Origin of the sequence: Kribbella sp. VKM Ac-2569 (assembly GCF_004216905.1) — a bacterium.
Lineage (GTDB): Bacteria > Actinomycetota > Actinomycetes > Propionibacteriales > Kribbellaceae > Kribbella.
In genome coordinates, this window is record NZ_SGXJ01000003.1 from 1 (window position 1) to 115343 (window position 115343).

The window sequence follows — 115343 nt, forward strand, 5'->3', positions numbered from 1 at the left end:
AACGCCGCCTCGCCCGCATCGTCTTCAACCACCTCACTACCGACCAACCCACCGCGAGAACCACCCTCGCAGCCGCGGCTTGACATAGGAGAAACTCATGGAGCGCGTTCTGGAGTGGATCGACGAGGGTACGGCGCTGTGCCGCGGAGCACTGGGCGACCTGGAGGCGCCGTCGTTGCTGCCGGGCTGGTCGCGACGGCATGTCGCGGCCCATTTGTCGCTGAACGCCGAGGCGCTGGGGAACCTGGTGGAGTGGGCCCGGACCGGTGAGGAGCGCCCGATGTATCCGTCGCGCGAGGCGCGGGACGGGGACATCGAAGCCGGTACGTCGAAGTCGGCCGATGAGCTGCGGGCGTGGTTCGAGGCGGCGACGGCCGGACTGAACGCGTCGATGGCGACGCTCACGGACGCGCAGTGGCAGGCACAGGTCCGCACGTCGCGGGGTGAGCCGATGCCGGCGACCAGGATCCCCTGGATGCGCTCCCGCGAGGTGATGATCCACGCGGTCGACTTCGGCACCGGCCTCACCTTCGCCGACCTCCCCACAGACTTCCTCGAAGCCCTGTGCGAAGACATCCGCACCGAACGCGGCGACGTACCCGAGGTTCACGGCCCCCTCCCCGAGATCGCCGCCTACTTGGCCGGCCGCCCCTACGCGGAGGTGTCCTTCGCGGACGGGAACCCCGCGACACCACTCCCGCCCTGGCTCTAAGCGGTCTGCGGTGGAAGTTCAAGACTCATTTCACGATGCGGTAGCGGAGGTGGGTTACGTCGCGGGCGGGGAGCTGGCGGACTTGTTCGAGCTCGATGTATTCGGCTGGGAGGTTGTCGAAGAGGCGGCGGCCCTGGCCGAGGAGGACGTTGACGACGTGCAGTTCGAGCTCGTCGAGGAGACCGGCGCGGAGCAGGGACTGGGCCGCGCCGGCACCGTGGACCATCACGTCCCGGTCGCCGGCGGCGGCCAGCGCCTGGGCGGCGCAGTCGGCGACGTCGGAAACGTAGACAGCGCTCCCCGCCGGTACGTCGTCCTCGGCGACGTGGTGGGTGAGGATGAACATCGGTACGCCGTCGTGGTGGTCGCCGTTCCAGCGGCCGGCGTGCTCATAGGTACGCCGGCCCGCGATCAGCGCGCCGGTCGCGAGCGACTCGCGGACCACCTGCCCGCTCGGTCCGTCGGAGTGGCGGTCGTCGAGCCAGTTGAACAGGCGGAACCCGCCGCGTCCCATCGGGTTCTCGGGACTGTCGTCCGGGCCGACCACGAAACCGTCGAGCGACATGGACATGTAGAGCCGGATCATCTCGGACCTCCTAGGGATTGGGGGAAATGAAACACGTTGGCGGGGTCGTACTTGGCCTTGAGGTCGCGGAGACGGGGGTAGTTCGAGCCGTGGTAGGCGGTGGGCCAGTCGATCAGATCCGGGTCGGGGAAGTTGGGATAGACGGCCCCGGAGGCGTATGCGTGGGCGATGGACCAGGAGCGACGTACGGCGTTCCGGTCGGAGCCGGCGTGCTCCAGGAGAAAGCGCTCACTGCGGTGCGCGAAGGCTGTCGCGTCGACGGGGATGCGGTTGTAGGCGCCGCCCATGGGGGTGAAGTTGAGTTCGCAGCCGGCGTTGAGGAGTTGGGCGATGGCATCCGGCGGCAGCGGGTTACGGAAGAACTCGGACTTGCTGTGGATGATGCGGTTGTCCGGATCGACTTCCGAGAGGCTGGCCTTGAGCGCGGGCCAGGACAGGTCGGAGCGGAGGTCGATCTCGGGGGCGAGGGTGGCGAGGGGGCCGGGGTCGAAGGTGGTGAGGGTGGCGCCGAAGACCTGCACTTGGTCGGCGTTCACGGTCAGGCTGGCGGTGAGGTCGTCCGGTGCGTCGGGAGCCCAGGACTGCCAGGCGGCGATCACTTCCGCGGCGTGACGACGCGGCCAGGTGAGCTTGAAGCGGGTCGCAGCTGGTGACGGTACGGCGGTGAAGACGAGAGACGTGACTACGCCGAACTGACCGCCGCCCGCGCCGCGCAGCGCCCAGAACAGGTCGGCGTCTCGCTCCGCGTCACAAGTGACGACGTTGCCGTCCGCAAGTACGACGGTCGCGGCGACGAGGCGATCGCAGGTCAGCCCGTATCGCCGCCCGAGCAACCCTAGCCCGCCGCCCAACGTCAACCCCACGATCCCAACCGTCGGCCCACACCCCGCCGGAATCGTCAGCCCATACTCGTGCAATCCCCGGTAGACGGAAGCCAGCCGAGCCCCCGCCCCGATCGTCGCCAGCGCCTCGGTGGGCTCGACTGTGATCGTCGAGAGTGCCGAGAGGTCGAGCATGAGGCCGGTGGTGGAGGAGCGGGCGGCGAAGCAGTGGCCCCCGCCGCGGGGGGTTACGGGGAGGTTGGTGGAGCGCGCATAGGAGAGCGCCTCGATCACGTCGGAAGTTGAGGAGCACCGTGCGATCGCCGCGGGTCGGATATCGTCGTACTGCGGCAGCGCGGGCTTCCGCAATACGTCGTACAGCGTGTGGTCAGGCCCGATCAGGTCCATGGGCTGACGTTAGGACGCGGCGGCCGGTCTGCGCTTGAACGAAACGGGCGTACCACTCGGCGAGGAACGGCCGGTACGACGCCGAGTGGTCGTGGCCGCAGTCGCAGCGATCGGCCTTGTCGCCGAGCAGTTCGCGCGGGGTCACGCCGGTCAGCCGCACACACTCCCGGGTCAGATGCGCGTGGTCGGCGTACCCGGTCTCGGCCGCGAGATCCGACAGCCCGCTCCCGAACCCGGCCTGCGCCAACGCCAGGTACCCCTGGAACCGCAGCGTCCGCTGCAACGCCTTCGGCCCGACCCCCGTCGCCGTCAGGCACCGCCGCCGCAATTGGCTCTCCGACAACGCCAACTTGTCCGCCAGAGGAGCAATCCCGGTCGGCTCCCACGGCATCAACAGCCGTACCATCTCCGCCACCACCGGATCCGGCCGAAGCGGCCGTCCGGCCAGGTACCGCTGCACCGCGAGCAACGCCGCCTGCGGATCAGCCGCATCGGCCACCGCCGACCCGAGAGCGTCCGCCGCAGGACCCCACAGCTCCACGGCACAATCGACCAGTTCGTCCGCCGGTACGCCGAGCATCGGCGTCCCCGCACCCGGCATGAACCGCACGCCGACGATCGTCGTCCGCGGCGGAATCACCTGCAGATGCGCCCGGGTCAGTGGCCCGATCAGCCGCGGTACGCCGCCGATCGGGCAGTGCAGCTCGACCCCACCCGTCGGCAGATCACGTTGCGGGTAGGGCTGCGATCCGGTGCGCTGGATCCAGACCGTACGGACGAGACCGGCCAGTGCGGGCACCGGCGGGCTCTCGTCGTACGTCTGCTCCATGCGGCTAATCCTCCATGGGTCTACAACTCGATGTGCGAGCCGATGATGACCGTGCGGTCGCGGGGGAGACCGAAGTGTTCGGCGGCGTCGGCGGTGATGTGCGAGGTGGCGAGGAACAGCTGCTTGCGCCAGCCCGCCATCGTGGCGGCCTTGCCCCGGCGGAGCTCGATCTTGGACAGGAAGTACGACGCCTTGTCGAGATCGAGCGGACCTTCGGACTCGTCCGGCTCCAGCTGCGCCAGGGCAGCCGGTACGTCGGGGGACTCCGTGTACCCGAACTTGATCGTGACGTGCGTGATCCCGTCGTCGCCGTACCCGAGTTCGTTGACCGTGACCCGCTCGTCCTCGGCGATCCGCGGCACCGGCTCCGTGTCGATCGCCACGATCACCACGTGCTCGTGCCGGACCTGGTTGTGCTCGACGTTCGCCCGCAGAGCGAGCGGAGCGCTGACGCCGCCGCGGTTCAGGAAGATCGCCGTCCCCGGGACCGTGCGGATCGGCATCTTGCCGGAGCGCAACTGGTCGATGAACTCCTGCAGCGAACCCTCGGCGCGCTCCCGCTCGGCCGTCACGACCTCGCGGCCGCGCTGCCAGGTGGACATCACGGTGAACGCGGTGAGCGCGATCAGCAGCGGCAGCCACGCGCCGTGCACGAGCTTGGTCAGGTTCGCGGCGATGAACAGCAGGTCGACCGCGAGCAGCGGGACCGCACCGAGCGCGATCACCCACTTCGGGACGTTCCAGCGGTAGTGCGCGACGTAGAAGAACAGCAAGGTGGTGATGCTGATCGTGCCGGTCACCGTCATGCCGTACGCGTACGCCAGGGCCGCCGAACTGCGGAACGCGAAGATCAGCGTGAGGACCGAGGCGAACAACAGCCAGTTCACGAACGGGACGTAGATCTGGCCCACCGTCGTCGCCGAGGTGTGCGTCACCCGGAGCCGCGGCAGGTACCCGAGCCGGGCGGCCTGTGACGCGACCGAGTAGGCGCCGGTGATCACCGCCTGGGACGCGATCACAGTCGCCGCCGTCGCCAGCAGCACCAGCGGCAGCCGGCCCCATTCCGGGACGAGCAGGAAGAACGGACTGCTGATGTTGCTGTTGTCCTTGAGGATCAGCGCGCCCTGCCCGAGGTAGCTGAGCGTGCAGGCCGGGAAGACCAGGAACACCCACCCGCGACTGATCGCGCGGCGGCCGAAGTGGCCCATGTCGGCGTACAGCGCCTCGGCGCCGGTGACCGCGAGCACGATCGCCGCGAGCGCGAAGAACGCGATGTGGAAGTGCCCGGCCAGGAACCCGATCGCGTACGTCGGGGACAGCGCCTCGAGGATCGCCGGGTGCTCGACGATGCCGCCGATCCCCAAGGCGCCGATGATCGTGAACCAGGCGATCATCACCGGCCCGAAGACCCGGCCGACCGACTCGGTCCCGCGGCGCTGGACCAGGAACAGCACGATGATGATCACCGCGGTGATCGGTACGACGTACTCGGCCAGCGACGGCTGGACGACCTTGAGTCCCTCGACCGCGGACAGCACCGAGATCGCCGGGGTGATCATGCCGTCGCCGAAGAACAGCGACGCCCCGAACAGGCCGACGGCCGCCAGGACGGTCGCAGCCCGGCGGCGCCCCGGGTGCGTGGAACGCCAGCGGCGCAGCAGCGTGATGAGCGCCATGACGCCGCCCTCGCCGTCGTTGTCGGCGCGCATCGCGAGCAGGATGTACGTGACGGTGACGATGATCATCACCGACCAGAAGATCAGCGACACCACGCCGTACACGTTGTGGTTGCTGACCGGCACCGGGTGCGGGTCCGCGGGGTTGAAGACCGTCTGCAGCGTGTAGAGCGGGCTGGTCCCGATATCGCCGAAGACCACACCGAGTGCGCCGACGATCACCGCGAGCTTGGCCGTGTTGTGGGCGGTCGGCGCGGGTGCCTGCGCAGCGTCCGCCGTTTCCGCCTGCTGATCCGTCACGTCCCCGGACGATACCCGCCCGGGGAGCTAGGGCTGTGCATGTCGAGCATTCCGCCGCGACTCCGACGTACCCGGTATGACAGCCGAACGAGTACTGCGGACCTACCTCACGCTGGTCGTGGTGTCGACGGGTGCGTCGTCGATGATCTGGGGCATCAACACGTTGTTCCTGCTCGACGCCGGACTGAGCATCGGCAAGACGTTCGCCGCGAACGCGTTCTTCACCGCCGGCATGGTGCTGTTCGAGGTGCCGACCGGTGTTGTCGCGGACACGGTCGGGCGGCGTACGTCGTACCTCCTCGGCACGGCCACCCTGATCGGGACCACGCTGCTCTACCTGGCGCTGTGGCAGACGCACGCGCCGTTCGTGCTCTGGGCGGTGGTGTCGATGCTGCTCGGTCTCGGGTTCACGTTCTTCAGCGGCGCGACCGAGGCCTGGCTGGTCGACGGGCTGCAGGCGACCGGGTACGTCGGGTCGCTGGACGCGGCGTTCGCGAAGGGACAGGTGGCGAGCGGGATCGCGATGCTGGGCGGCACGATCGGCGGTGGAGTGCTGGCGCAGCTGACGAACCTGGGGATGCCGTACGTCGTTCGCGCGTTGTTGCTGATGGCCACGTTCGTGGTCGCGTGGCGGTCGATGCGGGACATCGGCTTCACCCCGGCGCCGCGGACGTCGGTGCGGGTCGAGATGGCCGGGATCGTCCGGGCGTCGGTCCGGCACGGGCTGCTCAACCGGCGGGTCCGCTGGGTGATGCTGGCCGGACCGTTCACGGCTGGGGTGAGTGTCTACGGCTTCTACGCCGCGCAGCCGTACCTGCTGCAGCTGTACGGGCACTCCGGCTCGTATGCGATCGCCGGTCTGTCGGCCGGGATCGTCGCCGGTGCGCAGATCGCCGGCGGTGCGTCCGCGTCGTACGTCTCGCGTCTGATCCACGACCGGATCGGGATCCTGATCGGAGCGATCGTCGCGTCCGGGATAGTGATCGCGGTGATGGGAGTGGTGACGTCGTTCGGGGTGGCGCTGGTGCTGCTGATGGTGTGGGGCACCTTGTTCGCCGCGATGTCGCCGGTGCGGCAGGCGTACCTGAACAGTCACATCCCGTCGGCGCAGCGGGCGACGGTGCTGTCGTTCGACAGTCTGCTCGGCTCGGCCGGTGGGGTCGTGATCCAGCCGACGCTCGGTCGCTCCGCGGACGTCTGGGGTTACGGCCCGGCGTACCTGGTGTCGGCGGCGATCCAGGCGCTGGCGGTGCCGTTCCTCGGGCTGGCGCGGCGGAAATCTGTCGAACGTGCGGTCGATGAACCTCTAGCCTTGCGGGCGTGACGGCTCGACTGATCATCATCAACGGTGGGTCCAGTTCCGGGAAGACCGGGATCGTGCGGTGTCTGCAGGCGGTGCTGCCGGAGCCCTGGCTGGGGTTCAGCGTGGACGACTTCGTGGACGCCCTGCCCGCCGTGATGGATGGTGGCATTGAGATCGGGCCGGCCGGCGAGGTGTCGGTCGGGCCCGCGTTCCGGGAGCTGGACGCGGCCTGGACCGCCGGGATCGTGGCGATGTGCCGGGCCGGTGGCCGGGTGATCGTCGACGACGTGTTCCTCGGCGGCGCCGACTCACAGCAGCGCTGGCGGAGCGCGATCGGCGACGTCGAAACAGTCTTCGTCGGCGTCCACTGCGCTCCGGAGATCGCCGCGGGCCGCGAACTCGCGCGCGGCAACCGCGCCCGCGGCATGGCCGAGCAGCAGGCGTACGTCGTCCACGAGGGCGTCACGTACGACGTCGAGGTGGACAGCTCGCACGCCGAATCCGTCGACTGCGCCCGGACGATCGCCACCTACCTCGCTCCGTAGTGGATCCGTAGTCGCCACGGATGCCCGCTGCGGGCCGCCGGCGGGATCTTCGTCGTACCGGAAACACGACGACGAAGGAGAAGCTCATGAGTACGACGGTGACGACCCGCCGGACCGTCCGTCCGCGGACCGTGGCGCTGTGGGTGGTGCAGGCGGTACTGGCCGCGCTGTTCGTGATGGCGGCCGTGCCGAAACTGACAGGCGACCCGCTGATGGTCGACATGTTCGCCGAGATCGGTGCCGGGCAGTGGCTGCGGTACGTGGTCGGAACGCTCGAACTCGCCGGGGCGATCGGTCTGCTGATCCCGCGACTGTGCCGGCTGGCCGCGCTCGGTCTCGTCGGGCTGATGGTCGGCGCCAGCGCCACCAACCTCTTCCTGTTCGGGGCGTCGCCGGCGATCCCGCTGGCCTACCTGGCGGTCGCCGCAGCCGTGGTCTGGTTCCGCAGGCCCGCCAGGTGACCGTCGACGACGGCGAGGGCGGACTGAACGAGTCCCGTAGCTGAACCTGCTGGTACATTTGAGGGCGTGCTGACGGCGAAGGGTGCGGCGACGCGGGACCGGATCGTGGCGGCGGCCGCGGCCGAGATTCGCGAGCGCGGGATCAGTTCGGTGAAGCTGGACGACATCGGCCGGCGCAGCCGGACCGGCAAGAGTCAGCTCTTCCACTACTTCCCCGACGGCAAGGAACAGTTGCTGCTCGCGGTCGCCGAGCGCGAGGCCGAGCAGGTGCTCGAGGACCAGGAGCCGCACCTCGGGCAGCTGACCAGCTGGGACGCGTGGCACGACTGGCGTGACGCCGTCGTCGAGAAGTACCGGCGGCAGGGCGTGAACTGCCCACTCGGCGTACTGATCACCGAGATCGGCCGGCACACCCCGGCCGCGCAAGCGGTGACCGCTCAGTTGCTCGCGCAGTGGCAGCATCGGCTCGAACTCGGCATCGAAGAGATGAAGGCGGCGGGCGAGATCCGTGCCGCTGTGGATCCCGCCCGCGCCTCGGCCGCCCTGATCGCCGCGATCCAGGGCGGCGTCGCGATCCTCATGTCCTCGGGAACGTCGACGCATCTGGAGTACGCGCTCGACCTGTGCCTGGACTACCTGCGGACTAACGCCAGTTGACGACCGGCGGCCGGTAGCCGGCCGGCTTGTCGGCGACCTTCGCACCAGGGCTGATGATCCAGTTCTGATACTCCGGCGTGAACATCCGGTAGACCGACGACGGCGGTACGGCGCTCGCGTCGTCGAGGGCCGCGCGCAACTCGGCCGGCAACTCGAACCCGAGGGCCGCGATGCTGGACTCCAACTGCTCGGGGCGGCTCGCGCCGACGATCGCGGATGCGACTCCTGGTTGCGTGGCGGCCCAGTTGACCGCGACCTGCGCCATCGTCACACCGAGCTTGTCGGCCACGTCGCGCACCGTCGTCAGCAGATCCCACTGCCGGTCCGACCAGGTTTGCCCAGCCGCGCCGTCGCCGGTGAGCCGGCCCTCGCCGGCCATCTGCTTGGCGTCGTCGCGCTCGTACTTCCCGGTCAGGAAGCCGCCGCCGAGCGGGCTCCACGCGGTGACACCCAGTCCGAGTTGCTGTGCGACCGGTACGTGCTCGGTCTCGATCGTCCGCTCGACCAGCGAGTACGGCAGTTGCAGGCTGACCATCGGCGTCAGCGAATGTGCGTCGGCGAGAGTCTGCGCGCGAGCGGCGTACCAGGCGGGTACGTCGGACAACCCGGCGTACCTGATCTTGCCGGCGCGGGCAAGGTCGTCGAGGGTTCGCAGTACTTCGTCGACAGGGGTGATGCGGTCCCACGTGTGCAGCAGGAACAGGTCGACGTAGTCCGTGCCGAGTCGGCGCAGGGACTCGTCCAGCGCGCGGATCAGGTGCTTGCGGCTGTTGCCGCCCGCGTTCGGGTCGCCGGAGTCGACACTGTTGGTCGCCTTCGTGGTGAGCACCATCCGCTCCCGGACGCCTGCCTCGGCGATCAGCCGGCCGAGGATCCGTTCGCTCTCACCCGCGGTGTAGAAGTCGGCGGTGTCGATGAAGTTGCCGCCGGCCTCGATATAGGCCCGGAAGATCGCCCGCGCCTCGTCCTCGGTCTTGCCGTACGGCGCGTGGAAGCCGGCTTGCCCGAAGTTCATGGTGCCCAGTGCGAGCCGGCTGACACGCAGCCCCGACCGCCCGAGCAGGTAGTAGTCGTCAAGTGCCATACCCACAGCGTTCCTCGCGAAAAATGGACCGGCAAGTACAAAGCTGCGGGCGGTGGTGGTGCATGAAAGGATTTTGAGCGTGCGCTTGTCTGAGGAGCAACGGAGTGAGCTGGAGCGGTTGGCGGAGTTCGTGCTGCCGGGGGAGGGATGGGCGGCGGCGGAGTTCGTCGAGCGGGTGCTGACGGAGGATCGGCCGGACTGGGTCGGGCGGGTCGGGCGTGCGCTGGCGGACGAGGCGGATGTGGACCGGGCCTGGTTGGTGCGGCTGATTGCGCAGGGGTTCTACGCGGAGCCGGCGACCTGGAAGACGGTCGGGTGGTGGAGTGGTGAGTTTGCGCCGGTGCAGACCGAGTTGCGGGTGACGCCTTGGGACGGGCTGGGGGAGCGGTACGACTGTGTGGTGGTCGGCTCGGGTGCCGGTGGGGGTGCGGCGGCTCAGGTGCTGGCGGAGTCGGGACGGTCGGTGCTGGTCGTCGAGCTGGGCAGCTACCCGTCGACGGAGTCGCTGGCGCGCGACCATCTGCGGAATCCGCGGTCGGTGGCGGGTCTGCCGGCGGTGACGGATCCGGATCCGGCGGGGCGGCCGCGGGTGTCGGTGGTGGACGGTGTGCGAAGCGAGGTGCTGCCTCCCGACGGTGGGTGGGGGAACAACGCGTTCACGGTCGGCGGCGGCACGCGGGTGTACGGCGCGCAGGCGTGGCGGTTCGTGCCGCAGGACTTCCGGATGGCCACGACGTACGGCGTACCAGAGGGAAGTGCACTCGCCGACTGGCCGATCTCGTACGACGAGCTGGAGCCTTACTACTCGTTGGCGGAGCAACGGTTCGGGGTGAGTGGTGGTGGAGTGGACCCGTGGCATGGGCCGCGGTCGATCCCGCTGCCGATGCCGCCGCTGCCACGCACCGGGCCAGCTGACCTGTTAGCGGGAGCCGCCGAGCGTCTCGGCTGGGGGACTCTCGACGTACCGCTGCTGATCAACTCGGTCGACTACCAAGGGCGCTCCGGGTGTGTGCGGTGCGGCCAGTGCGTCGGGTTCGCCTGCCCGGTGGAAGCGAAGGCCGGAACGCACAACACGGCGCTGCCTGCAGCGCTCGCGACCGGGAACTGCACGCTGGTCACCGAGACGACGGTCGAGCGACTCGTCACCGATGCGACCGGCCGGGTCGTCGGCGTCGCGCTGGTCGCGAGCGACGGGTACGGCGGGATTTGGCGACGGACTGTTTCGTGCGAGGAGGTGGTGGTCGCGGCGGGCGCTTCGGAGACGCCGCGGCTGCTCCTGAACAGCGCGCACGACGGCGAGCCGAACGGGATAGGCAACAACCAGGATCAGGTCGGCCGGTATCTGCAGGCGCATGTGTACGCCGGAGCGGTCGGGCTGTTCGAGGACGAGGTGGTCGATCTCGTCGGGCCCGGTGTCTCGATCGCGACCTGCGACTTCCGGCACGGGAACGACGGGATCGTCGGCGGCGGCATGCTCGCCAACGAATTCGTGCCGACGCCCGCGTCGGCGTACGACTATCTGACCGGCGCCGGGCTGATCCCGCCCGCCGGTGCGGAGAGCGTGCAGGCGATGCGGCGTGAGGTACGGCGGATGCTCCGGGTGGTCGGCCCGATCCAGGAGGTCACGTCGGCGGAATCACGTGTCCGCGTCGATCCGTCCGTCGTCGACCGGTTCGGCAATCCGGTGGTGGTGACGAGCGGGTCGATCCATCCCGAAGACGTCCGCGCGCATCGCTTCATGAGTGCGAAGGCCAAGGCCTGGCTCGAGGAAGCGGGCGCGATCCGGACGTCCGTCGGCGAGGTCGGCACCGTCGGGTCCGCCAGTACTGGGCAGCATCAGGCGGGGACCTGCCGGATGGGCAACGACCCGGCCCGATCGGTCACCGATCCACGCGGCCGGGTATGGGGCCACGACAACCTCTGGATCACCGACGCCTCCGTCCACGTCACCAACGGCGGCGTCAATCCAGTCCTCACCGTCCTAGCAGGCGCCCTGCGAATCGCCGACGGCATCGTCGTGCCGTAACGACAGGACGTAGTCCTACACGCACACGCTGCGGCGCGCGTGAGCCAGCCGCGAACTGCCCCGGATCGCCGGCCACCTCCTGTCGTTAGCGCACGCAATCAGCCGACGCGGGAGATGCCTACTCCGCTGCGGGCTTCGCGGCCGTACTTCGTGATTTCGGCGGGGAGGTTCAGCCGGGAGATGCCGGTCTTGTTGCGGTCCTCGTCGGTGAGGAGGTCGGCCGGGATGATCCAGACGATCTCGAACTCGAGGCCGTCGGGGTCCTTGCCGTAGAGCGACTTCGTGGTCCCGTGGTCGGACGCGCCGACCAGGGCGCCGTGCTCGCTCAGCGTGCCGGACAGGTCCTCGAGATCGCCGAGGGTGTCCACCTCCCAGGCCAGGTGGTAGAGCCCGACCGTCGCCCGCCCGGCGCCCGACGGTCCGGCCTGCGACCCGAGCTGGAACAGGCCCAGGTCGTGGTCGTTGCTCGATCCGGGCGCCCGGAGGAACGCCGCGCCGGGGATGGCGTCGCCGGTCTCGGTGTACCCGAAGCCGAGGACGTCTCGGTAGAACGCGACGCTCGCCGCGACGTCGCGCACGTACAGGACCGCGTGGTTCAACCGGAAGATCGCCATACCAGCGATGTTAGTTGAAGCCTCAACTTATTTCCAGTGGCTAGCGCCGGCGGCGAGGTTTCCTCGGCCGGGCAGGCTGCTTGGAAGGCTGGGCCGCGGGCTTCTTCTTCGGCTGTTTGGGAGTCGCAGGACCGCGGGTGCTGTTGTTGGTCCGGCCGCGGACGATGCCGATGAAGTGCTCGACCAGTTCGCTGGTCTCGGCCTCCGGCCAGCTCAGCGCGACCTGCGACTCCGGTACGCCGGTCAGCGGTCGGTAGGTCAGGTCCTTCCGGTGGTGCAGCCGGGCCAGCGACTGCGGCACCACCAGGAGCCCGGTCCCCATGGCAACCAGCTCGATCGCGTCGCCGGTCCGGGCCGGGCGCTCGTCGATCAGCCGGCCGGGTGGACGGTCCCAGTCGAGTACGTCGTCCTGCGGATGCAGCATCAGCTCGTCGGCGAGGTCGTCGACGGTGACCTCTTCGGCCGCGGTGATCAGGTGATCCTTGGGCACCACGACGACCGTCTGCTCGACGTACAGCGGGATCGCGTGCAGTCCGGTGCGGTCGATCGGGAGCCGCAGGAGGACCGAGTCGGCGTCGCCCCGGCGTACCAGATCAGGCGCCTCGACGGCGGAGACCTGGATGAGTTCGAGCGGGACGCGGGGGAGTCGCTCCGTCCAGATCCGAACCCATTTGGCGGGTGTCACGCCGGGGACGTAGCCCAGCCGGAATCCGGTCACGGCTCTGAGGTTACCGGGCGTTACGCTGCTGCCATGACGGCGCGCAAGACATCCCAGACGATGAAGCCAGCGACTGCGGCGAAGAAGCTGGATGTGTACCTCCCGGCCACGCCTGCGGAGTTCCAGGAGGGTGTTGTGTCGCGGGACGAGCTCAACGCGCTGCAGGCGGACCCGCCCGAGTGGTTGCGGGAGCTCCGGCGTACCGGGCCGCACCCGCGCTCGGTGGTGGCGGCCAGGCTCGGTGTCTCGATCGGTGGCCTGGCTCGCGCCGGGATCACCGAGGCGCTGACCACGGACGACATCGAGGCCATCCGCGACGAGAACCCGGACTGGCTCGAGCACGAACGCGCGACCCAGGCGGAGGTCCGCCGGCAAGAGGCCGAGCTGAAGAAGAAGCCGCGCCGGTAATCGTCAGGCGTCAGGTGATCCGGACCCGGAGGCGGCGGAAGCCTCTGCCCTTGCTCTCCATCTTGACGACCTCCATGCGGCCGATCAGGGCGGTCGAAGCGACGTGCGTGCCGCCGTCGGCCTGGGTGTCGAGCCCGGCGATGTCGACGATCCGGACGATCTCGATATCGGGCGGGAGCAGATTGGTCGCCGTCCGGATGATGTCCGGGATTGCGAACGCCTCCTCGCGCGGGAGGTTACTGACGGTGATCCGGCGGTCGGTGCGGATCTCCGCATTGACCGCTTCGGCGACCCGGTCCTTGAAGTCCGGCGGTACGTCGGCCAGATCGAAGTCCATCCGCGCCGACAGCGGTTCCATGTTCCCGCCCGTGACGAGCGCGCCGAAGTCGCGGAACACCACCCCGGTCAGCACATGCAGCCCGGAGTGCGTCCGCATCAGCTGAGTACGCCGCTCGTCGTCGAGCGCCCCGCGCACCGCAGTCCCAACCGCCGGCACCGGGTCGTCCTCGTGCGGCACCAGGTACAGGTCGTCACCCTTGGTCGTCCCAATGATCCGCGTCCGTACGCCGCCCCACAGCAGCACACCCTGATCCGGCGGCTGCCCGCCGCCGCCCGGGTAGAACGCGGACCGGTCGAGCACGATCCCGCGCTCCGGATCCACGCCGACGACCGTCGCGTCCCATTCGCGGACCGAGGCGTCGTCGAGGTCGAGCCGATGGGTGTGCCCGTGCTGGTCGCTCACGACCGCTCCACGAGTTCCGTGAACGCGTCCAAGGCGTGGCGGATGTTCTCGACCGAGTTCGCGTAGGAGAAGCGGAGGTGGTTCTCGCCGTAGATGCCGAACGACGTACCGGGGAGGCACGCGACCCCGGCCTCGTCGAGCAGCCTGTCCGACAGGGTCGCTGCCGACACGCCGAGCTCGCTGATGTTCGGGAACGCGTAGAACGCTCCACCCGGTTCCACACACGACACACCCGGTACGGCGTTCAGCCCGGAGACGATCACCTCGCGCCGTTCGCGGAACGCCTCGAGCATCCGGTCGACGTCGTCCCACGGTCCTTCGAGGGCGGCGATCGCGGCGTGCTGGCTGAACGCCGACGTACACGACACCGAGTTGATCATCAGCCGCGTCACCGGCTCCACCAGCGGCTCCGGGAACACGCCGAAGCCGAGTCGCCAGCCCGTCATCGCGAACGTCTTGGACCAGCCGTCGAGGAGGACGGTCCGCGACGCCATGCCGTCGACGTCGAGCACGCTGTGGTGCTGTCCGTCGTACCGCAGCGCCCAGTAGACCTCGTCGCTCAGGACGACGAGGTCGTGTTCGATCGCGATCTCGGCGATCGCCTGCAGCTGTTCGGGGGTCGACGCGCTGCCGCACGGGTTGTGCGGGGAGTTGAGGATCAGCAGCTTGGTCCGGTCCGTCACCAGCGACCGCAGTTCCTTGGGGTCGATGACGAAGCCGTTCTCTTCGCGCAGCGGCACCGGCACCGGCTTCGCGCCGGCGAAGGACGCGATCGACGCGTACATCGGGAACCCGGGGTCCGGGTAGAGGACCTCGTCGCCCTCCTCGCAGAGCGCCAGGATCGTGAAGAACATGATCGGCTTCGCGCCGGGTGTGATCAGCACCCGGTCGGGGGTCGTGCGCAGCCGGCCGGTGCGGTCGAGGAAGTCCGCGACCGCGGTCCGCAGCTCGGGAATGCCGGGCGCCGGCACGTAGTGCGTGAACCCCTTGTCCAGGGCCTGCTGCGCGGCGGCGATCACGTGCGACGGCGTGTCGAAGTCCGGTTCGCCGATCTCGAGGTGCACGATCTCGCGACCCCGGGCCTCGAGGGCCTTCGCCTTGGCGAGCACCTCGAACGCCGACTCGGTTCCCAGTCGGTCCATCCGTTGAGCAAGTCTCACGGCCCAAGCCTAGGCCTGCGAGGATTGCTACGTGGCACGGGTAGCGGTTACCGGAAGCAGTGGCAAGCTCGGCAGGGCCGTCGTGGATCACCTGGCGGACCGCGGTTGGGACGTGGTCGCACTCGACCAGGCCGTACCGGCACGGGCAGATGTGACGTCGACGCGCGTGGACCTGTCCGATTTCGGCCAGACCTACGAGGCGATCGCCGGGATCGACGACCGGCACGACGGCGTCGACGCGGTCGTGCATCTCGCCGCGATCCCGGCGCCGGGCCTGCGGCCGAACGCGGCGACGTTCCACAACAACATGACCGTGACGTACAACGTGTTCTCGGCGGCGCTGCGGGCCGGCGTCCGGAACATCGTGTGGGCGTCGAGCGAGACCGTGCTGGGTCTGCCGTTCGACGAGTTCCCGCCGTACGTCCCGGTCGACGAGGACTATCCGCCGCGGCCGAACAGCACGTATTCGCTGGTCAAGACGCTCGAGGAGGAGCTGGCCCGTCAGCTGTGCCGGTGGCATCCGGACCTGAAGCTGATCGGGCTCCGCTTCTCCAACGTGATGTACCCCGAGGACTACACACGGTTCCCGGCGTTCGACGCGGACGCCCACGCCCGCAAGTGGAACCTCTGGGGCTACATCGACGCCCGCGACGGCGCACAGGCCGTCCGCAAGGCGCTCGAGTACGGCGTGACCGGGACGGACGTGTTCATCGTCGCGAACGCCGACACGGTGATGTCCCGGCCGAACGAGGAGCTTCTCGCCGAGGTGTTCCCCGGCGTACCCGTGAAGCGCCCGTTCGGCCCGAACGAGACGTTGCTGTCGATCGAGAAGGCGCGCCGCCTGCTCGGTTACGAACCGGAGTTCTCCTGGCGGGGCCCGAACGGGAACAGCGTGTCCGGGTCGTAGGTCGACCGTACGTCGGCCAGCCGCGCGAACGTGTCCGCCGGCCACGACCTCTCGTACGACCCCGGCAGGTCGAAACCGCCGGAGAAGTTCACCGTGGTCTCCTCGCCCACCCACGGCTCGAGCCGCCCGAGAATCCCGTCGACCGTTGCCGGAAGCACCTTTTCGAACAGGCTCGGATCCGGTACGCCGATCATCGTCAGCGTGCACGCCCCGCTGCGCCCGCCGACCGCGCTGCCCTCGGGGACGTCGCGCTCCGTCGCGCCGCCGAGGTGCCGGAGCTCGACCGCGATCAACGGGATCTGCTGCTCCGGGCCGGCCACGTCCAGGAACGCGGCGACGAACTCGGCATCCAGTTCGTCCAGCATCAGCCCGCGGTCCCACGACGGCGTCGGGTCCTTCGGGTCGTTGTGGATCAGCGCGATGTCGCTCGCCGGCATCTCGCCGACGGCGTCGATCAGCGCCGGAGCGGCGTCGCGGATCGGCTGGAAGAGCCGCTTGCCGTCGGCCGCGTCACCGATGTACGCGAAACGCACGCTCAGCACCGTCTTGCCGCGCAGCGGTTCGGGGATGAACTCGAGCGGCGGCAGCCGCAGGATCACGACCGACGAGTTCGCGCTCTCCGGCAGCGCGTTCGTCCACTCGGCCCAGGTGGTCAGCGCGGACGCGATGTGTTCCGCGTCGAAGAACACCGAACCGCCGTACAGGGTGCGCAGCTCGACGAGCCCGAAGTCCATCGCGGTGACGATGCCGAAGCCGCCCTTGCCGCCGCGCAACGCCCAGAACAGATCCGGGTGCTCGGTCTCGCTCGCGGTCACCACTTCGCCGGCCGCCGTCACGACCCGGAACTCACGCGCCCAGTCGGACGAGAAACCGTACGTCCGGGCGAGCGGGCCGAGGCCGCCGCCGAGCGTGTACCCGATGCAGCCGACCGCGTCGGACGCGCCCGTGATCGGTGCCAGCCCGTACGGCGCGGCCGCCGCGATCACCTCGGCCCACTGGGTGCCCGCGGCGATGTGCGCGACCTGTGCCTCGGCGTCCACGCTCACGCCGGTCATCCGCTTGGTGGTCACCACGATCCCGTCCTGCATCGGGTTCGGGATGCCGTGGCCGGTCGCCAGCACCCGGACCGGCGTACCGGTCTCGGCCGCGGCGCGGACCACCGCGACGGCGTCGGCCTCGGACATCAGCCCGACCACGACGTCCGGCGTGTGCGTCACCGCCAGGTTGAACCCGGACAGCTCCTCGTCGTACCCCTCGTCACCCGGTGTCAGCACCGGTCCGGCGACCTCGCCCCGCAGCCGGTCGATCAACGTGTCAGTCACGTTCTTCATCCCCTCCCAGAAGCCCTGCCCTGGAGGTTTCCACACACCGGGGTCAGGGTGTTAGCAGGGCCCGAAACACGCCTGGAAGGGGGGCCGACTCGACGGTAACGGCCGCGGACTGAAAACCTGTGCCAGCGACACCTGTCTCCTGCGATCCAGGGGAGAGGTCTGTCCGCAAAGCTCAGGGTGAGACACGGAGGCGGTCGATGTTCAAGCGTATCGCAATAGTGAACCGGGGTGAAGCCGCGATGCGGCTCATCAACGCGGTCCGCGAAGTCAACGCCGAAGGCGGTGACCCGATCGAGACCGTGGCCTTGTTCACCGACGGCGAGCGGACGGCGACCTTCGTGCGCGCGGCGGACATCACGTACCCGCTCGGCCCGGCGTCGGCCCGGCCGTACCTGGACCTGGCGGTCCTGGAGCGCGCGCTCCGCGAGACCGGGGCGGACGCCGCCTGGGTCGGCTGGGGGTTCGTCGCCGAGGATCCGGCGTTCGCGGAGCTGTGCGACCGGATCGGCGTGACCTTCATCGGCCCGTCGGCGGAGGCGATGCGCAAGCTCGGCGACAAGATCGGCTCGAAGCTGATCGCCGAGGAGGTCGGCGTACCGGTCGCGCCGTGGAGCCGCGGAGCGGTCGAGTCGCTGGACGCGGCGCTCGCGGCGGCCGAGCGGATCGGGTACCCGTTGATGCTCAAGGCAACGGCCGGCGGCGGTGGCCGCGGCATCCGGGTGGTCCGTTCCGCGGACGAGCTCTCCGACGCGTACGCGCGGACCAGTGACGAGGCGGCCCGTGCGTTCGGCAGCGGCGTGGTGTTCCTGGAGCGCCTCGTCACCGGCGCGCGGCACGTCGAGGTCCAGGTGATCGCGGACGGCGAAGGTACAGCGTGGGCGCTCGGCGTCCGGGACTGCTCGGTGCAGCGCCGCAACCAGAAGGTGATCGAGGAGTCCGCGTCACCGCTGCTGTCCGCGTCCCAGGTCGACGACCTGAAGGCGTCGGCCGAGCGGCTGGCGATCGCGGTCGGGTACCGGGGCGCCGCGACGGTCGAGTTCCTGTACCACCCGGGGGAGAAGTCGTTCGCGTTCCTCGAGGTGAACACCCGGCTCCAGGTCGAGCACCCGATCACCGAGCTGACCACCGGGTTCGACCTGGTGAAGGCCCAGCTGCACGTCGCGTCCGGCGGCCGCTTGGAGGGCGCGCGGCCGATCGAGAGCGGCCACGCGGTCGAGGCCCGCCTGAACGCCGAGGACCCGGACCGCGACTTCGCGCCGTCGCCCGGGCGGATCGTCGTACTCGACCTGCCCGCAGGGCCTGGCATCCGGGTCGACACCGGCGTGAGCGCGGGGGACAGCATCCCGGCGGACTTCGACTCGATGATCGCGAAGATCATTGGGTACGGACGGACGCGCGAGGAGGCGCTCGCGCGGCTGCGACGCGCGATGCAGGCCACGACCGTCCTGATCGAGGGCGGCGCGACCAACAAGAGCTTCATCCTCGAGCTGCTCGACCAGCCCGAGGTGATCGACGGCAGTGCCGACACCGGCTGGATCGACCGCGTGCGCGGTGAGGGCCGTCTGGTCTCGCACCGGCACTCCGGCATCGCCCTGGTCGCGGCCGCGATCGAGGGGTACGAGGACGCCGAGCAGGTCGAGCGCACCCGGTTGTACGAGACCGCGCACGGCGGCCGCCCACAGGTCCAGCACGAGGTCGGTCGCGCGATCGACCTGAAGCTGCGCGGCGCGAGCTACCGGGTGACGGTGGCGCGGATCGGTCCAGAGCGGTTCCGGGTCGGCGTCGGCAACGGCAACGACCACCTCAAGGTGGTGGACGCCGAGCTGGAGCGGCTGGACGAGTACAGGAGCCGGCTGGTCGTCGGCGGGCAGCGGTTCCGCCTGGTGACCGCGACCCACGGCCCAGTGCATCTGGTCGAGGTCGACGGCGTCACCCACCGCGTGAGTCGTGACGAGGGCGGCGTACTGCGTTCGCCCGCGCCGGCGCTCGTGGTGGCGACGCCGGTGCAGACCGGTGCCGAGATCGAGGCCGGCGCTCCGGTGCTGGTGCTCGAGAGCATGAAGATGGAGACGGTGCTGTATGCGCCGTTCAAGGCGACCGTGAAGGAGCTGCTGGTCTCGACCGGCAGCCAGGTGGAGACGGGCGCACCCCTGCTCCGGCTGGAGCCGGTGGCGGACGACTCGGCCGCGGAGGAGGCCGCTCCGGTGCAGAACGGCGTACAGCTGGATCTGCCGAACGGGTCCGGGGAGAAGTCGGCGGCCGAGCGGCTGGAGCGCGGGCTGGACGATCTGCGGAGCATGCTGCTCGGGTTCGACATCGACCCGCAGGACGAGGGCGGCATGCTGGCCGATTACCTCGCCGCACGGTCCGAGCTCGCTCATCAGCGTTCCGGGCCGCCGATCGGTCTGGAGATCGAGCTGCTGACGGTGTTCGCGGACTTCGCCGAGCTGAGCCGCAACCGGCCGGCCGGGACGGACACCACCCTCGAGAACCGCGTGCACAGCCCGCGCGAGTACTTCTACACCTACCTGCAGAGCCTGGATCCGGATCGCGGCGCCCTGCCGGGCGAGTTCCAGGCCCGGCTGACGCGCGTGCTGAGCCACTACGGGGTGACCGGGCTGGAGCGGAGCCCCGAGCTGGAGGAGGCGGTCTTCCGGATCTTCCTGGCGCAGCAGCGCTCGAGTCCCGACGTAGTGCTGGTGACGTCCGTGCTGCAGCGGTGGATCGCCGAGCCGCTGCCGGAGGCGCCGCTGGACGAGTGCGTGCACGAACTGCTGGACCGGCTGGTGCTGGCCACGCAGCTGCGGTTCCCGGTCGTCGGCGACCTGGCCCGGAGCGTGCGGTTCCGGTGGTTCGACCAGCCGCAGGTCGACGCCGAGCGGGCGTCGATCATCGCGGGCGTGGGCGACGAGGTCGCCGACCTCGCGACGCACCCGGACTCGCCGGAGCGGCAGCGGCGCATCGACGCGCTGGCCGCGATCCCGGAGCCGATCGTCCGGTTCCTGGCCCAGCGGCTGGAGGGCGGCTGGGGCGAGCGCGAGCCGATGCTCGAGGTGCTCGTCCGGCGGCACTACCGCGAGTACGAGCTGCACGACCTGCGCGAGTTCGCGGTCGACGGGCGGCCGTTCGCGACCGCCGACTACTCGATCGACGACCGCCCGAGCCACCTCGTCACGACGGTCGGGACGGTCGCCGAGCTGGCTGACCAGGACAGCGGCCTGTCACGCGCGCTGACCGATCGGATCGACGCCCGTACGGCGGGCCACGAGGCCGTCGTCGAGCTCTACCTGTACGGCCCGGACCTGCCCGATTCGCAGCAGGACGCCGCGGACCTGTACCGCCGGATGGTCGCCGACCTGCCGGTCGCCCAGCGGGTACGCCGGATCTCGGTCGCGGTCGCCCCGGGACAGGGCCGACCGGTCTCGTACTTCACGTACCGCCCGGCCGGCGGGTCGATGACCGAGGACGACAACGTCCGCGGCGTGCACCCGATGGTCGGCCGCCGCCTGAACCTCTGGCGGCTGCGCGACTTCCGCATCACCCGCCTCGACGCGCCGGAGGACGTGCTCCTCTACTACTGCGTCGCCCGCGACAACGAGGCCGACCGACGGCTCGTCGCGCTGGCACAGGTCCGCCAGTTCGTCGTGGCCCGCGACGAGGACGGACAGGTCACGTCCCTGCCGCACGCGGAGCGCGCGATCGCGAACTGCCTGGAGGCGATCCGCCGGGCCCGGACCGCCCGCGGTGCGGCCGGCGCCAAGCTGGACATGAACCACGTCTGGGTGCAGATCTGGCCGGTGGTCGACGTCCAGGTCGACGAGGTGACCGCGCTGCAGCGCAACATCGCCCCGATGACCGCGGGCGCCGGGATCGAGGAGGTCCTGGTGCAAGGCGACGTGGTCGCGCCGGACGGCTCGATCAACCCGGTCGCGGCCCGGTTCTACTACCAGCACGGCGCCGGCGTCGTGACGTCGATCGAGCAGCCGCCGACCGGGCGGTTGCTGCCGCTCGACGACTACGCGCAGAAGGTGCAGCGGTCCCGGCGGCGGAACACGATCTACCCGTACGAGGTCAGCGGCATGGTCGCCGGTCAAGGCGGCTCGTTCGTCGAGCACGACCTCGACGACGCCGGCCACCTGGTCCCGGTCGAGCGGGCGAAGGGCCTGAACAAGGCCGGCATCATCGTCGGCATCGTCACCACGCCGACCACGCGGTACCCCGACGGCGTCACCCGGGTCGCGATGAGCGGCGACCCGACGATGGCGCTCGGTGCGGTGGCCGAGGCGGAGTGCTCACGGATCATCGCGGCCCTCGACCTGGCCGAGCAAATGAGGGTGCCGGTCGAGTGGTACTCGCTGTCCGCGGGCGCCCGGATCTCGATGGACTCCGGCACCGAGAACATGGACTGGGTCGCGAAGGCGCTGAAGCGGATCGTCGAGTTCACCCAGGCCGGCGGCGAGATCAACGTCGTGGTCGCGGGGATCAACGTCGGCGCGCAGCCGTACTGGAACGCCGAGGCGACGATGCTGATGCACACCAAGGGCATCCTGGTGATGACGCCGGACAGCGCGATGGTGCTGACCGGCAAGCAAACGCTGGACTTCTCCGGCAGCGTGTCGGCCGAGGACAACTTCGGCATCGGCGGCTACGACCGGGTGATGGGCCCGAACGGGCAGGCGCAGTACTGGGCTCCGGACCTGAAGGGCGCCCGGGACGTGCTGATGACGTACTACGACCACACGTACGTCGCACCGGGGGAGAGCGGTCCCCGGCGGGCTCTCACGAACGACCCGGCCGACCGGGACGTCACGCCGTACCCGCACGACGTCGCGGGCAGCGACTTCAAGACGATCGGCGAGATCTTCTCGGCGGCGACGAACCCGGACCGGAAGAAGGCGTTCGACATCCGCACGCTCATGCGGGCCGTCACCGACCAGGACCACCCGGTGCTGGAGCGCTGGGCCGGGATGGCCGACGCCGACACCGCGGTCGTGCAGGACGCGCGGCTCGGCGGGTTCCCGGTGTGTCTGGTCGGGATCGAGTCGCGGTCGGTGCCGCGGCGCGGCTTCCCGCCCACCGACGGGCCGGACACGTACACCGCCGGCACGCTGTTCCCGCGGTCGTCGAAGAAGGTCGCGCGGGCGATCAACTCGGCCAGCGGGAACCGGCCGCTGGTGGTGCTGGCGAATCTGTCCGGGTTCGACGGGTCACCGGACTCGATGCGGAACCTGCAGCTCGAGTACGGCGCCGAGATCGGGCGCGCGATCGTGAACTTCCGCGGGCCGATCGTCTTCTGCGTCGTCTCGCGCTACCACGGCGGCGCGTTCGTGGTGTTCTCGAAGTCGCTGAACCCGTCGATGACGGTGCTCGCGGTGGAGGGATCGTTCGCCTCGGTGCTCGGCGGCGCGCCGGCCGCAGCGGTGGTGTTCGCGGCCGAGGTGGACGCGCGGACCGCCGCGGATCCGCGGGTTGCGTCGCTGGCCGAGCGGGTCGGCGAGGCCGCCGGCGCGGAACGGGCGGCGCTGGCCACGGAGCTCGCGGACGTGCGAACCGTCGTACGGGCAGAGAAACTGGGCGAGGTCGCGACCGAGTTCGACCGGGTGCACAGCATCGAGCGGGCCCGCGAGGTCGGGTCCGTCGACGCGGTGATCAGTGCCCGCGAACTGCGTCCGAAGTTGATCGAGGCAATCAATGCCGGGGTACCGGGAGTGTGATCTCTCGCCTACTCTGGATGAGTGCGTACCGACAGGGGCGGTCGCAGTTGGGCTCGGTCGTTGATCACGTTCATCGGCGTGAGCGCGCTTTCCGGTGCGCTGGCGGCGGGGCTCGCGGTCCCGTTCGCCGGCTTCGCCGGACGTGGCGCGGCTGAGGTCGCGGACTCCGTTCAGAGCCTGCCGCGGGAGCTCGACATCGATCCGGTGGCCGTCCGCAGCCGCATCCTGGCGGCGGACGGCACCCTGGTCGCGACGCTGTACGAGCAGAACCGCGTGCCGGTGCCGCTGACTGCGGTCAGCCCGATCATGCGCAAGGCGATCGTGGCGATCGAGGACTCCCGGTTCTACGACCACGGCGCGCTCGACCTGAAGGGCACGCTGCGCGCGATGGTGCGCAACCAGACCGAGGGCGAAGTGCAGCAGGGCGGATCCAGCATCACCCAGCAGTACGTGAAGATGAGCCTGGTCGAGAAGGCGCGCACCGCGGCCGAGCGGCAGCAGGCCACCGAGGTCTCGTACGAACGCAAGATCGCCGAGCTGCGGTACGCGATCGCGATCGAGAGCCAGCTGTCCAAGGACGAGATCCTCGGGCGGTACCTGAACCTGGCGAACTTCGGCGACGGCACGTACGGAATCCAGACCGCGGCCCAGCACTACTTCCGGACCACGGCCGACAAGCTGACGCTCCCGCAGGCCGCACTGCTGGCCGGGCTGGTGAAGAACCCGTCGGGCTACGACCCGACCAACGACCCGGTCCGCTCCAAGGCTCGTCGCGACGTGGTGATCAAGCGGATGCTCGAACTCGGCGTGATCACGGTGGGCCAGGCGAACCAGGCGCTCCGGACACCGGTGATCGACCTGGCGAAGGTCGAGCCGGTGCCGAACGGGTGTGCCAACTCGCGGTACCCGTTCTACTGCGACTACGTGGTCTCCAAGCTGCTCGCCAACCCGGCGCTCGGCGCGACCGTCAAGGACCGCGACCACTACCTGAAGACCGGCGGCCTGCTGATCCGGACCTCGATCGACCCGAAGATCCAGGCCGCGGCGCAGGTGTCGATCGACAAGCACACCAAGCGCAACGACTCCGCGATCGCCGCGATCAGCGTCGTCGAGCCCGGCACCGGCCTGGTGAAGGCGATGGTGCAGAGCCGCCCGTACGGCAACGGGCGCTTTCACACGAACTACAACTACAACGTCGAGAAGTCGTACGCCGGCGGGTACGGCGGGTTCCAGAACGGCTCGACGATGAAGGCGTTCACGATCGCGGCGGCGCTGTCCAGGGGCATCCCGATGGACTACCGGATCAACTCGCCGGACCAGATCGACCTGCGCAGCAAGAAGTTCCGGACCTGCAAGGGCTGGACGCGCGACCCGACGTACCAGCCGCAGAACTCGACGCGCAGCGGCAACCTGACGATGGTCGAGGCCGCGCGGTACTCGACGAACACCTACTTCCTGCAGCTGTCGCAGCGGACCGGGCTGTGCTCGATCGCGACGATCGCGGCCAAGCTCGGGATGTACAACGCGCAGACGCTGCAGCCGCTCGATCAGGTGATCTCGATGACGCTCGGGGTCGGGTACGTGACGCCGCTGATGCTGTCGAACGCCTACGCGACGTTCGCGGCGCGCGGGAAGTACTGCGAGACGCTGGTCGTCACGTCGGTGCGGGACAAGTCCGGGCGTCCGGTCCCCGGTCCCGGATTCAACTGCAAGCAGGTCCTCCCGCGGGCGGTCGCCGACGGCGTGAACCGGGTGCTGAGCGCGGTGATGATGCCGGGCGGGACCGGCGGCCGGCTGCGCTTCGGCACCCGCGACATGGCGGGCAAGACCGGAACGATCCAGCAGAACCTGGCCGTCTGGTACGCCGGTTACACCCCGAACCTGGCCGCCGCCGCGGTGGTCGCGGACGCGAACCTGCCGTACACGAACCTGATGTACCGGCACACGCTGAACGGCAAGGACATCGCCGACCCGACCGGCTCCGGCACCGCCGGCCCGCTCTGGCAGACCGCGATGCAGGGCGCCCTCCGCGGGCTCCCGGTCGAACGCTTCGTCGCGCCGCCGAAGAAGCTGATCGGCGACCCGAACCCGAAGCCGGCCGAGCCCGAGAAGAAACCGGCGCCCAAGCCGAAGCCGCGCTAAAGGGGCCTGAGGTCCGTTCCCGGAACCCAGGTGATCTGCCCGTCCTCGTCGCGGAACCGCCCCAGCCAGACCCCCTTGTCACGGATCCAGACGTCCAGCTTGCCGGTCGACCAGGTCGCCCGCTGCACCTGCTGGGCAGGATCGACGTGCCGTACGGCGTCCGCGGCCCGAGGACCGTGGGCGTCGTACTGCACGTCGAGATCGGCGGCGAGCTCGCGCGCCTGCCCCTCGTCGTCGATCCCTGTTGCACGCCACCCGTTGACCGCACCGTCCCAGACGCCGAACCTGTTGGATCCGTCGTCGGACGGCCGAACCGTGAACCGACCAAGCATGTTTTCAGATTACCGCTTCATCGAACATATGTTCTAGTCTTGATCCGGGCGGGAGGTGTGTGCGATAGGCGACAGCGTCGGTCAGCGCCGTCAGTTGCGGTAGCGGAAGATGATCCGGCCCCGGGTCAGGTCGTAGGGGCTGAGCTCCACGAGGACGCGGTCCTCGGGGAGGATCTTGATGTAGTTCTTCCGGATCTTTCCGCTGACGTGCGCGAGGACCTTGTGCCCGTTGGTGAGTTCGACCCGGAAGTTGGCGTTGCGGAGGCACTCGACGACGGTGCCCTCGACCTCGATACCGCCTGCTGCTCTGGACATCGTCAGACCGCCTGTCCCGGCCGGCGGACCAGTTCCAGACTGCAGCCCGTACGGCGTGCGCCGAGTCCCTCGAACAGCGCCAGTGCGGCCGTGTTGGTCTCGTCGACCTCCGCCGTGGCAGCTTCGAATCCCCAACTGTGCAAGCCGTCCAGCACGTGATCGAGCAATGCCCGGGCGATGCCGTGCCGTTGCTCGGCCGCAAGTACCGCGATCAGCCCGATGCGCGGGCGCCGGGTCATCGTGGCCACCCGGACCATCCCGACGTACCGACCGTCCCGCACCGCGACCGTGTAGTTCGACGGGTCGATCGGCCTCGTGCCGCCTTGCCAGGGCAGCACCTCCGCGGGCATCGTGTGCCAGCCGACGGTGGACTCGACCTCGTCGCGAATCGCCTGATCCAACTCACGTAGTGGAACCTCGTCGGCGGTCGTGATGGTCACCCCCGACGGCACAGTCGCGCGGGAGGGGCCGGTGGATACGACGAACTCCGATTCGCGGCGCGCTGTCGTGAATCCCGCGAGTACCCAATTGGTCAGGAGGTCGTGGTCGGTCTCGTCGACCACTGTGTACTGCGGCTGGTCAGCCACCATGGCGGCGGCGAGCCGGTTGAAGACCGTGTCGCGCCAGGTGTCGATGCTGAGGAAGGTCCGGCCGTCGAGGCGCCGCGTCGCGTGACCGCGGCCGACGACCAGGTCGTTCTCGATCGCGTGCCACTGGTTGTCGGCGACGCGAGAGATCGTGAAAGGCACAGTGTCCATAGGTGTTTCCTTTCGGGAGTGCTTCTCGAGGCGCTCCCGGCGACACCTACGTCAATCGCCCGCCCGTGACCACGGGAAGGGGAGCACCCACTGCGCTACTGCGTTCATCGGGGCATCACCTCCAGGCGTGTTGTCACGGACCACGGCACGGTACCAGTCGGCTCACCGCACCAGCCAGCCATTTACGGGGCAAGGTGCCGAGGGGGCACGCCATGGAGTCCTCCGTGCGCAGCGGGTATTTCTGTGAATTGATGATCTGGATTGTTGCGGCGAATAGTGCCGAAAGCCATTGAAACAACAAGTAGATCAACGCTCGGCGGCGATTTGATTTATCCTCCGTAACGTCTTGTGCGAGTCGATTCCCGCGCGTAGATTCACAAACGATCCGTTGGCTACGGCGGGGTGCTGCTTCGTTTGTGCACAGCCGGCCGCGAAGGGTCTGGGGAAAGACGTTCTGGGGGCGCCAAGACGCTCACGTCGAGTACTGCTGCATTGCTGTGCCGTCGGGCCGCTTCGCATGCTCGCCTGACGGTCTTGGAGACCGGATGACCACGTTCATCGGGCATTCAGCGCGCGGGCCGCCGCGGTCGGTCGCGTTCACTTATCAGCAGATCATTTCGATCGGGGCGGATTTCTCATGAAACGATTGTTTGCGTTACTTTCTGCATCACTTCTTGCGCTCTTCGCATTCGCAACGACCGCGCAGGCGGTCAGCCCGCACTTCGTCAGTGCCAGCGCCCAGCTGAGCGGCACCAACCTGGTGGTCAACTTCAAGGAAGCCGGGCTCGGCACCAACCAGCAGATCACCTATGTCGCCGGCGCGGACTCGACCGTGACCTACGTCTGCGTGAACCGCGGCGGGTCCAACCCGAGCGCCTCGAACAAGACCACGATCAGTGGCCCGGTGAGTGCGACCGGATTGTTCAGTTCCGGCAAGAACGGCCAGGTGACTGCGTCGCTCACGCTCAACCCACCAGGATCCGGCGGCTTCTCGTGCCCATCTGGGCAAAGCCTTCAGATCGCACAGGTCAGCTACGCCAACGTGACCATCAGTGACACAACGAACGGCGTCACCGAGCCGATCGCAGGCACCTTCGACACCGGATGCCTACTGCCGAACGTCCGTGGCGCCTGCTAGACCCCGAAACCAGTTCCCAGGAGGATCGGTCCGCTCCGGCCGGTCCTCCGTCGGCGAACCCGCTCACCGCACCTGCCAGCCATTTACTTCAGACTGGTTGCCGGGCCGATTCGAAGAAGGCGATCAGTTCGTCGGCGAGAGGGCTCGGGGCGACCAGCGGGGCGAAGTGGCCGACGCCCGGCAGTTCACGGATGTGTACGTCGGTGACGTACCGGGCGATGTACCGTGCCGCGTCGGTGAACCAACTGTCGAGCAGAGTCTGTCCGCCCCGTAGAAGCAGGACCGGTACGCCGATCGTCCTGAGCGCCGCGGGGTCAGTGGAGCGCGGGCCCTCGTAGGCCGCGTCACCCTGGATGAACCGGAGCATCGCCGGGACGCAGTCGGCCCATCGTTCGGAGAAGTCCATCTTCTCCAAGGCGGCGGTCTCGTCGTCGGTGCAGATCCACGGGGCGAACGCGCGCACCGCATCGACAAGCCGCCCTTCGGCGGTCGCCGTACCCACCTTCGCCAGGGCAGCGAACGTCCGGGCGCGGTCATCTTCTCGCATCACCGACATCACGCCAGGCTCGTAGGCGGCGACGGCAGCCACGGATCCGCTGCGCGCGGCCGTCCCGAGCACCCATGCTCCGCTGCCCGACCAGCCGACCAGGCAGACCGGCTCTCCGATGCTCTCCACGAACGCGGTGATGTCTTCCTCCAGGCACACGGGCGAGTGGTCCGGGTTGTCACCCGACAGCCCGCGGCCGCGGGTGCTGGGCACGTAGCAGGTGAATCGGTCGGTGAGGTGGGGGAGGAGCGCCTCCCAGGCGAGGTCGCCGTCACCGATCCCGCCGTGGACCAGCACCAGCGCCGGCCCCTGGCCCAGTACTCGCCCGGCGATGTCGGTGCCGTCCGCGGAGACGGCTCGGTGGATCTGCTCGTCAGTCATGATGGTCCCCTCCTGAACAGGTGCGTGTACCGAGACGGTAGGTCGCGCGCGGCTGCCCCGGCATCGGTGCGATTGACCAACTGCCGGCGGCCGGTCTACGCGGTTGTGCGTAGCCGCGTCACCGGCCGGCTGTCAGCCCGTGGTCGATGGCGTAGCGCGCGGCCTGCGTCCGCGAGGCGACACCGATCTTGTGGAAGGCGTTCGTCAGATGCCGCGCGACCGTGCGGTCGCTGATGTGCAGCGCCTGGCCGATCTCCCGGTTGGAGCGGCCGTCTGCCACGAGTGACAGCACCTCGCACTCGCGTCCGGTCAACCCGTCGGGCGAGCCGGGCGCCTGCCGGTAGGCTCCCAGCCGCTCGAACGTCGTCTCGGCCCGCGCGACCTCCGCGGCGGCGGACGTCTCGTCGCCGAGGGCACGATAGGCGACAGCGAGCCGGACACAGATCGCGGCCGCGTCGTACGCCGCGCCGAGCTCGTGCCAGCGCCGGCACGCGTCGCGAAGTACCGGAAGAGCCTCCTCGGCGCGATCCTGGGCCAGCAGCACCGCGCCGCGTGCCGTGGCCGCCATCGCCTCCAGCCCCGACGTGGCGTACCTCGATGCCGTCGCTGCGAGCTCCGAGGCTGCGTCCGACGCATCGTCCAGCCGGCCCGCGGCGATCGCGATCTCGACTGCGGCAGACCAGAGCGGGGACCGGCGCAACGGGTCGGCGCCGGCTGCGGCCACAGCCGAGCGAACCGCCGTAGCGGCGGCCACAGGCTGGTTCTTCCGGAGCTGCAACAGCGCACGTCCCGGCTGCGGGTCCCGCCCGCGGGCATGTGCCTCGTCGTACGCATCGGCGGCGCTCGGGTCGCCACGCAGCCGGCGTACCTCGGCTACCACGTACCAGGCCTCCGCTGCGTAGTCGATCCGGTTGACGTCCAGGTCCACCGCGACCCGCAGCGCGGTTCGCTCGGCCTCGTCCCACTCGCCGCGGAGCAACTGAAGTTGGGCCCGGTGCACCGCGCACAAGCCTCCGAACGCGACGGCGGCGGGGAAGCCGGCCAGCCACTGCTCGGTCAGGCCGATCCAGCGGCTCATCCGGCGGATGTCGGCGACCTCGTGACAGGTCGCGATGGTGTGGCAGTAGAGGGTGCCCGATGCGAACGGGTCGAGCCTGCCGTCCAGGACGGTGACCATCGCCTCGTCGAGCAACTTCAGCCCGTCGGCCACCTGGCCGGACCTGATCAGGGCGCGGCCTTCGCCGTTCAGGCCCAGAGCCACCAGGTCGGGCTGGCCGAGCCAGTGGCCGAGATCCTGTGTCCGCCGAGCCGCATCCGCCGCCGCTCCGGGCCGGCCGGCCTGCAGGTTCGCCTCCACCTCCGTCAGGTGCAGCAGGTATCCGTGCACCTTGCACTCGGGTACTCCCTGCAGCAGACGTCCGGCGCGGCCGATCCAGCCCATGCCCTGTGGCTCGTCGCCGCGTCCCAGGTGCAAGATGCCCAGCACCATGGCGGTCCATGCTGCCTCGATCGGCCGGGAGCCGGCCAGGAAGGCGTCGCACGCAGCGGCGTTCAACCGCAGGGTGTCCTCGATCCGGCCGAGCCACCACGCGGCGTCGGCGTACGCGGCGAGATCGTCCGCGGTGAGATCGTCCGCGGTGAGCCGCTCGGTCCCGACCACGTCGAAGAGCGCCGCGGCGGTGGCCCAGTCCGTTGCCGTGTAGGCCTGCCGCGCCAGGGTGAGGTTGTCCGTGTGCTCGTCCACCCGCCGCGTCCCCTCGACTTACCAGCAGGCTACCTCCCGGGATTCGGGGCTCCGGTCGAACCTATGTTCTAATATGTTCCTAGGTGATGTTCGGGAGTGGCGCATGGGCTACCAAAATCCGCCGATCAAGTGGTCGGAGCTGGAGCGCAAGCTGTCCGATCGCTCCCGCCCGGGCAGCCACGGCGGCCGACCGGTGACGGGCGACGGCGGAGACAGCCCGGCGTGGTCGCAGCATCGCGGGCCGTATGTGCCTTCGAAGGTTCTGGCCGCCCGGCCCGAGCATTCGGTGCCGTACGCCGAGCTCCACGTCCACTCGAACTTCTCCTTCCTGGACGGCGCCTCGCAGCCGGAGGACCTGGTCGAGGCCGCCGTCCGGCAGGGGCTGCACGCGCTGGCGCTGACCGATCACGACGGGTTCTACGGCGCGGCCCGGTTCGCCGAGGCCGCGGCGGCGTACTCGCTGCCGACCGTGTTCGGGGCGGAGCTGTCCCTGGGGCTGACCGGCCCGCAGAACGGGGTGGCCGACCCTGAAGGCAGTCACCTGTTGGTGCTGGCCGAGGGGCAGGAGGGGTACCACAAGCTGGCCGGTGAGATCACCGAGGCGCAGTTGAAAGGCGGAGAGAAGGGGAAGCCGGTCTACTCGCTGGAACGGCTGGCTGACAAGGGGCGTGACGCCTGGGTGATCCTGACCGGGTGCCGTAAGGGACTGGTCCGGCAGGCGCTGGAGCTCGGCGGGCGTGCCGACGGTCCGGCGGCGGCCGGTCGCGAGCTGGACCGGCTGACCGCGCTGTTCGGCAAGGACCGGGTGGTCGTCGAGCTGATCGACCACCACGTCCCCGCCGACACCACCCGGAACCGGGTCCTGGCCGGCCTGGCCGCCGACCGCGGCCTCCCGGTAGTTGCCACGAACAACGTTCATTACGCGACCCCGGCCCAGCACAAGCTGGCTGCCGCGCTGGCCGCCGTACGGGCGCGTCGCGACCTGGACACGATGGACGGCTGGCTGCCGTCGAGCGGGATGGCGTTCGTGCGCTCCGGCGCGGAGATGACCGCCCGCTTCCAGCGGTACGACGGGGCGGTGGCGCGCTCGGTGACGCTGGCGGACCAGCTCTCGTTCGACCTCGCCCGGGCGAAGCCGAAGCTGCCGCTGCGCGACGTACCCGACGGTCACACCCCGATGTCGTGGTTGCGGCACCTGACCTTCGAGGGCGCCGCGAAGCGGTACGGAACCCGCAAACAACGCCCGGATGCGTACGAGCGATTGAAGCGCGAGTTGGCGGTGATCGAGGAGAAGGAGTTCCCGGGGTACTTCCTGATCGTGGAGGACATCGTCCGGTTCGCACACGACAACGGGATCCTCTGTCAGGGCAGGGGATCGGCGGCGAACTCCGCGGTCTGCTACGCGCTCGGGATCACCGCGGTGGACAGCATCCTCTACAACCTGCCGTTCGAGCGGTTCCTGGCCACCACGCGCGCGGAGGAGCCGGACATCGACGTCGACTTCGACTCCGGACGCCGCGAGGAGGTGATCCAGCACGTCTACGAGAAGTACGGCCGGCACAACGCGGCCCAGGTGGCGAACGTGATCTCCTACCGCCCGAAGTCCGCCGTACGGGACATGGCCAAGGCACTCGGGTACTCCGTCGGTCAGCAGGACGCGTGGTCGAAACAGGTGGACGGCTGGAGCCCGGAGATCACGTCGACCGAGCACGACATCCCGCCGCAGGTGGTGGGGATGGCGACCGAGCTGCTGAAGTTCCCGCGGCACCTGGGGATCCACTCCGGCGGGATGGTGCTGACCGAGCGTCCGGTCGGCGAGGTGGTGCCGATCGAGCACGCCCGGATGGAGAACCGCACGGTCCTGCAATGGGACAAGGACGACTGCGCGTGGATGGGGCTGGTGAAGTTCGACCTGCTCGGGCTCGGCATGCTGGCCGCGCTGCAGTACTGCCTGGACATGGTCCGCGAGCAGCTCGGGGAGTCGTGGGAGCTGCACACGATCCCGCGGGAGGAGGCCGGGGTCTACGACCAGCTCTGCCACGCGGACTCGGTGGGCGTGTTCCAGGTGGAGTCCCGTGCGCAGATGGCGACCCTGCCGCGGCTGAAACCGCGGCGGTTCTACGACCTGGTCACCGAGATCGCGCTGATCCGGCCCGGCCCGATCCAGGGCGGCGCCGTGCATCCGTACATCCGCCGCCGGACCGGGGAGGAGCCGATCACCTACCTGCACCCGAAGCTGGAGCCGGTGCTGGAGCGGACCATGGGCGTGCCGCTGTTCCAGGAGCAGCTGATGCAGATGGCGATGGCGGTCGGCGAGATCGACGGCGACGAGGCAGACCTGCTGCGCCGCGCGATGGGCTCCAAACGCGGCATCGAGAAGATCTCGTCCCTGAAGGACAAGCTGTACGCCGGGATGGCGGGCAACGGGATCACCGGGGAGCTGGCCGACGAGATCTACGCCAAGATCGAGGCGTTCGCGAACTTCGGGTTCGCCGAGTCGCACTCGATCAGCTTCGCGCTGCTCGTCTACTCCAGCACGTGGCTGCGGCTGCACTACCCGGCCGCGTTCCTGGCCGCACTGCTCCGGGCGCAGCCGATGGGGTTCTACTCACCGCAGTCCCTGGTCGCCGACGCCCGCCGGCACGGCGTCGAGGTACGGCGTCCGCACCTGCATCTCTCGGGGATCGACGCGGGGCTCGAGTTGCTGGTCGACGGGCAGGAGCGGACCGGGCCGACCGGGTTGGACGAGTGCTTGGCGGACCCGCAGCCGTTGGTGGGCCCGTTCGATCCGAAGGCGCCGTTCGACACCACAGTGCATCGCCGGGACGGTGTGTTCGCGGTCCGGCTCGGGCTGGCCGAAGTACGCACGGTCGGGGAGAAGGGCGCGAAGCTGATCGTCGAGGAGCGGGAGCGGGGCGGGCCGTTCACCGAGATGGCCGACCTGGTCCGGCGTACCGGGATCACCGCGGCACAGGTCGAGGCGCTGGCGACCGCGGGGGCGTTCGACTGCTTCGGGCTCGACCGGCGGCAGGCGTTGTGGGAGGCGGGCCGGGCCGCCGAGGAGCGTCCGGGGCAGCTGGCCGGGATCACCGCGGCCGGTCCGCCGCCGACGTTGCCCGGGATGAGCGACATCGAGGCCGATATGGCGGACCTGTGGTCCACCTCGATCACCACCGAGAGCCATCCGATGCAACGGGTCCGCGACCGGCTCCGCGCCGACGGCATCCTGTCGGCGGCTGAGTTGAAAGCGGTCCCGAACGGCGCCCGCGTCCGGGTCGCCGGCGTGGTCACCCACCGCCAACGCCCCGCGACTGCCTCTGGCGTTACGTTCATGAACCTCGAGGACGAGACCGGCATGGCGAACATCGTCATCACCGTCGGCTGCTGGCACCGCCACGCCGCCGTGGCCCGCAACGCCGCCGCCATGATCATCCGTGGCCGCGTAGAACGCGCCGGCGAAGTAACCAACCTCTCCGCCGACCACCTCCAACGCCTCCCGCTAGCCGCCCGCACCAAATCCCGCGACTTCCGCTGACCAATCCAGAGCCCCCTGGCGGCTACGGTCTGGGGATGGATGTCGACTGGGGTGCCGAGGTTGTTGATCAGATCGAGGCGCACTGGCAGGAGCGGCTCAGGCCTCGGCTGGAGGGGCTGACCGACGAGGAGTATTTCTGGGAGCCGGTGGCCGACTGCTGGACGGTGAGTCGGCGCGGGCACAGTTCGGCGCCGATCTCCTTCGGGGCGGGCGAGTTCACGATGGACTACGCCGAGCCGCCGTACGAGCGGGAGCCGGTGACGACGATCGCCTGGCGGATCGCGCACTTGATCGGTGGGCTGGCGTCGACGAACGCGAAGCAGTTCGGGCGTACGGCGGTCACCGAGCAGACGTTCTGTTACGCGGGGACTGCTGAGGAGGCGTTGCGGCAGCTTGATGCGGAGTACCGGATGTGGATCGACGGCGTACGCCGGATGGGTACTGCGGGACTCGCGGAGCCGCAGGGGGAGCCGCCCGCGTTCGCGCACGCACCAATGGCGAAGAAGATGCTGTACGAGAACGTCGAGCTGATCCACCACGGCGCGGAGATCTGCCTGCTCCGGGATCTGTATCTGCGCATCGGTGTCGGATCGGGCGTGGGGAGTTCGTAGCAGGGGTGAGCGGCTGCTGACGAGAGTGGCCGTCCTATCCGAGGAGAGCGTGATGACTGCTAGCTATACGTTCGACGTCTTTTCCAGTCTCGATGGGTTCGGGGCGCACACCGGTGACTGGGGTGGGTATTGGGGGAAGCAGGGGCCGGAGTTCCTCGAGCGGCGGCTGGGTTTGTACGCCGAGGAGATGCGGATGGTGTTCGGGGCCACCACGTACCGGGCGCATGCGGAGATGCTGGCGGCGAGTGCCGACGGGGACGAGGTTCGTGATGCGTGGGTCACCCGGATGCGGGAGCTGCCCGCGACGGTGGTGTCGAGCACGTTGCGGGAGCCGCTCGACTGGCCGGACGCGACGGTGGCGAGCGGAGATGCCGTCGAGATCGTTGCACGGCTGAAGGAAGAGTCCAACGTGCCGTTGCGGTCGCACGGCAGCTTGTCGCTGAACCGGGCGCTGCTGGCCGCCGGCCTGGTCGATCGCGTTCAGGTGACGGTGTTCCCGGTGATCACCGGACAGACCGGGGCGGATCCGGTCTTCGGCGGCGCGGCCGACTTCGACCTCGAACTGCTCGAGGCCCGCACCCTCGACGGCAACACCCAGGAGCTCATCTACCGTCCCACGCTGCATGCCTGAGCGTCGTGCTGGAGTTTTCGGCGGGTCCAGAAGGGGGTTGGGTGGGGGAGGGCTACGTCGTAGTAGTCCGCTCGGGTGGACAGGTAGGTGGTGCACTCGGTGTTTCGGGTGGACTCGTAGGACGTGAGGGGAGTGGCGTCGGCGGGGTGGGTCAGTAGGTGGGCGACTGTTGTTGCTGCGGCTTCGGCGGTGCGGAGAGCTCGGGGTACGCCGCTGCCGGAGATCGGGTCGACGGCGAGCGCGGCGTCACCGACTGCGAGCCAGGGGCGTGTGTCGCCCTGCCGGACCAGCCGATGGCTGGCAGCCGAGTACACCCGCGGAGTGGTCGGCAGTCGTGCGCCGTCGACGCGGAGTGCGGTTGCGGTGGTGGATTGGAGGTGGCTGCGCCAGGGCGCTGAAGCGGTGAGGTTGTCGCGGCGGCAGATGTCGGCGTCGGTCATGAACATGCCGACCATCACGTTCCCGGGAAGCGGTGCCGTGTACCACCAGCCGTCGGCGACCGACTCGATCAGCAGGTACTGCTCGGCGGTGACGTCCACGCCGCTCCATTGAGCGGTGATCCCGACCAGGCGGTCGAAGGCGATCCGCCGGGCGCCGAGCGACCGCCCGACGGTGGCCGAGCGGCCGGTCGCGTCGATGAGCACCCGACCCGTGATCCGGCGGCCGTTGGAGCAGGTGAGTTGCCACGTGCCGTCGTACCGGGAGTCGATGAGGGACGTGCCGAGGGACACCGATGCGCCGGCCTCGGCTGCCGCGTCGAAGAGCATCCGGTCGAACAACCGGCGATCAACGTGCCAGCCGCTGTCATAACCACTCTCGAGATGCGAATGCGCGGCCGGTTCCGTGCTGCTCCAGATGCTCCGGGTACCCCACGACGGCAAGGGGCCCAAGGCAACGAACCGCTCCCACACTCCGAGGTCGCGCAACAACGGTTGGATGCTCGGAGCAAGCGTTTCGCCGACGCGCGGCCGGTCGAAGCGGCTCCGCTCCAGCAACGCGACACTGTGTCCGGCCCGCGCCAGTCGCAGGGCGGTCGCTGCGCCGGCGGGGCCTCCGCCGGCGACAACGACGTCGTACGTCGTGACCGTGTTGGTCATGTCAGCAGCCGCAACCGCGCAGGCACTTGCGAAGTGCGTCGAGGTCGAACCCGAGCCGCCGCAGCCGCTCGATCAGCTTCTCGTCGATGACCCCGTCCTTGAACAGGCAGGACAACCATTCGCAGAACGAATCACTGACCGGAGGAACCGATGGGGTGTCGCCGCCACGCCACACGGCCGCGGTGAGCGTACGTTCCCGCGTGAACGGCCGACCCACGCGAGTACGGCCGCGAGCGCGCACGCGGATCCGGTAGACACCGGGCAGCGTCGTACCGAAGCTTGCCGCGAACTCACCAGCCGCGACCTGATCCAGGACAAGCGTTGCCAGCGACCCGTCCGGGCGCGTGACGTCGGCCCAAACGGACGGATCGCCGTCGACCGGTACGCCGGACTGCGTGAGCGTCGCGTTGATCGTCACCTGGGCGCCGGGTTCGAAGGATCGCTGGTCGGCCGAGGAACGCAGCGACACGTTCGAGTAGGAGTGCACCACCAGGCTGTACGGAAGACCACGCCGCCCCGGCTGCTCGCCGCCCGCCGGCTCGTTCGCCACTTCGAAGGCCCGCTCGAACTCGAACGGGCGCCGAGCGGGTGGAGCCGATCGCACCGGCTGGTTGGCACGGCCGCGGAGGATCGACAGGTCGACGCCATCGGAGTCATCAGGGGTCCTCCCGGTATGCGGTCGCCCGATCGTCAGTAGTGCGTGCCAGGTCCCGGCCTGGTCGAAACGGCCCGGCCGGAGCTGGACGGGCAGGGTGATCCGGTAGTACGCGACGCCGTCGCCGGTCACGTACCGCATCGCCGGCTCCGCCTGCGCGCGCCACGGTTCGATCAGCAGCCCGTTCGGCGTCTGGAGCCGGAAGTCGACGGCCTCCGGACGCGGCGTCAGCAGAACGACGTCCACGCCCGAGTCCCCGTCGGAGAGCTGGAACGGAATGCGGTGCACCGCGCCGACACTCAACTCACCGTCCGGGTCGAGCACCACCTCGGCGTTGCTGATCCCCGCCAGCACCTGCAGGAAGTACTTCTGCAACAGGAACCTGTTGTCGGTGGTGATCGCGCCGGTCACCAGCAGGTACCCGCCGTTGTTGCCGGAGATCGTCTGCAACGCGGGCACGCTGATGTTCTGCGGCTGTCCGAGCCCGACGGCGTACGTGCGCTCGTTGATCTGCGCGGCGACGTCGGAGATCGCGCGGGGGCTGTTCTCGATCCCGTCGGTGAGGACGACCAGCGATTTCACGTCGTACGGCGGTGCCGCGTCGAGCAGCGCGCGGCCCTCGAAGATGCCGTCGCCGATGGAGGTCGCGCCCTGCGGATCGAGGCCGGTGCCGTTGATCGTGTCGTGGGTCGCGTTGCGGTTCACATCGGACAGCCCGCCCGCGCCGAGCTCGAGGACGGACTGCAACGGCTGCGCGTCCTCGTTGTAGCGGACGATCCCGACACCGTCGCCTTCGAGCATCAGGTCGACGAAGATGTTCGCGGCCTGCTGCAGCGCCACATGTTTGCTCTGACCGTCGCCGCGGTCCTCACTCATGCTGCCCGAGCGGTCGAGCACGAGTGCAGTGGCTGCCGTTTTACGCGCAACTGTGTTGCCGGTGACTGTCACATCCCAGGTCTGACCGGACGCGGCCTCGCGGACCGTGAGCACTTGCGGCGGAATGGACGACGGCGCCACGCCGGTCCGGTACACGACCCACAGCCGAGCGGTCGCTACGCCGTTGGGCGCGGTCGGGCCAACCGTGACCGAGGTCGTGGCGGCGACCAACTGAGGATGCGCCGGCGCACCACCAGGCGCGTAGTCGAGCGTGACGGCGGATCCGGGCGAGAGCACCTCGAAGCTGATCGCCAGCGCGGCCTCGCGCACCATGCCCATCGGCCCCTGCGGTACGTCGATGAAACGCAACTCCGGCGTAAGCAGCGTGATCGACGACTCGTCGCAGTGCTCGACCTCGACGTGCTCGGCCCCTTGCTCGACGACGAACCCGAGCGTGTGCCACAGCGTCACCATGTCGTCCATGCTCGCGACGTCGCGATCCCAGCGGGCCTGGCTGCCGGTGTCCTGCGCGATCACGTCGTTCGGCCGCGGGACCGGCCACCAGTTGTCACCGCACGCCTTGAAGTCCGCGTGCCACGGCAACGCCATCGCCTGGCTGATCGTGCCGGCGGTGGACGTGATCCGGAACGCCCCGGCGTACGACGTCTCGATGATCGGCCGGTCGCCCGCGGACAGCCCGCCGGCCTCGATACCGGGGAAGAACGCGCCGCCGACACAGGCCTCGAGGGCGGCGCGATCCATGCCGTCCGGGGTCAGGTCGGTCTGCGGTGCCGGTACGCCGGTCCAGTCCGCGGTGTAGTTGCCCGCCTGCCAGCGCTGCATGTGCGCGTACTGGGTCGGCGTCAGCGCGGAGTCACCGCCGTTGAGCCGGGGCATGTCGCCGGGCGGTCGCAGCCGCGCGAAGATCGCGTCGACGAGTGGCTGCGACGTCACCGGATCCGGCCAGCTGTGTGCGCCGAAGATCCCTTCCACCCACCGCATGTCGCGGGCGCGCTGCAGGATCGGGTAGACGTCGTTCGTGTACGACGTCGTGGTCGGCGCCGGCACGAGTCCGAGGTCGATCATGTGCTGCAGGACCCGGTCGTAGAGCGTAGTCACACTGTCCTGGTGCGGCGCGAACTTCGGTGGCGCGACGATCGCCCAGGCGCCCTCGACCGGTGGCGTCGAGTTGTCCGAGCGCAAGGTGATCGTCGCGGTCACCGGTCCGTCCGACACGTCGTCGTACCAGCCGGCGTTTCCCCAGAAGCTGCCGATCACGTTGCCGGCCGGTGACGCGGCGGCGCCGTGCCCGCCGAGGACGAGCAGGTGGTTGTCGTCGTCGCTGCGGATCTCGCCGAGCGGCACGGTCACCGACGGTTCGCCGGAGAAGTCGATCGTGCCGGTGTCGAAGAGCTCTCGCTGATCGGGTCCGGTCAGGGTCCGCGCGCCCGGGTCGATCGTGAGCTGACCGATCGGCTCGCTGTTGCCGCGGTTCGGGTGCGCGGCCTTGGCGTTCACCAGGTGAACGGTCCACGAGATCTCGGCGGAGGCGTCGTCGAGTTCCTCGACGCTGCCGTCGTCGTGGTGCGCGAAGATCCGGAAACGTGCCGCCTGCCGTTTGACGCGGCACTGGGCGTCCTTGAATCCGCCCGGTGGTTCCGGTCGCTCGCCGAGGTGCTCAGGTCCGACGAAGAACTCGTCCGGACTGTTGCCGACCCGGGCGATGCCGATCGCCGGATGGATCTTGTACGTCGTGGCCATTCTTTTCTCCCCCTGAGTCAGTGCGCTAGCTGGTTCTTGTACGTGCGCCGCGGTCGAGCATGCTGCGGAGGCGGCGCAGGACCTGGTCGGTGAACAGGCCGGCCAGGCAGCCGGTCAGCACGAGTACGGCGACCGCGGCGCTGGACGTGCTGTCGTCGCCGATGCTGAGCAGACCGGTGTTGACGGCGATCACCCCGACCGAACCGAGCAGGGCGGACCACAGCGGCCGCATCACGTACCACGCGACCGGATGATCCGGCGCGGCGTTGCGAGCGAACGCCATGCTCTGCTGGATCACGCTGCCGACCGCTCCGGCGGCAGCGCCGACGATCAGCAGACTCATGTTCAGCGTGATCGCGAGGTGCGCGACAGACTGGCTGGCGACCCGGTGCGGTCCGACGGTTTCCTGAGCCGCGACGAGCCGCTCCGCGAGACCGTACGCCGCAACGAGACACGGCAGGGCAACGACGGCTTCGGTGATGTTGATAGCGACGATCACGCGCCGCGTAGACCGCCGTACGGTCCTGGTCCGCTTCCGCTGTGGCCCGAGTGTGTTGCTCATGACAGTTCCTCCCCTACACGGACGGAGTCGTCCGCGGCGGGCGGCGATACATTCGAATCCAGGAGGAGCCATGACAGTCGACGTACTGACCGAGATCGTGATCGACCGTCCGGTGGAGGCGGTGGCGGAGTACGTCGGCGATCCGTCGAACGCGCCGCAGTGGTACGCGAACATCGAGTCGGTGGTCTGGCAGACGGACCCACCCGTCGAGGTGGGGTCGCGGATGGACTTCGTCGCGCACTTCCTGGGGCGGCGGCTGGCCTACACGTACGAGGTGGTGGAGCTGGTCCCGGGCCGGCGGCTGGTGATGCGGACGGCGCAGGGGCCGTTCCCGATGGAGACCAGCTACGAGTGGTCGCCGGTGGGGGAGGCAGCGACCCGGATGACGTTGCGGAACCGCGGTGAGCCGAGCGGGTTCGCAGGGGTCGCGGGGCCGTTGATGGCGGCGGCGATGCGGCGGGCGAACGGCAAGGACCTTACGCGGTTGAAGGAGCTTCTCGAGGCACGGTGAGACGGCCGGCGGCGGTCGCGGCGTCCCGGACTCGCGACCGACCGCACCGTCGCGTCGAAGGTGCTGCTGGGCCTCAGCGGCGATACACAGCGCTGAGGTTGCCCTCGGGATCGACCGATTCGAGGATCGCGCCGGTGATCTCGGCGAGCTGGGTGATCTGCTCGGGCGTGAGTACGTCGATCACGTGCTGGCGGACCGTCTCGACATGACCGGGCGCGGTCGCGCGGATCTTCTTCCAGCCGGCCGCGGTCAGCCGCGCGTTGGTGGCGCGGGCGTCCTCCGGGCAGGGAAACCGCTCGACGATCCCGCGGTCCTCGAGGCGCTTCACCACGTGTGACAGCCGGGGGAGCGTGGCGTTGGTCCGCTGCGCCAGCGCGGTCATCCGCAGCGTCCGCTTCGGCGCCTCGGACAGCATCGCCATCACGTAGTACTCGTAGTGCGTCAGCTCGGCGTCCCGTCGCAGCTGCGAGTCGAGGACACCGGGCAGCAGCTCGAGTACGGCGGCCAGCCGCACCCAGGCCGTCATCTCCGCGTCGTCCAGCCACCGTGTGCTCACGAAAACATTCTGCCACACATGGTTGTAGCTACAACCATCTCACGCTATCGTGATGGTTGAAGGTACAACCAAAAGGAGCGAGTATGACGCACGTCAGCATCATCGGCAGCGGGAACATGGGACAGGCGATCGCGGCCGTCGTCGCCAAGGGCGGCAACACCGTCGAGCTGTTCAACTCCACCGACAAGGACAAGCCGGTCACCGGCGACGTCGTGATCCTCGCGACGCCGCACCCGGCGTACGACCAGGTGCTCGCCGATCGCGCCGACCAGTTGGCCGGCAAGATCGTCGTCGACATCAGCAATCCGCTGAACTTCGAGACCTTCGACTCGCTGGTGGTTCCCGCGGACGGCTCCGCGGCCGCCGAACTCGCCACGCGGCTCCCGGACTCCAAGGTGCTGAAGGCCTTCAACACAAACTTCGCCGCGACCATCGCGACCGGGAAGGTCGGCGAGGCGCCGACGACCGTTCTGATCGCGGGTGACGACGCGGACGCCAAGGCACAGCTGGCCGGGATCGTCTCCGCCGGCGGCCTGAAGGCCGTCGACGCCGGTGCCCTGAAGCGCGCGCGTGAGCTCGAAGCCGCCGGCTTCCTCCAGCTCACCCTCGCCGTCGGTGAGAAGGCCTCCTGGACCGGCGGTTTTAACCTCGTCTAGCGCAGGAGGGCGAGGCGGACGCCGAGTCCGATGAAGATGCCGCCGGTGGCGGTGTCGATCCGGCGCCGGGCGGTACGGCGGGTGCGCAGCCAGTTCCCGATCCGCCCGGCCAGCAGGCCGACCGTCCCGTCGACCAGGAACTCCAGCACGATCAGGATCGCCCCGAGCACCGCGAACTGCAGCCATACCTGGCCGTGGGACGGCACCACGAACTGCGGCAGGAAGGCGATCGTGAACGTGACCATCTTCGGGTTCAGCAGGTTGGTGGTCAGCCCGGTCAGGTACGCCTTCCGTCCGGACATCGCGGCGTCGCCGGCCGGCCCGTCGTCGACGGCGTCGTTGCGGTGCCGGATCATCTGCACGCCGAGATAGACCAGGTACGCCGCACCGACGATCCGGACCGCGGTGAACGCGACCGGCACCGCCGCGAACAACGCGGCCAACCCGGCCGCGGCCACCGCGACGTGCACAGCCTCACTCGTCGCCACCCCAGCCGTCGCCAGCAGACCGGCCCGCGGCCCGCTGCGCATCCCGCAGCCGAGGATGAACAGCATGTCCGGTCCGGGCGTGATCATCGCGATCGTCGTGGTCAGCAGAAACGCGAGCAGAAGATGCTGGTCGATCGGCATACTCCGATCGTCGCACGCAGAGGTGACCACATGGTGGCAAGCGCTTACCGATGAGACGTCGGGTCTGCCAGACTGAGTGGCCATGGATGCGGCTCGGGTGATCAACGACAACGGTGCTTGGTGCTGGTTCCAGGATGAGCGGGCGGTGGTGGATCCGGATGGCGGAGTGCTCGTCGTCGGATCGATCGCCGCGCCGGAGGGGCCTGGGGGAGACGCGCGGGCCGGCAATGTCGAGCTGACCGTGGTGGAGTTGCGCACCGGCTCGGTCGAGGTCGTCGTACTGCATGAGCGGTTCGAGGCCGACGACCATGATGTGCCGGCGTTGTGGCGCCGCAGGGACGGGCGCTGGCTGGCCGTGTACACGAAGCACAAGACCGACGACCTGACGCGGTGGCGGGTGAGCGAGCCGGGCGATCCGCGGAAGTGGGGGCCGGAGCAGACGTTCGACTGGAGCGAGTTCACCGGCGGCCGCGGCGTCACGTACTCGAACCTGCACGAACTCGACGGCCGGTTGTACTGCTTCGCGAGAGCGGTCAACGACGACCCGTGCGCACTGGTGTCCGACGACGACGGCGACACCTGGACGTACGCCGGGAAACTCTTCACCCGCCCGAAGATCGGCTACGTCAACGGCTACACCCGCTACGTGTCCACGCCGACGCGAGTGGATCTCATCACGACGGATCACCATCCGCGCGACTACAACAACTCGATCTACCACGGGTACCTGGAGGCAGGTGCGCTGCACCGGACCGACGGGACCGTGGTGGACGAGATCGCGCTGGACGCCGACGCGCCGTCGCAGGTGGAACTGACCACGGTCCTCGCCGCGGACTCGGTCTGGGACGGCGAGCCGATGACGCACTGCTGGACCGTCGACATCCGCCGCGCCGACGACGGCACCCTCGCGGCCATTCTGCTGGCCCGCCACGACGCCCCGGAAACGCCAGAGAGCTCTTTCGCGCGTGAGCACCCGGTGCCGGATCACCGCTTCTTCTATGCGCGGCTCGCTCCGGGCGGGACCTGGCAGGTACAGCAACTGGCCAAGGCTGGGCACGGTCTGCTGCTGCACGAGAACGACTACACCGGCCTGGTCGCGATCGACCCGTACGACCTCGACTCGCTCTACGTCTCGACCCCGATCGATCCCCGCGATGGTGCCGCACTGAAGCACCACGAGATCTTTCACGCCCGTACGGCGGACGGTGGGACGACGTGGGCGTGGACACCGGTCACCGAGAACTCGACCGCCGACAACCTCCGCCCGATCGTCGCGCCGGGTGATGCCAGTCGCGTGCCGCTCCTGTGGTTCCGCGGGGAGATGACCGCATCGCAGCACTACAACTGCGAGGTCGTCCTCCTCGACCAACCCAGGTAACGCGACCTTGGGCTCCGGCCAACCACGCAGCGGCGACCTTGGGCGCCGGTCAACCAAATGACGGCGATGAAAATGGTTGGTGGGTGCTCAAGGTCGGGTTCGAGGCGGCCGGGCGCGCGCGTGAGGGAGTCTCGGTTGGGTAGATGGTAACGAACGGTATTATGTCGTTCCATGGGTGTTCCGGTGCGGCGGTTGTGGGTGGCGGTGCTGTGTGGGTATCTGGCGTTCGGGGCGGCCTTGCAGGCGTTGCCGTCGTACGTGCCGGAGAAGTTCGGCGGCGGAGCGCTGGCGAGCGGGACCGCGGTCGGGATCGCGTTCCTCGCGACCGCGTGTGGCCGGCCGTTCGCGGGGTGGCTGGCTGACGCGGGCTGGTCGCGGCCGGTGGTCGTCGCCGGGGGAGTGCTGGCGGCTCTTGGGGGCCTCGGGCAACTGTTGGCGCCGAACTTGGGTGTGTTGCTGCTTGCTCGTCTGGTGATGGGTGCGGGTGAGGCGGCGCTCTTCTCGGCCGCATTGCCCTGGGTTCTGGCGGGTACGCGGATGGCGCAGCGTGGTCGGCTTGCGGGCTGGTTCGGCCTGTCGATGTGGGGCGGTCTTGCTGCCGGCCCACTACTCGGAACTCTTGTTGGAGATCGGGTTTGGTGGGCGGTTGTTGCGCTGTCCGCCGCATCGGCCGTCCTGGTGCTGACGACGCGGCGTGATCCGGCTCGGGGTGAGCCGTTGGCACGGATCCGGGGGATCCGGGATCTGGTGCCGCGCGGCGTCCCGTTGCCAGGGGCAATTATTGGGCTGGCGGCCTACTGCTACGGCACGGTGGCGGCGCTCCTCGTGCTGCGGTTGCGGGCCGACGGGATCGGTGTCGACGACGTCGCGCTGGCGGTGTTTGCGGCGGCCTTCCTGGTGGTGCGGTTCGCCGGGAGTCCGCTGGTCGATCGGTACGGCGGGCGCGTGGTCGCGGCCTCGACCGTCGCCGTGGAGATCGTCGCGCTGATCGGGATCGCGCAGGCGAATGGGCCGGTCGGCGCAACGATCTTCACCGCGCTGGCCGGGTTCGGGTTGGCGTTGGTCTACCCGGCCTGCGTCTCGATGACGCTGGACCGGGTGCGGGGTTTGCGGCCCGGAGTGTCGATGGGTGTGATGACGTCGTTCTGGGATCTCGGCGTGATGACCGCGGGTCCGCTCGGTGGATTCGTCGCCGAGCAGGCTGGGTTCCGTACGGCGTTCCTGGTGGCCGCGGGCGCGGGACTCTCCTGCGTCGTCGTACTGCTCAGAATGCCGCGTCGAGCAGCGTCTCCACGATGACCCGCGCCTCCGCGCCCAGCCCGGGATCCTGGTCCACCGCGCTGATCAGCGTCGCACCCTCCAGTACGACGACCAATTGCCGCGCCGATGCCTTCGGATCACGCGCTCCGGCCTCGCTCAGCAGGCGCTCGAAAAGCGAGCGGTAGAAGGCGAGATGATCCTGCGCGAGCCGCTGCGGCGCACCCTCCTGCCCGCGATCCTCGGTGGCTGCGTTCATCATCGCGCAGCCGCGGAACCCGGCTTCGGCGTACCAGCTCGCGACCAGGTCGAAGACCACGAGAATGCGCTCTCTCGCGTTCCCGCCGGCTCGCTCGACGGCCTCGTTGTGCCACGCGCGGACCCGCTGCGTGCGGTCGGTGAGCACCGCCTCGACCAGCCCCTCCTTGGAGCCGAAGTTCTTGTAGATGGTGAGTTTGGACGCGCCCGCCGCCTCGACGACCTCGTTGATCCCGGCCGCATGGATCCCGCGCCGGCCGAACACGTCCGCCGCCGCCTTCAGGATCCGGGCCTTCGTCGCCTCGGGATCCAGCCGTTCCCCAGCCTTGACCGGCATCGGGCCACCACCTCCACGCTCCACCATACCGAGCTGGACCTAGTTAAGAACGATCGGTACCATCAACTCTCATGTGGACAGCAGCGGGATACGAGGACGTCGCCGGCGCGTTCGAGCGGAACTTCACCGAGCGCGGCGAACTGGGCGCGGCGTTCGCGGCGTACCACCGGGGCGAGCTGGTGGTCGACCTGTGGGGCGGTACGGCGGACCCGGACACCGGCCGACCATGGGATCGCGACACCGTGCATCTGATGTTCTCCGGAACCAAGGGACTCACCAGCGCGTGCATCCTGCTGCTGGCGCAGCGCGGTCAACTCCAGCTGGACGATCCGGTCAGCCGCTACTGGCCCGAGTTCAGTGCCGAGGGCAAGGAACGTACGACGATCGCGCAGGTGCTGTCCCACCAGGCCCGGCTGGCGTGGGTCGAGGCCGGGTACGCCGACCTGTTCGACCACGACGCGATGGCGGCGCACCTGGCTGCGCAGGCGCCGGCGTCCGATCCGCGCGCCGGGTTCATGTATCACGCGGTGACCTGGGGCTGGCTGCTGGACGAGCTGGTACGGCGAGTGGACGGACGAACCGTGGGCCAGTTCTTCGCCGACGAGTTCGCTGCACCGCTGGGCCTCGAGGTGTGGATCGGCCTGCCGGAGGAACTGCACTGGCGGGCGGCGACGATGGTCGCGCCGGACGGCGTCCTCGTCGACGGGCCGTGGAGCGAGCTGAACCGGCCGAATCCGCTGTGGATCCCGGGCTCGGAGAAGATCTGGAACAGCGTCGAGTACCGCACCGCCGGACTAGCAGCGGTCGGCGGCTACGCGACGGGTCGCGGGATGGCGCGTTTCTACGCGTCGATGCTCGGCGAGGTGGACGGCGTCCGCGTCCTGACGCCGGCGACCGTCGAGCTCGGACGCCGCGAGCTCCGGCGTGGCGCCGAGCCGAACTGGGGAACCCCGATGGCGTACGGCGCAGGCTACGAACTGCAGACCGGCGACGGGCGGATGGGCGACCAGCCCGACGCCTTCGGCCACGCCGGAGCGGGCGGCTCGCGACACGGCGCCTGGCCGGGTCGCGAGACCGCCTTCTCCTACCTGATGAACGAGGTATGCGTCGGTCCGGACGACCGATCGCTCACCTTGCTTGCGGCGTTGTCGGGATCTGCACTCAGCCGAGGTAGTCGCGCCACGGACCGGTGATGGCCAGCGTGATACCCGGCGTCTGGATGTTGACGAAGAGCACCTTGCCGTCCGCGGAGAACGTCGGGCCGGTGAACTCGGAGTCGTTCAGCATGTTCCGGGCGATGGCGTACGCCGGACCGCCCGGCGTCGCGCTCAGCACGTGGCTGCTGGCGTTGCCGTCCTCGGCGAGCACCAGCGAGCCCCACGGCGTCACGGTGACGTTGTCCGGGCTGTCGAAGTTGTAGTCGTCGTACTTCGCGTCGGCGCCCTTGTCCGCGGCGGCGTTGTCCGGGAAGTACGTGACCAGCTGGATGGTCTTGGCGTCGTAGTTGTAGAACCAGACCATGCCGTCGTGCGGGACCGCGTCGGCGGGCAGGTCGGCGGTGCCGGACTCGGCGTACGAGTTCACGACGTACACGCCCTGCTTGGTGCCGTAGACGCCCTCGAACTTCTTGCCGCGGGTGATCTGGCCGTCGGTGAACTGCTTGCGCACCGACGTCGTTGCGCCGTCGCGGTCCGGTACCGGGACCCACGCGACCCGGAACGGGCGAAGCAGCTGGGCCGACGTCAGGTAGGCGACGTCCGGGATCGGCTTGCCGTCGTCACCGAGGATGGCCAGCGCCTCGAGGGTGCCGAAGTCCTTGTTCTGCAGGTCCTGCCAGCTGTCCGGGCCGACCTTGTAGCCGCGCGGCGCCGACCAGCGGTAGAACGTGCCGTTCGGGCCGGAGGCGTCCTCGGACAGGTAGATGTGGGTCCGGTCCTCGTCGATCGCGAGCGCCTCGTGGGCGTACCGCCCAAGCGCCTTCAGCGGCACCGGGTGCGCGGTCTTACCGTCGCCCCAGACCTCGAAGACGTACCCGTGGTCCTTCAGCCGGGTGGTGCCGTTGGCCTTGTTCTCGGTCTCCTCGCAGGTCATCCAGGTGCCCCACGGCGTCGGGCCGCCGGCGCAGTTCGTCAGGGTGCCGGAGATGCCGACCCACTCGCCGAGGTTGGCGCCGTCCTTGTCGACGTCGATGACGGTGCAGCCGCCGGCCGCTCCGACGCCGGTGTCGTACACCGTGCCTTCGATCTGCGGTACGCCGAGCTCGCCGGCGCTGCTGATCTCGTGGTTCTGGATCAGCCGGTAGTGGTTCCCGGTGTTGAACACGGCGGTTCCGTCGTGGGCGTTCGGCGTCGCCTGGCCACTCTTCAGCTTGGTCTCACCGGCCTTGGTGACGACCTTGTACTTGAAGCCGGCGGGCAGCGCCAGGAGGCCCTTCGGGTCGTCGAGCAGCGGCGGGAAGGGCTTGTGCTGCGGGAACGGCGAACGGTCGCCGTGCGAGGCCGGCGCGGCCTCGGCGAGCGTCGGCACGGCGCCGACGGTGGTGAAGCCGACCCCGGCGGCGCCGACGGCGGCACCTCGGAGGACGGAACGACGATCGACAGACATGGCTGACTCCTTGGACGGGACGTTGCCGCGATCCTTCACGGTGACGGCCGACGGACGGCAAACAGAATCTGAACAACTGGTCATGGGGCCTCCCGTCCTGGACTGAGGAGCGGAGGGAGCGAAGCGACCGGAGCGACGAGGGAAGGACGGGAGTTACAGCCCCATGACCCGCCGCGCCGGAGGCGTGGCAGTTGTACCGTCTGCAACGAATCGACTGGGGGAGACGTCTACTGTGGGAGGTGATCATGATGCGCAGTGTGACGACCGTGCTGGCGGCAGCCGTACTTTTGGTTGCGTGTGGCAATGAATCCGTGACTGGAGGGCAACCGTCGATGACGCCGAGCAGTAGTGGCAGCAGCAGTAGTTCCGAGCCGGCGAGCCCGGGCGGCAGTGTGGTCGACCAAGCCAAGGCTGACCTCACCAAGCGGCTGGGGGTGGACGCGGCGCAGGTGACCGTCGTCAGCTCCGAGGACGTCACCTGGCCCGACGGGAGCCTCGGCTGCCCGGAGCCGGGAATGCGTTACACCCAGGCGCTGGTGCCGGGGAACCGGACGGTCCTCGAGGTCGGCGGGCAGCAGTACAACTACCACTCCGGCGGTCACCGGCCGCCGTTCCTTTGTGAGCAGCCGCAGCCGCCGAGCCGTTGAAAACTTTCCGGACAACCGGGTGTATCAACCCGCACCGAGGGTGACTCCGCAGAAGTGGGGGGAAGCCTTCGGGCCGCTGCAGGGGGGAGGGCGGCACGGGGGCACGCAAGAGGGGGAGCTGACGCGGTGCGAGCGTCCGGGCGGTCAGGCCGGAAAACCGCACCGCGTCGGCGCGTTGTTCAGTTCTAGCCGAGTGATGCCAGTGCGTCGCCGGCCCGCAGGACCGGCCCGGTGCCCGGCTCGGGCTGCGTGAGCGCGAACGCCAGCAGCGCGTCCGCCGCCTGCTTGGCGCTCTCACCGGTGACTGACATCCGGCCGGCGATCAGACCGGCCACGAGCGGCGTCGCGAACGACGTACCGCTCCACCGGGCCATGCCCGCGAACGAGCGCACTTGGCCGGTGTTCGGCGGTTCGGTGCACTCGTAGTCGCCGGTCAGGAACGCGTTCACCAGGTGCTCGCCCGGTGCGTAGACGTCGACCCAGCCACCGAAGTTGCTGAACGACGCCCGGTCCCGCCCGTTGTCCGCCAGCGCACCGACGCCGACGGCCTCGGGGAACGCGGCCGGCCAGAAGTAGTCCCTGGACGACTCGTTGCCCGCCGCGGCGACCAGCGTGAGCCCGTTGACGCGGTTCAGCCGGGTCTGTACGAAGACGTCCAGAGCGAGCGGCGCCAGGTCGAACCGGGTCCGGGTCCCCGCCGAGAGGCTGATGATGTCGGGCGCCAGATCGAGGATCTCGTCCAGTGCCTGCGCGAGATCGAACTCCCACATCGCACCGGCCGCGGTGAAGTAGCTCTTCACCACGATCTCCACGTTGCGCGCGATCGCCCGCATCACGCCGGCGATGAAGGTCCCGTGTCCGGCGTACGGCTTGATGTGCCCGGCCGGGTCGAACGCGTTCTCCGGATCGCCGGTCACCCCGGTCAGCCAGTACGCCGCCGGTGCGTCGGACCAGCCCACATCGAGTACGACGACCTTCACCCCGCGACCGTCCGCGGCGCCCGCGGACAGGAACGGTGTGGGCAGCACCGGGTCCGGCGGAGTACCGGGCGTTACCTCCTCGGGCTCGGTCGCCGGGCACGGGCTGACGCTCGGCGTGACGTAGAACAGGTGCTCCGGTGTGACGACACCGCGTCCGAGCCGCAGGTCGGCGTACTTCAGGAATCGTTGGGTGAGTGAACGATCTTCCGGGGCTTCGGGCGGCACGCGGTCCGGCAGCAGCAGCCGGGTGACGCCGCCGATCCCGCCGTCGTCAGGGCGCCCGCCCTGGAAGAGCTCGATCACTCGCGGGACGTCCTTGTCGCGGACCAGGACCGCTCCGGTGCGGTACAGGTAGTCGGCCCCCTCCGACCGCTTCTCCCAGTCCTCCGGAAACACCGCGACCTGACCCTCGAATGCTCTGAGAATCAGCTCGATCTGAGCAATGTACTTTCGCTCGGTCGTTTGATTTTCCATTTCCTTACATCCCCCCTGGACAGTCGAAATGCCCGATACTATTCCAGAATGCCGACGGCAGGGGGGAGTGCCGAGGCGGCAGAGAATCTGCTGCCTCTTGCGTTGTCACGCCCGCACGACGCGATCGCGTCGGCGCGGACGCTGCTGGCCGGTGCGCCGGCGGCGGTGGAGGCGTCGATCGCACACCAGGCCTGGGGCATCGGTCTGCGGCAGCTCGGCGACGTGACCACGGCCGTCCGCGAGTTGCGCACCGCGCTGCGGCTGGCGGAGCGGTCCGGGCGGTCGGAGCGACAGGCGGATGTCCTTGCCACGTTGGGCGCAACGCTCGGCCGGGCGGGCCGGAGTCGGGAGGGTCTGGCGCGGCTCGATCGTGCGGTCGACCTCAGCCGCGGTGCGTTGACCGGGCGCGTGCTGTTGCGGCGTGCCGACGTACTGCTGGTGCTTGGGCGGCATCGCGAGGCGCTCGACGATCTGCGGTCCGCGATCACGCGGTTGCGACGTTCGGGCGATCAGGTCTGGGAGGCGCGGTCGCGCAACTATCGCGGATTCATCCAACTCGCTTTGGGCTCTACGTTGCGCGCGGACGCGGATTTCGCTGTTGCGGAGAAGTTGTACGCCGCGACGGGTCAGGAGTTCGAGTACGCCGAGGCCCGGCAGAATCGTGGATTGGTCGCGTTCTCGCGGGGCGATCTGCCGGCGGCGCTGCGATACCTGGACGAAGCCGGCCGCCGGTTCGCGGCAGTCGGTGTGGTCTGGCCGGACCTGGCGATCGACCGGTGCGGTGTATTGCTCGCGGCCGGTCTCAGTACGGAGGCGCTGGCCGAGATGGATCAAGCCATCGCGGGCGAGGGCGGTACGGCGACCAAACGCGGGGAGCTGTTGTTCGCGGCCGCGACTGCTGCGTTGGCGGCGGGGGATCCGGCGGCGGCACGGGAGCATGCGGATCGGGCGCGGCGGTTGTTCTCGGCGCAGCGCCGGGAGTGGTGGTCGGTGCGCTCGTCGATGGTGCTGCTGGAGGCGCGCTATCAGTCGGGAGAACGTGGAGAGCGGTTACTTCGGCGCGTGAGCGCGGTGGCTGGTCGGCTGGACGCGTTGGGTGCGTCTGAGGCGTCGGCTGCGCATTTGCTGGCGGGGCGGTTGGCGTTGGCCGAGGGGCGGGCACGGGCCGCGGATCGGCAACTGGAGTTGGCCGGACGGCACAGCAAGGACGCGCCGCCGATCGCCCGGAGCGCGGCGTGGTTGGGGAAGGCCTTGCGGGCCGAGGCGCGTAGTGACGTGCGGGGGATGTTGTCGGCATGCGCTCGCGGGCTGGATGCGTTGGACGAGCATCGGCTGGCGATGGGCGCGACCGAGCTGCGGGCGTTGTCGACGGGTCACGGTGCCGAGTTGGCGGGGCTGGCGCTGCGGGACGCGTTGCGGCGTGACGATCCGCGGCGGTTGCTGAGTTGGGGTGAGCGGTGGCGGGCGACGGCGCTCGGGGTGCCACCGGTGCGTCCGCCGGACGACGAGCAACTCGTCGGAGAACTCGCGGCGCTGCGGGACGTCGTACGGCGGTTGGATGCGTCGCCCGATCTGTCGCTGGAGAAGGAACGCCGGCGTTTGGAGAAGGCGGTCCGAGACCGAGCACTACGCGCCACCGGCGGGGCAAATCGGATCGCGCTTCGGTTCGACGTTGACGAGCTGGTGGGGGTGTTGGGCGAGACTGTGCTTGTCGAGCTGGTTGAGGTTGGGGGTGTGTTGCACGCGGTGGTGGTGCGGGACGGGCGGATCACGAAGCACGAGGTCGGTCCGTTGGCTGCGGCGGCGCTAGAGGTTGAGCGTTCGCGATTCCGCCTGCGTCGTCTGGCTCACGGCCGACCACACGGTCGACCTCAGGGTGGACCGTCTCTCGAGGTGTTGGGGGCGCGGTTGGGGGACGCGATTCTCGGGTCTGCTCAGGAGCTGTTGGGGGATCGGCCTGTGGTGATGGTGCCGCCCGGCAGGTTGCACGCGTTGCCTTGGGGACTGGTGCCCGTGTTGGCTGATCGGGCCGTGAACGTGGTGCCGTCGGCGGCGACCTGGTTGCGCGCGCGGCAGGTGCGGCCGCCGTCGGATCATCGTGTCGTGCTGGTGCTCGGGCCGGGCTTGTCGGCGGGCCGCGCCGAGGTCATGCAGCTGGCGAAGCAGTACCCGGACGCCACAGTGCTGACGGACGGCGACGCGACCGCGGAGAAGGTACTGCGGGAACTCGACGGTGCCTGGATCGCGCATATCGCGGCGCACGGCACGTTCCGCTCGGACAGTCCGTTGTTCTCGTCGTTGCGGCTCGACGACGGGCCGCTGACCGTGTACGACTTCGAGCGGTTGCATCGAGCGCCGTACCGGATGGTGTTGTCCAGTTGCGATTCCGGGCTGGCGAAGCCGGTCGGCGCGGACGAGCTGCTCGGGTTGAGCAGCAGCCTGATCCCGTTGGGTGCGGCGGGCATTCTGGCGAGCGTCGTACCGGTGAACGACCCGGCAACCGCTCCCTTGATGCTCGCGATGCACGAGAACCTGCAGGCAGGTCAATCGTTGGCGGCCGCGTTCGCCGCGGCTCGTCTGGAGGCGCGGGGTGATCCGGTGGCCGATGCCGCTGGTTGTTCGTTCGTCGCACTCGGAGCTTGATGTATCAGCAGTCGTCCGGATCGCTCTGTACCAGTAAGAGAGGTGTTGCTGAGCGGTCCGGTGAGGAAGGGGAGGCGGCGTGCGGGACGATTCGACAGTCGTCGACCTGGTCACCAGGGCCAGGGGCGGCGAGAAGAATGCGTGGGACGAACTGGTGGAGCGGTATGCGCCGCTCGTCTATTCGGTGTGCCGGCGATGCCGGCTGGCGCAGCCGGATATCGACGACGTCGGACAGAGCGTGTGGCTGCGGCTCGTCGAGCACCTGCCGGGTCTGCGCGAGCCGGCCGCGTTGCCGGGCTGGATCGCGACGACGACCCAGCGCGAGTGCTTTCGGCTGATCCGTGCGACCAGCCGGGTCGAACCGGTGGACTTCGTGCAGGCGCCCGACGTTCCTGAACAGGCGATCGCCGAGGAAGAAGTACTGCGGCACGAACGCAAGACGATCCTGCGCACCGCGTTCGCGGAACTCTCGCGGCGCTGCCAGGTTCTGCTCGGGCTGCTGATGCAGGACCCACCGGCGCCGTACGACGAGATCAGCCGGCGGCTCCAGGTGCCGATCGGCAGCATCGGCCCGAACCGGGCCCGCTGCCTGACCCGGCTACGACAGACTCCCGCGCTGGCACGGCTGGCGGCGGATGGACCCGATGACAGGACGAGGGGGTGAGAGAACCGTGATGGATCCGGACTGGCACGACGACGAGAAGCTGATCGAAGCCCTACGCGACGCGCTGGCGTCCGCGGACGAAGTTCCGTCCGCCTTCGTCGAAGCCGGCAAGGCGGCGTTCGCATGGCGGACCATCGACGCCGAACTGGCGGCGCTCACCTACGACTCCGCACAGGATCCGCTGGACGCGCTGGCGATCCGCTCGGAGAGCGCGATCTTGCGTTCTCTCACGTTCGCCTCGGACGGCTGGACGGTCGAGCTCGAGCTGACGCCGAACGCCGTCCTGGGCCAGCTCGACCCACCCGAGGTCGGCCTGGTCACGGCCCGCGGCGACGGCGGCAAGCTGGCAGAAGCGGAGATCGACGAACTCGGCTTCTTCGTTCTCGGCCCGCCGCCGAACAATCCCTACCGCCTGGTCTGCACGACGCAGTCCGGTACGACGATCCTGACCGGCTGGATCACGCCCTAGGTTCGCTGCTCAGGCGGCGAACACCTGGGAGTCGTCCGCGAACGCCTTGAACTCCAGTGCGTTCCCGGCCGGGTCGAGGAAGAACATCGTCCACTGCTCGCCGGTCTGGCCCTGGAACCGCACGTACGGCTCGATGACGAACTCGGTGCCGGCCGCCTTCAGCCGCTCGGCGAAGGTCTGGAACTCGTCGACGGTGAGGATCAGCCCGAAGTGCGGCACCGGTACGTCGTGGCCGTCGACCGGGTTGTGGATCCGCTGCGCGCGCTCGGGCGCGACGTGGGTGACGAACTGGTGGCCGCGCAGATTCCAGTCGATCCAGGTGTCGGAGCTGCGGCCCTGTTCGAGGCCGAGCACCTCGCCGTAGAAGTGCCGCGCCGCGTCCAGGTCGTCGACCGGAATCGCGAGATGAAACCGGGGGATGGGCGAGTCGAGAACAGTCATACCACCATTCAAGCAGTCGTTTCGTCCCGCTGCTCGATCTCGACGTGTGGGCGCGACTGCCACAGGGCCCACTCCGCGCTGACGTCACCCGCCGTACGTAGCAGCAACGGCAGATGGTCATGCAGCAGTGTTTCGACCGAGGTCTCGGCTGCGTGCACGGTTACGTTCATCGCGGCTCGCACCGTGCCGGTGCCGTCGCGTACCGGTGCGGCGACCGAGCGGACGCCCGGCGCGAGTTCCTCGTCGGCCAGTGCCCAGCCGCGCGCCCGGATCTCGGTCAGCTCGTCACGCAGTTGTTCCGCGGTCCGGCCGATGTACGGCGGGAGTCCGGCGCGGCTCGGCTGCGCGAGAACGTCAGCGAGTGCGTTGGGGGAGAGCGCCGAGAGCAGGACCTTGCCCTGTGATGTCTGCGCGGCCGGGAATCTGGTGCCGATGTCGACCCGCAACGCGATCAGCTTCGGCACCGACACGCGGGCGACGTACACGATGTCCGAGCCGTCGAGCTGCGCCATCGACGAGGACTCGCCGGTGCGTGCGACGAGGGTCTCGAGGTGCGGCTTCGCGATGTCCCACAGGCCGAGCGAACCGACGTACGCCATCCCGAGCGTCAGCACCTTGGGCGTGAGCTGGAACGAGCCGCCGGTAGTGCGGACGAAGCCGAGTTCCTCCAGCGTCAGCAGCAGCCGGCGCGCGGTCGGCCGGGCCAGGCCGGCCGCGGCCGCGACCTCGGTGAGCGACATCGTGCGGTGGTCCACGTCGAAGCAGGCGAGCACGTCCAGCCCGCGAGCCAGTGACTCGACGAAGTCCGGACCTGCACCACGGCCTGCCATCTGTCGTCCTCCTGTTGGTTGGCTACGGCTCACCGAAGATGGTGCCACGCGCCTCGCTGGTGGAGTCGGACTTGTACGCCGTGTACTGGTACGGATTGTCGAGCACCTCGCCCTCCGGCAGCTCCGGATTCATCCCGCTCAGCCAGGCCTCCTCGCCGAGCGCCGACCGCAAGTGGTCGACGGTCGCCTCGACCTCCCGTCGTACGGCGGGCAGGTCGCAGCCCACCAACTGATGGTTGTGCTTGACCACGCGGCCGTCGACGATCACCGTGTGCACGTCACCGCGCTGGGCCTGGAACGCCACCTGGCCGTACGGGTTGATCAGCGGGAACGACACCGGTGACGCGTCGTTCTTGATCAGGATCACGTCGGCCTTCTTGCCGGGTTCGAGGCTGCCGAGGTCGTCACGGCCGAGCGCGCGGGCACCGCCGCGGGTCGCCCAGTCGACGACGTGTTCGGCCCGCAGATGGCTGTGTGTCACGGTGGCGCCGTTCATGTGCGCCTCCAGGTGTTCGCGGGCCCGGTCCGCGCCGAGTGTGGTCCGCATCGCGCTGAACAGGTCGCCGCTCCACCACACGCTGGTGTCCATCGACAGCGACACCGGGATGTTGTGGCGGCGTACCTGCCAGGTCGGCGGGTAGCCCTGGCCGGCGCTCTGCTCGGACTCGGTGGAGACCGAGATCGAGCCGCCGGTCGCGGCGATCCGCTGGTACGAGTCCGTGGTGAGGGTGGCCGCGTGGACATAGATGTTCTGCGGCGTCATGAAGCCGTTCTCGTGCATCAGCTTGATGCCGTTGTCGTTGGTCGCACCCCAGACGCCGGCATGGGTAGTGACGCCGACCCCGAGCTCCCGCGCGACCTCGAACGCGGACCGCTCCGGGAAGGCCGGATCACCGGTCACGTCGAACGCCAGCTGCAGACCGAGCTGCCCGTCGTCCCGCAGCCGTTCCAGGAACGCGCGCACCGACGGATCCGCGGTCCACTCCCACGGCCCGGCCTGGATGTTGCCATAGGCAAGGACAAACCGCCCGGGTACGGCGCGCAACGCGTCCGCCGCGGCCTCGGCGTGCTCGACGCTCTGCAGCCCGTGCGACCAGTCGACCGTGGTCGTGACGCCGGCCTCGAGCGACTCCCACGCCGACGTCAGGTTGCCCGCATGGATGTCCTCCGGCCGGAAGATCTTGCCGTGCTCGAGGTAGTACCAGACGAAGTACTGCGTGAGCGTCCAGTCGGCGCCGTACGCGCGCATCGCGGTCTGCCACATGTGCCGGTGCGTGTCGATCATGCCCGGCATCACGATGCCGCCGGACGCGTCGACGACCTGGGTTCCTTCGGGTACGTCGAGCCGTTGGCCTGGTTGCCCGACGGCCGCGATCCGGTCGCCGTCGATCAGTACGTCGCCGTCCGCGACGACCGTGTGCTGGTCGTCCATCGTCAGCACGGTCCCGCCCTGCAACAGCACTGTGGTCATCGATGCCTCCAAGGAGTTGCCCGGACATACGTCCGTATGACGGTCAACGGGGCGGTCACGCTCACTATCTGAGCGCTGCACGGTGGTGTCAAGAGGCTGTTGACAGGTCATGCGAGAGAGATCGAGACTGATGCGGACAGATGTCCGCAGATCCGGGAGGTCGTGTGAAGGGTCCCTTGTCCGGGCTGCTGGTGGCCGACTTCTCGCGGATCCTGGCCGGTCCGTACGCGACCATGCTGCTCGCCGACCTCGGGGCCGACGTGGTCAAGGTCGAGTCGCCCGGCGGTGACGACACCCGGTCCTGGCAGCCGCCGGTCCGCCACGGCATCTCGACGTACTACCTCGCGGTGAACCGGAACAAGCGGTCGATCGCGCTCGACCTGAAGGACCCGTCGGACCTGGCGGCGGCGCAGGAACTGGCGCGGCGCGCGGACGTTCTGGTGGAGAACTTCCGGCCGGGCGGGCTGGCGCGCTTCGGGCTCGACTACGAGACAGTTGCTGAGGGCAACGCTGGCCTGATCTACGCGTCGATCAGCGGCTTCGGGTCGGGGCCGGGCGGCGCCGAGCTGCCGGGGTACGACCTGATCGTGCAGGCGATCTCCGGGCTGATGAGCCTGACCGGCGCTCCGGACGGCGAACCGTTCCGCGCCGGCATCTCGGTGTTCGACGTGATGGCCGGACTGCACGCGACGATCGGGGTGCTCTCCGCCCTCAACCTGCGGCACGAGACCGGGCGGGGTCAGCACGTCGAGGTGAACCTGTTGTCGTCGGCGCTGTCCGGGCTGGTGAACCAGTCGAGTGCGTACGTCGCGGGTGGCGTCGTACCGCTGCGGATGGGGAACAGCCATCCGAGCCTGTTTCCGTACGAGCCGCTACCGTGCGCGGACGGGGAGCTGATCATCACGGCCGGGAACAACGGGCAGTTCCGCAAGCTGGTGAAGGTTCTCGGCGTACCGGAGCTGGCCGACGATCCGCGGTTCGACCGGAACGAAAAGCGGACCGCGCATCGTGACGAGTTGCGGCCGTTGCTCGTGGCGCGGCTGATGACGCGGACCAAGCTGGAGTGGTTCCGGGACATCATCGCGGCCGGGGTCCCGTGCGGCCCGATCAACACGGTCGACGGTGGGGTGGCGTTCGCCGAGGACATCGGGCTGGACCCGGTGGTGACGGTCGGCGAGATCCCGACGGTCCGCAACCCGATCACGTTCTCGGACAGCGCAGCGTCGTACCGTCTGCCGCCGCCCGACCTGGACGAACACGGCGCCGAGTTGAGGAAGTGGTTGTCCGAATGAGCACCGAACCTGCTGTGCCGTCGTTCCCGACGTCGCTCGGTACGTCGACGGCCGACGAGATCCGGCTGCTCGGGCAGGATCTCACGGCCGATCTGATGGGCAAGGTGGGCTTCGGCGAGCTGGCGTTCTGGCTGGTCGCGTTGCGCCGGCCGACGCCGTCGGAGACCCGGGTGTTCGAGGCGGTCCTGGTCGCGCTGGCCGACCACGGCTTCACGCCGACGGCGATCGCTGCCCGGCTGACGTATTTGTCCGCGCCGGACTCGCTCCAGGGTGCGCTCGCTGCCGGTCTGCTGGGCGGGGGATCGCGCTTTCTCGGTGTGACCGAGGACTGCGGAATGTTCCTGCACGAGGCCCTTGAAGGACATGAGCTGCCGACCGATGAGGCCGGGTGGGACGAGTTCGCGCTCGAGGTCGTGCGCGGGGTCCAGGGGAAGTACATTCCGGGGCTCGGGCATCCGGTGCACAAGGTGCAGGATCCGCGTACGCCGGTCCTCATCGGCATCGCCCGCGAGGAAGGTCTGGAAGGCCCGCATCTCGAGCTCTTCCAGGCGATCGGTCGCGTGCACGATCAGGTGCTGGGTCGCAAGCTCCCGTTGAACGGCGCCGGTGTGTGCGGTGCGGCGCTCGCCGACCTCGGGCTGCCGGTCGAGTTGCTGCGTGGATTCGCCTTGCTGGCAAGGGCTGCGGGACTGCTCGGCCAGATCGCCGAGGAACGCCGCCGGCCGATCGGCATGGACGCCTACCTGACTGTCGATCGCAACGCCGTGTACGTCGATCCGGAATCCTGAAGGAGCACCACATGGCCACAGTCGCCGCGGTGATCGCCTCCACGCATCATCCGTTCTACTACCGGGCCAGTACCGCGACAGGCGCCGATCGCCCGCCGTTCGCCGACGCGTGGGTGGCGAAGATCGAGGCCTTCCGGGAGACCCTGACGAAGGCGCGGCCGGACATCCTGGTGATGGTCGGCAGCGATCACTTCCACCAGTTGTGGCTGGACAACATGCCGCAGTTCCTGGTCGGCAAGGCGCCGTACTTCGACGCGAACTGGTACAACGAGGAACGCGAGTTCGGGCTGCCGCGGATGCGGCTGGCCGGGGACGAGCAGCTCGCCGGGCACATCCTGCGGAACGGGCTGGACGCCGGGTTCGATCTTGCCTTCAGCAACGAACTGCGGATCGACCACAGCATCACCTGCCCGATCATCACGCTCCGCCCGGATGCTGACCTGCCGATCGTGCCGATCTACACCAACATCTTCGCACCGCCGTTGCCGCGACCCGGACGGTTCGTCGAGCTCGGCCGGACGATCCGGCAACTGGTGGAGTCGTGGCCGATCGACAAGCGGGTCGCGATCATCGGCACGGGGCATCTGTCGCTCGAGCTCGGCGGGCCGCGGCAGTTCGGTGCGCACGGGCCGGACCCGGAGTTCGACCGCAAGGCGGTGGACTGGATCGCGAGCGGCGACCTCGACGGGTGCCTGGCGGAGGTGACGCTGGACAGCCTGCATCTCCCGGGCAACGCGACACACGGCTTCATGGACTTCATGTTGATGATGGGCGTCGCGGGGGCCGGAGCGAAGGCAGATCACGTGGACTCGCTCGACCTGTTCCACACAATGGAGGCGTACTTCACCTGGTACCCGAACGGAGTGCCGGCATGAGCAAGTACCTATTGAACAAGTTCCTCTACACCGTCGACCGGGATCCGGACCTGGTCGAGCGCTACCGCGAAGACGCCGCGGGGACGGTCGACTGGTGGGAGCGCGAACTGGCCAACCAGGTGTTGAACTGTGCGGTCGCGGAGAAGTCCACCTGGCTTGCCTTCACCGACGAGGAGCGGACAGCGCTGCGGGAGCATGACCACGTCAAGCTGTTCGAGCTCGGGGCGCATCCGTTCCTGACGCTGACGTTGTTCATCGCGATGTTCGAGCGGGACCACGGGCCGCTCGAGTATCAGAAGGCGTACGGGCGCGCGCTGCAGCATCATGCGCTGCCGTATCCGGACATCGCTACCTGAGGAGACCGCGTGCGAGCCGCTGTCCTGCACACCCATGGCGAGCCGCCGTCCCACGCCGAACATCCGGATCCCGTGGCCGGCGAAGGAGTCTCGGTCGTCCGCGTCACCGCCGCCCCGATCGTGCCACTCGACCTGCTGTGCGCATCCGGTACGTCGTACTTCGGCCCGCCGGCGCTGCCGTACGTACCGGGTGTGCAAGGCGTCGGCGTGGTGGAGGAATCCGCGACAGTTGCCCCCGGCACGCGAGTGTTCTTCGCAACCTCGGCCGGGATGGCCGCAGGGGATGGGAGTCTCGCGGAGCGGGCCGCCGTACCGGATCGCGACCTGATCGTGCTGGACGCACCGGTGCGGGACGCGGCAGTGGCCGCGATCGGACTGTCCGGAGTTGCCGGGTGGATGATGTTGACCTGGCGAGCTCGGATGCAAGTGGGCGAGCGGGTGCTGGTGTTGGGCGGTGGTGGCGCGGTCGGGCAGGTGGCGATCGGGGCGGCCCGAGTGCTCGGGGCATCGCAGGTCGTGGCCGTCGTACGGTCGGATGCATCGCGGGAGCGGGCGCTGGCGGCAGGTGCTGACGAGGTGGTTGCTCTGAGCACCGATGTCGACGAGTTGACGGCCCGGCTGGGTGAGCCGACGTACGACGTGGTGATCGACTCGGTGTTCGGTGTCGCAGCGACGGCTGCCTCGCGGGCACTCGCTCCGGGCGGGCGCCTGGTGAACCTCGGTGGCTCGTTGAATGACGAGGCGGTCTTCTCGTCGGCCGTTCTGCGGAGCAAGACGGCGAGCATCCTCGGCTACACGAACAACGCAATCACCACCGATCAACGCCGCGATGCGCTCACCGCCGTACTCCAACACGCCTCCACCGGCGAGATCACCGTCGCCTACGAAACCGTCACCCTCGCCGACATCACCCCCGCCTGGACCCGCCAATCCACCGGCAACACCGTCGGCCGCCTGGTCCTCACCTTCCCTTGATGTGGGTGATCAGACCGTAGGCCTGCGCATCTTCGGCGGTGAGGACGCGGCCGGTTTCGAGGTCTGTGGCGACCTCGTCCGCTGGGCGGCCGGATGCGTGGGCGATGAGGTCTCGGAGCCGGGCGGACTGAAGGTCGTGTTCTTCGGAGAGCGTGGCGAGTTCGTCGGCGGTGCCCTCGGCGGTGAAGCGGGGCGCGGACAGGACGAACGTGGCGTGGCGGTGGGCCTCGCGTTGTTCGGCGGCGGAGAGTACGGCGATCGCGGGGCCGCGGACCGTGCCGCGGGCGATGACGTTGACGGGGGCGGTGATCAGGTCGATCGCGGCGGCGACCGAGAGCGCTGCCTCCAGGTCGGACTCGGTCGACGACAGGTGGAGCGTGACCGGGTCGTTGCCCTGGGCATTCAGTAGGAGCAGCTGCGACGCGACGTGGTTCGCCAGCGTGTCGTCGAGGCGGCCGCCGATCAGGATCACCCGCTCCGCCAGCAGCCGATCGGCCAGCTCCCGCTCGAGCGTGATCGACGTCGGCTCGTACCAGGACGGCAGGATCGGCTGCGGCGCCGGCCGCTCCGGTGTCCCAGGCCGTGGGATCCCAGGAATCTCCGGCCAAGGCCGCCCTGGAACCCCTGGCTGACCCGGGACGGTGGCGTCCGACTGCTGTTCGACGTACATGTGTGTCCTCCTTCGACACCTCCACCCTGAGGCAGCAGGCGACTGGGGAGAAGGCTGTTCCGCTGTCAGCAGACGGAAAGCCCAGCGATCGCGGCGATGACCTTGTCCCAGAAGGCGTCCCGGTCGAGGTCGACGGCGATCTGTGCGTTCGCGGGGCGGCCGGTGTAGCCGTCCAGATCCACGACCGTCGCGCCGGCGGTCCACTCGCCGGCGGTTTCGATCACCAGATTCGCCTCGACGCACCGGACGATCGCAGGATCGATCACCCGCGCCACCGCGACCGGATCGTGCAGCGGCGGCGCCTCGAACCCGAACAGCTCCCGGTACGTCGACGCGAAGAACGTCATCCACTCGCTGCAGATCCGCGCCAACGGCGACCCGATCGCCTCGAGCCGCGCGAGTACGTCGTCCGTCACGAGCGCCTGATGTGTCACGTTCAAGCCACACATCGTGAACGGAACGCCCGATCGAACCACCACGTCGGCCGCCTCCGGATCGACGTACGCGTTGGCCTCGGCAAGCGGCGCGATGTTGCCACGCTCGGTGGACCCGCCCATCCAGACGATCTCGGTGATGTTCGCGGCCAGACCAGGTTCATCGACGAGCAGCCGCGCGATGTTCGTCAACGCGCCGGTCGCGACGATCGTTGCCGGTTTCGAGCGCAGTACGTCGACCAGCAGCTCGTGCGCCGAGTACGGCGACTCCGGGACCGACGGCTCGTCCGTGAACTGCGGACCGTCGAGCCCGGTGCGGCCGTGGACGTCGTCGGCGATGCGCAACCGGCGTACCAACGGCCGATCGGCGCCCCGCGCGACGGGGATGTCGGATGCACCCGCGAGGGAGAGGACGCGGCGCGCGTTCACGGTGCATTTGTCGACGGTCTGGTTGCCGGCCACGGTCGTCACGGCGAGGAGTTCGACGGCCGGATCGGCGACCGCGAGCAGGATCGCCAGCGCGTCGTCGTGGCCGGGATCGCAGTCGAGGATGAGAGGCCCGGTCATGGGGCCTCCCGGCCTGGACTGAGGAGCGGAGCGACGAGGGAAGGCCGGGAGTCACAGCCCCATGACCCGCCGCGCCGGAGGCGTGGCATCAAGACAGCCATGCGACAGGGTACGACGGCCGCTCAAGCTGGGAGTTGTTGCTGGGTCCGTGGGGATTCAGGTCCTATGTTGGCTTCATGAGCGAGAAGGAGCCGCCGGCGAAGGACGAGTCCAGCGCCGACCGGGGCCAGGGTGCCGACCAGGGTGACCGGAAGAACGACGGACCGCAGCGGCCGCACAAGCCCTGGCGGACCGAGGGACTGCCGGCCGGGCACGGTGACGACGACAAGCCTCGCCGGCCGCGGTGGTGGAAGTGGGGCGCGTGGATCGTCGGCGGGTACCTGGTGCTCTTCCTGCTCACCACGATGCAGGACCAGATGTCCGGCGGCGAGCAGACCATCGCCTACACCGACTTCACCGTGCAGGTGCAGAAGCAGAACGTCGCCGAGATCTTCTCCCGCGGCGACACCATCGAGGGCCGGCTGAAGCAGGCTGCGGAGGTGCCGGGCAAGAGCGGGTCGACGTACACGAAGTTCACCACCGAGCGGCCGACGTTCGCCAACGACAACCTGTACGGCGACCTGCAGAAGGGCGGCGCGACAGTCCGGGCGACGCCGGTGGTCGCGCAGCGCGGCGTGCTGTTGAACCTGCTGATCTCGCTCGGCCCGTTCATCCTGATCGCCGCGTTCTACTTCTGGCTGTTCCGGCGGAGCCGGGCCGGTGGTGGACTGGGCGGCGGTCTGGGCGGTCTGCTCGGCGGCGGTGGCCAGCAGAAGAAGCCGGTCGACCCGAGCACCGTGCGGGTCACGTTCGCGGACGTCGCGGGGATCGACGAGGTCGAATCCGAGATCGAGGAGGTCGTCGACTACCTCAAGGACCCGGAGAAGTACCGGCGGCTCGGGGCGCGGGCGCCGAAGGGCGTGCTGCTGGCCGGCGCGCCCGGGACCGGGAAGACGCTTCTCGCACGGGCGACCGCGGGTGAGGCGGGGGTGCCGTTCTTCTCCGCGAGTGCCTCGGAGTTCATCGAGATGATCGTGGGCGTCGGTGCGAGCCGGGTGCGGGAGCTGTTCGGCGAGGCGCGGAAGGTGGCGCCGGCGATCATCTTCATCGACGAGATCGACACCATCGGACGCGCCCGCGGCGGCGCCCGTTCGGTCGGCGGGCACGACGAGGGCGAGCAGACACTGAACCAGATCCTCACCGAGATGGACGGGTTCTCCGGTACCGAGGGCGTCGTGGTGCTCGCCGCCACGAACCGTGCCGACGTACTCGATCCGGCTCTGCTCCGGCCCGGCCGGTTCGACCGGACGATCACGGTGCATGCGCCGGACCAGCCGGGCCGCGAGGCGATCCTCAAGGTGCACGCGCGCGGGAAGCCGCTTGCGCCGGACGCCGACCTGACCGCGCTGTCCCGGTCGACGCCCGGCATGACGGGTGCCGACCTCGCCAACCTGCTGAACGAGGCGGCGCTCGCGGCGGCGCGGCAGGGACAGTCGCAGATCACCCACCGCGACTTGACCGACGCGCTGGAGAAGGTCCAGCTCGGGACCGCGCGGAACGTGGTGATGCCGGAGGAGGAGCGCCGGCGGACGGCGTACCACGAAGGCGGCCATGCGCTGCTTGGCATGATCCAGAAGGGCGCGGACCCGGTCCGGAAGGTGTCGATCATCCCGCGCGGGCGGGCGCTTGGTGTGACGCTGTCGACGCCGGAGTCCGATCGCTACGGGTACGACGTGGACTATCTGCGCGGCCGGATCATCGGGGCGCTCGGCGGTATGGCGGCCGAGCAGGAGGTCCTCGGTGTCGTCACCACGGGCGCCGAGAGTGACCTGGAGACGGCGACGCGGATCGCCCGGTCGATGGTCGGTCGGTGGGGTATGTCGGACGCGATCGGCCCGGTGTCGATCCTTCCGGCCGAGGGTGACGCCCGTACGGCGGGAGTCTCGGACGAACTGCTCAACACCGTCGATGAGGAGGTACGCCGCCTGATCGAGCAGTGCTACGCCGAGGCCCGCCGCCTGCTGCGCGAGAACCGGCCGAAGCTCGACTCGATCGCCGACCAGCTCCTCGAACACGAAACCCTCGACGAGGCCGACGCCTACGCCGCCGCCGGCATCACCCACGGCACGCGCGCCACCGCAGCACCCGAACCTCAACCCGCTCCCCGCGACAGCGCCTAGCGTCACGGGCGCAGGCCCGAGCCGGGGAACCCTACCCACCTGTACCAGCCGGCAGAGTTCCCCGCTCCCGGGACCTATCCGACAGTCACGGTCTGGCCTAGGTCGTTGTAACCGGTGGTCGGCTGCCAGGTGTCAGTGTTGGCGAGGCGGATGGAGTACTCGGGACGGGTGGACAGGAGTGGGTCCGGCAGGTTGATCAGCAGGCGGTACTTGCCGGGAACAGGCGGTGCGGAGACCTTCCAGTTGAGGTCGGTCGTCGTACCGCTTCCCCAGCGCCGCGGGTCAGCCGGAACGTTGACCTTGAACGTGTGCTCGTCGTTCTGGAAGATCAGCTGCACCTTGTGCGGGTTGTACGGCGCAGCCCATCCGTCGTTCCGGATCTTCACGCCGACGTTGACCTGGCCGCGCGGCGTCGCCTTGGTCGTGACCGTGCTCTGGGTGAGCGCGAACCGGTAGCCGAGCTTCTGCTTGACGATCTCGATGTTGTCGCCCCACGTGTTCAGCACGTCGTGGTTGTAGTCGGTGTTGAGGAACGAGAAGTGCAGCCGGGCCATCTCGGCGGAGGCCGAGTCCCAGTCCGATCGCGGGGAGTTGACCGCGCAGGTCTCGCCGCCCTCGGGCACATAATTGGTGTCCTGGGCAACGAAGTCCTTGTCCAGCTCGATCGGGTCGCTGAGGTACGTCCCGAAGTCGTCCGGGCTGGCCAGGAAGCAGTCGTTGTGATGCCCGATCCTGGCCAGTGGCGAACCGTCGTACGCCTGCTCTGCGGTCAGCGCGCCCTCGGTCCCGGTCGGTACGCCGTACATCCGCTGCTTCATGTAAGGCGTGCGCACCTGGATCATCCGGTCCTTCGGGAGGGCCGTCAGGAGGGCGTCGGTCACGGCCTTGCGGTCGGCCCAGTTCTGGTCCGAGACCTGGCTCGGGTCCTGCGGGTTGCTGAAGTAGTCGGTGTAGTACCCCTCGCCCCACAGACCGACGAAACCGGACTGGACGAGTTCGATCACGTCGGCGTTCTGCCGCAGTACCGGCGTGAGTTGCTGGATGTGCTTGAGCACCCGGGCAACAGGCGCGTCGCCGTACGGCGTCGGCGGCGGCCAGCCGGCGCCGGGCAGTGCGTACGCGAACCGGACGATCGCCTTGACGCCGGCCGCGCGGGCGGTGCGGAAGTCGGCGCGGACCAGGTCGAGGTACTGCTTGTCGATCACGTCCTGGCTCGCGAACTTCTCCAGGTAGAACACGCGGAGGATCTGCGTGATGTGTTCCTCGGTGCGGAAGTTCCGCAGGGTGGTGACGTCGAGCGGGACGTAGCCGGTGTTGTCGGCTTTGTAGTGCGTCTCGGTGTGGTGGTAGAACCCGCGCTCGGGGTTCGCGATCACCTCGTCGCTGGTCGTGTAGGTGCGGGTCGTCGTCGGCGGCGCGGCGATCGCCTGCTGCGCAGGGAGCAGCAGTCCAATCGCACAGACCGCTGCAGCAATCCTCTTCATGGTCGTCTCCTAGCTGATGCTGACGGTGTGCAGGAGCGAGTTCATCCCGGTCGCCGCGTCCCACGTGCTTTGGTTCGCGAGGCGGATCGAGTACTCGGGGCGAGTGGACAGGAGCGGATCCGGCAGGTTGAGCAGCAGGGCGTACGAACCGGCCGGAAGACTGCTGGGCACGGTGAGGGTCTGCGACACGGTGGTCGACGTACCCGCGGTCCAGCGGCGTGCGTCGGAGGCGATCGGGAGCTTGTAGGTGGCGCCGGTCGAGGTGTTCCGCAGTACCAGCTCGAGGCCGCGCGGGTTGAACGGCGTGGCGTAGCCGTCGTTGTGGACGGTGAAGGTGATCGGCAGGCTGCCGCCGGGGGAGGCGGTGGCCGGGTAGGTGCCGGATTCCAGGCGGAAGCGGTAGCCGAGGTTCTTGCTGACGGTGGTCAGGCAGCCGCCGCTGTTCCACGAGTTGAGGACGTTGGGCTCGTAGTCGGTGTTGATGAACGACCAGTGGAACTGCGCGAGTTCAGCGGTCGCGGTCGGGCACTCCGAGCGCGGTGCGTTCACGCCGCAGGTCTCGCCGCCCATCGCGACGTACGTCGTCTCGGCCTGCAGATACGGGTACTCGACGGATGGGTTCTCGTACGTGCCGAAGTCGTCGGCGCTGGCGAGGAAGCAGTCGTTGTGGTGACCGATCCGGGACAGGGTCGATCCGTTGTAGGCGTCGCCGGGCTGGACCGGGGTGGTCGAGTACATGGTCCGCTTGAACTTCGGCGTACGGAGCTGAATCATCCGGGTCGGCGGCACGACACTCAGCAGCTTGTCGGTGACTGCCTTGCGGTTCGCCCAGTCGGTCGCGGAGACGACGCCGGCATTGCCGAAGTTCTGCGTGTAGTACCACTCACCCCAGGCGCCGATCAGACCGGTCTGTACGACGGCGATCACGTCCTTGCCCGCAGCGAGGTACGGCGCCAACTGGTCGAGATGCGCCAGTACGCGGTCCTTCGTGGCGTCGTCACCTGTGGTGGACGTGGTGTACGCGAGGCGGAGCACCATCTTGAGACCGGCTGCACGGACCGTGGCGAGCTGCTGCTGCAACTGGTCGAGAGCGGCCTGGGCGATCGGGCCGTTCTTGTACTCGGCCAGGTAGAAGACGCACATCACCAGCGAGATGCCCTGACTGGTGCGGTAACCCTGCAGGGTGGACTGGGAGAAGTCGGCTTTGTCGCAGTCACCGGTGTGGTGGTAGAAGCCGCGCTCGGGGTTCGCGAAGTTCTCGGTCGACGGGGTGTAGGTCACGCCGCTGCTGCTGCCGCCGGTGCCGGCTTGGGCGAACCCGGTGGAGGGGTTGCGGTCGGTGGCGACGTACACGCGGAGGAACTGCGGGGTGCCGCTGATCGTGGCGCTGGCAGGGGAGACCAGCAGCGTGGCGAGCAGGGCGCAGGCAGTGGCAAGTGTGGTCAACAGTCGGTACGGACGCATCACGATGCTTCCTCTCGCTGGGCGGGGCGATGGGGATAATCATGGAGTCCAGGAAAATTATGTCAAGGTCTGAGGCCGGTCGTGATGGTCGACTCGACCTCGTCGAGCGCCAGCCGGACGGCGCCGAGCGCGACTCCTTCGTCGGCGAACGCGGAAACCCGGATCTCCGGCGTCCGCAGGCACCACCGGTCCAGCTCCCGCCGCAACGGCTCCACCATCACGTCCGCCGACCGCGAGAACCCGCCCCCGATCACCACCAACTGCGGATCCAACGTCAGCACCAACGCCGACGCCCCCACCGCTAGGTCCTGCACATATGCCCGAACCGCCGCCAGCGCCTCCCGATCACCCGCCCGAGCCGCTACGAACACCCGCTCGAACCCGTCTGCACCAGGCGCGCTGGACGCGTCGAGCCAGGTGTGCAAGTGATTGGGGGCCTGTTGCCAGCCGGCGGCCGGCAGGGCTCCGATCTCGCCGGACCAGTTGGCGAAGCCGCGGTGGAGTTTGCCGTCGATGATCAGGCCGGCGCCGGTGCGCAGGCCGGCCAGCAGGAACACCACGTCCTTCGCATACCGCGCGACCCCGCGCCAGGTTTCCGCTAGCGCTGCTAGCTTGCAGTCGTTCTCGACCCGGACAGGACCCGGCACGAGCCGCCGTACATGAGCACCAAGGTCGACCCCGGTCCACTCCGGCAGCGAGTCGGAGAGCATCACCTTCCCCGTGCCGTCGACGAGCCCGGTCGTCGCCACCCCCGTCGACCAGATCTGCCCCGCGTCGACGCCCGCGCCCGCCAGCGCCTTCCGGACGCACCGATCTAGCACCGCTAGCCGTTCGCGCCGGCCGAGCTCCGGGTCGACCTCGATCCGGCTCTGGTTCAGCACCTCGCCATCCAGGTCAGTGACCAGTGCGAGCGCCTTGTGCCCGCCAATGTCGATCCCGAGCAACCGCCCGGCCCCGGCGTTGAACCGGTACCGCCGAGCCGGCCGCCCGACCGACCCAGATGCCGGCGCCACCTCGGTCAGCCAACCGCGCCCGAGCAGATCCCGCGCCACATCCTCCGTCGAAGCGCGCGACAGCCGTGTCCGCTTCGACAACTCGGTGAGCGTCAGCGGCTGATCGCCGCGCAACTCCCGCAGTACGGCGGCCGCGTTGAGCTGGCGCAACCGCGAGAGATCCCCGCCGGCCGGCTGTTCACTCATCGCGACACCTCACCTATTTCCTGGACTCCTGGATAACTATAAGCATCCCGATTGCGCGCGGGTCTCACCGTGTGAACGGGCGCGCCGGAAGTCTGTTGCGCTCTCCTGACAACGTTGTACCGTGATCTGCCGACGGTCGAACAGAAACGTTTCCGAAGGTTTCCACTGAGGAGGACCAGCGTGTCCAACCCGCTGAAGATCGCGACGCTCAGCTTCTGGCACGTCCATGCCGGCGACTACTCCAGGCAGGCTCAAGCACATCCCGGGACGGACCTGGTGGCCGTCTGGGACGACGATGCCGAGCGCGGCCAGGCCGGTGCCGACAAGTTCGGTGTGGAGTTCACTGGCGACCTTGACGCCCTGCTCGCGCGGGACGACCTGGACGGCGTCGTGATCACGACGCCGACCGACGTCCACCGGGACATCATGCTCAAGGCCGCGCAGGCCGGAAAGCACATCTACACAGAGAAAGTGCTCGCTCCGACGGTCGCCGAGGCCGAGGAGATCGTAGCCGCCACCGACGCGGCCGGCGTGAAGCTGACGGTCTCGCTGCCGCGGCTCGCGCACGGCTACACGACCGCGATCCAGGAGGTGCTGGACAAGGGCTCGCTCGGCCAGTTGACGTATGGCCGGGTCCGCCTCTCGCACGACGGCGCGATCCCGCGCGACGGCAAGGAGGGCTGGCTTCCGCAGCGGTTCTTCGAGCCGAAGGCCGCGATCGGTGGCGCGCTCACCGACCTCGGCTGCCACCCGGTGTACCTGATCCAGCTCTTCCTCGGCGCTACGCCGGAGACAGTGAGCGCGACGTACCGCTCGGTGGCGGATCGCGGGCTGGAAGACAACGCTGTCGTGGTGGCCGGGTACGGCGACCAGAAGATCGGGGTGATCGAGGCGGGGTTCGCGAGCAGCAACCCGTTCACGATCGAGCTGTTCGGGACCGAGGGCACGCTCACATACACCGACGCGGGGAACGTGCTGACCGTGAACGGCGAACAGGTGCCGGTTCCCGAGCACTCGCCCGATCCGTTCGCGCAGTGGGTGGATCACATCACCAACGGCACGCGTGCGGACGAGAACATCGAGCGCGCGGTCGAGTTGACCCGCCTCGTGGTCGCGGCGAACGCGGCGGCCGAGTCCAACCGAGTGATTTCCTACAGCTGAGAGGACGTCCCGATGATCAAGGTCGGTCTGATCGGCGCCGGGGGAATCGCTTCGGCGCACATCAAGGGTTATACGCAGCACGCGGACCGGATCGCTGTCACCGCTGTGGCGGACGCCGTGCAGGAGACCGCGAAGAAGCGTGGCGAGGAGCTGGGCGCCACGGCGTACACGGATTATCGCGAAATGCTCGCCAACGAGGAACTCGACGCGGTCGACATCTGTCTGCCGCATCACCTGCACCGGGACGCGATCGTCGCGGCCGCCGAGGCGGGTAAGCACATCCTGTGCGAGAAGCCGCTGTGCCTGTCCGCCGAGGAGGCAGCGGAGGTTCGCAAGGCGGTGACCGAGAACGGCGTGACGCTGATGTGCGCGCACAACCAGCTGTTCATGCCGGCGGTCGCGAAGGCCCGGGAGCTGCTGCAGGCCGGGACTCTCGGCACGGTGTACGAGGTGCGGACGACGGACAGCTTCTACAACGACTTCGACCCGAGCTCGATGGGCTGGCGGGCGAGCAGCAAGACCAGTGGTGGTGGCGAGCTCATCGACACCGGGTACCACCCCACTTATCTGATGCTGCACCTCGCCGGCGGGCTGCCGGTCGAGGCGACCGCGATGCTCTCCACGCACCGGTTGAAGTTCATGGAGGGCGAGGATTCCGCACAGGTCCTGATCAGGTTCGACAACGGAGTCGTCGGCCAGCTGGTGACCAGCTGGGCGTACCAGCCGGCCGTCGGCACCGAGCGGTTCTCGGCCGTCGGCGAGCTCGGTTCACTGACGAGTGACGGTACAACGCTGTCCTACAGCCTCCGCTCGGGTGAGACCGAGACCTTCGAGTTCGAACCGGTCGACACGTTCGTCGCCGAGATCGGCCACTTCGCCGACTCGCTGCTCGGCAAGCAGCGTCCGCTGCACACCGAGGAGGAAGGCATCGCGGTCCTCGGCATCCTGCTCGCGGCGTACGAAGGCTCGAAGTCCAAGGTCATCGCGCCGGTCCTGAAGGTCTAGAAGTAGAACCCCTCGGCGAGGTCGGCCAGCAGGTCCGGGTGAGTGGGCTGCCAGTTGAGCAGCTCACTCGTCCGGGCCGCGGACGTCGGGATGTCCATGGCCGCGAACCGCGCCAGGAAGCCCAGGTACTGCGGGGCCTCGTCGACCGTGACGGAGCGCGTCGGAAGGTCGAGCCCGCGACCGATCGCCTCGGCGATCGTGCGGAACTCGATGCCCTCGTCCTGGATCGCGTGCAGGCGGGTGCCCGCCGGGGCAGACTCGAGCGCCAGGCGATAGAGCCGGGCGGCGTCGAGCGTGTGCACCGACGACCAGCGGTTCGTTCCGTCGCCGATGTACGCCGCGAAGCCGTTCCGCTGCGCGAAGGCGATCAACGACGGTGCGAAACCCTGGTGGTCGAGCCGGCTGTGGGTGATCGGCGGGAGCCGGAGGACTGAGGAGCGGACGCCCTTGGCGGCCAGCTCGACGACGTAGTTCTCGGCATCGATGCGGTAGCCGCCGGACGGGTCGAAGTCCTCCTCGGTCGCCACCCGTCCCTGGACCACGCCGGCGAGCATGCCGGTGCCCGACGTACTCACGAGCGGCTTGTCGGTGCCGGCGAGAGCGTCGCCGATCGTCTGCAGGGCGGCGAGATCGGACTCCGCCGCACCGGCCAGATCGCCCGCCTGCATGGCGTCGTGCCGGAAGGCGAGATGTACGACGCCGTCCGCGGCGGCCGTTGCCGCGCGGAGCCGATCGAGATCGTGCAGGTCGCCGCGGACCACCTCGGCGTCCCACTCGGTCAGCCGCTTCGCCGACTCGTCGGAGCGGGCCAGGCCGAGGACCTGGTGGCCGTTGTGCAGGAGCTCCGGAACGAGGGCTGAGCCGACGTGTCCGGATGCTCCGGTGATGAAGACGCGCATGAGAGTTCCCTCCAGGTGATGTCATTGACTGACATCACCGATGCTACACCCCTGATGTCACTCGATGACATCGGATAAGATCGACCGCATGGGACGGTGGGAGCCGGACGCGGCCGGGCGGCTGCGGGAGGCGGCGATGGCGCTGTACGCCGAGCGCGGGTACGACGGCACAACCGTCGCCGAGATCGCCGATCGGGCCGGGGTCACCGCGCGGACCTTCTTCCGGCACTTCGCGGACAAGCGCGAGGTGCTCTTCGCCGGATCCGAGCAGCTTGAGCGGCACATGGTCGAGGCGCTCGCTGCGGCGCCGGCGGACGCGTCCCCGATGGAGGCGGTGACCGCGGCGGTCCTCGCCACGGCCGAGTTCTTCGACGACATCCGCCGGGACTACTCGCGCCGGCGCGCCGCAGTCATCACGTCGACGCCGGAGCTGCGCGAGCGCGAGCTGATCAAGATGGCCACGCTGACGACGTCGCTCACCGACGGCCTGCTCGAACGCGGGGTCGCCCCGGACGTCGCAGCGCTCGCGGCCGAGACCGGGGTCGCGGTCTTCCGGGTCTCCTTCGAGCGCTGGATCGCCGCGCCCGACGACGTACCGATCGCAGACGTCATCCAGGCGACCCTGAAGACGCTCGCGGGGCTCACCGCCTAGCGTTCCATGAGGCGACGGCGACCACTGCCACGCAGGTCGCGGCCGTCAGCGCGAGGTCCGCGACCGATCCGATGGCTGGTGTCGCCAGCGGCAGCGCGAGCAGGATCACGATGCCCGCGAGCGCCGTACGCAGATGGGCCTTGGACGCATCGGCGATGGATCGGTGCACGCCCCAGAGCAATGCGATGAAGGACGCGGCCGGTACGGCAACCGCGTAGCTTGCAGCGGTGGGGGACAGGTGCAGTTCGTGGCTGGTCTGTTCGACCGCGACCTCGAGTCCGGCGCCGAGCGCGGCCAGCGCCGCGAACAGGCCGTAGTGGCCGTACCCCCAGCGGTACGAGCGGTCCCGCCGGTCCTCGAGCCGCGGCCCGGCCGGGTGCAGGAAATACAGCCACCACAACGCGAACAGGATTACCAGACCGCAGCCCGCAACGGCGATCAACTCGGCGTTGACGTTGGTCTCCTCGACGGCTCGCCGTACGGCGTTGGACGCGGCCAGCACCGCTTCGCCGAGCAGGATGATGGTGAACAGTCCGTACCGTTCCGCGATGTGGTGCGGATGCCAGTGCGTCGCCCGTGGACGTTCGGCCCACAGCGGCACGGACAGCTCCAGGATCGCCAGGGCGATGAAGGCGGCGAGCAGTACGCCGTCGGACGCTCCGGTGTCGGCGAGATACAGCCGCCCGAACCAGCCGAGCTGCAACGCCCCGATCCCGATCGCGTAGCGGAACGCCGTACGCCGGGATGCCGGGTCCTCGATGCCCGCGCGCAACCACAGCGAGATCAGGCCGAGGCGCATGACGAGGTAGCCCGACGTGATCATCAGGTAGTCGCCGTGATCCGCAGCGGCCGGGACGCCTGCGGCGAGAAGCAGTACGCCGGCCATCTGCACCATGGTCAGGAGCCGGTACGCGACGTCGTCGGTGTCGTACGACGACGCGAACCAGGTGAAGTTCATCCACGCCCACCAGATCGCGAAGAACACCTGCAGGAACGGCAGCACGCCCGCGCCGGCGTGACCGTCGGCGATCGTGTGCGCGAACTGCTCGGTGACGGCGGCGATCGCGACCACGAACGTCAGGTCGAACAGCAGTTCGAGGTTGCTGGATGCCCGGTGCGGCTCGTCGATCGGGCGCGCCGTCATCCGCACGCGGATGCGTACCGTGGCTTCGGGCACGGGCGGCTCCTCTCGATGGGCGTCACCGGTAGAGACAGGGCAGGTGCTCCGGATGTGACTGTCACAGGCTGGGTGGGTGCCCTGTCTTATCCAGTGACAGCTCAAGACGAAGCAAAGGGGTTCTGCGATGAAGATCGTCGTGATCGGCGGCACCGGCCTGATCGGTACGAAGCTGGCGACGTTGCTCACCGGGCACGGGCACGAGGTGGTGCCGGCCGCGCCGAGCACCGGCGTCAACACGATCACCGGCGAAGGGCTGGCGGACGTGCTGAAGGGCGCCGACGTGGTCGTCGACGTGGCCAACTCGCCGTCGTTCGAGGCCGGACCGGTGATGGAGTTCTTCAAGACCTCGACCGGGAACCTGCTGCAGGCCGAGGACGAGGCCGGCGTCCGGCACCACGTCGGCATCTCGATCGTCGGCACCGAGCGGCTGCCCGACAACGCCTACTTCGCTGCGAAGATCGCCCAGGAGGAGCTGATCAAGGCGTCCGGCCTGCCGTACTCGCTGGTGCACGCGACCCAGTTCTTCGAGTTCGTCGGCGGGATCGCCGACGAGGGCAACTGGGACGACGGCAAGGTGCACATCGCGCCGGTCGCCTGGCAGCCTATTGCCGGTGAGGACGTTGCCAAGCTCCTCGGCCGGACCGCGGTCGGTGAGCCGTTGAACGCGCGGATCGACATCGCCGGGCCGGACGAGTTCCGGATGGACGAGTTCTTCCGCAAGGCACTGGCCGGGCGCGGTGACACCCGTGAGGTTGTCGCCGACGAGCACGCGCGGTACTTCGGGTCCGAGCTCACCGAGCGCAGCCTGGTCCCGATCGGCGAAGCCACCCTCGGCGAGCTGCACTACGACGAGTGGTACGCCGCGCAGGCCGGGCGATGACCATGGGCAAGGACGACTTCCTGCGCGAGCTGGCCGTGGAGGTCCAGGCCGACATCGAGCTGGACAGGGCGGGCACACCACCTGGCGACGAGGCCGACTGGGTGCTCGACCCGTACGAGGCGCAGGCGGAAACAGCAGACCTGAACAGCTTGCACAGCGCGATCGAGGCACTGGAAACGGATTCGGGGTCGTATCCTCCAGTTGATGACTGACGAGCTCGATGATGCGGTCGCGGTCTTCGACGAGGTGCGGCCGCGGCTGATGGGAATTGCGTACCGGATGCTGGGCAGCCACACCGAGGCCGAGGACCTCGTCCAGGAGGTGTGGCTGCGCTGGCAGGCCGCGGACCGTAGCGCGGTCCAGAGCCCGGTCGCGTACCTGTCGACGGCGGTGACCAGGCTCGCGATCAACGCGAGCCAGTCCGCGCGTGCCCGCCGGGAGACCTACATCGGGCCGTGGCTGCCCGAGCCGGTCGACACCAGCGCCGATCCGTACCTCGGCGCCGAGCGCGGGGAGGCGCTGAGCTTCGCGGTCCTCCTCGTGCTCGAACGGCTGTCGCCCACCGAGCGGGCGGCGTACATCCTGCGGGAGGCCTTCGACTACCCGTACGACGAGTTGGCCGCGATGCTGCAGTCGACCGAGCCGGCGGTGCGCCAGCTCGTCAGCCGGGCGCGCAAGCGGATCCGGGCGGAACGGCGTACCGAGGTGTCCGGAGCGCAGCAGAAGAAGTTGCTGACGGCATTCATCGCGGCGGCGCGGGCGGGTGACGTCGCCGTCCTCGAGGAGCTGCTGGCGCAGGATGCGATCAGCTACTCCGACGGCAACGGTGCGCGGCAGGTGTCGAAGTTCCCGGTGGTCGGGCAGCAGCGGGTGGCGAAGTACTACCGGGCGTTCCACCAGCACTTCTGGATCGGTGTCGAGGTCGAGTTCGGTACGGCGAACGGCCGCGCGGTCGCGATGCTGCGGCGCGACGGCGGCGACGTGTTCGCGGTCTGCACCGTCACCGCGTCGGACGAAGGAATCGACGAGGTGCTGTGGCAGATGAACCCGGCGAAGCTCACCACGGTCGCTTGAGCAGGAGGCGAAGTGTTCAAGCGTGGCGATCACGCTGTCGTGCACCGGTTCGCGACCGCCTGCCGGGCTGGCAGCGTCGGCGCGGTCCGGAGCGTGCTCGCGTCTGAGGTGGTGGCGGTCAGTGACGGCGGCGGTCAGGTGGCTGCCGCGTTGAGCCCGGTCCGCGGTGCCGATCAGGTCGCGCGGTGCGTGACGGAGCTGGTGGGTCCGGAGACCGTGCTGAGTGTGGAGGCCGTCAACGGTGAGCCGGGCGTCGTACTGCGGGTCGTCGGAGGCGTCGTCGCAGTACTGAGTCTGAAGGTGACAGGCGCGAAGGTGTCCACCGTCTGGATCGTCCTGAACCCGGACAAGCTCCGGCACTGGAGCTCCCGGGAATGAACCCCGCTCGGTCTGGTGTTGACGTGTCAACCTAGACTTGTTGTAGTGAGCGGACAGGAGAGTGCGGATATGGCCGAGGTGGCCTTCGGGTTGGACACGTTCGGTGACATCCCGGTGGACGACAGCGGCGCGCCGGTGACGGCCGCGGCGGCGATCCGGCAGGTGGTGGACGAGGCGGTTCTGGCCGACCAGATCGGCGTGGACGCGATCGCGCTCGGCGAGCACCACCGGCCGGAGTTCTCGATCTCGTCCCCGGAGACGGTGCTGGCCGGGATCGCGACCCGGACCTCGAACATCAAGCTCGGGTCGGGCGTGACGGTGCTGAGCTCGGACGACCCGGTGCGGGTGTTCCAGCGGTTCTCGACGGTGGACGCGCTGTCGAACGGGCGCGCAGAGGTGATCCTCGGGCGCGGATCGTTCACCGAGTCCTTCCCGCTGTTCGGGTACGACCTGGCCGACTACGACGTACTGTTCGAGGAGAAGCTGCAGCTGTTCGTGCAGTTGCTCGACGAGAAGCCGGTGACCTGGGAAGGCACCGTGCGGGCGGCGCTGGACAACATCGAGGTCTACCCGAAGACCGAGTCCGGCCGGCTGCAGACGTGGGTCGGGGTCGGCGGGTCGCCGCAGTCCGTGGTGCGTACGGCGTACTACGGGTTGCCGCTGATGCTCGCGATCATCGGCGGGTCGCCGGAGCGGTTCACGCCGTACGTCGATCTCTACAAGCGGGCGGCGCAGCAGTTCGGGACCGTGGCGCATCCGGTCGGGATGCATTCGCCGGGGTTCGTCGCGGAGACCGACGAGCAGGCGAAGGAGATCTACTACGCGCCGTACAAGGTGATGCGCGACCGGATCGGGGCGTTGCGCGGCTGGCCGCCGCTGAAGCGCGAGGAGTTCGAGTCCGAGGTGCTGCACGGATCCATGTACGTCGGTTCGCCGGAGACGGTCGCCCGGCGGATCGCGGACGCGGTGCAGACCCTCGGAGTGGAGCGGTTCGATCTGATCTACTCGGGTGGTCCGCTGCCGGTGAGCGCGCGGCTGAAGGCGGTCGAGCTGTACGGCACGAAGGTGATCCCGTTGGTCCGCGAGATCCTGGCGGAATCCAAGTGACGACGATCGCGATCCTGGGTGCCGGGAAGGTCGGGACGGTGCTGGCGCGGCTGGCGGTCGCGGCCGGGTACCGCGTGCTGATCGCGGGCTCTGGTGACGTCTCGAGGATCGCGCTGATCGTCGAGGTCGTCACGCCCGGCGCCGTGGCCACGACCGCCGCCGAAGCTGTCGCCGAGGCCGATGTCGTGATCCTCGCGCTCCCGCTGGGCAAGCACCGGACCGTCCCGGTCGAGGCCCTGCGCGGCAAGCTGGTGATCGACGCGATGAACTACTGGTGGGAGGTCGACGGTATCCGCGACGACCTCACCGATCCGCGGACGTCGTCCTCGGAGATCGTCCAGCGGTTCCTCCCGGAGTCCCGCGTCGTCAAGGCCTTCAACCACATGGGCTACCACGACCTCGACGAGGGCCCGCGTCCCGCCGGAGCCCCCGGCCGCAAGGCGATCGCGATCGCCGGTGACAAGGCCGACGCGGAGCAGGTGGCCCGGATCGTCGACGCATTCGGCTTCGACCCGGTCCTCGCCGGACCGCTTGCCGAGGGCAAGCGTCTCGAACCGGGCACCGAGCCCTTCGGCGCCAACGTCGACGCCGATGAGCTGCGGGAGATGCTGGCGCGTTTCCCGGACACCGTGCGCGGTCAGGAGATCCAGCAGGCCCGCGCTTCCTAGGGAAGGTTCACCCGCTGGAGGGAGTTCAGCGGGCGGCCGAACTCCTACTGTCGAGGTATGAGGAAGTTTCCCGCGTACGGGGTCGCCGTTCTGATGCTGGGGTACGCCGTCGGCAAGGCGGTGTTCGCCGTCGAAGGGCGGCTGGGGTTCCCTTCGGGGCCGGCGGTTCCGCTGTCCGAGCAGGAGGCGTACTTTCTCAATCCTGCTGTGGCGCAGGCGTTTGCGGCGGTGTCCGGCGTCCTCGGGGCCGCGTTGGCGCTGGCCACCGTGAGTAGGTTCGGCCGTCGGGTGCCGCGGAAGCTGTTGCTGGCAGGCGTTGCGATGCTGGTCCTCGGCGTCGGTGCGGGCGCCGTGGTGATGGTGCTCGACGGGTTCGTCGGGCTAGGCATCGGCTGGCAGTGGTACCACGGCGTCGTCGGGCTGATCATGCTCGTTCTGCTGGCTGCGACGGCTCGCGGCTTTCTCAGCGCCGATGCCGGCGGCGATCACGCCCGCGATGCCGAACGCCTGGAGCAACGTGGGGGACTGGCCGAGCAGGAGCCAGCCGATCATCAAGGCCAGGGCCGGCTCGAGGCTCATCAACGTGCCGAAGACGCCGGCGTCCAGGCGGCGCAGCGCCAGGTACTCGAGGCTGAACGGGATCACCGGTAGCAGAAGCGCCAGACCGAGACCGATGACCACCAACTCCCAGGTCATGACCGGGATCGTGGCGGGCCCGGCGACGGCAGTCGCCACGACCGCGGCGACCGGGAGCGAGACACCCATGCCCTGAAGCCCGGTGACGTTGCTGCCCACATGCTGAGTGAGGACGATGTACGCCGCCCAGCACGCGGCGGCACCGAGCGCGAACAGTACGCCGGGACCGTCGACCGACCCGTGCCACGGCTGAGTCAGGAGCAGTACGCCGGCGAACGCCAACGCCGGCCAGATCAGTCGCCCGCGGCTCCGCAGTACGGCAACCGACAGCGGACCGAGGAACTCGAGCGCGCTCGCCGTACCGAGTGGCAGACGCGCCGCGGCGGCCATGAACAGCAATGTCACGCCCGCGGTCGCGACGCCCAGACCGACCGCGGCCAGGAACGCGTTGCGATCGAACGAGCTCGGCCGCGGACGGAACAGCACCAGCACCATCAGACCCGCGCACACCAGCCGCAGCCAGGCAGCACCTTCGGGACCGACCCGGTCGAACAGCCCGACCGAAGCGGCCAGTCCCAGCTGGACCATCGTCATCGACAGGACCGCGAAGGCGATCCCGGTCTCCCGTGTGCGCATACCGTCCAGTGAAGCTCGCGATTCCGTTCGCGTCCACGTGAGAATTGTGGACACATCGTTCATGATCAATGAATGGATGTACGCCGTCTCGAACTCCTGCTCGCCCTGTCCCGGCTCGGCTCGATGCATGCCGTCTCGGAGGTCCTCGGCGTCACCACCTCCACGGTCTCGCAGCAGATCGCCGCACTCGCCAAAGAGGTCGGCACGCCGCTGCTGGAGCCCGACGGCCGCCGGGTCCGGCTCACCCCGGCCGGCCGCCGGCTCGCCGGTCACGCCGTACACATCCTGGCCGCTCACGAAGCGGCCCGCGCCGACCTCGACCCGTCGGCCGAACCCGCCGGGACCGTCCGCGTCGCCGCCTTCCACACCGCGATCCGCGACACCCTGCTCCCCGTCGTCCACCGGCTTCGGCAGGAGCACCCCGCGGTCCGGCTGGAGATCCAGGAGCAGGAACCACCCGACGCCCTGGCGATGCTCGAGCGCGACCAGGTCGACCTCGCGCTCACCTACGACTACAACCTCGCCCCCGCGGCCCTCGACCCGTCCCTCGAGGCGGCCCCGCTGTGGGAATCCAGTTGGAGTCTGGCCGTCCCGTCCCGCTCCCGCCGCATCCGCGGTACGGCGGTCGACGTCGTCGCAGCCTTCGCCGCCAGCGACTGGATCGTGAACTCCCGCCACCTCGCCGACGAACAGGTTGTCCGCACCATCGCCGCGCTCGCCGGCTTCGAACCGCGCATCACCCAACGCGCCGACAGCCTCCAACTCGTCCAGGAAATGATCACCGCCGGACTCGGCGTCGGCCTGATGCCCGCCACCTACCCGAAAACCACCGGCATCTCGCTGCGCCGCCTCCGCGACCCCGAACCCCGGATGCGGGCCCTCGTCCTGACCCGCAAGGACCGCACCAGTTGGGCGCCCCTGTCCCTCCTCCGGAGCTTCTTGTCCAGGCGGTGAGCTCTCACTCGACCAATTTGCCTTCGGTCGCTACGTGGCGCATCAGTTGGCGCAGTTCGTCGGGGATCGGAGGGATCGGCTCCTTCTCGATTGCGTCCGGGCCCGACCAGACGAGGTTGACCTGGAGCGATTCGTCGAGTTCCGGGTAGTCCGAGCGGTTGTGGCAGCCGCGCGTCTCCCGCCGTACCAAGGCCGCATCGAGGGTCGCCCGCGCGGCCAGCGCCGACGCCTTCAGGTCGAACGCGTGCGCTAGATCCTGGAAGCCGGCGATGTCCGGATGTACGCCGACCTGTGTGATCCGCTCCTCGACCTCGGTCAGCTCCGCGATCCCGGCCCGCAGTCCGTCCTCGTCGCGGACGACACCCGCCCGCGCGGTCATGGTGTCGCGCAGCGCGCGCTGCAGGGCGCGGACGTTCTCCGGTCCGTCGTTCGTCAGCAGGTGGTCGATCTCCGCGCGCGCCTCGCCGACGGCGTCAGCCGAGCGCTGCTGGGCCTGCCGGCCGATCGAGTACTTCGCAGCTTCCTCGGCGACGATACGGCCGAAGACCAGCAGCTCGATCAGCGAGTTGCCGCCGAGCCGGTTCGCGCCGTGCAGTCCGCTCGCGGCCTCGCCGATCGCCCACAGCCCGTCGACGCCGGTGCCGTGGTCCTCGGGACGGACCCACACGCCGCCCATCGAGTAGTGCGCGGTCGGCGCGATCTCGATCGGCTGCTTGGTGATGTCGAGCATCTGCAGCTCGAGCAGCGTCTGGTACACCCGCGGCAGCCGCCGCATGATCGTCTCGCGCGGGAGATGCGACACGTCCAGCCAGACGCCGCCGTTCTGGGTCCCGCGGCCTTCCTTGATCTCCGTGTACTCCGCGAGCGCGACCCGGTCCCGCGTGGACAGTTCCATCCGCTCGGCGTCGTACCGCGCCATGAATCGCTCGCCGAGGGCGTTGCGCAGCTGGCCGCCCTCGCCGCGGGCCGCCTCGGAGACGAGCGTGCCCGCCGCGTTCTCGGGCTCGATCAGGCCGGACGGGTGGAACTGGACGAGCTCGGGGTCGCGCAGCTTCCCGCCCGCGAGGACCGCGAGCCGGAACGCGTCACCGGTGTTCTCGTCGCGGCGGGACGACGTACGGCGCCAGATCCGGGTGTGACCGCCGGCGGCCAGGATCACCGCGTCGGCATGGATCACGTACCGCCGGCCGGTCGTCAGGTCGAAACCGTAGGCGCCGAAGACCGCGTTGTCCTTCACCAGGATCCGGGTCACGTAGACGGTGTCCAGGATCGGTACGCCGAGCTGGACCGCCCGGTTGATCAACGTGCGCTGGATCTCCAGCCCGGTGTAGTCGCCGGCGAACGCGGTCCGGCGGTAGGTGTGCGCGCCGAAGAACCGCTGCGAGATCCGGCCGTCGGCCTCGCGGGCGAACGGCATACCCCAGCGTTCGAGGTCCTCGATCCCGCGCGCGGCGCCCTGGGCGACGATCTGCACGGTGACCGGGTTCGCGAGCAGGTAGCTCTCCTGGAGTGTGTCGGCCGCGTGCTGCTGCCAGGTGTCCTGGGCGTCCATGGTGGCGAGCGCCGCGTTGATACCACCGGCGGCCAGCGAGGTGTGCGCGTCGGAGCGCGGGCGTTTGCCGAGGGCAAGGACTTCGACCCCCTGTTCGGCCAGTTCGATCGCCGCCCGAAGCCCGGCACCGCCGGTCCCGATCACCAGGACCGAGGTGGCGATCTGCTGTTCGGCGATGCTCATGTGTTCTCCTTCGCGAGTGTTGGGTGGACTCACTAACCAGGACACCGCAGCGTGGCGTTCTGTGACTGTCTCCCCGGTCACAACTTGCCTGTCTGTCCGGTCTCATCGAGTAGTCCGAGGGAAAAGGAGAACCCCATGAGTGAGAATCCGGTCGTCGTCCTGGTGCACGGCGCGTTCGCCGAGTCGGCCAGCTGGAACGGCGTCGTCGAGCGGCTGCAGGCACGGTCGATCGAAACGGTCGCGGTGGCCAACTCGCTGCGCAGCCTCGAAGGTGACGCGCAGTACGTCCGCGACGTCATCGCCGGTATCGGGAAGCCTGTGGTCCTGGTCGCGCATTCGTACGGTGGCATGGTGATCACGCAGGCCGCGGCGGACAACGACGCGGTCACGGCGCTCGTCTACGTCTGCGCGTTCGCACCGGACCACGGCGAGACCGCGTTCCAGTTGTCGTTGCAGTTCCCGGGCAGCACGCTCGGCGACGCACTGAATGCGTATCCGGTCAGCACCGGAGGCAACGAGCTCGCGATCCGCAAGGACGTGTTCCGTCAGCAGTTCTGCGCCGACGTACCTGCCGACCAGGCCGCGCTGATGGCCGCGACCCAGCGTCCGGCGACCGAGGCCGCGCTGACTGCCGGTCTGCCCACGTCGACGCCGGCGTGGAAGACGATCCCGTCCTGGTTCGTGTTCAGCGACCAGGACCTGAACATCCCGGTAGCCCTGCACCGCTTCCTCGCCGAGCGTGCGGGCGCGAAGGACACCCGCGAGATCGCCGGTGCCTCGCACGCCCTGAGCGTCTCCCAGCCGGAGGCGGTGACCGCCACGATCCTGGACGCCCTGGGCGCCTGACCACGGGCTCGACCACGGGGTTTCCAGGGCGCGGACCCCGTGGTCGACGGCCGACGCTGAAGGTGTTCCCCAGCGTCAGGAGGCCGGATCGTGAGTACGGCGGGGTTGGACGAGTTCCTGCAGGCGCGGCCGCGGTTGTTCCGGATCGCGTGCCGGATCGCCGGTAATCCGCACGAGGCCGAGGAGCTGGTTCAGGATGTCTGGGTGCGCTGGCAGCGGACGGACCGGTCGGCGGTCGCTGATCCGCAGGCGTTCCTCGCGACGGTGGCGTTGCGGCTCGCGATCAACCTCGTCCAGTCGGCACGGCGGCGGCACGAGACAGCGGTCGGGCCGTGGTTCTCGGACGAGCGGGTGGCGACGGGGGCCGACCCACAGGTGTACGCCGAGAACCGGGAGGCGTTCGCGGTCGCCGTACAGCTCTTGAACGATCGCCTCTCACCGGCCGAGCGAGCGACGTACGTACTGAGAGAAGGCTTCGACTATCCGTATCGCGAGATCGCGGAGATGCTCCGGATCGGCGCGCCGAATGCGCGGCAACTCGTGAAGCGGGCCCGCGATCGGCTGGCGCAGGAAGCGGTCTGATTCGCATTTTCGACACCCGAAGTTCCTGTACCCGGATCACCGTTCCCACGTAGCCTCTGACGAGGGGGTGGGAGCGATGACCAGCACAGCGCCGGAGCTGCGTGGGCGACGGGCGGAATCTGCACGCCTGGACCATGTCGTGGCCGGTGTGCGCTCCGGTACGGGGCAGGTGCTGGTTGTCCGCGGGGAGGCCGGGATCGGGAAGTCGGCGCTGCTCGAGTACCTGGTCGGCCGGGCCGAGGGCTGCCGCGTGGCGCGCGCGTCCGGGGTCGAGTCGGAGATGGAGCTGCCGTTCGCCGGCCTGCATCAGTTGTGCCTTCCGTTGCTCAATCTCAGCGACCGGCTTCCGGGTCCGCAGCGCGCGGCGCTCGAGGTTGCCTTCGGGTTGAGTAGCGGGGGACCGCCGGACCGGTTCCTGATCGGTGCGGCGACGTTGAGTTTGTTGTCTGCGGCTTCCGATCGGGAGCCGCTGCTGTGTGTCGTCGACGACGCGCAATGGCTGGACCAGGCGTCGGTCCAGACGCTGACGTTCGTCGGGCGCCGGCTGTTCGCCGATCGCATCGGCGTGGTGTTCTCGCTGCGCGAGCCGGTGACCGGACCGGAGTGGCGCGGGTTCCCGGAGTTGCCGATCAGCGGCCTTGCCGACGAGTACGCCGGCTCGCTGCTGGACTCCGTCGTACCGGGACGGCTGGACGGATCAGTTCGCGACCGGATCGTGGCCGAGACGCGGGGTAATCCGCTCGCGTTGATGGAGTTGCCGCGGGGACTGACCGCGGCACAGTTGGCCGGTGGGTTCGAGCGCCCTGACGCCCGGCCGTTGGCGAATCAGATCGAGCAGAACTTCGCGCTCCGAGTGCACGCGTTCCCGCCCGACACCCAGCGGCTGCTGCTGACCGCGGCCGCCGAGCCCGTCGGAGACGTGCCGCTGCTCGTTCGCGCCCTGACGCTGCTCGGCGTGCCGCTGAGTATGGCGGCACCGGCGGAAGCAGCTGGGTTGATCGATATCGCAGCCAGGGTCCGGTTCCGGCATCCGCTCGTCCGGTCGGCGACGTACCGGGCCGCGGATCCCGCCGATCGGCGCGCCGTCCACCAGGCGCTCGCCGAGGCGATCGATCCGGAACTCGATCCCGATCGGCGGGCCTGGCACCGGGCGCAGGGTGCCGACGGTCCGGACGAGGACGTCGCGGCCGAGCTGGTGAGCTCGGCGGACCGGGCGCAACGCCGCGGCGGCATGGCGGCCTCGTCGGCGTTCCTCCAGCGCGCGACCGAGCTGACGCCGGACCCGGCCACGCGCTCGATCCGCGCTCTGCTCGCAGCCCAGGCGAGCCTGGCAGCGGGCGCCTTCGACACAGCCCTGCGACTCCTGAACACCGCGGGGGAAGGGCCGGTCAACGGTCTGCACCAGGCCCGCGTGAACCTGATGCGTGCCCAACTGACGTTTGCCTCCGGCCACAGCTTGGAGGCTCCACCGCTGCTGCTCGAGGCCGCTCGAAGGCTCGAGCCGCTCGACCTCGGCCTGGCCCGCGACACTTACCTGAACGCCCTCGCAGCCAGCCTGTTCGCTGGGCGCTTCGGCCGGGACACCGGGATCGCCTACATCGCCCGCGCGGCGAAGGCCGTGCCTCGGCTCGAGCAGCCACGCAAGCACGACGTGCTGTACGACGCGGTGACGACGCTGTTCGCCGACGGCTCCGAGGCCGCGGTGCCCCCGGCACGCGAGGCGATGCGTGCGTTCAGGACCGGGCCGGACGAGGACCTGCCGTGGCTCTGGCAGGCGGCGGCGCTGGCCGTTCACCTGTGGGACGACGAGAACTGGGAGCATCTCACTGCCCGGCTCGAGCGGATCGCCAGGGATGCCGGGAACCTCAACGAGCTCCCGCTGGTCCTGCACCACCGCGCCGTGCTGCACACCCTGACCGGTGAGTTCTCGGCCGTCGCCGCGATGCTCGCCGAGATCAAGACGATCAGCGACGCGACCGGCGTCGGCCTGGGACCGTACGGCGACATCTTCCTGGCCGCGTGGCGTGGCCGGCACGACCACGCGGCACCGTTGATCGCCAACGGCCTGGCGGAGTCCACGATCCGGGGCGAGGGCGGTGCGGTGTCCAACGCGCACCTGACCAGTGCGATCCTGCTCAACGGACTGGCCCAGTACCCGGCGGCGTTGGAGTCCGCGCTGGCCGCCGCGGCGTACCCGGACGAGCATGGTGTGGCGAGCCTGGCGCTGGCCGAGGTGATCGAAGCGGCGGTCCGTGTCGGTCGGCCCGACTCCGCGGCGGAGGCCTACGAGCTGCTGAGTGAGTCCGCGGAGCCGAACGGTACCGACTGGGGGCTCGGGATCCTGGCCCGGGCGACCGGCTTGCGGTTGACGGGGAGAGCTGCGGAGGCGGCGTACCAGGAAGCGGTCGAGCGGCTGAGCCGGACGCGGATGCGGATGGACCTGGCCCGCACGCATCTGGTGTACGGCGAATGGTTGCGTCGGGAAGGTCGTCGTCAGGACGCGCGTGGGCAGCTGCGGATGGCGTACAAGTTGTTCTCGGCGGCTGGTGCGGCCGCGTTCGCGGAGCGTGCCGGTCGGGAGCTCGCGGCGACGGGGGAGGTGCTCGACGAGCGTCGTACGGCGGACAGCTCCGGCCGCGACTCGTTGACCGCACAGGAGGCGCACATCGCCGAGCTGGCCGGTGCCGGTCTGACCAACGCCGAGATCGGTGCGCAGATGTTCCTCAGCCAGCACACTGTCGAGTGGCATCTGCGGAAAGTCTTCGCCAAGCTGGGCATCACGTCCCGGAAACAGCTCCGCCCCTAGGTTCTGTCTGGTGATGTCACATCCGGCCGGGCCGACGTGTCTTACCTTCGAGAGTCGACGGACGGAGAGTGCAGTGCGCAGGATCTTGGTGGTGGGCGGCGGGTACGCCGGTTTCTACACGGCGTGGAGGCTGGAGAAGAAGCTGCGGCGCGGTGAGGCCGAGGTGGTCGTCGTCGACCCGCGGCCCTACATGACGTACCAGCCGTTCCTGCCCGAGGTGGTCGCCGGTTCCGTGGAGGCCCGGCACGCGGCGGTGTCGCTGCGCCGGAACCTGAAGCACACGAGGGTCGTGGCCGGCATGGTCACCGGCATCTCGCACGCGGACAAGACGGTGACGATCCACCCGGCGGATGGGCCGGACTACCAGCTGACGTACGACGTGATCGCCGTGACCGCCGGTGCGGTGACGCGGACGTTCGACGTACCGGGGGTGGCCGATCGGGCGATCGGGATGAAGCACGTCGAGGAGGCCGTGGCGATCCGGGACCGGATGTTCACCGCGTTCGACGAGGCGGCCGGGCTTGCGCCGGGGCCGCAGCGGAGCAAGCTGCTGACGGTCACGTTCGTGGGCGGCGGGTTCTCCGGGGTCGAAGGGTTCGCCGAGCTGCTGTCGCTGGCGCGGGCGTTGCTGAAGAAGTACCCCGAGCTGTCCGAGGACGACCTCGCGTTCCACCTGGTCGAGGCGACCGGGCGGATCCTGCCGGAGGTGAGCGACCGGCCGGGCGAGTGGGTGGTGAAGATGCTCGAGAAGCGCGGCGCGGTCGTGCACCTGAACACCTCGATGCAGTCGGCCGACGACGGGCACGTGGTGCTGTCGGACGGGACGGAGTTCGACTCGGAGCTGATCGTGTGGACCGCGGGCAACGCCGCGACCCGGCTGCTGCGGAACCACACCGACCTGCCGCACAACGAGCGTGGCCTGGTCCAGGTGCGGGCGGATCTGCGGATCGGTACCGAGACCGAGGTGATCCCGGACGCGTGGGCGGCCGGAGACGACGCGGCGGTGCCCGACCTGGCGGCGCCCACGAAGGGTGCGTATACGGTGCCGAACGCGCAGAACGCCGTACGGCAAGGGAAGCTGCTGGCGAAGAACCTGCTGCGGTCGCTGCGCGGGCGGGAGCCGAAGAACTACCGGCACAGCAGCCTGGGGGTGATCGCGACGCTCGGCCTCGGAACCGGGATCTTCCAGTACAAGCGGATCGTCATCAAGGGCCTGCTGGCCTGGCTGATGCACCGCGGGTACCACGTCCTCGCGGTCCCGACGTGGGACCGGAAGATGCGGGTGCTGTCGATCTGGCTGGTGGCGCTCTTCTACGGCCGCGACATCGTGTCGCTGGCCTCGGTCCAGAGCCCGCGCGATGCGTTCCAGACCGAGGCCAAGGCACGGTCGCTCAGTGTGAGCCGGCCGGGATGAGCAGGTCGGTCAGGCCGAACGCCCCGCCGGCGGCCGGCAGGTTCGGCTGCCAGTCCGGTTCGAGACTGAGGTAGCTGGCCGGGTCCGCTCGGAGCAGCCCGATCAGTACTTCGGCGACGATCCGACCGCCGACCGGCCCGAGGCGGTCACCGTCACCGAGGTACTCGGACTCCTTCAGGATGTAGAACCACAGCGGCGTACCGCCCGGCCAGGTGCCTTCGGTGAGCGGCGGTACGCCGAGGAGCTTGGCGACCTCCTCGCCACTCGGCAGACCGGTCGTGTCACCGCGCAGCAGATCGCGGACCGCGAGGGACTTGTACGCGGTCTCGTCGACAGCGCCCGTGACCTGCTCCGGCAGACCGATCAGGCTTGCGGCGAGCCGGCCGTCGAGGCGCTTGGCCCGCTGCGCCGGCGGATGTCCTGGTACGTCGAACACCTGCGTGAGATCGAGCCGCTGCCGCGCCGGCCCGAACCCGACCAGATCGGGGAACAACGGCAACTCGGGACCGCCCTCGACCAGTCGGTATGTGTGCCGGATCTGACCGTGCCCGTAGCGGTACGCTGCATCCGCGAACTCCAGCGGGATGAACGCCTGCAGTGACTCCGGCGCGAACCACTTCCCGCCGTCCTCGAGTACCTCGTCCACCAACGACCGCCCGACCAGTCGCGGCAGGAAGTCGTGGACGACGATCCACTGGTAATGCCAGGTGAGCGTGACCCGTGCCTGCTCGAACATGTCCTCCTCGGGTACGCCGCTCGCCCGCAGATTGTCGACGATCCGGTTGTGCGCCTGGAGAAGCGCGACATGGAGAGTCAGCGAGAACAGGTGGACGTCGTTGCGCGGGTCACCGATCAGCGCCACGCCCTGTGGATTTCGCGGTACGTCGTACCCGCCGGCGCCGAGCAGGAACTTGGCGGGGTCGTGCAGATCGAACAGGTACGGCGCACCGATCGGCCCGTCGGCGTACAGCATCTCGAGGTTGAGCCGCGGCGAGCGGGCGTTCCGCAACGCGTCGGTGCTGACTCCTCCCGCGATCGGCGACCGGTCCGCGGTGGTGTCGTGCGCCAGCAACTGCCCGAAGAACGGCCAGCCGGCGGCCTGCTCGGCGTCGTCCCCGGGCCCAGGATCCAGCGCGGCCCCGAGATCGAGCGCCGCCGCGCCGTCACAGATCCCGCCGTCGGCGCCCGCCCGCATCAGCACGTGCGGATCCGTCCCCAATGGCTCCAGGTCCGGAAACATCCGCCCGTACCGCGCCCCGCCAGTCGGCCGATCCACGCTGCGCACCGGACTCAAGCAGTGGTCCCGCGCCGCCGGATGCCTACTCATCCACAACCTCCCGAAGAATCGAATCAACAGAAGAGACAAGGCAGGTACGACGGTTGTGACCGCACACCGGCGACATCGCTCAGCTGATGCGGGCGAGGCGGCCGTCCTGCTGGACCCGGACGGTCGTCTTGCGGGTGCCGACGGTCAGGTCGACGAAGAACATGCCGCTGACGGTTCGGGTCTTGTAGGTGACGGTTTCGGTCGAGCCTGCCGGGACGATCGCGGACAGGATGGTCGCGGTCGTCCCGTTGCGGTTGAACTTGACCACCGGGGCCGACTGGCGGTGGAAGATGTCGGGGTAGTACCAGCCTTGGACCGGGTCCTGCTGGCCCTGGACGACGGTGATGCCGTCGGCGGCCGGCTGTTGCTGGTACGGGATCTGCAGCAGGTACGTCTTGGACTTGTCACCGGGCTTCGCGGCGACTGCAGCTGTGGCGGATTGGACCTTCACCTTCTGGTCCGGTGCGAGGTGCCAGAGCGTCTCGTACCGCTGGGTGTCGGTCGCCTGGCCGCGGTCGAGCGTGATGATCAGGTCGGGATCCTTGAGCACGAGTACGTCGCGCTTCCGGGTCACGCCCGGCGCGGGTGAATCAGCCAGCGAATACGACTCCCACGTCGGCGTGATCGACGCGCGAACCAGTTGCGTCGCCACGCTCACGGTGTTCGCCGACGGGATGGTCATCACGTTGTGCGCGGCCTGGCTCTTCGACCACGCCTGCCACTTGTCGAGCTGGTACCCGGAGTGCCCCGGGTCGATCAGCACGTCCCGGCCGTGGGACGAGTACGTGATCGACATGTGGTCGTCATGACCGTGCAGTGCCCGCGCAGCGCCGTACCGGATGCTGTACGTCGACTCCTGCGCGAACGGCCGCGTCTCTCCCCACCCGGTTCGGCCGAAGATGTAGCCGGCGTCAAAGACCGCGACCCGCTTGGACGGCCTCGCCCCCTTCTTCCCGAGCGAGGCGACGTAGTCGAGCGCGGTACCGGCCGCACCGGTCGGCTTCTGCCGTACGGCGTCACCGACCTGCTGCAGCTCACCCGTGGACTTCGTCGCGAGCGCCAGCCACTCCGACAGGACGGCCCGCCGCTGCGCGATCACCGGTCCGGGGTTCGACCCGCACCGCTGCAGGGCGGTCGTCGCACGACCCCACAGCAGGTAGTTGAACATCGCGTACCCGACCGACTGCTCGTTCGTGGAGCCCTGCGTGTCGATCGCCTTCGTGATGGCCTGCGACAGCCGGTCCACGGCCAGCGTCTTCAGCTCCGGCCGCTTCAGCGTGCACCCGACGCCGAACAGTGCGATGCTCTCGTCCGTCCCGTGGTTCGACGGCCCGCTCCAGTTCACGATCATGAACTGCGCATGGTCGACGATCGCCTTGTCGAGCCAGGCGTACTGCGTGGGTAGCGAGCTGACCCTCAACCCGGTGAGGACGGCTTGGCGGGCGCACAGCAGCACGTTGGTGCGGTGCATCGTGGCCTCCCACGCGCCGACATCGCCCTTCCAGGTGTACGGGTTGTCCTGCACCCAGTCGTGGATGATCGCCATCACGTGCGTCAGCGCCTTGCGATCACCGCGTTGCCCGGCGGTGATGCCGTTGCCCAGCCAGCGCAGCGAGTGCAGCCACATGTACCAGCTCGGCTTCTTGTACGGGTCGGAGCGCCAGTTGATGTCGCCGCTCCCGTTGCCGACCTTGTACGGCGGATCGTCGCCCCAGGAGAACGTGTCGTTCATCAGCATCGACAGCGGGACGCTCGACTCGATGCCGCTGAAGCCGGGGCATTCGTACGTGCCGGTGTTCGCGACCGGGGTCGACGGCGGGGGAGTGGCCGGGGTGTCGACGCCCGGCAGCGGCTCCTCGCTCGAGGTCGAGTCGGGAACGCTCGGCCTCGGGGCGGGTCGCGGGCTGGGAGTCGACGGCGTCGGGGATCCGGTGGGCGTCGTACTGCGGTCGCGAGCGCCTGGCATCAGCACGAAGACGGCACCGGCGAAGGCGACGCCGCAGACCAGGACGCAGGCAAGCGTCAGCGCGACCGTAGTCCCAAGCCGTCGTTTCGACTGTGCAGCCACCCGCCCCCCTCTCCACCCCAAGAACGCTCCGAACCACCCGATTCGTTGCGTCCGGCCCCGGTTCGATTGCAACGCGGACAAGCGATTTCTTCAAGCCACGCCACGCCTGCCCCAGGAAAGCTACCCGCAGGAGTGAAACCCCGTTCACCCCGGCCCTGGGCGCAGGCGGATCACGAATCGGATGCCGCTGAGGGTACGAGGGCCGGCGTACGGCGGCCGAAGGCGGTGACGCAGAGGCCCGCGATGCTCGCGGCGGCGGCGACGATCGCGCAGGTGACGAAGCCGGTGGCGAGGTTGTGCGCGGTGCCGAGGAGCGGGCCGAACGTCGCGACGCCGATCGCTCCGCCGATCTGGCGGGACGTGTTGAACGCGGCCGAGGCAGCGCCGTGCAGGTCGGGTTCGACCGCGGCAATGGACTGCGCGGTCATCGTCGGGACGAGCAGGCCGGAGCTGAACCCGATCGGGATCAGCGCGAGGACCATCGGCCAGACCGCGGACGACGTACTGGCCCAGGCGAGTGCTAGCAGCGCTAGCGTCAGGACCGCCTGGCCGATCGCGAGCACGGCGGGTCGGCCGAGGCGGCGGGTGAGTGGCGCGGAGCCGAGGTTGGCGATCGAGATCAGCCCGGTCAACGGCAGGAACAGCAATCCTGTGACCAATGCGCTGAGGTGGCGCCCTTGCTGGAGTAGCAGGCTCATCGAGAACAGCACGCCGTAGAAGGCGAAATTGAGCAGCGTGCCCTGAAGTGCGGCCGTCGCGAAGCCGCGTTCGGCGTACAGCTTGAGTGGGAGCAGCGGTGCCCGGACGGACCGCTCGATCACGATGAAGGCGACGAGGCCGGCGACGGTCAGCGCGGCCGCGCCGAGGACCGCGGGATCACGCCACCCGCGCGTCGGTGCCTCGATCAACGCGAACACCAGCCCACCGATGAACGCGGTCGCGGTTCCCATCCCGGCCAGGTCTAGTCGTCTGGTACGTCGTACGACGGAAGGCATCGAGCGCAGTGCCCAGATCGCGGCGGGGGTGCCGATCACCACGTTGACCGCGAAGACGGCTCGCCAGTTCGCGAGCGCGACGAGACCGCCGCCGAGCAAGGGACCGGCCGCCATCCCGGCGCCGCCGGCCGCGGCCCACCAGCTGACCAGGCGGTGGCGGGCGTGCTCGTCGGTCGCGGACGCGGTCGCGAGGACGAGCGCGCTGGGCAGGAGGAGGGCGGAGCCCGCGCCCTGGACGAGCCGGGCGAGGTTCAGCATCAGCATCGAGCCGGCCGCAGCGCAGACCGCCGACGACAGGGTGAAGACGAGCAGCCCGGTCAGGAACGCACGCTTCGCGCCGAGGGTGTCGGCGATCACCCCGGCGCCGAGCATCAGGGCGGCGAACGACAAGGTGTAGGCGTTCAGCGACCACTCGAGCTCGGCGCGGGACGCGTGCAGGTGGGTGGCGAGCTGGGCGAGGGTGACGTTCACGATCGTGCTGTCGACGAAGACCATGAACGAGGCGATCAGCGCGAGCGCGACGACCGACCGGCGGTGCTCAAGGGGCATGCCGCCCACCCTACGACCTTGTTCGATGTACGTCGAACAGTATCCGGCAGGCGGGACCCGTTGACCTCTGTGCGAGGGCTGGCTACGGTGTCGGAAATCGATTTCTCCCGCTCCGCCCGCTTAGGAGAACCGAATGACCACGCCTGAACTGCCGCCCGGTTGTGCGAATCGATCCTGTGCCGGTGACTGTCCCCGGGCGCACCTGAGCCGCCGTACTTTCATCTCCCTCAGTGCCGCCGCGGTCGGTGCCATGGCCGTCCCGGGCCAGGCGCTAGCAGCGCTAGCGGCGCCGCCGCGGCGCGATCCGGCGGTGCTGTTCGATCGCGGTACGCCGACGACGTACACCGGCGCCGCGCTGCCCAAGATCGGGATGCCGGTCGGCGGCGGTGCGACGGGACAGGTGTACCTGGCCGGCGACGGGCGGCTGTGGGCCTGGGACATCTTCAACCCGACCTCGTTCCCGCTCGGCGGCGCGGACTTCTCCGGGCACAACTACGCCGACCCGCTGTCCGCCGATCAGCCCGGCGCGTCGCAGTTCGGTCAGGGCTTCGCGCTCCGCACGACGACCCGCGGCCGGACCTCGACGCGGACGGTCGACGCGGCCGGGTTCAAGGACGTCCGATTCACCGGTTCGTACCCGATCGGCCGGGTCGCGTACGCCGACGCGGACAGCCCCGTGTCGGTTCAATTGGAGGCCTTCTCGCCGTTCGTCCCGCTCGCCACGCTGGACTCGACGCTGCCCACGACGATCATGGCGTTCACGCTGCGGAACACGTCGTCGGCCTCGGTCAGCACGACGCTGCTCGGGTACGCCGAGAACCCGGTCTGCATCAACAGCCGTCTCCAGCAACCCACCACATTGCAGGCGCGAGCGTTCACCGGCGGGATCCAGTTCGGAGCGATCGACGACACGACCGCCGAGCAGGGCGACATCCTCTTCGAGGACTGGGAGAAGGACACGTACGACGGGTGGACCGTCACCGGGGACGCGTTCGGTGCAGGCCCCGTGCGGCCCCTCGACGTGCCGAATCTGATGAAGCGGTTCGGCGATCTGAACGTGTCGGGCACGCGGTTCGTCACGTCGTACGACTTCCGAGGCGGCGCGAACGACGGGGCGACCGGGAAGCTGATAAGCCGGGAGTTCACCGTCGAGCGCCGGTACGTCGCGGTCGGTGTGAGCGGCGGCCGTCATCCCGGCGAGACGTGCGTGAACGTGCTCGTCGACGGGCAGGTCGTCGCGTCGGCGACGGGTGACGAGAGCGAGCCGTTGGTCGCGCAGATGCTGGATCTGGCGGCGTACCGGGGGCGGACGGCGCGGATCGAGATCGTCGACGCGAGCACGGGCGCGTGGGGGCATCTCAGCTGCGACGCGATCGTGTTCACGGATCGGCCGGACATCGTGTTCGAGACCTGGGACAAGCCGACGTACGACGGCTGGACCGTGACGGGTGACGCCTTCGGCGCGGGCCCGGTGACCGCGGCCGAGACGCCCGACGGATTCCGTCGGCCGTTCGGGGTGCGGACCGAGCTGAACGTGAGTGGCCGGTTCGTCACGTCGTACAACTTCCGCGGCACCGGCGACCCGGATCAGTACACGGGCTCGCTGACCAGCCGGGACTTCGTCATCGAGCGCCGGTTCGTCACGGCGTGGGTCGGCGGCGGTCACCACAAGGGCGAGACCTGTCTGAACGTCGTGGTCGATGGAAAGGTCGTGGCTTCAGCGACGGGGACCGACATCGAGCCGCTCACTGCGGTGTCGATGGATGTTGGTGCGTTCGCCGGCCGCACGGCGCGGATCCAGATTGTCGACAACCACACCGGCGGCTGGGGCCACGTGAACGTGGACCGGATCCTGTTCAGCGACCGGCCGATCCGCCGGCAGCCCGTGGCGGAACGTCCCGACGGCGGCACGTTGGCGCTCGCCGCGTTGACGCCGGGTGGAGTAGCGCGTCCGTCGATCGCGGACTGGTCCTCCGTCGAGGCGCTCTTCGACTCGGCCGCCGGTCCGGGCGATTCGGACGGGCCGCAGGCCGGAACGGTTGCCGTCACGGTGACATTGCGACCGGGGGAGTCGCGGACGATCCGGTTCGCGTACGGCTGGTTCTTCCCCAACCCCGAGCGTGAGTTGTTCGCCGAACTCGTCGGCGCCTCGACGTTCCGCCGGCACTACGCGACCCGCTTCTCGTCGGCCCGCCAGGTCGTCGAGTACGTCGGCAAGCACGCGGACCGTCTCGAGCGCGACACGAAGCTGTGGGTGAAGACCTGGTACGACGACTCATCGCTGCCGCACTGGTTCCTCGAACGGACCCTCGCGACGGCGTCCACGATCGCGACGAGCACGTGCTACCGCTGGGACGACGGGCGTTTCTATGCCTGGGAGGGGACGTACTGCTGCGCCGGCACCTGCGAGCACGTCTGGAACTACGCGCAGGCGATCGGTCGGCTGTTCCCCGACCTGGAACGCGACACCCGCGAACGGGTCGACCTCGGCATCGCGTTCCGGCCGAGTGGCGAGATCGGCAACCGCGGCGAGGCCGGCGACGCATCGACCTCCTTCGCCGACGGGCAGACCGGGACGATCCTGCGTATCTACCGCGAACACCAGATGAGCAAGGACTCGACGTTCCTACGCCGGGTTTGGCCCCGGATACGGACGGCCGTCGAGTTCCTGGTCACGCACCGGGACGGCGCGGACGAGGACGGGATCTTCCGCGGCAGCCAATGGAACACGCTCGACACCGAGTGGTTCGGCGAGGTGCCGTGGATCAGCGGCCTGTACGTCGCCGCGCTCCGGGCCGCTGCCGCGATGGCGGGCGAGGTCGGCGATGGTGCTAGCGCTGCTAGATACGCGGCGATCGCCGATCGAGGGTCGGCGTACCTGGCTGAGAAGTTGTGGAACGACGAGTACGGGTACTACGTGCAGAAGGTCGATCCGGCGCATCCGACGGCGGAGAACAGCAACCGCGGGTTGTTCATCGACCAGATGTACGGGCAGACGTACGCGGCCCAGCTCGGGCTGCCGCGGGTGTTCCCGGCCGATCAGGCGCGTGCGGCGCTCGGGCGGTTGTACGAGTCGAACTTCCGGGCAGATCCGGGGACCTACCGGCCGCCGGGGATCGGGGGCGGGCGGGTGTACACGACCGAGGGGGAGAGCGGCGTGATCATGGCGACCTGGCCGCACGGCGGGTCGTCCGAGACACGCGGGCTGATGTACTTCAACGAGGTGTGGACCGGCCAGGAGTACCAGTTCGCCGCGCACCTGTTCTCCGAGGGCATGACCGCGGAGGCGCTGGCCGTCACCCGGGCGATGTACGAACGCTACTCGGCCGAGAAACGCAACCCCTACAACGAGATCGAGGCCAGCGACCACTACGCCCGCGCAATGATGGGCTACGGCGTCTACCTCTCCGCCTGCGGCTACGAATACCACGGCCCCCAAGGCCACCTCGGGTTCGCGCCACGCATCCACCCGGAGGAATTCCGCTGCGCCTTCACCGCCGCCGAGGGCTGGGGCCTCTACCGCCAACGCCGTACCCACGGCTCCCTCTCCGCATCAGTCGCCGTCCGCTACGGTCGCCTGACCCTAACCACCCTCTCCTTCGAGACCAGCGGGCCTGCACATAACGTCGAGGTCCGCGTCGGCCGTGACCGCATCCCAGCCCGGGTAGTTGCTACCGGCAACCGCGCCGTAGTCACTCTGACCCACCCGACGACCATCCCCGCCGGCCAACCCCTGGAGCTGACCCTCACATAGACCGGCGCCGCAGGCACCCCTGGTCCTCGAGTCGTGGATTTCGGCGTATCGACGGCGGCCGAACGCAACGTCGATCCACGACTCGACGTTCCAGTGGCCAACCGAACGCCACGACTCGGCGCATTCCCGGACACGGCAGGCTTCCGCGACAGCCGGACCGACCCCCGCCTCCCTTCGAGGCCGCCCCAAGCGCTGCCAGCACAGCCGGGGTTATCCCTTTGTGTGCAGGGTTCTCCCTTCGTATATCAGTAGAGAACCCACCACGCGAGGGGATAACCCGTCGTCTGCTCGACGGCCGACCGCCGGGCTGGCTGTTCGGTCGAGTACGTCGAGCATTGCGCGCACCGCCCGTGCCGAAGCCGAGGTGGGGGACGAGGAGCTGCGTCAGTTCGTGTCGGGCTCCGCTACGTGGCAGGCGGCCTCGTGGTTCTTGCCGAGGACCCGGAGGAGCGGGGTCTCCGAGTGGCAGCGGTCTACGGCGAGTGGGCAGCGCCAGCGGAAACGGCAGCCGGGTGCGGGGTCGATGACCTTCGGGGGTTCGCCGGTGTCGCCTTCGATGCCCGTGTTCAGCGGCGCGCGAGGATCGGGGACGGCGCCGAGGAGCAGGTCCGTGTACGGGTGCTTCGGGTTCTGCAGGACCGACTCGGTCGGACCGGTCTCGACGACGTGCCCGGCGTACATGATCATCAACCGGTCGGCGACGTACCGCGCGCTCGCGATGTCGTGGGTGATGTAGAGGAACGAGACCCCTTCGGAGCGGCGCAGTTCCGCCATCAGGTTCAGCAGCCCGATCCGGATCGACACGTCCAGCATCGACACCGGTTCGTCGGCGAGGATCAGTTTCGGCTTGTGCGCGAGCGCCTGCGCGAACCCGATCCGTTGCCGCTGGCCACCACTCAGCTCGTACGGGTACCGGTGCATGACGTCGCCGGCCGGCGACAGGCCCACGGCCTCGATGACCCGCTCCGCCTCCTCGAACCGTTGCGCTTTCGTCGTCAGGTCCCGCCGGTGCAGCTTCAGGCTCCGCAGGATTCCGTGCTTCACCCGGAACGCCGGGTTCAGCGACGAGAACGGATCCTGGAACACCATCGGTACGTCGCCCCGGTAGGACAGCTGATCCTTCCGGGAGCGGTACGTCGAGGTTGCCCGTCCCTGGTAGAAGATCTCGCCGCTCGTCGGCTTGTAGACCCCCGCCAGCAGTCGCGCGATCGTACTCTTGCCGCTCCCGCTCTCACCGGCCAGCGCGACGATCTCCTGCCGCCCGATCGTGAAGTTCACCTCGTCGACCGCGTGCAGCATCTGCCGCGAGAAGCCCCGCCCGACCCGGAAGTGCCGGGTCAGTTCCCTTGCCTCAAGCAACGGCGCGGCGGCGGACTCGGTCACGCCGGCCTCGTTCACGTCTACTGACGTCATGATGTGCGCTCCCGGACCGGTTCCTTGACATGGAGCAGGCAGCGCGCCTGAACGGCCCCTACCTGGTAGAGCTCCGGCTCGATCTTCGGGCAGTCCTCGAACGCCTTCGGGCAGCGCGGCTGGAACCGGCAGCCCGGCGGCGGATCGGCCAGGTTCGGCGGACTGCCAGGGATGCCCGTCAACGGCACCTTGGGTCCGCGGATCGACGGGAACGCGTCCAGCAGCCCGGCGCTGTACGGATGCTCCGGATGATCGAACACTGCGCGCGTGTCACCGAACTCGACGACCTGCCCGGCGTACATCACCACCAGCTTGTCCGAGAAGTGACTGACCAGCGACATGTCGTGCGTGACGAAGATGACCGCGAACCCGAGCTGCTTCTGCAGTTCCTTGATCTGCACCATCAGCGACCGTTGCGCGACCACGTCGAGTGCGGACGTCGGCTCGTCCATGATGATCAGGTCCGGCGTGAACAGCAGCGCCATCGCGATCATCGCCCGCTGCCGCATGCCGCCGCTGAGCTGGTGCGGGTAGCTCTTCAGGTGGATCGGGTCGATCCCGACCAGCCGCAGTACCTCGGCCGGCCGCTCGTCGGCCACCGGTTCGTCGTGGGCCATGATCGTGTCGCGGAACTGCGCGCCGATGCTCTTCACCGGGTTGAGCGCGTTCATCGCGCTCTGCATCACGACGGAGAAGTCGCGCCACCGCAGCGCGGACAGCTTCTTCTCGCTCATCCCCACCAGGTCCTGGCCCTGGAACGTCACACTGCCACCGGTGATCGCGGCGGGCGAGCTGAGCAGCTGCGCGATCGCGAACAGCAGCGTCGACTTGCCGCACCCGGACTCGCCGACCACGCCGACGAACTCACCGGCGTGGACGTCGAGATCCACGTGGTCGACCGCGACGACCGGGCGGTCCCCGGTGTCGTACTCGACCGTCAGGTCCCGAACTTCAAGAAGTGGCCGGTTATCAAGACTTGGCACGTCGCCTCCGAACAGGCCGCAGCGCTGGGTTGCTGATCTCGTCGAACGCGTAGTTGAGCAGGGCGAACGACACACCGAGCAGCGCGACCGCGAGACCCGGTGAGAGCGCCCACGCGGGCAGGCCGTTCACCAGGGCGCCCTGGTTCTGCGCCCAGTAGAGCATCGTGCCCCAGCTCAGCGAGTTGGGATCGCCGAGCCCGAGGAACTGCAGGCCGGCGGCGGTGAGCACGGAGTACAGCGCCGCGCCGAGGAAGTTCGCGACGATCAGCGAGATCATCGTCGGCAGCACCTCGACCACGATGATGTACGACGATCGCTCGCCACGCACCCGCGCCGACTCCAGGAAGTCCCGGTTCCGCAGCGACAACGCCTGCGCCCGCATCTGTCTGGCCCCGTACGACCACCCGGTCAGGATCAGCACGATGATGATCACGGTCAGGTTGCCCTTACCGGCGTACGTCGCCAGCACGATGATCAGCGGGAACGTCGGGAGCACCAGGAAGATGTCCGTCAGCATCGACAACCCGTCGTCCGCGAACCCGCCGAGGTACGCCGCCGAGACACCGATGATCACCGACAGGATCGTGGCGCCGAGACCGGCGACGACCGCGATCACCAGCGACTCCCGGGTGCTGTAGATCAGCTCGGCGTACACGTCCTGCCCGAGACCCGTCGTACCGAGCCAGTGCTCGCCGGAGGGTTTCGCCAGCGGTACGTCGCCGATCGCGCGTGGATCGCCGTGCAGCCAGGGCACGAACAGATGTGGGAACGCGGCGAGCAGGATGAACAGGAGCAGCAGCGCTGCACCGACCATGGCCTTGCGGTTCCGCAGGATCGCCCGCAGCAAACCACCGCGTGGACGGCGGGTCGCACTCGGGGCCGGAGCAGCGGTGCCGGCAACAATTGCACTCATCGTCGTCCTCGCTTCGCTCCGGGCGCCGATGAGCGCATGGCGCTGAGCTTGATGGTGACCTCGCTACGCTCGCTCACGTCGGTTACCCCTTCGTCCGGGCGCGCGGGTCGAGCAGGAACACCGCGAAGTCGCAGAGCAGGACACAGATCAGCACCGCCAGCGTCACCAGCAGGAACAGGGCCTGCAGCAACGGATAGTCGGTGCTCACCGTGGCGTTGTAGAACATGTAGCCGAGCCCCGGGTAGTTGAAGACGTACTCGACCAGGATCGTTCCGGAGATCACGAAACCGAGCGACATCGCGAACCCGGACAGGTTCGGCAGGAAAGCGTTCCGGCCGGCGTACCCGAACATGATCTTGCGGCCCGGGATGCCCTTCGCCCGGGCCATCCGGACGTAGTCCTCGGCGAGCGTGGTCACCATGTTGTTCCGCATCGTCAGGATCCAGCCGCCGACCGCGGTGATCAGGATCGTGCTCGCCGGCAGGATGCCGTGCTTGATCACGCTCCAGACGAACTCACCGGTGAACCCGGGCGTCAGGCTCTGGTCGTAGTTGAAGTCGTTCGGCAGGACCGGGTTGTTGCCGATCGCAAACAACGAGATCAGCAGCAGCGCCACCCAGAAGTACGGCAGCGCCGAGGTGACGATGAACACCGGCGGCACGATCCCGTCGATCAGGCCGCCGCGCCGCCAGCCGGCCACCGTTCCGATCAGCGTGCCGAGGATGAACGCGAGCACGGTCGAGATGCCGACCAGCCCGAGCGTCCACGGCAACGCGTCGCCGATCAGCGTCGTCACCGGTACGCCGAGACTGCTGCCGATCGAGACACCCCAGTGCCCGGTGACCATCGACCTCAGGTACTCGACGTACTGCAGCAGCAGGTTCTTGCCCGGGTCGAAGCCGAACTCGGCCAGCACGGTCCGCAGTTGCTCCGGTGACACCACCGAACCGCCCTTGCTGAACCTCTGCCGGAGCGCCTCCTCCGGGCTGCCCGGCATCATCCGCGGGATGAAGAAGTTCAGCGTCATCGCCGCCCACAGCGTGAGCACGAAGAACCCGAGGCGTCGTATCAGGTATCGCACTCCTACCAGCTCCTCGCGCTCACGCTTAGCAATCCCTTACTTCTGGGCGGACTTCGAGTACAGGTTGGTCAGGACCTGACCGACATCCGGGATGTTGTACGGCGCCGGCTGCGCGTACGGGTTGTCCTGCGTCGGCCAGCCCTCCAGGTCCTTGGTGTTGTACTGGTACCAGTCGACCGACTCGGTGGTCGGGATGATCGGCACGTCCTTGATCATGTACGACGAGATCTGCTTGATCAGCTTGACCTGCGTGTCCGGGTCCGCGCTCGCGTACTGGTCGAACAGCTTGTCCACCTCGGGCTTCATGTACCGCGAGTAGTTGCTGTTCGCCTGCTTGCCGACCGGCGCGGAGTTCTTGGAGTAGAGCAGCTGCCGCAGCTCGTAGTACGGCGAGGGCCCGCCGGACAGGCTGGAGTACGCGAGGTCGTAGTCACCGGTGTACAGCTTCTGGTTGTACGACTGCTGCTGCAGGTCCTGGATCGTCAGCTCGATCCCGACCTTCTGCAGTTGCTGCTTCACGACCGCCAGCGACGCGTCCCAGTCGGTGTAGCCGGTGACCGTGATGACGTTCAGCTTCAGCGGGTTCGACTCGGAGTACCCGGCGGTCTGCAAGAGCTGCTTGGCCTTGTCCGGGTTCGGCTTGTCGTACCCGGCGGTCGTCAGCGCGTCCTTGTCGAAGTACTTGTCGAACGTCGGTGTGACGACACCGGTCTGGTTCGCGGCCGGCTGGTACCCGCTCTCTCCGATCTTGGAGATCTGCTCGCGGTCGAGCGCGTACGCGATCGCCTGCCGGACCTCGAGCTTGCTGGTCGCCGGACGGGACGGGTCGTTGTTCGGGACCAGGGCGACGTTCGCGGTCGGCGGGAACCAGTAGTTGTTCTGCGGCGACTTCGCCTTGTAGAAGTTCTCGATGTTCGGGATGTACTGACCGCCCCACTGCGCCTTGCCGCTGGCCAGGTCGAGGTTCGCCGGGTTGTTGTCCAGGTACGCCGGGTACTGGACCTTCTCGACGTACGGCTTGCCGGGCTGCCAGTAGTTGCCGTTGGCGACGTACGAGATGTTGTTGCCGCTGCAGGACTCGACCGTGAACGGCCCGGTGCCGACCGGCTTCGGGTTGGCCCAGGTGGCCGGCTTCGCCGCGGCGTCGCCGGCGGACCAGACGTGCTTGGGCACGATGCCGACCTGGTTGGCGAAGTTGAAGAAGTACGGCTCGGCGGCGGCCTTGAACTTCAGCGTGACCTTGTTGCCGGCGGCCGTCACGCTGGTCAGGCCTGCGCCGGTCCACAGCGAGTAGAGGTCGAGCGCGGGCTGCTCCTTCATCCGGGTGAAGGTGTAGACGACGTCGTCGGCGGTGAACGGCTGCCCGTCGCTCCACTTCACGCCGTCGCGGATCGTGAAGACGATCGAGTCCTTGTTCGGCGACCAGGTGAACGCGGTGGCCAGCATCGGCGTGGTGGCGCCGGCCTTCAGCACGTTGACGAACGTCAGCGGCTCGTAGACGAACCCGAGCGCGACCTGGTTGACCGCCGGGTTGAACGGGTTGAACTGGCACGGCCAGGTCTGCCCGCCGACATTGGCGATCGTGACGGTGCCGCCCTTCTTGTACTGCCCGGTGCTGCCGCCGCTGCTCGCCGACGACGACGGGTTGGACTTTGCCGCGTCCCCGATCGGCTTGTCCCCACCGCCACACCCGGCGGTCAGTGCGCCGACCGCCAAGGCGGCGACGGCGATGCGTGTGATGCCCCTCATCGTCTTCTGCCTTTCGCTACTGGAATCCTGCTCATGCGAATGCTTGGGCGCCGAGGTCGACTCCTGCGGCCTCGATGCCGAGGGCCAGCGCCCCGATCAGCGGTGCGTCCGTGGGAAACCGTGCCACCGAGAGTTCCGGCGGAAACGGGACGGCCGCGTCGAGGGCGCGACGCAGGCCGGGTTCGAGCTGGTCCCAGGACCGGACCAGCCCGCCGCCGACGACGATCCGGGACGGATCGACGGCGATGGCCAGGTTGGCCAGATGCGTGGCCAGTTCCCGGACGAACTCGTCGGTGAGGACGGCGGCGTCCGGGTGGGTCCGCGCCATCGTGAAGACGTCGGCGGCCGTGACCGGTCGCCCGAGCCGGGCGGTCCCGGTGGTCTCGAGCGCCTGGCCGCTGACGACGTGTTCCAGGATCGTGCGCTCGTCGCCGGCGACGTACACGTCGGCGGGGGAGCGCAGGTTGTAGCCGATCTCGCCGGACGCTCCGTGCGCGCCGGTGATCACGGTGCCGCCGGCAACGATCGCGACCGCGAGACCGGTGCCGAGATTGACGTAGAGCCCCGGGTCGCAACCGGTCAGCGCACCCCAGCGCAGTTCGGCCGCCGCGGCCGCCTTGACGTCGGTCGCCAGCCGCACCGGTACGCCGGGAAACGCGTCCCGGATCAAGCGCCCGAAGGGGAGCTCGCCCCAGCCGGGAAAGGTCGGCGCCAGTTCCACGCGGTCGTCGTACGGGATGCCGAGCGTCGCCGCGCCGACACCGGCCAGCTCGTGATCCGGCGCCACCTCCGCGAGGAGTTCACGCGCCGCTGTCAGGCAGCGGGTCATGGCCTCCGCGGCTCCGGCGCCGTCCCGGCTCTCGATGGTCGTCGCGCCGAGGCGGCGACCGGACAGGTCCCCGACGGCGGCGGCGATCTTCGTGCCGCCGAAGTCCAGCCCGAGGACGGCGGGTGTCGAAACCACGGGGTGGCACCTCCTCGCCCCGACCAATAGAATCGATAGGAAACTAACTTAACTATCAGCGGCACCACAAGGGATCGGCAGAACTTGTTGGCCGAGTTGTCCGAGTTGTTAGCGAGCGAGGGGGTTCGGCGTGACGGTTATTGCCGGGGGTGTTGCCGGAGGCGCCGCGGCTGCGCGCCCGCAGCTGATCCGCGAGATCAACGAGCAGGTGCTGCTCGACCACATCCGGCGGTCCGGGCCGATCTCACGTACCGAGCTCGCCGGGCTCACCGGTCTGTCGAAGCCGACCGTGTCCGCGGCGCTGAGCTCGCTGGAGCGGACCGGTCTCGTGCACGTGACGGGACAGCGCACCGGCGTACCCGGGCCGGCGGCCAGTCTGTACGAGGTGCGGCCCGAGGCGGGGTTCGTGCTTGGACTCGACGTTGGGCGCGAGTACCTGCGTGGTGGGATCGCGGATCTCGCGGGGACGGTGCGCTCGCGGTTGAGTGTGCGGACCAAGGCGGGTGACGCGATGGCCCGCATCCAGGAGCTCGTGGATCTGACGGCGACACTCGCGGCCGAGGCCGGCATCGAGGTCACGCAACTCACCCAGACCGTGCTCGGCAGCCCCGGTGTCTACGATCCCCGGCTCGATGCGCTGACGCTGACCGGCCGGCTGTCCGGCTGGGATTCGCCGGCGACCCTGGCTGCGCTGCGTGAGCGTTTCGGACCGACGCTGATGATCGAGAACGATGTGGACGCGGCGGCCATCGCGGAGCGTGCGCACGGGCATGGGCGGGACGTTGACAGCTTCGCATTCGTCTCGGTCGGTACCGGTATCGGTATGGGCCTGGTGCTCGACGGCAAGCTGCGGCACGGGTCGCATGGTGTGGCGGGGGAGATCGGGTACCTGCCGTTCACCGAGGGCAGCGGCAGCGATCCACGGGACGCGCGGAAGCGAGGCGGGTTCGATGCGTCCGCGTCGGCGGCTGCCGTCGTACGGGCCGCGCGGCGGGCCGGTGTCCGTGGGGCGTCGACGGCGGAGAAGGTGTTCGCGGCCGCGGTCCGGGGTGATCCGCTCGCGGCCGCGGTCGTCGCCGAGGAGGCGTTGCTGGTCGCCAAGGCGGTCTGCACGGTCATCACCGTCGTGGATCCCGATCTCGTCGTTCTGGGCGGCGGTATCGGGCAGGCGCCGGGCTTCCTCGAAGCCGTCACCAAACAGCTGCGTCAGCTTGCCCCGGTGATGCCGGAGGTGAAGGCGAGCGTGCTCGGTACCGAGACAGTGGTGGCGGGCTGCCTCGCCGCAGGACTCGATCGCGCCTGGAAGACACTCGTCGGAAACTCGGCCGGTTAACCGGACGTAAACTGTCCGCAATGCCTACTAGGGTGCGAGCTATGGCTATCGCTAAGTACCCGAGTTTCGTGCTGGACTGCCCGGACGCTGCCGTCCTGAGCCAGTTCTACGGTGAGTTGCTGGGCTGGAAGGTGGAGGCCCGCGACGACTGGGCCGACATCCGCCCGGAGGACGGGGGCAACTGCATCTCGTTCCAGCAGGTGAAGGACTTCAAGGCGCCGTCGTGGCCGAGTCAGGACGTTCCGCAGCAGTTGCACCTCGACGTCATGGTGGAGGACCTCGACGCGGCGGAGCCCGAAGTACTCGCGCTCGGCGCGACCAAACCTGACCACCAGCCCGGTACGTCGTTCCGCGTCTTCCTCGACCCCGCTGGACACCCGTTCTGCCTGTGCGTCGACTGACCGTAGGGTGAGGGGGTGACGAGCTGGCGGGAGGAGCGACGGCAGGCGGCGGTCGAGCATGCAGCCGCGCTGGAGCGCAAGAAGGCGTCCGAGAGTGCTCAGGCGCGGGAGTTGCTGGCCGGCTTCATCGAGACCCTGAAGGAGCGCGGCGTCGAGCCCGAGCCGCTGCGTGCTCAGGTGATCGGTTCGAACGCCAGCTACCGCACCGATCTCATCGGGTGGTACCTGCGCCGCAACCGCTCGCTCGCCGTGGACGTCGACGGGAACTTCTACATCCTCGGCGTACCCGCCAGCCTCAAGTCCCGCGTCGCCGGCGTCCGCGTGCTGCCGTCGGACCCGCCGCTCGTCGTCGGTCAGGGCGCCCGTGACGGCGAGTCGATGCCGCTCGCCGAGTTGCTACGCCTTCGGCTCGAGTCCTAGGACGCTCGCGATCAACGCCGTACCGGGCGCAGTCCGCCCGCCCGGACCCGGCGACGGCTCGACGTCGCCCATCTCCAACGCCTCACCGCACTCCGAGCAGGAGACCGTCGGGGTCGTGACCTTGCCGCAGGTCGTGTGGGTGAACCGGATCGGCTGACCTGCCGGGGGAGTCGCCCAGCGGTCGCCCCAGGCGGTGAGCGCCATCAGGATCGGCACGAGCTCCTGACCCGCGTCGGTCAGCTCGTAGCTGTAGCGCACCGGGTTCTGCTGGTACGGCGTACGTCGTACCAGGCCGCCGTCGACGAGCGTGGCGAGCCGGTCGGTGAGTAGGTTGCGGGAGATACCGAGGTCCGTGACGAACTGGTCGAAGCGGTGCAGGCCCAGGTAGAGATCGCGCAGCACCAAGGGCGTCCACCAGTCGCCGATCAGCTCGAGGGACTGGGCGAGCGAGCAGTGCATCGAGGCGAAGCTGGTGTTCCGCATGCCCTCGAGTGTAGTCAGTTGCGTCATTGAACTCACTATGGCTACGGTGGCGACATGGGGATCTACCACTGGATCGTGGCGCGGCAGGTGCGGAACGCGTTCACGCAGATCAGTTCGGGCAACTGGGAGGCGATGGTGGCCGGGATGGCGCCGTCGTTCACGTACCGGTTCTACGGAGATCACGCGCTCGGCGGTGAGCGGCGTACGCACGAGGCGCTACGGCGCTGGTGGGAGCGCTGCTTCCGGCTGCTGCCGGGGACGCAGTTCGAGGTGCAGGACGTGCTGGTCGCCGGCTGGCCGTGGAACACGCAGGTCGCGACCGCGGTCACCGTGCACGTGAACGTCGTGGACGGGTCGACGTACGAGAACGTCGTGCACCAGTTCCTGCGGATCAAGTGGGGCAAGATCACCGACGTCCGGACCCTCGAGGACACCGCAGTCCTGCAGCGCACCCTCGACCGGTTGGCCGCTGCTGGGTACGCCGAAGCACACGCGGAGCCCATCGTCGGATAACGAGATCTTCCGCCGCCGCAAGCCAGGATCTACCTTGTGGAAACATTTTCCTGCGAGCGATCCGGAGCGAGCCATGCGGTCGAAGACCTTGAAGGCCTCTGTTGCCCTGACCTCCGCTGCCGTGCTGACCTTGGCGGCTCTCACCGCTCCGGCCGCCGACGCGAAGCCACCGACTGGCGCCACGACCGCGAAGGCTCTGGTGTTCATTCCGAACCCGGTCCAGTCGAGCGGTAATCAGGCGCTCACGGACCAGAAGGATTCGGCGACGGCCGTTCCGCGCGGCGCCTACTACGAGGTGACGCTGACCGACCTGGACGGCTCGGGATACTTGAACGGCACCTGGGCGAACGTGAAGAGCACCACCGGCACTCCGGCGTACACCACGAACGGCACCTACTTCTACGACCGGCACGACGACCAGTTCGAGCAGGTGATGTCGTACTTCTGGGGGACACAGTCGCAGAAGTACCTGCAGTCGCTCGGTTTCGGCCGCGACCTGCCGGCGGTGAACGCGGAAAGCCAGGACTACAAGGTCGACCAGTACGGCGTGGACAACTCGTTCTCCTGGGACAAGCACGACACGATCACCCTCGGCAAGGGCGGCGTGGACGACGCCGAGGACGGCGAGGTGATCGTCCACGAGACCGGTCACGCTGTGCACGACGCGCAGGTTCCCGGCTTCGGGACGTCACTCGAAGCGGGCTCCATCGGTGAAGGATGGGGCGACTACTTCGCGGTGACCGTGGGCGACTGGGTGGCGAAGCAGTACGGCGTACCCGTCGCGGCGGATCTGGCCTGCGTAATGGACTGGGACGCGACGTCGTACACCTCGACCGAGCCGCACTGCCTGCGCCGTCTCGACGCGGGCAAGCACTACCCCGAGGACGTCGAAGGCGAAGTGCACGCGGACGGGGAGATCTGGTCCCAGGCCCTGTTCCAGATCCGGACCGCGCTCGGCCCGGCGGTGGCCGACCGGATCATCGTCGACGCGCAGTTCGGATTCGCGCCGGACACGAGTTTCGCGGCCGCGGCACAGCGAACCGTGGCGACCGCGCGGTCGCTGTACGGCCCGAGCCAGGCGTCCGTCGTCCAGAAAGCCTTCGCGGATCGCGGCATCCTCTGATCCCTTTCTGACCGAGTTTCCGGGCCTGGCCGGAAACTCGGGTGCGTTTTGTCGGTGGTCGCGGCTACGGTCGGTCGAGTGCTGACGCTGCTGCGGTACGGAGTGCGGGTTGCACCTGGAGGCACCCTTCTGACGATGGGTCTGGCTGTCCTCGGTTCGCTGCTGGGGATGGCGGTCACGTTGCTGACCGGCCGGGTCGTCGGGGCGGTTCCAGGTGTGATCGACGGCGGCCCGGACGCGATGCCGATCGGCGAGTTCGGCTGGCTGCTGGGCGGACTGCTCGCGGTGTTCGTCATCGACAGCCTGACGCCGGCGGTGCAGCAGGTCGCGTCGCTGGTGATGGACGCCGGCCTGGTCCGCGCGATCGGCACCGGCATCACCGAGCCGCTGCTCAAACCCCGCCGGATCGAGCACCTCGAGGACTCCGAAGTACTGGACGTGCAGGAGCGCGCGAAAGGTAAAGGCGGCTTCCACCTCGCCCAGGGGCTCGGGCAGTTGCCGTGGTTGATCGCGAGCCGGGTGACGCTGGTCGGCTCCGCGGTGATCGTCGGCGTGATGTTCGCGTGGTGGGTGGCGGCGATGCTGGTCGCGGTCACAATCCTGCTGGAGTGGTACGGCGGCCGCCTGATCGAGCGCGAGGTCGACGTCTGGTGGGGCAACACCGAGGAGCAGCGCCGGGCGAACTACCTCTTCAACTTGGGTATGCGTGACGCGCCGAAAGAGTTGCGCGTGTTCGGTCTGCACAACTGGCTCGTGGAGCGGTATGTCCGCGAATGGACGGCCGGCTACCGCCCGGTCTGGGCACGCCGCCGGCGGAACGCGAAGTGGTCCTTGCTGATCGGCGGCGTCCATCTGATCGCGAACGGCGTCGCGATCCTCGCCGTCGGTCGCGCCGCCTACAACGGAACGCTCCCGCTCACACAGGTCGCGACCACGCTGCCCGCGATCCTCGCGATCGGTCAGGCGAACAATGGGTACGGCGTGGCGCAGGTACGCCGCGGACTGTCGGCGTACCGCGCGATGCGGGATCTCAGCGCAACGATCGACGAGCGGCACCCGGAGCCGGCCGTGACCACGAAGCATCGGATCGAGACGATGCCGGCTCGCGAGATCACGTTCGAGAAGGTGAGCTTCCACTACCCGGGCTCGGAGGTCGCCGTACTGCGTGACCTCGACCTCACGATCCGCGCCCGGGAAGCGCTCGCACTCGTCGGGGTCAACGGTGCGGGCAAGTCCACGCTGGTGAAGCTGCTCGGTGGTGCGTACAAGCCGACGAGCGGGCGGATTCTCGTCGACGGGGTCGATCTCGCGGACCTGGACCTGGCCGTGTGGCAGCGGCGGGTGGCGGCGATCGTGCAGGACTTCCTGCGGTTCCCGCTGTCGGTGACGGACAACGTCGTGTTCGGCGCGGTCGAGCGCGCGGGTGACGAGCTCACGCTGGCCAGGGTCGCGCGCGAGTCCGGGATCGACGAGGTCGTACGTCGGCTGCCGAAGGGCTGGGACACCGTGCTGGACAAGACGTTCGACGGCGGCGTCGACCTGTCCGGTGGTGAGTGGCAGCGGGTCGCTCTGGCTCGGGCGTTGTTCGCGGTGCATGCGGGAGCAGGCGTTCTGGTGCTGGACGAGCCGGCCGCGGCGCTCGACGTACGGGCCGAGGCCGAGCTGGTCGAGCGCTACCTGGAGCTGACCTCCGGGGTGGCGTCGCTGATCATCTCGCACCGGTTCTCGGTGGTGCGCAACGCGGACCGGATCTGTGTGCTGTCCGACGGCCGGATCGTCGAGGACGGCACACACGAGGAGCTGCTGGCGCAGGACGGCGAGTATGCCGGGATGTTCCGGCTCCAGGCCGAGCGGTACGTGACGGGGCCGGAGGTTGTCGATGCGTAGCCTGCGGATCCTCTGGCTGTGGCTGTCCACGTCCTTCCGGGCCGCGCCCGGGCTGATGGCGATCTCGACCGTGCTGGTTGCGGCCCGCGCGATCACTGCACCGACCCAGACGTACGGCGTGAGTCGGCTGGTCGACGGGATCGCGTCGGACACGTCGAGCACGATCGCGCTGGGCATCGCCATCATCGTCGGCGGCCTCGCGGTGTCGTTCGTCGCGGACGGCCTCGGGTGGCCGCTGCAGGACACCGCGCAGGAGCGGATGGCGGGCCGGGTGCACGCCGACCTGCTCGATGTGACGACGGGGATCCCCGGGTTGTCGCATCACGAGCGGCCCGATGTCGCGGACCGACTCGAGCTGGTGCGCGAGAAGGCGTGGCGGATGGGGGTCGGCGCCGAGGTGCTGCTGTGGGCGTTCGCCACGGTGACGAACACCGCGACCGTGCTCACGTTGCTCGGATCGGTGCATCCGCTGCTGCTCGTGCTTCCGTTGCTGGGCGGTGCGCGGATCTGGTCGGCGTACCTGAGCAGCACGCGGCAGAGCAAGGCGTGGGAGGAGTCGATGCCGCAGGAGCGGCTCGTCGACCGGTTGATCGAGGTGGCGAAGGATCCGCGGACCGGTCTGGAGTTGCGCGTGTTCGGGCTCGGAAAGGTCTTGTTGGACAGGATCTTCACGTTGCAGACGCAGCGGTTCGACCGCCGGGTCGAGGCCGCGCGCTGGGGCGGGAAGGTGGACGGCTCGGTGCGGCTCGCCTTCGGTCTCGCGTACGCCGCGGCGATCGTCTGGGTCGTCGCGCGGGCGCGGAACGGGCAGGCGTCCGCGGGAGACGTCGTACTTGTCCTGCTGCTGGCGCCGCAGGTGGATCAGATGACCGGCGGTATCGCGCAGAACGTTTACTGGGTCGGTGAGGTCGTGCGCAGCTTCGGGCGGTACGACTGGCTGCGCGAGTACGCGAAGCAGAACTCGTGGCGGTCCAGTGTCACGTCGGCGCCCGAGCGGATCACGACCGGCATCGAGTTGCGGAACGTCGGATTCTCCTATCCTGGTTCGGACTCCGCGGTCCTGAGCGATCTGAACCTCAGCGTGCCGGCCGGGTCGGCGGTCGCGCTGGTGGGGGAGAACGGCGCCGGCAAGACGACGTTGGTCAAGCTCCTCGCCCGGATGTACGACCCGACGACCGGCCAGATCCTCGTCGACGGCGTGGACCTCGCGACGGTTCAGCCGGACGCGTGGCGGTCGCAGCTGTCGGCGGGTTTCCAGGACTTCGTGAAGTTCGAGTTCACCGCGCGGGAGGTCGTCGGGATCGGCGACATCGAGCGGGCGTCGGACGAGGACGCCGTACGGACGGCCGTCGTGCGAGGTGATGCCGAGTCGGTGATCGCCGGGCTGCCACGCGGTCTGGATTCCCAACTGGGCAAGAAGTTCACGGACGGGGTCGAGCTGTCCGGTGGGCAGTGGCAGCGGCTGGCGCTCGCACGGGCGTTCATGCGCGAACGCCCGCTGCTCCTGCTGCTCGACGAGCCGACCGCGGCCCTCGACCCGGAGGCCGAGCACCGGCTCTACGAGCAGTACGCGTCCGCCGCGAAGATCGCCGCGACCGAGACCGGCGGGATCACCGTCCTGGTGTCCCACCGGTTCTCGACCGTGCGGATGGCGGACCTGATCGTCGTCATGCACCGCGGCCGCGTCGAAGAGGTCGGCACCCACGAAGACCTCCTCGCGGCCGGCGGCCGCTACGCCGAACTCTTCGAACTCCAGGCCCGCGCCTACCGCTGAACCCGTGTGACGGTCACAGACGACGCTGTTGTTCTGTCTTAACGGGTATGAGCCAGCGCATCGAGACAATTGACAGTCTTCACGAGCACCTGCAGTGGGCGATCGAACTCGAGCACGCCACGATTCCGCCGTACCTTTGTGCTCTCTACTCGCTGGATCCGGCGCGGAACCCGGACGCGGTGGAACTGGTGAGCAGCGTGTTCGTCGAGGAGATGATCCATCTCTCGCTGGCGGCCAACCTGCTGAACGCCGTCGGCGGCGAGCCGCGACTCGACGTCCCGGAGATGCTGCCCGGATATCCGCGCGTGCTGCCGCACGGTTCGATCGAGCTGTCGCTGCTGCCGTTCGGACCGGATGCCCTGGAGATGTTCCTGCGGCTCGAGAAGCCCGAGGCGCCCGGTTCACCGGCCGAGAGCGATCACTACGAGACCATCGGGCAGTTCTACGACGCGATCGAAGACGGGCTCCGGTACCTGTGCGAGACGCTCGGCGAGGACAAGGTGTTCTCCGGCGACCCGGCCCGTCAGGTGACAGCGGGACCGTTCCACCACACCGCCGGAACGCTCCAGCCGGTCACCGACCTGACGTCGGCGTTGGCCGCATTGGAAGAGATTGTCGAGCAAGGAGAAGGTACGTCGCGAGGCGAGGTCTGGGACGGCGACCACGACATCTTCCACTCGGACCGCGACGAGGTCGCGCACTACTACCGGTTCGAGGAACTGAAGCTCGGCCGCCGCTTCCAGCGCGGAGACACGCCGCAGTCCGGTCCGACTGGCGAGTCGGTGGCCGTCGACCTCACCGGAGTCTCGCCGATGGGGCCGAACCCGCGGCGGTCCGACAAGCCGCAGATCCGGAACGCGCAGGAGGAGTTCGACAACACCTATTGCACGCTGCTGTTCCTGCTCGAGCAGAGCTTCACCGGCGAGCCCGCGCTGATCCGCGACGCCGTCAAGGCGATGTTCGGGCTGAAGGCCGAAGCCCTGAAGCTGATGCAGCTGAGCGAGGACGATCACACCACGGCCGGACCGACCTTCCTCTACATCGATCCGGAGCAACGCAACTGAGAGGCCGCTGAGAGCTTGGCTGAAAGGAGTTCACGCCAGTTCGCCAATAGTTAACCTTTGGTCTTCACGCGACCGTACATTGCTTTCTAATGTATTAACCATGGACGCACCGCCCTCTGTCCGCGCCCGCGGCATCACCAAGTACTTCGGTGAGGTCGTCGCACTCGACAGCGTCGACCTCGACGTCGCACCCGGCCAGATCCACGGCCTGGTGGGACCGAACGGAGCCGGCAAGACCACGCTCCTCGGTCTGCTGCTCGGCCTCGCCGTTCCCGACCGCGGCGACCTGGAGATTCTCGGTACGCCGGTCGGCCGCGCCCTCGCCGTACCCGAAGGTGTTGCCGGCTTCGTCGACGGCCCCGGCCTGTACCCGTCGATGACCGCCAAGCAGAACCTGGCCGCCCTGGCCCAGCTGCGTGGTGACGGCACGATGAATATCGACGACGCGATCGACCAGGTCGGCCTGACCGACGTGGCCGATGACCGGGTCCGCGGCTTCTCGCTCGGCATGCGCCAGCGCCTCGGCCTCGCCGCCGCGTTGCTCACCAAGCCGCGGCTGCTGATCCTCGACGAGCCGTCCAACGGCCTCGACCCGGCCGGCAAGAAGCACGTGTACGGCGTTCTCACCCGGCTGGCCGCCGACGGTACGGCGGTGATGCTGTCGAGCCACCGGATGGACGACGTCGAGGCGCTCTGCTCCGAGGTGACGATCCTGTCGACCGGACGTGTCGCGTTCTCGGGCCCGATCAGCAAGCTGGCCTCGGAGGACAGCGAACTCGACTACCGCGTCGTCACCTCCAACCCCGCAGCGGCCCGTCGACTTGCCCGCGAGACCAAGGGCATTCGGCTTCGCGATCAAGGCGCCGTACAAGAAGGTGTCGAGCTGCTCGTGATCTCGACCGCCGTGCCGGCGCTGGACGAGTTCGTGAAGCGGCTGGTCCGTGACGACATTGCCGTCCGCGAATTGGCGCCGGTGGTGTCGCCACTCGAGGCCGCCTTCATTGCCCTCACCGAGCAGCAGGAGACCAACTGATGATGGCCACCGTGGCTGCCCCCGAGACCCGTAAGGTCGCCCGCCGGGTGCCGATCATCCGCGGGTACCGCTTCGAGCTCGTCAAGCTGCTCACGCAGTGGCGGGTCCGCGTGCTGATCGTCGCGTGCTGGCTGGCGCCCGCTCTCTTCGTCGCTGTCATCAGCCAACAGGCGTCGCTCCCCGTAGACACGCTCTTCGGTCGCTGGATGCACGCCACCGGATGGGCCGGTCCGCTTGTGCTGCTGGGCTTCTCCGGTTCCTGGGCGCTGCCGTTGCTGACCTCGTTGATCGCCGGTGACGTCTTCGCGTCCGAGGACCGCCTCGGCACCTGGCGGCATCTGCTGGTGGCGGTCCGGTCGCCGCGCCGGATCTTCATCTCGAAGGCGCTGTCCAGCCTGACCGTGATCCTGGTCCTGGTGATCGGCCTGGTCGTATCGAGCACGATCAGCGGCCTGCTGGTCGTCGGCAACCGGCAACTGATCGGCCTCGACGGTCACCTGCTCTCACCGGGCAGCGCGGCCGGCACGGTCTTCCTCGCCTGGCTCTGCGCCCTCGCACCAACCCTCGCGCTGGCCGCGATCGGCCTGCTCGGCTCGGTTGCGCTCGGCCGATCGCCGATGGGCCTCCTGCTCCCAGCGGTCGTCGCCCTCGCGATGCAGATCGTCCAGCAACTCCCGGTCCCGGTCGCCTTCCGCCTCGCGCTTCCCGGCTACGCGTTCATCAGCTGGAACGGCCTCTTCACCAGCCCGGCGCAGCTCGGCCCGCTGCTGATCGGCGTGATCGTCAGCCTGGTCTGGGCCATCGTCGCGACCGGCCTCGCCTACGTCATTTTCGTACGCCGTGACTTCACCAACCCGACGCACGACGGGTCCGGTCGTCTCGCGTTGACGGCCGGCCTGCTGCCCCTCGTCGTACTGCTCGGGGTCACCACCGCCGCCGTCGCTCCGGTGACCGGCTTCGGATCGGGGATCGACCAGGACAAGGTGCAGCGGGCGGTCGCGGTCGAGTTCGCGCACCTGTACCGGCTGCAGACCAAGCAGCTGAACCGGGCCGACGTGACCGAGGCACAGCTGCAGAGCGCAGCCGAGTGCACCAAGGGCGGCGACCAGGTCGCCGCGCGCGGACCCGGCAACGACTGGCGCTGCGTCGTCAGCTGGCACGTCCCCGGAGTGGACGCGGCCGGCTCGGCGATCTACCAACTCGACATCAACCCACTCGGTCGGTACGTCGCCGACGGGGACGGACCGAAAGAAGTGAATGGCTTCTTCCTGGTCCGCACCCCGTCCGGGGACGAACCGAACCCCCTGTGGCAGTTCGACGGCAATATCGAACTGCTACCTGCCAACTGAAGCCCAACCCGAAGGGACAACTCCCATGCAGGTAACACGCCGCCGTAGGCGTGACGTAGAGGGCTCACCCAGTCCCCGCCGGCGCAGATTACCACTGGTGACCGCGGGAGCCACCGCGGTCGCGGTCACTCTGGCCGGCACCGCGGTCGCCTCGACGACCGGCTTCGGTCACGACCAGGTCGGGCAGATCACCGACAAGGGTCAGGTCATCTCGTCCGACCAGTACATCAAGCCTCTCGGCGACCGCCTTCTCCTCCAGAAGGGGAAGATCATGTCGTCCTCGGTCAGCCCGGACGGCAGCCACCTGGCCGCCGCGGTGACCGACGGCGGCATGGCGCT

100 protein-coding genes (1 of these 100 running past the window's edge) are annotated in these 115343 nt (G+C 68.9%); 55 read left to right on the top strand and 45 right to left on the bottom strand.

Annotated elements, in window-relative coordinates; genetic code table 11:
- Nucleotides 1-97: 97 nt before the first annotated feature.
- Nucleotides 98-712, top strand: coding sequence for a maleylpyruvate isomerase family mycothiol-dependent enzyme (locus EV649_RS20325; RefSeq protein WP_130385135.1), 615 nt, complete (start codon nt 98-100; stop codon nt 710-712).
- A 25-nt stretch (nt 713-737) separates the two neighbouring features.
- Here EV649_RS20325 and EV649_RS20330 read toward each other — a convergent pair whose 3' ends face one another.
- The 4 genes from EV649_RS20330 to EV649_RS20345 are packed head-to-tail and all read right to left on the bottom strand — an operon-like array spanning nt 738 to nt 5332.
- Entirely contained in the window at nt 738-1298 is a 561-nt protein-coding gene (locus EV649_RS20330; RefSeq protein ID WP_130385136.1) for a dihydrofolate reductase family protein, read from the bottom strand.
- On the bottom strand, nt 1295-2527 hold the full coding sequence (locus EV649_RS20335; RefSeq protein WP_130385137.1) for an FAD-binding oxidoreductase: 1233 nt from the start codon (nt 2525-2527) through the stop codon (nt 1295-1297). Before EV649_RS20335 ends, EV649_RS20330 begins: the two co-directional genes overlap by 4 nt.
- Complete coding sequence (locus EV649_RS20340; RefSeq protein WP_130385138.1) at nt 2508-3356, bottom strand: DUF6597 domain-containing transcriptional factor; 849 nt, start codon at nt 3354-3356, stop codon at nt 2508-2510. The genes EV649_RS20335 and EV649_RS20340 overlap by 20 nt, the downstream gene beginning before the upstream one ends.
- 20 nt (nt 3357-3376) lie before the next feature.
- Nucleotides 3377-5332 (bottom strand): potassium transporter Kup, encoded by a 1956-nt coding sequence (locus EV649_RS20345; RefSeq protein WP_130385139.1) that lies wholly within the window; start codon nt 5330-5332, stop codon nt 3377-3379.
- A 76-nt stretch (nt 5333-5408) separates the two neighbouring features.
- Here EV649_RS20345 and EV649_RS20350 point away from each other — a divergent pair, with 76 nt between their 5' ends.
- From EV649_RS20350 to EV649_RS20365, 4 genes are all read left to right on the top strand, one after another.
- Nucleotides 5409-6656, top strand: coding sequence for an MFS transporter (locus EV649_RS20350; protein WP_130385140.1), 1248 nt, complete (start codon nt 5409-5411; stop codon nt 6654-6656).
- Nucleotides 6653-7180, top strand: coding sequence for a chloramphenicol phosphotransferase CPT (gene cpt / locus EV649_RS20355; RefSeq protein WP_130385141.1), 528 nt, complete (start codon nt 6653-6655; stop codon nt 7178-7180). The genes EV649_RS20350 and cpt overlap by 4 nt, the downstream gene beginning before the upstream one ends.
- An 86-nt stretch (nt 7181-7266) precedes the next feature.
- Nucleotides 7267-7641, top strand: a complete 375-nt coding sequence (locus tag EV649_RS20360) for a DoxX family protein (protein WP_130385142.1) — start codon at nt 7267-7269, stop codon at nt 7639-7641.
- Between the two features lie 66 nt (nt 7642-7707).
- Nucleotides 7708-8298, top strand: a complete 591-nt coding sequence (locus tag EV649_RS20365; protein ID WP_130385143.1) for a TetR/AcrR family transcriptional regulator — start codon at nt 7708-7710, stop codon at nt 8296-8298.
- Here the strand turns inward: EV649_RS20365 and EV649_RS20370 are convergent.
- Nucleotides 8285-9382 carry an aldo/keto reductase gene (locus EV649_RS20370; RefSeq protein ID WP_130385144.1) on the bottom strand — a complete coding sequence of 366 codons (1098 nt, stop codon included), beginning with the start codon at nt 9380-9382 and terminating at the stop codon, nt 8285-8287. The genes EV649_RS20365 and EV649_RS20370 overlap by 14 nt on opposite strands.
- Before the next feature lie 79 nt (nt 9383-9461).
- On the opposite strand from EV649_RS20370, the gene EV649_RS20375 reads away from it, so the two are divergent.
- On the top strand, nt 9462-11408 hold the full coding sequence (locus EV649_RS20375; protein WP_198682602.1) for a GMC family oxidoreductase: 1947 nt from the start codon (nt 9462-9464) through the stop codon (nt 11406-11408).
- Between the two features lie 98 nt (nt 11409-11506).
- On the opposite strand, the gene EV649_RS20380 is transcribed toward EV649_RS20375, so the two are convergent.
- Complete coding sequence (locus EV649_RS20380) at nt 11507-12022, bottom strand: VOC family protein (RefSeq protein WP_130385146.1); 516 nt, start codon at nt 12020-12022, stop codon at nt 11507-11509.
- A 40-nt stretch (nt 12023-12062) separates the two neighbouring features.
- On the bottom strand, nt 12063-12740 hold the full coding sequence (locus EV649_RS20385; protein ID WP_130385147.1) for a LysR family substrate-binding domain-containing protein: 678 nt from the start codon (nt 12738-12740) through the stop codon (nt 12063-12065).
- Nucleotides 12741-12773: 33 nt separating this feature from the next.
- On the opposite strand from EV649_RS20385, the gene EV649_RS20390 reads away from it, so the two are divergent.
- Nucleotides 12774-13148 carry a DUF5997 family protein gene (locus tag EV649_RS20390; protein WP_130385148.1) on the top strand — a complete coding sequence of 125 codons (375 nt, stop codon included), beginning with the start codon at nt 12774-12776 and terminating at the stop codon, nt 13146-13148.
- Nucleotides 13149-13158: 10 nt separating this feature from the next.
- Here EV649_RS20390 and EV649_RS20395 read toward each other — a convergent pair whose 3' ends face one another.
- Nucleotides 13159-13890 (bottom strand): alanyl-tRNA editing protein, encoded by a 732-nt coding sequence (locus EV649_RS20395; protein WP_130385149.1) that lies wholly within the window; start codon nt 13888-13890, stop codon nt 13159-13161.
- The gene (locus EV649_RS20400) at nt 13887-15032 is read right to left on the bottom strand and encodes a pyridoxal phosphate-dependent aminotransferase (RefSeq protein WP_198682603.1); all 1146 of its coding nucleotides are present in this window, start codon (nt 15030-15032) and stop codon (nt 13887-13889) included. The genes EV649_RS20395 and EV649_RS20400 overlap by 4 nt, the downstream gene beginning before the upstream one ends.
- A 49-nt stretch (nt 15033-15081) precedes the next feature.
- On the opposite strand from EV649_RS20400, the gene EV649_RS20405 reads away from it, so the two are divergent.
- Complete coding sequence (locus EV649_RS20405; protein ID WP_130385151.1) at nt 15082-15957, top strand: NAD(P)-dependent oxidoreductase; 876 nt, start codon at nt 15082-15084, stop codon at nt 15955-15957.
- Here EV649_RS20405 and EV649_RS20410 read toward each other — a convergent pair.
- Nucleotides 15900-17279, bottom strand: coding sequence for an FAD-binding oxidoreductase (locus EV649_RS20410; protein ID WP_241998471.1), 1380 nt, complete (start codon nt 17277-17279; stop codon nt 15900-15902). The two genes, EV649_RS20405 and EV649_RS20410, sit on opposite strands and share 58 nt — an antisense overlap.
- Before the next feature lie 206 nt (nt 17280-17485).
- Here EV649_RS20410 and EV649_RS20415 point away from each other — a divergent pair, with 206 nt between their 5' ends.
- Nucleotides 17486-23002: a carboxyl transferase domain-containing protein gene (locus EV649_RS20415; protein WP_130385153.1), complete on the top strand. Its 5517-nt coding sequence runs from the start codon at nt 17486-17488 to the stop codon at nt 23000-23002.
- 21 nt (nt 23003-23023) lie between these two features.
- Nucleotides 23024-25144: a transglycosylase domain-containing protein gene (locus EV649_RS20420; RefSeq protein ID WP_130385154.1), complete on the top strand. Its 2121-nt coding sequence runs from the start codon at nt 23024-23026 to the stop codon at nt 25142-25144.
- Here EV649_RS20420 and EV649_RS20425 read toward each other — a convergent pair.
- The 3 genes from EV649_RS20425 to EV649_RS20435 all read right to left on the bottom strand — a co-directional run bounded on the left by EV649_RS20425 (nt 25141) and on the right by EV649_RS20435 (nt 26549).
- Entirely contained in the window at nt 25141-25476 is a 336-nt protein-coding gene (locus EV649_RS20425) for a hypothetical protein (RefSeq protein WP_130385155.1), read from the bottom strand. The two genes, EV649_RS20420 and EV649_RS20425, sit on opposite strands and share 4 nt — an antisense overlap.
- A 90-nt stretch (nt 25477-25566) precedes the next feature.
- Nucleotides 25567-25791, bottom strand: a complete 225-nt coding sequence (gene infA, locus EV649_RS20430) for a translation initiation factor IF-1 (protein WP_130385156.1) — start codon at nt 25789-25791, stop codon at nt 25567-25569.
- 2 nt (nt 25792-25793) lie between these two features.
- Nucleotides 25794-26549, bottom strand: coding sequence for a GNAT family N-acetyltransferase (locus EV649_RS20435; protein WP_130385157.1), 756 nt, complete (start codon nt 26547-26549; stop codon nt 25794-25796).
- Between the two features lie 637 nt (nt 26550-27186).
- Here EV649_RS20435 and EV649_RS20440 point away from each other — a divergent pair.
- Nucleotides 27187-27687 carry a hypothetical protein gene (locus EV649_RS20440; protein ID WP_130385158.1) on the top strand — a complete coding sequence of 167 codons (501 nt, stop codon included), beginning with the start codon at nt 27187-27189 and terminating at the stop codon, nt 27685-27687.
- A gap of 88 nt (nt 27688-27775) precedes the next feature.
- Here the strand turns inward: EV649_RS20440 and EV649_RS20445 are convergent, their stop codons facing one another.
- Both EV649_RS20445 and EV649_RS20450 read right to left on the bottom strand, forming a co-directional pair.
- Nucleotides 27776-28615: an alpha/beta hydrolase gene (locus tag EV649_RS20445; RefSeq protein WP_130385159.1), complete on the bottom strand. Its 840-nt coding sequence runs from the start codon at nt 28613-28615 to the stop codon at nt 27776-27778.
- Nucleotides 28616-28733: 118 nt separating this feature from the next.
- On the bottom strand, nt 28734-30359 hold the full coding sequence (locus tag EV649_RS20450; RefSeq protein ID WP_130385160.1) for a helix-turn-helix transcriptional regulator: 1626 nt from the start codon (nt 30357-30359) through the stop codon (nt 28734-28736).
- Nucleotides 30360-30462: 103 nt separating this feature from the next.
- Between EV649_RS20450 and EV649_RS20455 the strand changes: the two genes are divergently transcribed.
- From EV649_RS20455 to EV649_RS20465, 3 genes are read left to right on the top strand one after another with little or no spacing between them, the layout of a single operon-like run.
- Complete coding sequence (locus EV649_RS20455; RefSeq protein ID WP_130385161.1) at nt 30463-33894, top strand: error-prone DNA polymerase; 3432 nt, start codon at nt 30463-30465, stop codon at nt 33892-33894.
- 35 nt (nt 33895-33929) lie between these two features.
- On the top strand, nt 33930-34505 hold the full coding sequence (locus EV649_RS20460; RefSeq protein ID WP_130385162.1) for a DinB family protein: 576 nt from the start codon (nt 33930-33932) through the stop codon (nt 34503-34505).
- Between the two features lie 52 nt (nt 34506-34557).
- The gene (locus EV649_RS20465; RefSeq protein WP_130385163.1) at nt 34558-35136 is read left to right on the top strand and encodes a dihydrofolate reductase family protein; all 579 of its coding nucleotides are present in this window, start codon (nt 34558-34560) and stop codon (nt 35134-35136) included.
- Here the strand turns inward: EV649_RS20465 and EV649_RS20470 are convergent.
- Genes EV649_RS20470 through EV649_RS20480 form a run of 3 tightly spaced genes read right to left on the bottom strand, consistent with a single transcriptional unit; the run spans nt 35112 to nt 40087 of the window.
- On the bottom strand, nt 35112-36233 hold the full coding sequence (locus tag EV649_RS20470; RefSeq protein WP_130385164.1) for an FAD-dependent oxidoreductase: 1122 nt from the start codon (nt 36231-36233) through the stop codon (nt 35112-35114). The two genes, EV649_RS20465 and EV649_RS20470, sit on opposite strands and share 25 nt — an antisense overlap.
- A gap of 1 nt (nt 36234) precedes the next feature.
- Entirely contained in the window at nt 36235-39525 is a 3291-nt protein-coding gene (locus tag EV649_RS20475) for a LodA/GoxA family CTQ-dependent oxidase (RefSeq protein ID WP_130385165.1), read from the bottom strand.
- A gap of 25 nt (nt 39526-39550) precedes the next feature.
- Nucleotides 39551-40087, bottom strand: a complete 537-nt coding sequence (locus EV649_RS20480; RefSeq protein ID WP_130385166.1) for a hypothetical protein — start codon at nt 40085-40087, stop codon at nt 39551-39553.
- A 70-nt stretch (nt 40088-40157) separates the two neighbouring features.
- Between EV649_RS20480 and EV649_RS20485 the strand changes: the two genes are divergently transcribed.
- Nucleotides 40158-40598 carry an SRPBCC family protein gene (locus EV649_RS20485; protein ID WP_130385167.1) on the top strand — a complete coding sequence of 147 codons (441 nt, stop codon included), beginning with the start codon at nt 40158-40160 and terminating at the stop codon, nt 40596-40598.
- A 73-nt stretch (nt 40599-40671) separates the two neighbouring features.
- Here the strand turns inward: EV649_RS20485 and EV649_RS20490 are convergent, their stop codons facing one another.
- On the bottom strand, nt 40672-41154 hold the full coding sequence (locus EV649_RS20490) for a MarR family transcriptional regulator (RefSeq protein ID WP_198682604.1): 483 nt from the start codon (nt 41152-41154) through the stop codon (nt 40672-40674).
- A gap of 83 nt (nt 41155-41237) precedes the next feature.
- Here EV649_RS20490 and EV649_RS20495 point away from each other — a divergent pair, with 83 nt between their 5' ends.
- Nucleotides 41238-41810 (top strand): NADPH-dependent F420 reductase, encoded by a 573-nt coding sequence (locus EV649_RS20495; RefSeq protein WP_130385168.1) that lies wholly within the window; start codon nt 41238-41240, stop codon nt 41808-41810.
- On the opposite strand, the gene EV649_RS20500 is transcribed toward EV649_RS20495, so the two are convergent.
- Complete coding sequence (locus EV649_RS20500; protein WP_130385169.1) at nt 41807-42439, bottom strand: LysE family translocator; 633 nt, start codon at nt 42437-42439, stop codon at nt 41807-41809. The two genes, EV649_RS20495 and EV649_RS20500, sit on opposite strands and share 4 nt — an antisense overlap.
- An 82-nt stretch (nt 42440-42521) precedes the next feature.
- On the opposite strand from EV649_RS20500, the gene EV649_RS20505 reads away from it, so the two are divergent.
- A complete protein-coding gene (locus EV649_RS20505; protein ID WP_130385170.1) occupies nt 42522-43817 on the top strand; it encodes a BNR-4 repeat-containing protein in 1296 nt (431 codons plus the stop codon).
- Nucleotides 43818-43988: 171 nt separating this feature from the next.
- A complete protein-coding gene (locus EV649_RS20510) occupies nt 43989-45116 on the top strand; it encodes an MFS transporter (RefSeq protein WP_130385171.1) in 1128 nt (375 codons plus the stop codon).
- Here EV649_RS20510 and EV649_RS20515 read toward each other — a convergent pair.
- Complete coding sequence (locus EV649_RS20515) at nt 45082-45669, bottom strand: TetR/AcrR family transcriptional regulator (RefSeq protein WP_157996268.1); 588 nt, start codon at nt 45667-45669, stop codon at nt 45082-45084. The genes EV649_RS20510 and EV649_RS20515 overlap by 35 nt on opposite strands.
- Before the next feature lie 71 nt (nt 45670-45740).
- Here EV649_RS20515 and EV649_RS20520 point away from each other — a divergent pair, with 71 nt between their 5' ends.
- The gene (locus tag EV649_RS20520; RefSeq protein WP_130385173.1) at nt 45741-46862 is read left to right on the top strand and encodes a serine hydrolase domain-containing protein; all 1122 of its coding nucleotides are present in this window, start codon (nt 45741-45743) and stop codon (nt 46860-46862) included.
- Here EV649_RS20520 and EV649_RS20525 read toward each other — a convergent pair.
- Nucleotides 46831-48273, bottom strand: coding sequence for an alkaline phosphatase PhoX (locus EV649_RS20525; protein ID WP_130385174.1), 1443 nt, complete (start codon nt 48271-48273; stop codon nt 46831-46833). The genes EV649_RS20520 and EV649_RS20525 overlap by 32 nt on opposite strands.
- Nucleotides 48274-48518: 245 nt before the next feature.
- Between EV649_RS20525 and EV649_RS20530 the strand changes: the two genes are divergently transcribed.
- A complete protein-coding gene (locus EV649_RS20530; RefSeq protein WP_130385175.1) occupies nt 48519-48920 on the top strand; it encodes a hypothetical protein in 402 nt (133 codons plus the stop codon).
- Nucleotides 48921-49105: 185 nt separating this feature from the next.
- On the opposite strand, the gene EV649_RS20535 is transcribed toward EV649_RS20530, so the two are convergent.
- Complete coding sequence (locus EV649_RS20535; protein ID WP_130385176.1) at nt 49106-50374, bottom strand: S8 family serine peptidase; 1269 nt, start codon at nt 50372-50374, stop codon at nt 49106-49108.
- A 48-nt stretch (nt 50375-50422) separates the two neighbouring features.
- On the opposite strand from EV649_RS20535, the gene EV649_RS20540 reads away from it, so the two are divergent.
- The 3 genes from EV649_RS20540 (at nt 50423) to EV649_RS20550 (ending at nt 54150) form a co-directional block, all read left to right on the top strand.
- Nucleotides 50423-53017, top strand: coding sequence for a CHAT domain-containing protein (locus EV649_RS20540; protein ID WP_130385177.1), 2595 nt, complete (start codon nt 50423-50425; stop codon nt 53015-53017).
- A 79-nt stretch (nt 53018-53096) separates the two neighbouring features.
- Nucleotides 53097-53681: a sigma-70 family RNA polymerase sigma factor gene (locus EV649_RS20545; RefSeq protein WP_130385178.1), complete on the top strand. Its 585-nt coding sequence runs from the start codon at nt 53097-53099 to the stop codon at nt 53679-53681.
- Nucleotides 53662-54150 carry a hypothetical protein gene (locus EV649_RS20550; protein WP_130385179.1) on the top strand — a complete coding sequence of 163 codons (489 nt, stop codon included), beginning with the start codon at nt 53662-53664 and terminating at the stop codon, nt 54148-54150. Before EV649_RS20545 ends, EV649_RS20550 begins: the two co-directional genes overlap by 20 nt.
- Before the next feature lie 9 nt (nt 54151-54159).
- Here EV649_RS20550 and EV649_RS20555 read toward each other — a convergent pair whose 3' ends face one another.
- Genes EV649_RS20555 through EV649_RS20565 form a run of 3 tightly spaced genes read right to left on the bottom strand, consistent with a single transcriptional unit; the run spans nt 54160 to nt 56892 of the window.
- On the bottom strand, nt 54160-54591 hold the full coding sequence (locus EV649_RS20555) for a VOC family protein (protein WP_130385180.1): 432 nt from the start codon (nt 54589-54591) through the stop codon (nt 54160-54162).
- 8 nt (nt 54592-54599) lie between these two features.
- Nucleotides 54600-55421, bottom strand: a complete 822-nt coding sequence (locus tag EV649_RS20560; protein ID WP_130385181.1) for an IclR family transcriptional regulator C-terminal domain-containing protein — start codon at nt 55419-55421, stop codon at nt 54600-54602.
- Between the two features lie 22 nt (nt 55422-55443).
- The gene (locus tag EV649_RS20565; RefSeq protein WP_130385182.1) at nt 55444-56892 is read right to left on the bottom strand and encodes an amidohydrolase family protein; all 1449 of its coding nucleotides are present in this window, start codon (nt 56890-56892) and stop codon (nt 55444-55446) included.
- A gap of 164 nt (nt 56893-57056) precedes the next feature.
- On the opposite strand from EV649_RS20565, the gene EV649_RS20570 reads away from it, so the two are divergent.
- Genes EV649_RS20570 through EV649_RS20590 form a run of 5 tightly spaced genes read left to right on the top strand, consistent with a single transcriptional unit; the run spans nt 57057 to nt 61178 of the window.
- Nucleotides 57057-58184: a CoA transferase gene (locus EV649_RS20570; protein WP_241998475.1), complete on the top strand. Its 1128-nt coding sequence runs from the start codon at nt 57057-57059 to the stop codon at nt 58182-58184.
- A complete protein-coding gene (locus EV649_RS20575) occupies nt 58181-58972 on the top strand; it encodes a citryl-CoA lyase (RefSeq protein ID WP_130385184.1) in 792 nt (263 codons plus the stop codon). The genes EV649_RS20570 and EV649_RS20575 overlap by 4 nt, the downstream gene beginning before the upstream one ends.
- 11 nt (nt 58973-58983) lie before the next feature.
- Entirely contained in the window at nt 58984-59847 is an 864-nt protein-coding gene (locus EV649_RS20580) for an extradiol ring-cleavage dioxygenase (protein ID WP_130385185.1), read from the top strand.
- Nucleotides 59844-60203, top strand: coding sequence for a hypothetical protein (locus tag EV649_RS20585; RefSeq protein WP_130385186.1), 360 nt, complete (start codon nt 59844-59846; stop codon nt 60201-60203). Before EV649_RS20580 ends, EV649_RS20585 begins: the two co-directional genes overlap by 4 nt.
- Before the next feature lie 9 nt (nt 60204-60212).
- On the top strand, nt 60213-61178 hold the full coding sequence (locus EV649_RS20590; RefSeq protein WP_130385187.1) for a zinc-binding alcohol dehydrogenase family protein: 966 nt from the start codon (nt 60213-60215) through the stop codon (nt 61176-61178).
- Here the strand turns inward: EV649_RS20590 and EV649_RS20595 are convergent.
- Together EV649_RS20595 and EV649_RS20600 are read right to left on the bottom strand one after the other, a co-directional pair.
- On the bottom strand, nt 61165-61848 hold the full coding sequence (locus EV649_RS20595; protein ID WP_130385188.1) for an ATP-dependent Clp protease proteolytic subunit: 684 nt from the start codon (nt 61846-61848) through the stop codon (nt 61165-61167). The two genes, EV649_RS20590 and EV649_RS20595, sit on opposite strands and share 14 nt — an antisense overlap.
- Nucleotides 61849-61913: 65 nt before the next feature.
- Nucleotides 61914-62849, bottom strand: coding sequence for a nucleoside hydrolase (locus tag EV649_RS20600; protein WP_130385189.1), 936 nt, complete (start codon nt 62847-62849; stop codon nt 61914-61916).
- A 176-nt stretch (nt 62850-63025) separates the two neighbouring features.
- Between EV649_RS20600 and ftsH the strand changes: the two genes are divergently transcribed.
- Nucleotides 63026-65068 carry an ATP-dependent zinc metalloprotease FtsH gene (gene ftsH / locus EV649_RS20605; protein ID WP_130385190.1) on the top strand — a complete coding sequence of 681 codons (2043 nt, stop codon included), beginning with the start codon at nt 63026-63028 and terminating at the stop codon, nt 65066-65068.
- A 74-nt stretch (nt 65069-65142) separates the two neighbouring features.
- On the opposite strand, the gene EV649_RS20610 is transcribed toward ftsH, so the two are convergent.
- The 3 genes from EV649_RS20610 to EV649_RS20620 all read right to left on the bottom strand — a co-directional run bounded on the left by EV649_RS20610 (nt 65143) and on the right by EV649_RS20620 (nt 69215).
- Complete coding sequence (locus EV649_RS20610) at nt 65143-66552, bottom strand: DUF4832 domain-containing protein (protein ID WP_130385191.1); 1410 nt, start codon at nt 66550-66552, stop codon at nt 65143-65145.
- A gap of 9 nt (nt 66553-66561) precedes the next feature.
- Nucleotides 66562-68016, bottom strand: a complete 1455-nt coding sequence (locus EV649_RS20615) for a DUF4832 domain-containing protein (RefSeq protein ID WP_130385192.1) — start codon at nt 68014-68016, stop codon at nt 66562-66564.
- A gap of 62 nt (nt 68017-68078) precedes the next feature.
- The gene (locus EV649_RS20620; RefSeq protein WP_130385193.1) at nt 68079-69215 is read right to left on the bottom strand and encodes an ROK family protein; all 1137 of its coding nucleotides are present in this window, start codon (nt 69213-69215) and stop codon (nt 68079-68081) included.
- A 180-nt stretch (nt 69216-69395) separates the two neighbouring features.
- On the opposite strand from EV649_RS20620, the gene EV649_RS20625 reads away from it, so the two are divergent.
- A complete protein-coding gene (locus EV649_RS20625) occupies nt 69396-70376 on the top strand; it encodes a Gfo/Idh/MocA family oxidoreductase (RefSeq protein WP_130385194.1) in 981 nt (326 codons plus the stop codon).
- A 12-nt stretch (nt 70377-70388) separates the two neighbouring features.
- The gene (locus EV649_RS20630; RefSeq protein ID WP_130385195.1) at nt 70389-71381 is read left to right on the top strand and encodes a Gfo/Idh/MocA family oxidoreductase; all 993 of its coding nucleotides are present in this window, start codon (nt 70389-70391) and stop codon (nt 71379-71381) included.
- On the opposite strand, the gene EV649_RS20635 is transcribed toward EV649_RS20630, so the two are convergent.
- Nucleotides 71378-72280: an SDR family oxidoreductase gene (locus EV649_RS20635; protein ID WP_130385196.1), complete on the bottom strand. Its 903-nt coding sequence runs from the start codon at nt 72278-72280 to the stop codon at nt 71378-71380. The two genes, EV649_RS20630 and EV649_RS20635, sit on opposite strands and share 4 nt — an antisense overlap.
- A gap of 88 nt (nt 72281-72368) precedes the next feature.
- Between EV649_RS20635 and EV649_RS20640 the strand changes: the two genes are divergently transcribed.
- Complete coding sequence (locus EV649_RS20640) at nt 72369-72932, top strand: TetR/AcrR family transcriptional regulator (protein WP_130385197.1); 564 nt, start codon at nt 72369-72371, stop codon at nt 72930-72932.
- Here the strand turns inward: EV649_RS20640 and EV649_RS20645 are convergent.
- A complete protein-coding gene (locus EV649_RS20645) occupies nt 72922-74109 on the bottom strand; it encodes a low temperature requirement protein A (RefSeq protein WP_198682606.1) in 1188 nt (395 codons plus the stop codon). The two genes, EV649_RS20640 and EV649_RS20645, sit on opposite strands and share 11 nt — an antisense overlap.
- A 127-nt stretch (nt 74110-74236) precedes the next feature.
- On the opposite strand from EV649_RS20645, the gene EV649_RS20650 reads away from it, so the two are divergent.
- Genes EV649_RS20650 through EV649_RS20675 form a run of 6 tightly spaced genes read left to right on the top strand, consistent with a single transcriptional unit; the run spans nt 74237 to nt 78219 of the window.
- The gene (locus EV649_RS20650; RefSeq protein WP_130385198.1) at nt 74237-74992 is read left to right on the top strand and encodes an SDR family oxidoreductase; all 756 of its coding nucleotides are present in this window, start codon (nt 74237-74239) and stop codon (nt 74990-74992) included.
- Between the two features lie 2 nt (nt 74993-74994).
- Nucleotides 74995-75204, top strand: coding sequence for a hypothetical protein (locus EV649_RS20655; protein ID WP_130385199.1), 210 nt, complete (start codon nt 74995-74997; stop codon nt 75202-75204).
- A complete protein-coding gene (locus tag EV649_RS20660) occupies nt 75197-76066 on the top strand; it encodes an RNA polymerase sigma-70 factor (RefSeq protein ID WP_130385200.1) in 870 nt (289 codons plus the stop codon). The genes EV649_RS20655 and EV649_RS20660 overlap by 8 nt, the downstream gene beginning before the upstream one ends.
- A 12-nt stretch (nt 76067-76078) precedes the next feature.
- Entirely contained in the window at nt 76079-76444 is a 366-nt protein-coding gene (locus EV649_RS20665) for a siderophore-interacting protein (RefSeq protein ID WP_130385201.1), read from the top strand.
- Nucleotides 76445-76489: 45 nt separating this feature from the next.
- Nucleotides 76490-77551 carry an LLM class flavin-dependent oxidoreductase gene (locus EV649_RS20670; protein ID WP_241998477.1) on the top strand — a complete coding sequence of 354 codons (1062 nt, stop codon included), beginning with the start codon at nt 76490-76492 and terminating at the stop codon, nt 77549-77551.
- Nucleotides 77548-78219, top strand: coding sequence for an NAD(P)-binding domain-containing protein (locus EV649_RS20675; protein ID WP_130385202.1), 672 nt, complete (start codon nt 77548-77550; stop codon nt 78217-78219). The genes EV649_RS20670 and EV649_RS20675 overlap by 4 nt, the downstream gene beginning before the upstream one ends.
- 381 nt (nt 78220-78600) lie before the next feature.
- On the opposite strand, the gene EV649_RS20685 is transcribed toward EV649_RS20675, so the two are convergent.
- Nucleotides 78601-79491, bottom strand: coding sequence for an EamA family transporter (locus EV649_RS20685; protein ID WP_198682607.1), 891 nt, complete (start codon nt 79489-79491; stop codon nt 78601-78603).
- Between the two features lie 72 nt (nt 79492-79563).
- Between EV649_RS20685 and EV649_RS20690 the strand changes: the two genes are divergently transcribed.
- Entirely contained in the window at nt 79564-80445 is an 882-nt protein-coding gene (locus tag EV649_RS20690) for a LysR family transcriptional regulator (RefSeq protein ID WP_130385203.1), read from the top strand.
- Between the two features lie 4 nt (nt 80446-80449).
- Here EV649_RS20690 and EV649_RS20695 read toward each other — a convergent pair whose 3' ends face one another.
- On the bottom strand, nt 80450-82180 hold the full coding sequence (locus EV649_RS20695) for an FAD-dependent oxidoreductase (RefSeq protein WP_130385204.1): 1731 nt from the start codon (nt 82178-82180) through the stop codon (nt 80450-80452).
- A 135-nt stretch (nt 82181-82315) separates the two neighbouring features.
- Here EV649_RS20695 and EV649_RS20700 point away from each other — a divergent pair, with 135 nt between their 5' ends.
- The 4 genes from EV649_RS20700 to EV649_RS20715 all read left to right on the top strand — a co-directional run bounded on the left by EV649_RS20700 (nt 82316) and on the right by EV649_RS20715 (nt 87828).
- Complete coding sequence (locus EV649_RS20700) at nt 82316-83026, top strand: alpha/beta hydrolase (protein ID WP_130385205.1); 711 nt, start codon at nt 82316-82318, stop codon at nt 83024-83026.
- Between the two features lie 90 nt (nt 83027-83116).
- Nucleotides 83117-83608 (top strand): sigma-70 family RNA polymerase sigma factor, encoded by a 492-nt coding sequence (locus tag EV649_RS20705; protein WP_198682608.1) that lies wholly within the window; start codon nt 83117-83119, stop codon nt 83606-83608.
- Nucleotides 83609-83684: 76 nt separating this feature from the next.
- Nucleotides 83685-86414, top strand: a complete 2730-nt coding sequence (locus EV649_RS20710) for a LuxR family transcriptional regulator (RefSeq protein ID WP_130385207.1) — start codon at nt 83685-83687, stop codon at nt 86412-86414.
- A 73-nt stretch (nt 86415-86487) separates the two neighbouring features.
- The gene (locus EV649_RS20715) at nt 86488-87828 is read left to right on the top strand and encodes an FAD-dependent oxidoreductase (protein WP_130385208.1); all 1341 of its coding nucleotides are present in this window, start codon (nt 86488-86490) and stop codon (nt 87826-87828) included.
- On the opposite strand, the gene EV649_RS20720 is transcribed toward EV649_RS20715, so the two are convergent.
- From EV649_RS20720 to EV649_RS20730, 3 genes are all read right to left on the bottom strand, one after another.
- On the bottom strand, nt 87806-89155 hold the full coding sequence (locus tag EV649_RS20720) for a peroxidase family protein (protein WP_130385209.1): 1350 nt from the start codon (nt 89153-89155) through the stop codon (nt 87806-87808). The genes EV649_RS20715 and EV649_RS20720 overlap by 23 nt on opposite strands.
- Before the next feature lie 79 nt (nt 89156-89234).
- Nucleotides 89235-91223, bottom strand: coding sequence for a heparinase II/III family protein (locus EV649_RS20725; protein ID WP_241998479.1), 1989 nt, complete (start codon nt 91221-91223; stop codon nt 89235-89237).
- Nucleotides 91224-91393: 170 nt separating this feature from the next.
- A complete protein-coding gene (locus tag EV649_RS20730; RefSeq protein ID WP_130385210.1) occupies nt 91394-92767 on the bottom strand; it encodes an MFS transporter in 1374 nt (457 codons plus the stop codon).
- A gap of 133 nt (nt 92768-92900) precedes the next feature.
- On the opposite strand from EV649_RS20730, the gene EV649_RS20735 reads away from it, so the two are divergent.
- A complete protein-coding gene (locus tag EV649_RS20735) occupies nt 92901-96521 on the top strand; it encodes a GH116 family glycosyl hydrolase (RefSeq protein WP_130385211.1) in 3621 nt (1206 codons plus the stop codon).
- Between the two features lie 384 nt (nt 96522-96905).
- On the opposite strand, the gene EV649_RS20740 is transcribed toward EV649_RS20735, so the two are convergent.
- The 6 genes from EV649_RS20740 to EV649_RS20765 all read right to left on the bottom strand — a co-directional run bounded on the left by EV649_RS20740 (nt 96906) and on the right by EV649_RS20765 (nt 103624).
- The gene (locus EV649_RS20740) at nt 96906-97934 is read right to left on the bottom strand and encodes an ABC transporter ATP-binding protein (protein ID WP_130385212.1); all 1029 of its coding nucleotides are present in this window, start codon (nt 97932-97934) and stop codon (nt 96906-96908) included.
- Nucleotides 97931-98917, bottom strand: coding sequence for an ABC transporter ATP-binding protein (locus tag EV649_RS20745; RefSeq protein WP_130385213.1), 987 nt, complete (start codon nt 98915-98917; stop codon nt 97931-97933). Before EV649_RS20745 ends, EV649_RS20740 begins: the two co-directional genes overlap by 4 nt.
- On the bottom strand, nt 98904-99830 hold the full coding sequence (locus EV649_RS20750; RefSeq protein ID WP_130385214.1) for an ABC transporter permease: 927 nt from the start codon (nt 99828-99830) through the stop codon (nt 98904-98906). Before EV649_RS20750 ends, EV649_RS20745 begins: the two co-directional genes overlap by 14 nt.
- Before the next feature lie 82 nt (nt 99831-99912).
- The gene (locus EV649_RS20755; protein WP_130385215.1) at nt 99913-100911 is read right to left on the bottom strand and encodes an ABC transporter permease; all 999 of its coding nucleotides are present in this window, start codon (nt 100909-100911) and stop codon (nt 99913-99915) included.
- A gap of 36 nt (nt 100912-100947) precedes the next feature.
- Nucleotides 100948-102660 (bottom strand): ABC transporter substrate-binding protein, encoded by a 1713-nt coding sequence (locus tag EV649_RS20760; RefSeq protein WP_130385216.1) that lies wholly within the window; start codon nt 102658-102660, stop codon nt 100948-100950.
- Nucleotides 102661-102691: 31 nt separating this feature from the next.
- Nucleotides 102692-103624: an ROK family protein gene (locus tag EV649_RS20765; RefSeq protein WP_130385217.1), complete on the bottom strand. Its 933-nt coding sequence runs from the start codon at nt 103622-103624 to the stop codon at nt 102692-102694.
- Nucleotides 103625-103754: 130 nt separating this feature from the next.
- Between EV649_RS20765 and EV649_RS20770 the strand changes: the two genes are divergently transcribed.
- From EV649_RS20770 to EV649_RS20780, 3 genes are read left to right on the top strand one after another with little or no spacing between them, the layout of a single operon-like run.
- Nucleotides 103755-104957 carry an ROK family transcriptional regulator gene (locus EV649_RS20770; protein WP_130385218.1) on the top strand — a complete coding sequence of 401 codons (1203 nt, stop codon included), beginning with the start codon at nt 103755-103757 and terminating at the stop codon, nt 104955-104957.
- 41 nt (nt 104958-104998) lie between these two features.
- Nucleotides 104999-105358, top strand: coding sequence for a VOC family protein (locus EV649_RS20775; RefSeq protein ID WP_130385219.1), 360 nt, complete (start codon nt 104999-105001; stop codon nt 105356-105358).
- 15 nt (nt 105359-105373) lie between these two features.
- Nucleotides 105374-105778, top strand: coding sequence for a hypothetical protein (locus EV649_RS20780; protein ID WP_130385220.1), 405 nt, complete (start codon nt 105374-105376; stop codon nt 105776-105778).
- Here EV649_RS20780 and EV649_RS20785 read toward each other — a convergent pair.
- Nucleotides 105755-106288: a helix-turn-helix domain-containing protein gene (locus tag EV649_RS20785; RefSeq protein ID WP_241998481.1), complete on the bottom strand. Its 534-nt coding sequence runs from the start codon at nt 106286-106288 to the stop codon at nt 105755-105757. The genes EV649_RS20780 and EV649_RS20785 overlap by 24 nt on opposite strands.
- A 27-nt stretch (nt 106289-106315) precedes the next feature.
- Between EV649_RS20785 and EV649_RS20790 the strand changes: the two genes are divergently transcribed.
- From EV649_RS20790 to EV649_RS20825, 8 genes are all read left to right on the top strand, one after another.
- Nucleotides 106316-106774 (top strand): nuclear transport factor 2 family protein, encoded by a 459-nt coding sequence (locus tag EV649_RS20790; protein WP_241998483.1) that lies wholly within the window; start codon nt 106316-106318, stop codon nt 106772-106774.
- Between the two features lie 73 nt (nt 106775-106847).
- Nucleotides 106848-107897: a M4 family metallopeptidase gene (locus EV649_RS20795; RefSeq protein ID WP_130385222.1), complete on the top strand. Its 1050-nt coding sequence runs from the start codon at nt 106848-106850 to the stop codon at nt 107895-107897.
- A 135-nt stretch (nt 107898-108032) separates the two neighbouring features.
- On the top strand, nt 108033-109784 hold the full coding sequence (locus EV649_RS20800; protein WP_130385223.1) for an ABC transporter ATP-binding protein: 1752 nt from the start codon (nt 108033-108035) through the stop codon (nt 109782-109784).
- The gene (locus tag EV649_RS20805; RefSeq protein ID WP_130385224.1) at nt 109777-111558 is read left to right on the top strand and encodes an ABC transporter ATP-binding protein; all 1782 of its coding nucleotides are present in this window, start codon (nt 109777-109779) and stop codon (nt 111556-111558) included. The genes EV649_RS20800 and EV649_RS20805 overlap by 8 nt, the downstream gene beginning before the upstream one ends.
- Nucleotides 111559-111605: 47 nt before the next feature.
- The gene (locus tag EV649_RS20810; RefSeq protein WP_130385225.1) at nt 111606-112622 is read left to right on the top strand and encodes a ferritin-like protein; all 1017 of its coding nucleotides are present in this window, start codon (nt 111606-111608) and stop codon (nt 112620-112622) included.
- A gap of 100 nt (nt 112623-112722) precedes the next feature.
- A complete protein-coding gene (locus EV649_RS20815; protein WP_130385226.1) occupies nt 112723-113655 on the top strand; it encodes an ABC transporter ATP-binding protein in 933 nt (310 codons plus the stop codon).
- Nucleotides 113655-115004 (top strand): ABC transporter permease, encoded by a 1350-nt coding sequence (locus EV649_RS20820; RefSeq protein WP_130385227.1) that lies wholly within the window; start codon nt 113655-113657, stop codon nt 115002-115004. The genes EV649_RS20815 and EV649_RS20820 overlap by 1 nt, the downstream gene beginning before the upstream one ends.
- A gap of 97 nt (nt 115005-115101) precedes the next feature.
- On the top strand, nt 115102-115343 hold the 5' end (the start) of the coding sequence (locus EV649_RS20825; RefSeq protein ID WP_241998485.1) for an alkaline phosphatase family protein. 2425 nt of this gene lie beyond the right edge of the window; the window shows 242 of its 2667 coding nt (coding positions 1-242); the start codon lies at nt 115102-115104; the stop codon falls past the right edge of the window.

Coding starts and splice junctions, on each gene's coding strand:
- EV649_RS20740 (WP_130385212.1), bottom strand. CDS start 97,934: ATGACGTCAGTAGACGTGAACGAGGCCGGCGTGACCGAGTCCGCCGCC.
- EV649_RS20630 (WP_130385195.1), top strand. CDS start 70,389: ATGATCAAGGTCGGTCTGATCGGCGCCGGGGGAATCGCTTCGGCGCAC.
- EV649_RS20500 (WP_130385169.1), bottom strand. CDS start 42,439: ATGCCGATCGACCAGCATCTTCTGCTCGCGTTTCTGCTGACCACGACG.
- EV649_RS20330 (WP_130385136.1), bottom strand. CDS start 1,298: ATGATCCGGCTCTACATGTCCATGTCGCTCGACGGTTTCGTGGTCGGC.
- EV649_RS20695 (WP_130385204.1), bottom strand. CDS start 82,180: ATGAGCATCGCCGAACAGCAGATCGCCACCTCGGTCCTGGTGATCGGG.
- EV649_RS20640 (WP_130385197.1), top strand. CDS start 72,369: ATGGGACGGTGGGAGCCGGACGCGGCCGGGCGGCTGCGGGAGGCGGCG.
- EV649_RS20690 (WP_130385203.1), top strand. CDS start 79,564: ATGGATGTACGCCGTCTCGAACTCCTGCTCGCCCTGTCCCGGCTCGGC.
- EV649_RS20820 (WP_130385227.1), top strand. CDS start 113,655: ATGATGGCCACCGTGGCTGCCCCCGAGACCCGTAAGGTCGCCCGCCGG.
- EV649_RS20685 (WP_198682607.1), bottom strand. CDS start 79,491: ATGCGCACACGGGAGACCGGGATCGCCTTCGCGGTCCTGTCGATGACG.
- EV649_RS20595 (WP_130385188.1), bottom strand. CDS start 61,848: ATGTACGTCGAACAGCAGTCGGACGCCACCGTCCCGGGTCAGCCAGGG.
- EV649_RS20610 (WP_130385191.1), bottom strand. CDS start 66,552: ATGAAGAGGATTGCTGCAGCGGTCTGTGCGATTGGACTGCTGCTCCCT.
- EV649_RS20750 (WP_130385214.1), bottom strand. CDS start 99,830: ATGAGTGCAATTGTTGCCGGCACCGCTGCTCCGGCCCCGAGTGCGACC.
- EV649_RS20735 (WP_130385211.1), top strand. CDS start 92,901: ATGACCACGCCTGAACTGCCGCCCGGTTGTGCGAATCGATCCTGTGCC.
- EV649_RS20520 (WP_130385173.1), top strand. CDS start 45,741: ATGTGGACAGCAGCGGGATACGAGGACGTCGCCGGCGCGTTCGAGCGG.
- EV649_RS20415 (WP_130385153.1), top strand. CDS start 17,486: ATGTTCAAGCGTATCGCAATAGTGAACCGGGGTGAAGCCGCGATGCGG.
- EV649_RS20360 (WP_130385142.1), top strand. CDS start 7,267: ATGAGTACGACGGTGACGACCCGCCGGACCGTCCGTCCGCGGACCGTG.
- EV649_RS20555 (WP_130385180.1), bottom strand. CDS start 54,591: ATGACTGTTCTCGACTCGCCCATCCCCCGGTTTCATCTCGCGATTCCG.
- EV649_RS20335 (WP_130385137.1), bottom strand. CDS start 2,527: ATGGACCTGATCGGGCCTGACCACACGCTGTACGACGTATTGCGGAAG.
- EV649_RS20760 (WP_130385216.1), bottom strand. CDS start 102,660: ATGAGGGGCATCACACGCATCGCCGTCGCCGCCTTGGCGGTCGGCGCA.
- EV649_RS20425 (WP_130385155.1), bottom strand. CDS start 25,476: ATGCTTGGTCGGTTCACGGTTCGGCCGTCCGACGACGGATCCAACAGG.
- EV649_RS20775 (WP_130385219.1), top strand. CDS start 104,999: ATGGCTATCGCTAAGTACCCGAGTTTCGTGCTGGACTGCCCGGACGCT.
- EV649_RS20790 (WP_241998483.1), top strand. CDS start 106,316: ATGGGGATCTACCACTGGATCGTGGCGCGGCAGGTGCGGAACGCGTTC.
- EV649_RS20650 (WP_130385198.1), top strand. CDS start 74,237: ATGAAGATCGTCGTGATCGGCGGCACCGGCCTGATCGGTACGAAGCTG.
- EV649_RS20575 (WP_130385184.1), top strand. CDS start 58,181: ATGAGCACCGAACCTGCTGTGCCGTCGTTCCCGACGTCGCTCGGTACG.
- infA (WP_130385156.1), bottom strand. CDS start 25,791: ATGTCCAGAGCAGCAGGCGGTATCGAGGTCGAGGGCACCGTCGTCGAG.
- EV649_RS20785 (WP_241998481.1), bottom strand. CDS start 106,288: ATGACGCAACTGACTACACTCGAGGGCATGCGGAACACCAGCTTCGCC.
- EV649_RS20550 (WP_130385179.1), top strand. CDS start 53,662: ATGACAGGACGAGGGGGTGAGAGAACCGTGATGGATCCGGACTGGCAC.
- EV649_RS20435 (WP_130385157.1), bottom strand. CDS start 26,549: ATGGACACTGTGCCTTTCACGATCTCTCGCGTCGCCGACAACCAGTGG.
- EV649_RS20370 (WP_130385144.1), bottom strand. CDS start 9,382: ATGGCACTTGACGACTACTACCTGCTCGGGCGGTCGGGGCTGCGTGTC.
- EV649_RS20465 (WP_130385163.1), top strand. CDS start 34,558: ATGACTGCTAGCTATACGTTCGACGTCTTTTCCAGTCTCGATGGGTTC.
- EV649_RS20460 (WP_130385162.1), top strand. CDS start 33,930: ATGGATGTCGACTGGGGTGCCGAGGTTGTTGATCAGATCGAGGCGCAC.
- EV649_RS20655 (WP_130385199.1), top strand. CDS start 74,995: ATGGGCAAGGACGACTTCCTGCGCGAGCTGGCCGTGGAGGTCCAGGCC.
- EV649_RS20340 (WP_130385138.1), bottom strand. CDS start 3,356: ATGGAGCAGACGTACGACGAGAGCCCGCCGGTGCCCGCACTGGCCGGT.
- EV649_RS20795 (WP_130385222.1), top strand. CDS start 106,848: ATGCGGTCGAAGACCTTGAAGGCCTCTGTTGCCCTGACCTCCGCTGCC.
- EV649_RS20400 (WP_198682603.1), bottom strand. CDS start 15,032: ATGGACCGACTGGGAACCGAGTCGGCGTTCGAGGTGCTCGCCAAGGCG.
- EV649_RS20560 (WP_130385181.1), bottom strand. CDS start 55,421: ATGGCAGGCCGTGGTGCAGGTCCGGACTTCGTCGAGTCACTGGCTCGC.
- EV649_RS20515 (WP_157996268.1), bottom strand. CDS start 45,669: ATGCCGGTCAAGGCTGGGGAACGGCTGGATCCCGAGGCGACGAAGGCC.
- EV649_RS20535 (WP_130385176.1), bottom strand. CDS start 50,374: ATGGAAAATCAAACGACCGAGCGAAAGTACATTGCTCAGATCGAGCTG.
- EV649_RS20380 (WP_130385146.1), bottom strand. CDS start 12,022: ATGGCGATCTTCCGGTTGAACCACGCGGTCCTGTACGTGCGCGACGTC.
- EV649_RS20540 (WP_130385177.1), top strand. CDS start 50,423: ATGCCGACGGCAGGGGGGAGTGCCGAGGCGGCAGAGAATCTGCTGCCT.
- EV649_RS20710 (WP_130385207.1), top strand. CDS start 83,685: ATGACCAGCACAGCGCCGGAGCTGCGTGGGCGACGGGCGGAATCTGCA.
- EV649_RS20815 (WP_130385226.1), top strand. CDS start 112,723: ATGGACGCACCGCCCTCTGTCCGCGCCCGCGGCATCACCAAGTACTTC.
- EV649_RS20510 (WP_130385171.1), top strand. CDS start 43,989: ATGGGTGTTCCGGTGCGGCGGTTGTGGGTGGCGGTGCTGTGTGGGTAT.
- EV649_RS20525 (WP_130385174.1), bottom strand. CDS start 48,273: ATGTCTGTCGATCGTCGTTCCGTCCTCCGAGGTGCCGCCGTCGGCGCC.
- EV649_RS20390 (WP_130385148.1), top strand. CDS start 12,774: ATGACGGCGCGCAAGACATCCCAGACGATGAAGCCAGCGACTGCGGCG.
- EV649_RS20730 (WP_130385210.1), bottom strand. CDS start 92,767: ATGCCCCTTGAGCACCGCCGGTCGGTCGTCGCGCTCGCGCTGATCGCC.
- EV649_RS20660 (WP_130385200.1), top strand. CDS start 75,197: ATGACTGACGAGCTCGATGATGCGGTCGCGGTCTTCGACGAGGTGCGG.
- EV649_RS20440 (WP_130385158.1), top strand. CDS start 27,187: ATGAAACGATTGTTTGCGTTACTTTCTGCATCACTTCTTGCGCTCTTC.
- EV649_RS20565 (WP_130385182.1), bottom strand. CDS start 56,892: ATGACCACAGTGCTGTTGCAGGGCGGGACCGTGCTGACGATGGACGAC.
- EV649_RS20585 (WP_130385186.1), top strand. CDS start 59,844: ATGAGCAAGTACCTATTGAACAAGTTCCTCTACACCGTCGACCGGGAT.
- EV649_RS20615 (WP_130385192.1), bottom strand. CDS start 68,016: ATGCGTCCGTACCGACTGTTGACCACACTTGCCACTGCCTGCGCCCTG.
- EV649_RS20800 (WP_130385223.1), top strand. CDS start 108,033: ATGGGTCTGGCTGTCCTCGGTTCGCTGCTGGGGATGGCGGTCACGTTG.
- EV649_RS20600 (WP_130385189.1), bottom strand. CDS start 62,849: ATGACCGGGCCTCTCATCCTCGACTGCGATCCCGGCCACGACGACGCG.
- EV649_RS20505 (WP_130385170.1), top strand. CDS start 42,522: ATGGATGCGGCTCGGGTGATCAACGACAACGGTGCTTGGTGCTGGTTC.
- ftsH (WP_130385190.1), top strand. CDS start 63,026: ATGAGCGAGAAGGAGCCGCCGGCGAAGGACGAGTCCAGCGCCGACCGG.
- EV649_RS20620 (WP_130385193.1), bottom strand. CDS start 69,215: ATGAGTGAACAGCCGGCCGGCGGGGATCTCTCGCGGTTGCGCCAGCTC.
- EV649_RS20470 (WP_130385164.1), bottom strand. CDS start 36,233: ATGACCAACACGGTCACGACGTACGACGTCGTTGTCGCCGGCGGAGGC.
- EV649_RS20720 (WP_130385209.1), bottom strand. CDS start 89,155: ATGAGTAGGCATCCGGCGGCGCGGGACCACTGCTTGAGTCCGGTGCGC.
- EV649_RS20635 (WP_130385196.1), bottom strand. CDS start 72,280: ATGCGCGTCTTCATCACCGGAGCATCCGGACACGTCGGCTCAGCCCTC.
- EV649_RS20480 (WP_130385166.1), bottom strand. CDS start 40,087: ATGAGCAACACACTCGGGCCACAGCGGAAGCGGACCAGGACCGTACGG.
- EV649_RS20495 (WP_130385168.1), top strand. CDS start 41,238: ATGACGCACGTCAGCATCATCGGCAGCGGGAACATGGGACAGGCGATC.
- EV649_RS20700 (WP_130385205.1), top strand. CDS start 82,316: ATGAGTGAGAATCCGGTCGTCGTCCTGGTGCACGGCGCGTTCGCCGAG.
- EV649_RS20445 (WP_130385159.1), bottom strand. CDS start 28,615: ATGACTGACGAGCAGATCCACCGAGCCGTCTCCGCGGACGGCACCGAC.
- EV649_RS20805 (WP_130385224.1), top strand. CDS start 109,777: ATGCGTAGCCTGCGGATCCTCTGGCTGTGGCTGTCCACGTCCTTCCGG.
- EV649_RS20325 (WP_130385135.1), top strand. CDS start 98: ATGGAGCGCGTTCTGGAGTGGATCGACGAGGGTACGGCGCTGTGCCGC.
- EV649_RS20475 (WP_130385165.1), bottom strand. CDS start 39,525: ATGGCCACGACGTACAAGATCCATCCGGCGATCGGCATCGCCCGGGTC.
- EV649_RS20580 (WP_130385185.1), top strand. CDS start 58,984: ATGGCCACAGTCGCCGCGGTGATCGCCTCCACGCATCATCCGTTCTAC.
- EV649_RS20530 (WP_130385175.1), top strand. CDS start 48,519: ATGATGCGCAGTGTGACGACCGTGCTGGCGGCAGCCGTACTTTTGGTT.
- EV649_RS20810 (WP_130385225.1), top strand. CDS start 111,606: ATGAGCCAGCGCATCGAGACAATTGACAGTCTTCACGAGCACCTGCAG.
- EV649_RS20350 (WP_130385140.1), top strand. CDS start 5,409: ATGACAGCCGAACGAGTACTGCGGACCTACCTCACGCTGGTCGTGGTG.
- EV649_RS20485 (WP_130385167.1), top strand. CDS start 40,158: ATGACAGTCGACGTACTGACCGAGATCGTGATCGACCGTCCGGTGGAG.
- EV649_RS20455 (WP_130385161.1), top strand. CDS start 30,463: ATGGGCTACCAAAATCCGCCGATCAAGTGGTCGGAGCTGGAGCGCAAG.